This window comes from Plastoroseomonas hellenica (assembly GCF_018129085.1).
GTDB classification, from domain to species: Bacteria; Pseudomonadota; Alphaproteobacteria; order Acetobacterales; family Acetobacteraceae; genus Plastoroseomonas; species Plastoroseomonas hellenica.
This window is the reverse complement of record NZ_JAAGBB010000004.1, coordinates 112,721-225,063: the sequence shown is the minus strand read 5'-3', so window position 1 is coordinate 225,063 and position 112,343 is coordinate 112,721. Positions and strand designations below refer to the sequence as shown.

At 69.7% G+C, this 112,343-nt stretch carries 107 protein-coding genes, 2 tRNA genes and 1 pseudogene (2 of these 110 running past the window's edge); 80 read left to right on the top strand and 30 right to left on the bottom strand.

Features of this window, described 5'->3' with window-relative positions; all coding sequences use genetic code 11:
• The 3 genes from dxs (GXW71_RS05070) to GXW71_RS05060 all read left to right on the top strand — a co-directional run.
• Window positions 1–1,886, top strand: partial view of a 1-deoxy-D-xylulose-5-phosphate synthase gene (gene dxs, locus GXW71_RS05070; RefSeq protein WP_211851310.1) — the 3' portion only. 31 nt of this gene lie to the left of the window's left edge; the window shows 1,886 of its 1,917 coding nt (coding positions 32–1,917); the start codon falls outside the window, past its left edge; its stop codon occupies window positions 1,884–1,886.
• A gap of 55 nt (window positions 1,887–1,941) precedes the next feature.
• Complete coding sequence (locus GXW71_RS05065) at window positions 1,942–2,877, top strand: DUF4253 domain-containing protein (RefSeq protein ID WP_211851309.1); 936 nt, start codon at window positions 1,942–1,944, stop codon at window positions 2,875–2,877.
• Between the two features lie 342 nt (window positions 2,878–3,219).
• Window positions 3,220–4,800 carry a 2-isopropylmalate synthase gene (locus GXW71_RS05060; RefSeq protein ID WP_211851308.1) on the top strand — a complete coding sequence of 527 codons (1,581 nt, stop codon included), beginning with the start codon at window positions 3,220–3,222 and terminating at the stop codon, window positions 4,798–4,800.
• Window positions 4,801–4,964: 164 nt separating this feature from the next.
• On the opposite strand, the gene GXW71_RS05055 is transcribed toward GXW71_RS05060, so the two are convergent.
• Both GXW71_RS05055 and GXW71_RS05050 read right to left on the bottom strand, forming a co-directional pair.
• Window positions 4,965–5,327 (bottom strand): hypothetical protein, encoded by a 363-nt coding sequence (locus GXW71_RS05055; protein WP_211851307.1) that lies wholly within the window; start codon window positions 5,325–5,327, stop codon window positions 4,965–4,967.
• A gap of 22 nt (window positions 5,328–5,349) precedes the next feature.
• Window positions 5,350–5,625, bottom strand: a complete 276-nt coding sequence (locus tag GXW71_RS05050) for a hypothetical protein (RefSeq protein ID WP_211851306.1) — start codon at window positions 5,623–5,625, stop codon at window positions 5,350–5,352.
• Between the two features lie 153 nt (window positions 5,626–5,778).
• On the opposite strand from GXW71_RS05050, the gene GXW71_RS05045 reads away from it, so the two are divergent.
• Entirely contained in the window at window positions 5,779–7,548 is a 1,770-nt protein-coding gene (locus GXW71_RS05045; RefSeq protein WP_211851305.1) for a caspase family protein, read from the top strand.
• Between the two features lie 4 nt (window positions 7,549–7,552).
• Here GXW71_RS05045 and GXW71_RS05040 read toward each other — a convergent pair whose 3' ends face one another.
• Both GXW71_RS05040 and GXW71_RS05035 read right to left on the bottom strand, forming a co-directional pair.
• On the bottom strand, window positions 7,553–7,930 hold the full coding sequence (locus tag GXW71_RS05040) for a hypothetical protein (RefSeq protein WP_211851304.1): 378 nt from the start codon (window positions 7,928–7,930) through the stop codon (window positions 7,553–7,555).
• A 99-nt stretch (window positions 7,931–8,029) separates the two neighbouring features.
• Window positions 8,030–8,269, bottom strand: coding sequence for a YMGG-like glycine zipper-containing protein (locus GXW71_RS05035; protein ID WP_211851303.1), 240 nt, complete (start codon window positions 8,267–8,269; stop codon window positions 8,030–8,032).
• 314 nt (window positions 8,270–8,583) lie between these two features.
• On the opposite strand from GXW71_RS05035, the gene GXW71_RS05030 reads away from it, so the two are divergent.
• The 13 genes from GXW71_RS05030 to GXW71_RS04970 all read left to right on the top strand — a co-directional run bounded on the left by GXW71_RS05030 (window position 8,584) and on the right by GXW71_RS04970 (window position 22,420).
• Entirely contained in the window at window positions 8,584–9,627 is a 1,044-nt protein-coding gene (locus GXW71_RS05030) for a rod shape-determining protein (protein WP_211851302.1), read from the top strand.
• Window positions 9,628–9,718: 91 nt separating this feature from the next.
• Window positions 9,719–10,585: a rod shape-determining protein MreC gene (gene mreC, locus GXW71_RS05025; protein WP_211851301.1), complete on the top strand. Its 867-nt coding sequence runs from the start codon at window positions 9,719–9,721 to the stop codon at window positions 10,583–10,585.
• Between the two features lie 7 nt (window positions 10,586–10,592).
• Window positions 10,593–11,150 (top strand): rod shape-determining protein MreD, encoded by a 558-nt coding sequence (locus GXW71_RS05020; RefSeq protein WP_211851300.1) that lies wholly within the window; start codon window positions 10,593–10,595, stop codon window positions 11,148–11,150.
• Between the two features lie 73 nt (window positions 11,151–11,223).
• Entirely contained in the window at window positions 11,224–13,137 is a 1,914-nt protein-coding gene (mrdA, locus tag GXW71_RS05015; RefSeq protein ID WP_211851299.1) for a penicillin-binding protein 2, read from the top strand.
• Window positions 13,134–14,279, top strand: a complete 1,146-nt coding sequence (gene rodA / locus GXW71_RS05010; protein ID WP_211851298.1) for a rod shape-determining protein RodA — start codon at window positions 13,134–13,136, stop codon at window positions 14,277–14,279. The genes mrdA and rodA overlap by 4 nt, the downstream gene beginning before the upstream one ends.
• Window positions 14,280–14,328: 49 nt before the next feature.
• Window positions 14,329–14,404: transfer RNA gene (locus GXW71_RS05005), tRNA-Lys, on the top strand.
• 315 nt (window positions 14,405–14,719) lie between these two features.
• On the top strand, window positions 14,720–15,736 hold the full coding sequence (gene hpnA / locus GXW71_RS05000; protein ID WP_211851297.1) for a hopanoid-associated sugar epimerase: 1,017 nt from the start codon (window positions 14,720–14,722) through the stop codon (window positions 15,734–15,736).
• Window positions 15,733–16,866, top strand: a complete 1,134-nt coding sequence (locus GXW71_RS04995) for a glycosyltransferase (protein ID WP_211851296.1) — start codon at window positions 15,733–15,735, stop codon at window positions 16,864–16,866. The genes hpnA and GXW71_RS04995 overlap by 4 nt, the downstream gene beginning before the upstream one ends.
• Window positions 16,863–17,729, top strand: a complete 867-nt coding sequence (gene hpnC, locus GXW71_RS04990) for a squalene synthase HpnC (RefSeq protein ID WP_211851295.1) — start codon at window positions 16,863–16,865, stop codon at window positions 17,727–17,729. Before GXW71_RS04995 ends, hpnC begins: the two co-directional genes overlap by 4 nt.
• Complete coding sequence (gene hpnD, locus GXW71_RS04985) at window positions 17,726–18,568, top strand: presqualene diphosphate synthase HpnD (RefSeq protein WP_211851294.1); 843 nt, start codon at window positions 17,726–17,728, stop codon at window positions 18,566–18,568. The genes hpnC and hpnD overlap by 4 nt, the downstream gene beginning before the upstream one ends.
• Window positions 18,565–19,827 (top strand): hydroxysqualene dehydroxylase HpnE, encoded by a 1,263-nt coding sequence (hpnE, locus tag GXW71_RS04980; protein ID WP_211851292.1) that lies wholly within the window; start codon window positions 18,565–18,567, stop codon window positions 19,825–19,827. The genes hpnD and hpnE overlap by 4 nt, the downstream gene beginning before the upstream one ends.
• Entirely contained in the window at window positions 19,824–21,773 is a 1,950-nt protein-coding gene (shc, locus tag GXW71_RS04975; RefSeq protein WP_211851290.1) for a squalene--hopene cyclase, read from the top strand. The genes hpnE and shc overlap by 4 nt, the downstream gene beginning before the upstream one ends.
• Window positions 21,773–22,420: a phosphorylase family protein gene (locus tag GXW71_RS04970; protein ID WP_246526277.1), complete on the top strand. Its 648-nt coding sequence runs from the start codon at window positions 21,773–21,775 to the stop codon at window positions 22,418–22,420. The genes shc and GXW71_RS04970 overlap by 1 nt, the downstream gene beginning before the upstream one ends.
• On the opposite strand, the gene hpnH is transcribed toward GXW71_RS04970, so the two are convergent.
• Together hpnH and ispH are read right to left on the bottom strand one after the other, a co-directional pair.
• On the bottom strand, window positions 22,364–23,527 hold the full coding sequence (hpnH, locus tag GXW71_RS04965) for an adenosyl-hopene transferase HpnH (protein WP_211851288.1): 1,164 nt from the start codon (window positions 23,525–23,527) through the stop codon (window positions 22,364–22,366). The genes GXW71_RS04970 and hpnH overlap by 57 nt on opposite strands.
• A gap of 12 nt (window positions 23,528–23,539) precedes the next feature.
• The gene (gene ispH, locus GXW71_RS04960; protein WP_211851287.1) at window positions 23,540–24,490 is read right to left on the bottom strand and encodes a 4-hydroxy-3-methylbut-2-enyl diphosphate reductase; all 951 of its coding nucleotides are present in this window, start codon (window positions 24,488–24,490) and stop codon (window positions 23,540–23,542) included.
• A 222-nt stretch (window positions 24,491–24,712) separates the two neighbouring features.
• On the opposite strand from ispH, the gene GXW71_RS04955 reads away from it, so the two are divergent.
• Window positions 24,713–25,627 (top strand): ferritin-like domain-containing protein, encoded by a 915-nt coding sequence (locus tag GXW71_RS04955; RefSeq protein ID WP_211851286.1) that lies wholly within the window; start codon window positions 24,713–24,715, stop codon window positions 25,625–25,627.
• A 2-nt stretch (window positions 25,628–25,629) separates the two neighbouring features.
• Complete coding sequence (locus GXW71_RS04950; RefSeq protein WP_211851285.1) at window positions 25,630–26,214, top strand: CDP-alcohol phosphatidyltransferase family protein; 585 nt, start codon at window positions 25,630–25,632, stop codon at window positions 26,212–26,214.
• A 196-nt stretch (window positions 26,215–26,410) separates the two neighbouring features.
• Here the strand turns inward: GXW71_RS04950 and GXW71_RS04945 are convergent, their stop codons facing one another.
• The 4 genes from GXW71_RS04945 to aepX are packed head-to-tail and all read right to left on the bottom strand — an operon-like array spanning window position 26,411 to window position 31,298.
• On the bottom strand, window positions 26,411–27,505 hold the full coding sequence (locus GXW71_RS04945; RefSeq protein ID WP_211851284.1) for a 2-aminoethylphosphonate--pyruvate transaminase: 1,095 nt from the start codon (window positions 27,503–27,505) through the stop codon (window positions 26,411–26,413).
• Entirely contained in the window at window positions 27,502–28,497 is a 996-nt protein-coding gene (locus tag GXW71_RS04940) for a lysylphosphatidylglycerol synthase domain-containing protein (RefSeq protein WP_211851283.1), read from the bottom strand. Before GXW71_RS04940 ends, GXW71_RS04945 begins: the two co-directional genes overlap by 4 nt.
• Window positions 28,494–29,654 (bottom strand): phosphonopyruvate decarboxylase, encoded by a 1,161-nt coding sequence (gene aepY, locus GXW71_RS04935; RefSeq protein WP_211851282.1) that lies wholly within the window; start codon window positions 29,652–29,654, stop codon window positions 28,494–28,496. The genes GXW71_RS04940 and aepY overlap by 4 nt, the downstream gene beginning before the upstream one ends.
• Before the next feature lie 3 nt (window positions 29,655–29,657).
• Complete coding sequence (aepX, locus tag GXW71_RS04930) at window positions 29,658–31,298, bottom strand: phosphoenolpyruvate mutase (protein ID WP_246526276.1); 1,641 nt, start codon at window positions 31,296–31,298, stop codon at window positions 29,658–29,660.
• Between the two features lie 115 nt (window positions 31,299–31,413).
• Here aepX and GXW71_RS04925 point away from each other — a divergent pair, with 115 nt between their 5' ends.
• The 5 genes and pseudogenes from GXW71_RS04925 to GXW71_RS34685 all read left to right on the top strand — a co-directional run.
• Window positions 31,414–32,163, top strand: coding sequence for a phosphocholine cytidylyltransferase family protein (locus GXW71_RS04925; protein WP_367617247.1), 750 nt, complete (start codon window positions 31,414–31,416; stop codon window positions 32,161–32,163).
• A gap of 15 nt (window positions 32,164–32,178) precedes the next feature.
• Window positions 32,179–33,078: a polyprenyl synthetase family protein gene (locus GXW71_RS04920; RefSeq protein WP_211851280.1), complete on the top strand. Its 900-nt coding sequence runs from the start codon at window positions 32,179–32,181 to the stop codon at window positions 33,076–33,078.
• Window positions 33,079–33,094: 16 nt separating this feature from the next.
• Window positions 33,095–35,008 carry a 1-deoxy-D-xylulose-5-phosphate synthase gene (dxs, locus tag GXW71_RS04915; protein WP_211851279.1) on the top strand — a complete coding sequence of 638 codons (1,914 nt, stop codon included), beginning with the start codon at window positions 33,095–33,097 and terminating at the stop codon, window positions 35,006–35,008.
• A 9-nt stretch (window positions 35,009–35,017) separates the two neighbouring features.
• Window positions 35,018–37,618, top strand: a complete 2,601-nt coding sequence (locus GXW71_RS04910; protein ID WP_211851278.1) for an MMPL family transporter — start codon at window positions 35,018–35,020, stop codon at window positions 37,616–37,618.
• 5 nt (window positions 37,619–37,623) lie between these two features.
• Window positions 37,624–38,316: pseudogene (locus tag GXW71_RS34685) on the top strand (MlaA family lipoprotein); the annotation flags it as partial.
• A gap of 167 nt (window positions 38,317–38,483) precedes the next feature.
• Here the strand turns inward: GXW71_RS34685 and GXW71_RS34680 are convergent.
• Window positions 38,484–39,110, bottom strand: a complete 627-nt coding sequence (locus tag GXW71_RS34680) for an ABC transporter substrate-binding protein (protein ID WP_246526275.1) — start codon at window positions 39,108–39,110, stop codon at window positions 38,484–38,486.
• A 361-nt stretch (window positions 39,111–39,471) separates the two neighbouring features.
• Between GXW71_RS34680 and GXW71_RS04900 the strand changes: the two genes are divergently transcribed.
• Entirely contained in the window at window positions 39,472–39,702 is a 231-nt protein-coding gene (locus tag GXW71_RS04900) for a hypothetical protein (RefSeq protein ID WP_211851276.1), read from the top strand.
• 25 nt (window positions 39,703–39,727) lie between these two features.
• Here GXW71_RS04900 and GXW71_RS04895 read toward each other — a convergent pair whose 3' ends face one another.
• Window positions 39,728–39,892, bottom strand: a complete 165-nt coding sequence (locus GXW71_RS04895; RefSeq protein WP_211851275.1) for a hypothetical protein — start codon at window positions 39,890–39,892, stop codon at window positions 39,728–39,730.
• Window positions 39,893–40,208: 316 nt separating this feature from the next.
• On the opposite strand from GXW71_RS04895, the gene GXW71_RS04890 reads away from it, so the two are divergent.
• Window positions 40,209–40,349, top strand: a complete 141-nt coding sequence (locus GXW71_RS04890; protein WP_211851274.1) for a hypothetical protein — start codon at window positions 40,209–40,211, stop codon at window positions 40,347–40,349.
• On the opposite strand, the gene GXW71_RS04885 is transcribed toward GXW71_RS04890, so the two are convergent.
• Window positions 40,346–41,005 (bottom strand): DedA family protein, encoded by a 660-nt coding sequence (locus tag GXW71_RS04885; RefSeq protein WP_211851273.1) that lies wholly within the window; start codon window positions 41,003–41,005, stop codon window positions 40,346–40,348. The two genes, GXW71_RS04890 and GXW71_RS04885, sit on opposite strands and share 4 nt — an antisense overlap.
• A 162-nt stretch (window positions 41,006–41,167) precedes the next feature.
• On the opposite strand from GXW71_RS04885, the gene GXW71_RS04880 reads away from it, so the two are divergent.
• Entirely contained in the window at window positions 41,168–41,470 is a 303-nt protein-coding gene (locus GXW71_RS04880) for a hypothetical protein (RefSeq protein ID WP_211851272.1), read from the top strand.
• Window positions 41,471–41,473: 3 nt separating this feature from the next.
• Here the strand turns inward: GXW71_RS04880 and GXW71_RS04875 are convergent, their stop codons facing one another.
• A complete protein-coding gene (locus GXW71_RS04875) occupies window positions 41,474–42,868 on the bottom strand; it encodes an MmgE/PrpD family protein (RefSeq protein ID WP_211851271.1) in 1,395 nt (464 codons plus the stop codon).
• A gap of 137 nt (window positions 42,869–43,005) precedes the next feature.
• Between GXW71_RS04875 and GXW71_RS04870 the strand changes: the two genes are divergently transcribed.
• From GXW71_RS04870 to GXW71_RS04815, 12 genes are all read left to right on the top strand, one after another.
• Window positions 43,006–43,182, top strand: a complete 177-nt coding sequence (locus GXW71_RS04870) for a hypothetical protein (protein WP_211851270.1) — start codon at window positions 43,006–43,008, stop codon at window positions 43,180–43,182.
• 93 nt (window positions 43,183–43,275) lie between these two features.
• On the top strand, window positions 43,276–44,364 hold the full coding sequence (locus GXW71_RS04865) for a polyamine ABC transporter substrate-binding protein (protein WP_211851269.1): 1,089 nt from the start codon (window positions 43,276–43,278) through the stop codon (window positions 44,362–44,364).
• A gap of 5 nt (window positions 44,365–44,369) precedes the next feature.
• Window positions 44,370–45,443, top strand: a complete 1,074-nt coding sequence (locus GXW71_RS04860) for an ABC transporter ATP-binding protein (protein WP_211851268.1) — start codon at window positions 44,370–44,372, stop codon at window positions 45,441–45,443.
• Entirely contained in the window at window positions 45,443–46,294 is an 852-nt protein-coding gene (locus GXW71_RS04855; protein ID WP_211851267.1) for an ABC transporter permease, read from the top strand. Before GXW71_RS04860 ends, GXW71_RS04855 begins: the two co-directional genes overlap by 1 nt.
• A complete protein-coding gene (locus GXW71_RS04850) occupies window positions 46,291–47,106 on the top strand; it encodes an ABC transporter permease subunit (protein WP_211851266.1) in 816 nt (271 codons plus the stop codon). Before GXW71_RS04855 ends, GXW71_RS04850 begins: the two co-directional genes overlap by 4 nt.
• A 37-nt stretch (window positions 47,107–47,143) precedes the next feature.
• Entirely contained in the window at window positions 47,144–48,346 is a 1,203-nt protein-coding gene (locus GXW71_RS04845) for a pyridoxal phosphate-dependent aminotransferase (RefSeq protein ID WP_211851265.1), read from the top strand.
• Between the two features lie 26 nt (window positions 48,347–48,372).
• Window positions 48,373–48,834 (top strand): GNAT family N-acetyltransferase, encoded by a 462-nt coding sequence (locus GXW71_RS04840; RefSeq protein ID WP_211851264.1) that lies wholly within the window; start codon window positions 48,373–48,375, stop codon window positions 48,832–48,834.
• A gap of 32 nt (window positions 48,835–48,866) precedes the next feature.
• On the top strand, window positions 48,867–50,069 hold the full coding sequence (locus GXW71_RS04835) for a pyridoxal phosphate-dependent aminotransferase (RefSeq protein WP_211851263.1): 1,203 nt from the start codon (window positions 48,867–48,869) through the stop codon (window positions 50,067–50,069).
• On the top strand, window positions 50,066–51,064 hold the full coding sequence (locus GXW71_RS04830) for a GNAT family N-acetyltransferase (RefSeq protein ID WP_211851262.1): 999 nt from the start codon (window positions 50,066–50,068) through the stop codon (window positions 51,062–51,064). Before GXW71_RS04835 ends, GXW71_RS04830 begins: the two co-directional genes overlap by 4 nt.
• Window positions 51,065–51,204: 140 nt before the next feature.
• Complete coding sequence (locus GXW71_RS04825) at window positions 51,205–52,317, top strand: PP2C family protein-serine/threonine phosphatase (RefSeq protein WP_211851261.1); 1,113 nt, start codon at window positions 51,205–51,207, stop codon at window positions 52,315–52,317.
• A 22-nt stretch (window positions 52,318–52,339) separates the two neighbouring features.
• On the top strand, window positions 52,340–52,681 hold the full coding sequence (locus GXW71_RS04820; protein ID WP_211851260.1) for an STAS domain-containing protein: 342 nt from the start codon (window positions 52,340–52,342) through the stop codon (window positions 52,679–52,681).
• Between the two features lie 78 nt (window positions 52,682–52,759).
• Window positions 52,760–53,191 carry an ATP-binding protein gene (locus GXW71_RS04815; protein WP_211851259.1) on the top strand — a complete coding sequence of 144 codons (432 nt, stop codon included), beginning with the start codon at window positions 52,760–52,762 and terminating at the stop codon, window positions 53,189–53,191.
• Here GXW71_RS04815 and GXW71_RS04810 read toward each other — a convergent pair.
• Complete coding sequence (locus GXW71_RS04810; protein WP_211851258.1) at window positions 53,178–54,068, bottom strand: alpha/beta fold hydrolase; 891 nt, start codon at window positions 54,066–54,068, stop codon at window positions 53,178–53,180. The genes GXW71_RS04815 and GXW71_RS04810 overlap by 14 nt on opposite strands.
• A 138-nt stretch (window positions 54,069–54,206) precedes the next feature.
• Between GXW71_RS04810 and GXW71_RS04805 the strand changes: the two genes are divergently transcribed.
• The 5 genes from GXW71_RS04805 (at window position 54,207) to GXW71_RS04785 (ending at window position 60,093) form a co-directional block, all read left to right on the top strand.
• Window positions 54,207–54,608 (top strand): carboxymuconolactone decarboxylase family protein, encoded by a 402-nt coding sequence (locus GXW71_RS04805; RefSeq protein WP_211851257.1) that lies wholly within the window; start codon window positions 54,207–54,209, stop codon window positions 54,606–54,608.
• A 56-nt stretch (window positions 54,609–54,664) separates the two neighbouring features.
• Entirely contained in the window at window positions 54,665–55,576 is a 912-nt protein-coding gene (locus GXW71_RS04800) for an NAD(P)-dependent oxidoreductase (RefSeq protein ID WP_211851256.1), read from the top strand.
• A 251-nt stretch (window positions 55,577–55,827) separates the two neighbouring features.
• Window positions 55,828–56,394, top strand: a complete 567-nt coding sequence (locus tag GXW71_RS04795) for an RNA polymerase sigma factor (protein WP_367617246.1) — start codon at window positions 55,828–55,830, stop codon at window positions 56,392–56,394.
• Between the two features lie 69 nt (window positions 56,395–56,463).
• Entirely contained in the window at window positions 56,464–57,444 is a 981-nt protein-coding gene (locus tag GXW71_RS04790) for a FecR family protein (protein WP_211851255.1), read from the top strand.
• A 108-nt stretch (window positions 57,445–57,552) separates the two neighbouring features.
• Window positions 57,553–60,093, top strand: coding sequence for a TonB-dependent siderophore receptor (locus GXW71_RS04785; protein ID WP_246526274.1), 2,541 nt, complete (start codon window positions 57,553–57,555; stop codon window positions 60,091–60,093).
• Here GXW71_RS04785 and GXW71_RS04780 read toward each other — a convergent pair whose 3' ends face one another.
• The gene (locus tag GXW71_RS04780; RefSeq protein ID WP_211851254.1) at window positions 60,094–60,420 is read right to left on the bottom strand and encodes a multidrug DMT transporter permease; all 327 of its coding nucleotides are present in this window, start codon (window positions 60,418–60,420) and stop codon (window positions 60,094–60,096) included.
• Window positions 60,421–60,508: 88 nt separating this feature from the next.
• Between GXW71_RS04780 and GXW71_RS04775 the strand changes: the two genes are divergently transcribed.
• The 14 genes from GXW71_RS04775 (at window position 60,509) to GXW71_RS04710 (ending at window position 73,424) form a co-directional block, all read left to right on the top strand.
• On the top strand, window positions 60,509–61,636 hold the full coding sequence (locus tag GXW71_RS04775) for a glycosyltransferase family 4 protein (protein WP_211851253.1): 1,128 nt from the start codon (window positions 60,509–60,511) through the stop codon (window positions 61,634–61,636).
• Window positions 61,637–61,769: 133 nt separating this feature from the next.
• Window positions 61,770–62,690, top strand: coding sequence for a glycosyltransferase family 9 protein (locus tag GXW71_RS04770; RefSeq protein WP_211851252.1), 921 nt, complete (start codon window positions 61,770–61,772; stop codon window positions 62,688–62,690).
• Window positions 62,691–62,841: 151 nt separating this feature from the next.
• On the top strand, window positions 62,842–63,498 hold the full coding sequence (locus GXW71_RS04765; protein ID WP_211851251.1) for an LCCL domain-containing protein: 657 nt from the start codon (window positions 62,842–62,844) through the stop codon (window positions 63,496–63,498).
• A 91-nt stretch (window positions 63,499–63,589) separates the two neighbouring features.
• Complete coding sequence (gene thrS / locus GXW71_RS04760; protein ID WP_211851250.1) at window positions 63,590–65,548, top strand: threonine--tRNA ligase; 1,959 nt, start codon at window positions 63,590–63,592, stop codon at window positions 65,546–65,548.
• 130 nt (window positions 65,549–65,678) lie between these two features.
• Complete coding sequence (infC, locus tag GXW71_RS04755; protein ID WP_211851336.1) at window positions 65,679–66,191, top strand: translation initiation factor IF-3; 513 nt, start codon at window positions 65,679–65,681, stop codon at window positions 66,189–66,191.
• Between the two features lie 312 nt (window positions 66,192–66,503).
• Complete coding sequence (ffh, locus tag GXW71_RS04750) at window positions 66,504–67,895, top strand: signal recognition particle protein (RefSeq protein WP_211851249.1); 1,392 nt, start codon at window positions 66,504–66,506, stop codon at window positions 67,893–67,895.
• A 37-nt stretch (window positions 67,896–67,932) separates the two neighbouring features.
• On the top strand, window positions 67,933–68,274 hold the full coding sequence (rpsP, locus tag GXW71_RS04745) for a 30S ribosomal protein S16 (RefSeq protein ID WP_211851248.1): 342 nt from the start codon (window positions 67,933–67,935) through the stop codon (window positions 68,272–68,274).
• Between the two features lie 20 nt (window positions 68,275–68,294).
• The gene (gene rimM / locus GXW71_RS04740; RefSeq protein ID WP_211851247.1) at window positions 68,295–68,813 is read left to right on the top strand and encodes a ribosome maturation factor RimM; all 519 of its coding nucleotides are present in this window, start codon (window positions 68,295–68,297) and stop codon (window positions 68,811–68,813) included.
• Window positions 68,810–69,556, top strand: a complete 747-nt coding sequence (gene trmD, locus GXW71_RS04735) for a tRNA (guanosine(37)-N1)-methyltransferase TrmD (protein WP_211851246.1) — start codon at window positions 68,810–68,812, stop codon at window positions 69,554–69,556. Before rimM ends, trmD begins: the two co-directional genes overlap by 4 nt.
• A 24-nt stretch (window positions 69,557–69,580) precedes the next feature.
• Entirely contained in the window at window positions 69,581–69,994 is a 414-nt protein-coding gene (gene rplS, locus GXW71_RS04730; RefSeq protein WP_211851245.1) for a 50S ribosomal protein L19, read from the top strand.
• 123 nt (window positions 69,995–70,117) lie between these two features.
• A complete protein-coding gene (leuC, locus tag GXW71_RS04725; RefSeq protein WP_211851244.1) occupies window positions 70,118–71,551 on the top strand; it encodes a 3-isopropylmalate dehydratase large subunit in 1,434 nt (477 codons plus the stop codon).
• Complete coding sequence (gene leuD, locus GXW71_RS04720; RefSeq protein ID WP_211851243.1) at window positions 71,548–72,162, top strand: 3-isopropylmalate dehydratase small subunit; 615 nt, start codon at window positions 71,548–71,550, stop codon at window positions 72,160–72,162. Before leuC ends, leuD begins: the two co-directional genes overlap by 4 nt.
• 13 nt (window positions 72,163–72,175) lie before the next feature.
• The gene (leuB, locus tag GXW71_RS04715; protein ID WP_211851242.1) at window positions 72,176–73,288 is read left to right on the top strand and encodes a 3-isopropylmalate dehydrogenase; all 1,113 of its coding nucleotides are present in this window, start codon (window positions 72,176–72,178) and stop codon (window positions 73,286–73,288) included.
• A gap of 59 nt (window positions 73,289–73,347) precedes the next feature.
• Window positions 73,348–73,424: transfer RNA gene (locus tag GXW71_RS04710), tRNA-Arg, on the top strand.
• Between the two features lie 124 nt (window positions 73,425–73,548).
• Here GXW71_RS04710 and GXW71_RS04705 read toward each other — a convergent pair.
• The 6 genes from GXW71_RS04705 to GXW71_RS04680 all read right to left on the bottom strand — a co-directional run bounded on the left by GXW71_RS04705 (window position 73,549) and on the right by GXW71_RS04680 (window position 79,645).
• Window positions 73,549–75,759, bottom strand: a complete 2,211-nt coding sequence (locus GXW71_RS04705; protein ID WP_367617245.1) for a molybdopterin cofactor-binding domain-containing protein — start codon at window positions 75,757–75,759, stop codon at window positions 73,549–73,551.
• 75 nt (window positions 75,760–75,834) lie between these two features.
• Entirely contained in the window at window positions 75,835–76,821 is a 987-nt protein-coding gene (locus tag GXW71_RS04700; RefSeq protein WP_211851240.1) for an FAD binding domain-containing protein, read from the bottom strand.
• Window positions 76,822–76,824: 3 nt separating this feature from the next.
• Window positions 76,825–77,478 carry a 2Fe-2S iron-sulfur cluster-binding protein gene (locus tag GXW71_RS04695; RefSeq protein WP_246526273.1) on the bottom strand — a complete coding sequence of 218 codons (654 nt, stop codon included), beginning with the start codon at window positions 77,476–77,478 and terminating at the stop codon, window positions 76,825–76,827.
• 105 nt (window positions 77,479–77,583) lie between these two features.
• Window positions 77,584–78,465, bottom strand: a complete 882-nt coding sequence (locus GXW71_RS04690) for a helix-turn-helix transcriptional regulator (RefSeq protein WP_211851239.1) — start codon at window positions 78,463–78,465, stop codon at window positions 77,584–77,586.
• Between the two features lie 108 nt (window positions 78,466–78,573).
• Window positions 78,574–79,299, bottom strand: coding sequence for an FMN-dependent NADH-azoreductase (locus tag GXW71_RS04685; protein WP_211851238.1), 726 nt, complete (start codon window positions 79,297–79,299; stop codon window positions 78,574–78,576).
• Window positions 79,300–79,327: 28 nt separating this feature from the next.
• Window positions 79,328–79,645 carry a DMT family transporter gene (locus tag GXW71_RS04680; protein WP_211851237.1) on the bottom strand — a complete coding sequence of 106 codons (318 nt, stop codon included), beginning with the start codon at window positions 79,643–79,645 and terminating at the stop codon, window positions 79,328–79,330.
• 150 nt (window positions 79,646–79,795) lie between these two features.
• Here GXW71_RS04680 and GXW71_RS04675 point away from each other — a divergent pair, with 150 nt between their 5' ends.
• A complete protein-coding gene (locus tag GXW71_RS04675; RefSeq protein ID WP_211851236.1) occupies window positions 79,796–80,722 on the top strand; it encodes a LysR substrate-binding domain-containing protein in 927 nt (308 codons plus the stop codon).
• A gap of 27 nt (window positions 80,723–80,749) precedes the next feature.
• On the opposite strand, the gene GXW71_RS04670 is transcribed toward GXW71_RS04675, so the two are convergent.
• On the bottom strand, window positions 80,750–81,430 hold the full coding sequence (locus GXW71_RS04670; RefSeq protein ID WP_211851235.1) for a glutathione S-transferase family protein: 681 nt from the start codon (window positions 81,428–81,430) through the stop codon (window positions 80,750–80,752).
• Window positions 81,431–81,512: 82 nt separating this feature from the next.
• Here GXW71_RS04670 and GXW71_RS04665 point away from each other — a divergent pair, with 82 nt between their 5' ends.
• The 4 genes from GXW71_RS04665 to GXW71_RS04650 all read left to right on the top strand — a co-directional run bounded on the left by GXW71_RS04665 (window position 81,513) and on the right by GXW71_RS04650 (window position 84,904).
• Window positions 81,513–82,421 carry a LysR family transcriptional regulator gene (locus GXW71_RS04665; protein WP_211851234.1) on the top strand — a complete coding sequence of 303 codons (909 nt, stop codon included), beginning with the start codon at window positions 81,513–81,515 and terminating at the stop codon, window positions 82,419–82,421.
• A gap of 120 nt (window positions 82,422–82,541) precedes the next feature.
• The gene (locus tag GXW71_RS04660) at window positions 82,542–83,522 is read left to right on the top strand and encodes a tripartite tricarboxylate transporter substrate binding protein (protein ID WP_211851233.1); all 981 of its coding nucleotides are present in this window, start codon (window positions 82,542–82,544) and stop codon (window positions 83,520–83,522) included.
• Window positions 83,523–83,690: 168 nt separating this feature from the next.
• The gene (locus tag GXW71_RS04655; protein ID WP_211851232.1) at window positions 83,691–84,224 is read left to right on the top strand and encodes a 4-vinyl reductase; all 534 of its coding nucleotides are present in this window, start codon (window positions 83,691–83,693) and stop codon (window positions 84,222–84,224) included.
• 68 nt (window positions 84,225–84,292) lie between these two features.
• On the top strand, window positions 84,293–84,904 hold the full coding sequence (locus GXW71_RS04650; protein ID WP_211851231.1) for a hypothetical protein: 612 nt from the start codon (window positions 84,293–84,295) through the stop codon (window positions 84,902–84,904).
• Between the two features lie 51 nt (window positions 84,905–84,955).
• Here the strand turns inward: GXW71_RS04650 and GXW71_RS04645 are convergent, their stop codons facing one another.
• Window positions 84,956–85,354: a Zn-ribbon domain-containing OB-fold protein gene (locus tag GXW71_RS04645; RefSeq protein ID WP_211851230.1), complete on the bottom strand. Its 399-nt coding sequence runs from the start codon at window positions 85,352–85,354 to the stop codon at window positions 84,956–84,958.
• A 5-nt stretch (window positions 85,355–85,359) separates the two neighbouring features.
• A complete protein-coding gene (locus GXW71_RS04640) occupies window positions 85,360–86,532 on the bottom strand; it encodes a thiolase domain-containing protein (protein WP_211851229.1) in 1,173 nt (390 codons plus the stop codon).
• Window positions 86,533–86,668: 136 nt separating this feature from the next.
• Between GXW71_RS04640 and GXW71_RS04635 the strand changes: the two genes are divergently transcribed.
• The 3 genes from GXW71_RS04635 (at window position 86,669) to GXW71_RS04625 (ending at window position 89,462) form a co-directional block, all read left to right on the top strand.
• Window positions 86,669–87,436, top strand: coding sequence for a glucose 1-dehydrogenase (locus GXW71_RS04635; protein ID WP_211851228.1), 768 nt, complete (start codon window positions 86,669–86,671; stop codon window positions 87,434–87,436).
• A 74-nt stretch (window positions 87,437–87,510) separates the two neighbouring features.
• On the top strand, window positions 87,511–87,975 hold the full coding sequence (locus tag GXW71_RS04630; RefSeq protein ID WP_211851227.1) for a tripartite tricarboxylate transporter TctB family protein: 465 nt from the start codon (window positions 87,511–87,513) through the stop codon (window positions 87,973–87,975).
• Entirely contained in the window at window positions 87,975–89,462 is a 1,488-nt protein-coding gene (locus GXW71_RS04625; RefSeq protein ID WP_211851226.1) for a tripartite tricarboxylate transporter permease, read from the top strand. The genes GXW71_RS04630 and GXW71_RS04625 overlap by 1 nt, the downstream gene beginning before the upstream one ends.
• 178 nt (window positions 89,463–89,640) lie before the next feature.
• On the opposite strand, the gene GXW71_RS04620 is transcribed toward GXW71_RS04625, so the two are convergent.
• Window positions 89,641–89,913, bottom strand: coding sequence for an usg protein (locus tag GXW71_RS04620; protein WP_408901819.1), 273 nt, complete (start codon window positions 89,911–89,913; stop codon window positions 89,641–89,643).
• Between the two features lie 294 nt (window positions 89,914–90,207).
• On the opposite strand from GXW71_RS04620, the gene groES reads away from it, so the two are divergent.
• The 3 genes from groES (at window position 90,208) to GXW71_RS04605 (ending at window position 92,869) form a co-directional block, all read left to right on the top strand.
• A complete protein-coding gene (groES, locus tag GXW71_RS04615) occupies window positions 90,208–90,522 on the top strand; it encodes a co-chaperone GroES (protein ID WP_211851334.1) in 315 nt (104 codons plus the stop codon).
• Window positions 90,523–90,579: 57 nt separating this feature from the next.
• On the top strand, window positions 90,580–92,226 hold the full coding sequence (groL, locus tag GXW71_RS04610) for a chaperonin GroEL (RefSeq protein ID WP_211851224.1): 1,647 nt from the start codon (window positions 90,580–90,582) through the stop codon (window positions 92,224–92,226).
• Window positions 92,227–92,665: 439 nt separating this feature from the next.
• Window positions 92,666–92,869, top strand: coding sequence for a cold-shock protein (locus tag GXW71_RS04605; protein ID WP_211851223.1), 204 nt, complete (start codon window positions 92,666–92,668; stop codon window positions 92,867–92,869).
• Between the two features lie 54 nt (window positions 92,870–92,923).
• Here GXW71_RS04605 and GXW71_RS04600 read toward each other — a convergent pair whose 3' ends face one another.
• From GXW71_RS04600 to GXW71_RS04590, 3 genes are all read right to left on the bottom strand, one after another.
• Complete coding sequence (locus GXW71_RS04600; RefSeq protein ID WP_211851222.1) at window positions 92,924–93,355, bottom strand: tellurite resistance TerB family protein; 432 nt, start codon at window positions 93,353–93,355, stop codon at window positions 92,924–92,926.
• A gap of 71 nt (window positions 93,356–93,426) precedes the next feature.
• Complete coding sequence (locus tag GXW71_RS04595; RefSeq protein WP_211851333.1) at window positions 93,427–96,159, bottom strand: ATP-dependent DNA helicase; 2,733 nt, start codon at window positions 96,157–96,159, stop codon at window positions 93,427–93,429.
• 25 nt (window positions 96,160–96,184) lie between these two features.
• A complete protein-coding gene (locus GXW71_RS04590; RefSeq protein WP_211851221.1) occupies window positions 96,185–97,183 on the bottom strand; it encodes an aspartate-semialdehyde dehydrogenase in 999 nt (332 codons plus the stop codon).
• Between the two features lie 149 nt (window positions 97,184–97,332).
• Here GXW71_RS04590 and GXW71_RS04585 point away from each other — a divergent pair, with 149 nt between their 5' ends.
• The 7 genes from GXW71_RS04585 (at window position 97,333) to GXW71_RS04555 (ending at window position 105,704) form a co-directional block, all read left to right on the top strand.
• Entirely contained in the window at window positions 97,333–98,961 is a 1,629-nt protein-coding gene (locus tag GXW71_RS04585) for a lysine--tRNA ligase (protein ID WP_211851220.1), read from the top strand.
• Window positions 98,958–100,901, top strand: a complete 1,944-nt coding sequence (locus tag GXW71_RS04580; protein ID WP_211851219.1) for a phosphatidylglycerol lysyltransferase domain-containing protein — start codon at window positions 98,958–98,960, stop codon at window positions 100,899–100,901. Before GXW71_RS04585 ends, GXW71_RS04580 begins: the two co-directional genes overlap by 4 nt.
• Before the next feature lie 68 nt (window positions 100,902–100,969).
• Complete coding sequence (locus tag GXW71_RS04575) at window positions 100,970–102,283, top strand: UDP-glucose dehydrogenase family protein (protein WP_211851218.1); 1,314 nt, start codon at window positions 100,970–100,972, stop codon at window positions 102,281–102,283.
• A 58-nt stretch (window positions 102,284–102,341) separates the two neighbouring features.
• Window positions 102,342–103,754 carry a phosphoglucomutase/phosphomannomutase PgmG gene (gene pgmG, locus GXW71_RS04570; RefSeq protein WP_211851217.1) on the top strand — a complete coding sequence of 471 codons (1,413 nt, stop codon included), beginning with the start codon at window positions 102,342–102,344 and terminating at the stop codon, window positions 103,752–103,754.
• A 62-nt stretch (window positions 103,755–103,816) separates the two neighbouring features.
• On the top strand, window positions 103,817–104,797 hold the full coding sequence (locus GXW71_RS04565; protein WP_211851216.1) for a Bug family tripartite tricarboxylate transporter substrate binding protein: 981 nt from the start codon (window positions 103,817–103,819) through the stop codon (window positions 104,795–104,797).
• Window positions 104,794–105,138: a gamma-glutamylcyclotransferase family protein gene (locus tag GXW71_RS04560; RefSeq protein WP_211851215.1), complete on the top strand. Its 345-nt coding sequence runs from the start codon at window positions 104,794–104,796 to the stop codon at window positions 105,136–105,138. Before GXW71_RS04565 ends, GXW71_RS04560 begins: the two co-directional genes overlap by 4 nt.
• Window positions 105,135–105,704 (top strand): nucleotidyltransferase family protein, encoded by a 570-nt coding sequence (locus tag GXW71_RS04555; protein WP_367617244.1) that lies wholly within the window; start codon window positions 105,135–105,137, stop codon window positions 105,702–105,704. Before GXW71_RS04560 ends, GXW71_RS04555 begins: the two co-directional genes overlap by 4 nt.
• Window positions 105,705–105,706: 2 nt before the next feature.
• On the opposite strand, the gene GXW71_RS04550 is transcribed toward GXW71_RS04555, so the two are convergent.
• Window positions 105,707–106,852, bottom strand: coding sequence for a winged helix-turn-helix domain-containing protein (locus tag GXW71_RS04550; protein ID WP_211851214.1), 1,146 nt, complete (start codon window positions 106,850–106,852; stop codon window positions 105,707–105,709).
• 96 nt (window positions 106,853–106,948) lie between these two features.
• Between GXW71_RS04550 and GXW71_RS04545 the strand changes: the two genes are divergently transcribed.
• The 4 genes from GXW71_RS04545 to GXW71_RS04530 all read left to right on the top strand — a co-directional run.
• Window positions 106,949–108,055, top strand: coding sequence for a DSD1 family PLP-dependent enzyme (locus tag GXW71_RS04545; protein WP_211851213.1), 1,107 nt, complete (start codon window positions 106,949–106,951; stop codon window positions 108,053–108,055).
• Window positions 108,056–108,306: 251 nt separating this feature from the next.
• Window positions 108,307–109,110, top strand: coding sequence for an alpha/beta fold hydrolase (locus GXW71_RS04540; protein ID WP_211851212.1), 804 nt, complete (start codon window positions 108,307–108,309; stop codon window positions 109,108–109,110).
• Window positions 109,107–111,518, top strand: coding sequence for a hypothetical protein (locus GXW71_RS04535; protein WP_211851211.1), 2,412 nt, complete (start codon window positions 109,107–109,109; stop codon window positions 111,516–111,518). The genes GXW71_RS04540 and GXW71_RS04535 overlap by 4 nt, the downstream gene beginning before the upstream one ends.
• On the top strand, window positions 111,515–112,343 hold the 5' portion of the coding sequence (locus GXW71_RS04530) for a protein-L-isoaspartate O-methyltransferase family protein (RefSeq protein ID WP_211851210.1). Its footprint extends 158 nt past the window's final position; 829 of the gene's 987 nt are visible here — the first part of the coding sequence; it begins with the start codon at window positions 111,515–111,517; its stop codon lies off the right edge, out of view. Before GXW71_RS04535 ends, GXW71_RS04530 begins: the two co-directional genes overlap by 4 nt.

Genomic DNA, 112,343 nt, shown 5'->3' with positions numbered 1-112,343 from the left:
GTATTCGGGAGCCTGCGGATTTACGGAACCTGTCGGCGGAGCAGCTGAAGCAGGTTGCTGGTGAGTTGCGCGCGGAGACGATCGACGCGGTGTCGGTGACGGGCGGTCACCTGGGGGCCTCGCTCGGTGTGGTCGAGCTGACGGTTGCGGTGCATGCGGTGTTCGAGACACCGCATGACCGGCTGATCTGGGATGTCGGTCACCAGGCCTATCCGCACAAGATCCTGACGGGTCGGCGGGAGCGGATCCGGACCTTGCGGCAGGGCGGGGGCTTGTCCGGGTTCACGCGGCGGTCGGAGAGCGAATACGACCCGTTCGGTGCGGCGCATTCCTCGACCTCGATCTCGGCGGGTCTCGGGATGGCGGTGGCACGCGAGCTGAAGGGCGAGGAGCGGCACGTCATCGCGGTGATCGGCGACGGGGCGATGAGCGCCGGCATGGCCTATGAGGCGATGAACAATGCCGGGGCGAGCCGGGCCAACCTGATCGTGGTGCTGAACGACAACGACATGTCGATCGCGCCGCCGGTGGGGGCGATGAGCGCCTATCTGTCGCGGCTGATCTCGTCGCGGCCGTTCCTGTCGATCCGGGAGCTGATGGCGAAGATGGCGCGTCGGTTCCCGCGCCCGCTGGAGCGGGCGGCGCGGCGGGCGGACGAGTTCGCACGCGGGCTGCTGACGGGTGGCACGCTGTTCGAGGAGCTGGGGTTCTACTATGTGGGCCCGATCGACGGGCACGACATGGACCACCTGATGCCGGTGCTGCGCAACCTGCGCGACACCGACCACCAGGGCCCGATCCTGCTGCATGTGGTGACGCAGAAGGGCAAGGGCTACGCGCCGGCGGAGCAGAGCGCGGACAAGTACCACGGTGTGGCGAAGTTCAACGTGGTGACGGGTGAGCAGGTGAAGGCGCCGCCGGGCCCGCCCTCGTACACGAAGGTGTTCGCGAAGGCACTGATCGCGGAAGCGGCGGCGGATGATCGGATCGTGGCGGTGACGGCGGCGATGCCGTCGGGGACGGGTCTGGACGCGTTCGGCAAGGCGTACCCGAAGCGGAGCTTCGACGTGGGGATCGCGGAGCAGCATGCGGTGACGTTTGCGGCGGGGATGGCGACGGAGGGGATGAAGCCGTTCTGCGCGATCTACTCGACGTTCCTGCAGCGGGCCTATGACCAGGTGGTGCATGACGTGGCGCTGCAGAACCTGCCGGTGCGGTTCGCGCTGGACCGGGCGGGCCTGGTGGGTGCGGATGGCGCGACGCATGCGGGGTCGTTCGACATCGCGTATCTGGGATGCCTGCCGAACATGGTGCTGATGGCGGCGGCGGATGAGCTTGAGCTGATGCACATGGTGGCGACGCAGGCGGTGCTGGACAGCGGCCCGAGCGCGCTGCGCTACCCGCGGGGTGAGGGGCTGGGGCTCGCTCTGCCGGAGCGGGGGACGCCGCTTGCGATCGGGCGCGGCCGGGTGCTGCGGGAGGGGACGAGCGTGGCGATCCTGTCCTACGGGGCGCGGCTGGGGGAATGCCTGACGGCGGCGGAGGATCTTGGGACGCGTGGGCTGAGCTGCACGGTGGCGGATGCGCGGTTCGCGAAGCCGCTGGATGTGGAGCTGGTGGAGCGTCTGGCGCGGGAGCATGCGGTGCTGATCACGGTGGAGGAGGGCTCGGTGGGGGGCTTTGGCTCGCTGGTGATGCAGCACCTGGCGTGGACGGGTCTGCTGGAGACGGGGTTGAAGCTGCGTCCGATGGTGCTGCCGGACCGCTACATCGACCACAACAGCCCGGTGAAGCAGTATGACGAGGCCGGGCTGAACGCGCCGCAGATCGTCGCCGCCGCACTCGCCGCCATGGGTGAAGCAAACGCGCAACCCGCCCGCGCCTGACACGTCGCGGCGCCCGGCATCCTCCGTTGCGGGCCGTGGCGCCGGAGGGCACGGCATGACCGATGGCGTTCCGAGCTGGCTGGCCCGGTGGGGCAGGAGCATCGCTTCCGTCTGGCGCGGGGCTTCCCATGGCCGGCCCATCGGCCCTGGGGACCGCAGCCCCGAACGAGCCGCACTGGCCCGCGCGATCGCCTCCATCCCCTTCCGGCGCATCGAGACCGATGGTCAGGCGGCGCTGGCGGCCTGGGAGCGGCTGCGGGCGGAGGGCGAAGGCTGGCCGGTGGTGGTCGGCGGGGACGGGGACCTGGTGCGCCTCGCCGAATGGCTGGAAATCGGGGATGCGCGGTCCGCGGAGGCGATCCTTGCCGCCGCCGAAGCACTCCGCTTTCCGGACGCCCTGCACGCGCTTCGTGCCGAGGAGCGGCAGCACTTCGAAGCGATGACCGGCGGCGGCAACGGGCCGGGATTGCCGCCCCGGGTGAACCGGCTGAGCCTTCCGGATGGCCAGTGGCAGGCGCTGTCGCCCGAGGAGATCCGCGGGCTCTGGGAGGACAGTGCCCGCCCGAAGGGGGCACCGGCGATCGGCGAATGGCCGGATGTGCCGGAGGGGGGGCCCGGGCTTACGGTCGCGCGGGACCACCAGGACCACCCCCTGCCGAAGGTGCATATCCTGGTGCTCCCCACGCGGGACGGCACGGCGGCCCCGGCCTTCCTGAAATGGGGCGGCTGGAACGCCAATCCCCCGCCGGAGCTGCATGTCGCGGCGCTCCGGTCGTGGCGGGACCGCCATGGCGCGGAACTCGTCGGCATCAGCAACGATGTGCTCAACCTCCGCGTGACGCGCCGGCCCGAGACACGGGAGGCAGCGCTGGCGCTGGCCCGGGAGCAGTCCGTCTATTGCGAGGACATCGTCCTGCAAGGGGTGGGCACGCTCGCCCCGCTCGCCGCGATCCTGATGGCGAGCGACTGGTGGTATTTCTGGTGGGATTGATACTCGGCGGAGAAAGTCCTGACTTTCGGAGCCGGGTATCGCGCGCAGGGTTGGTGTGGCGGCTGCGCGCAAGGCAAAGACTTGGATTGGCTTCCGGCTTGCCCGGCGCCCGGCGGCCGGTTACTCTGTTTCAGAGATGACGCAGCGCGCCCTCCTTCCTGGGCTGACCATCGGGCGTTCCGCCCGCGGCGACGCACGTCCGGCGCTCCTCCTTCGACTTATCGGCCCCTGGGCGTAGCGCCCGGCCGGTCACGGCCGGGTTCGCTCAGGGGGAGAGGATGACCCGCCATGCGCGCCCGGATGGGTGCGCCACCAAGACAGCACGCGCAAGGAACGCCTCCGATGGCCATCACGCACCCGAGCTTCGGCACGCTGGACCCCGACCGAATCATCTTCTTCGACACCACCCTCCGCGACGGCGAGCAGTCGCCGGGCTTCTCCATGAACCTCGAGGAGAAGCTGCGCATGGCGGAGGCGCTGCATGAACTCGGCGTCGACGTGATGGAGGCCGGCTTCGCCATCGCCTCGCCCGGCGACTTCGAAAGCGTGCAGGCGATCGCCAAGCTCTTCGCCAAGGACGGGCCGGTGGTGGCGAGCCTCGGCCGCGCCAACCCCGCCGACATCCTGCGCTCGGCCGAGGCGCTGAAGCCGGCGGCGCGGAAGCGCATCCACATCGTGCTCGCGACCTCCGAGCTGCATATGCGCGTCAAGCTGCGCATGAGCCGGGAGGAGGTGCTGGAACTCACCACCAGCAGCGTGACGCTCGGCCGCCAGCATGCCGACGATGTCGAGTGGAGCGCCGAGGATGGCAGCCGCAGCGACCCGGACTTCCTCTGCCGCTGCGTCGAGGCGGCGATCAAGGCGGGTGCCACCACGATCAACATCCCCGACACCGTCGGCTATTCGATGCCGGAGGATATCCGCGGCATCTTCCGCATGCTGATGGAGCGGGTGCCTGGCGCCGACACGGTGGTGTTCTCGGCGCACAACCACAACGACCTCGGCATGGCGGTGGCGAACACGCTGGCCGCGATCGAAGGCGGCGCGCGGCAGATCGAGGCGACGATCAACGGCATCGGCGAGCGTGCGGGCAATGCGAGCATCGAGGAAGTGGCGATGGCGCTGCGCACGCGCCACGACGTGCTGCCCTTCCGCCACGGCATCCAGACGCCGCGCATCCTGCGCACCAGCAAGCTGCTGGCGACCATCACCGGCTTCGACGTGCAGCCGAACAAGGCGATCGTCGGCCGCAACGCCTTCGCGCATGAGAGCGGCATCCACCAGGATGGCGTCCTGAAGGATGCCTCCACCTACGAGATCATGACGCCGGAAAGCGTGGGCTGGACCAAGAACAGCCTGGTGCTCGGCAAGCATTCCGGCCGCGCCGCCTTCCGCGACAAGCTGAAGGCGCTGGGCTATGGCGAGATCGGCGACAACCAGCTCAACGATGCCTTCCGCCGCTTCAAGGACCTCGCCGACCGCAAGAAGGTCGTCTACGACGAGGATGTCGCGGCGCTCGTCGATGACGAGGTCGTCCGTGGCCATGACCGCATCCGGCTCACCGGCATGACGGTCGCGACGGGCATGGGCATGAAGCCCACCGCCACCCTGGCGCTGGAGATCGATGGCGAGGCGAGGACCGGCGTCGCGACCGGCGACGGCGCGGTGGACGCGACCTTCAACGCGTTGCGCCAAGCCTATCCGCATGACATCGCGCTGAAGCTCTACGCCGTGCAGAGCGTCACCGGCGGCACCGATGCCCAGGCGCGCGTCACCGTGCGTTTCGAGGAGAACGGCAAGCTGGTCGACGGCCAGGGCGCCGACACCTGCACCATCGTCGCCTCGGCGCGTGCCTATGTGCACGCGCTGAACAAGCTGCTGGTGAAGCGCGAGCGCACCGCGCCCGAAGCGATGAGCGCCTAGGGCGGATCGACATTCAGCCTTCGGGGTCGCCTGGCGGGTCTTTTCCACGCTGGCGGCGTTGCGCGGCTTGCCGATGCAACCAGCATCGGCAGCGCCGCGCGCCTGGCCAGCGCAAAAAATCTCTCGCCAGGCGCCTCCCGGTGCTGAATTCGATACCGCCTAGATCATCGGATCTCCGGGGCATTCGCCCCGGAGATCCGTTGGGGGGAGCGGTTCGGGCAGCGGATGGCCATGGTGATTTCCCGCCGCCGGCGGGGCGGCTCAGACGACGGCAGCATGCGCTCGTCCGAGTTCACGACCGTCGGCGCGCCGCAGCGTGCGATCAGTTCTGGATCCCGGATCACGAGGGCGCGGATGCTGTCATCGCCGGTCAGGATCTGGCCCGGCTCGACGGATTCCCAATAGACGGCCTGGACGTCTCCCTCGGACTGCAGCCCCCCTACGCGGAGATAGCCATTCCCGACGGGCCTAGTGCCGGGCGCATGGCCCGTCCCGTCGACGGTGCATCCTGTCAGGCCGGCGACCAAGGCAAGCGCCAGGTGGCGCCGATCAATTGCCCCCGCCACTCGGGCGGTTGCCGACGGCACCAGGCGCCGGCGGCAGCGGGGCGAGCACGTTGCCGGGGGTCCAGAAGCGCAGCGGCGCCCATTGCACGGGTGGGCCGGGTGTCTGCACCAATACCCAGCTTTGGCCGGTCGCGGTGTCGATGAGCACCGTGGGGTTGCCTGGCACCGCCTGGTAGCGCCCGGGTGCGGGCGCAGGTTGCGCGGCCGCGACGCCGGGGAGCAGCAGAAGCGCTGCAAGGCGGATCGAGTTCAGCCGCATCGCGGGGCTCCCGGCTTCGTTGCGACATCAATCTTGATAAAGACCCGTGAAGGCCAGCCGAAATTCTCGCGACCGTGAGCCCGTGCGGCTTCGCGCTTGACCAGAACGGCACGATAACGGAATGTTTTGCCATTGCCAAGGGATGGACCGACGGTGTCGCGCGCTCTTGCCTGTCTTCTGCTGCTGCTGGCGGCCCTCGCGGTGGGGCCGGCGGAGGCGCGTCGGGTGGCGCTCGTGGTCGGCATCGACAACTACCAGCAGGTCGAAAAGCTGAGCCGCGCCCGCAACGACGCAACGGCGGTGGCCGCGCGGCTCACCATCGCGGGGTTCGAGGTGATCCTGCGCACCGATCCCGATCGCCGGGCCCTCTCCGTCGCGCTGTCGGAGTTCGAGGAGCGGCTGCGTGGGGCGGAGGTCGGCATGTTCTTCTTCGCCGGCCACGGCGTGGAGATCCGGGGCACCAACGTGCTGCTGCCCGCGGATATTCCTTCGACCCTCTCGGAGACGATCATCCTGCGGGAGGGGCTGCTGCTGACCGACCTGGCCCAGGCCATGTCGGATTCCGGGGTGCGCTACTCCGCGCTGATCATCGATGCCTGCCGCGACAACCCGTTGCCGCGCCAGGCCGGGCGCAGCACCGGCCGCACCCGCGGCCTCGGCCGCGCCGACGCGCCGCGCGGGACCTATGTGGTCTATTCCGCCGGGATCGGCGAGGCGGCGCTCGATCGCCTGAGCGACGCCGACACCTCGCCCAACAGCGTCTTCACCCGCCATCTGCTGCCGGCGCTCGCCGAGCCCGGGGTCAGCCTGGACGCGGCCGTGAAGCAGGTGCGGGAGCGGGTGCGGACGGATGCGGCAATGGTCCGCCACGCGCAGAATCCGGCGATCTACGACCAGGCGACCGGGGAGCTTTTTCTGATCCCATCGGCGCCGCGCCCGGAGGCGCCGCCGGCCGGCACCGCGCCATCGGTCGCATTGCCGCCGCCGCCGGGCGGTGCCGACGCCACGGAGCTGCTGTTCTGGCAATCGGTCCAGTTGCAGGGCCAGGCGCCGGAGCTGGAAGCCTATCTGGCGCGCTGGCCCGATGGGATCTTCGCCCCGATCGCCCGGGCGCGGCTCGCGGCACTCGCGGCACCGGCACCGCCGCCGCGCTCGCTGCCGGCATCGGCCCCGGCGCCGCTGGGGCGGGACGGCGTTCAGCAATTGCAGCGCGGGCTGGCCGGCCTCGGGCTGGATCCCGGCCCGGCGGATGGCACGGCGGGGCCGCGGACGACGGCGGCGATCCGGGCTTTCCAGGCAGCCACCGGGCTGCCGGTGGACGGCGAGGCCACGGAGCCGGTGCTGCAGCGCCTGCGCGACGGGCCAGCGCCTGGGTCGGGGGAATTGGCGCGCGGGCTGGCGGCGCAGGCGCCGGGCCTGCTCGAGGCGCGCAACGCCGCGGAGGCGGTGCGGGTGCTGGAGCTTGGGACCCGACTGGCGCCGCAGGAGGCGCCGCTCTGGCTGATGCTGGGCGACGCGCAGCGCGACCGCGGCGCGAACGACGCGGCGCGGCGGGCCTTTTCCCAGGCGCAGCGGGCGGGGGCCGGCACACCGGTTGCGGAGGAGGCACAGCGCCGCTTGGCGGCGCTGCCGGCCGCGACGCCGGCGGCGGCAGGCACTCAGCCAGGCGTGCAGCCGGGGGCGCCCGCGCCACCCGGGCGGTGCGGGGTGAGCTTCGCCGGGGTCCGTAGCCAGGATGGGCTGACGGGCTTCGCCTTCCGCAACAGTTGTGCGACGCCGATGGCCTTTCGCGCGGAATGTCCGGGGGCACCGGCCCTGGCGCGGGGCGACCTGACGGTCGGCCCCAATAGCGGCACCGTGGTCTGGGCGCCGGCGCGGGGCGCGGCGCAGGCCTGCCGGGTCACCTCGAGCCGGGCCCGCTGATTTATCAGCTCGCTGAAGCCGCGACGATCCCCCGCTCCAGATCCTGCACCCAGCCATTATAGGCGCGGTTGATCTGGGTGCCGTCGAAGCTGAGGTTGGTGCTTTCGAGGTGACGGATCGAGAATTGGTCGCGGGTATAGGCGATCTCGACCACCGCTTGGTCGCGCCTTGCGCTGAAGGTCGCGCGCATCAGGCCAGGACGGATGTCCTGGACCTGCCAGCCGAGCCGGATGGCGGCGCGGCGGATCTGGTCGCCGCGCCGCGGCAGCGGGGCGCTGCCCCGGAAGGCGCCATCGGTGACCGTATGGATTGGGGCGAGGCGGCAACCGGCGAGGCCCAGCAGGCCAAGGCCGGCGCCTGTGAGAAGAAGGCGGCGATGCATCTCAGGACGGCTCCCGGTGGGCGGGGGCACCGGCCCCCGCTTCACGGCATCATCGCCATTCGCTGCGCCCGCGCAACAGGATTGCGCGGGCGCAGACGGTCAGCGCCAGATCGGCCGGCCGAGATTGACGTCGTGGCCGCTGGTCAGGGCGCCACCCAGGGCGCCCGCACCGCCGCCGATCAGCGCGCCGGTGCCGGCATTGCCCGACAGCGAACCGACGGCCGCGCCCGCGCCGGCGCCGAGCAGGCCGCCCGAGACGGCTCGGTCCCCGCGGGAATAGCCGCAGCCCGACAGGCCGATGCTGGCAATGGCGACCAAGGCGATGGCAATCTTCCGCATGTCCTCCTCCTGGAATGGTGGATAGGAAATCAACGTCGGTTCGACACTGCCGGTTGCGCCGGGTCCCCGGCGCAAGTTGGCGTGAATGGCTGTCTGCGGCCTGACTCCCCGATTTGGTGTCGAACTCCCATGCCCGGTGCTCAGCGGTCCCGTCGGCGGCCGCCCGGCTGCCGTGAGGATGCCATCCGGAATCCGGCTTGAGCGCCGGGGCCGGCCCGGCTAAGGCTCGCCCGCCTCCCGCGCACTCTATCTCGTGAAGCGGTCGCCCCCCGCGCGGCGTGACGGGGCGGACCGCGCCTTGGAAGGTTCGGCGCATGTTTTCTAGCCTGTTCGGCTTCTTGTCGGCCGACATGGCCATCGACCTCGGCACCGCGAACACGCTGGTTTACGTGAAGGGCCGGGGCGTGGTGCTGAACGAGCCTTCCGTCGTCGCCATCTCGGACACCCGCGGCCGCAAGCAGGTGCTGGCGGTGGGGGAGGAGGCGAAGCTGATGCTGGGCCGCACCCCCGGCAACATCGCCGCCATCCGGCCGCTGCGCGACGGCGTCATCGCCGATTTCGAGGTGGCGGAGGAGATGATCAAGCATTTCATCCGCAAGGTGCACAACCGGCGCTCCTTCGCCTCGCCGATGATCATCGTCTGCGTGCCCTCCGGCTCCACCGCCGTCGAGCGCCGCGCCATTCAGGAGAGCGCCGAGAGCGCCGGGGCCAGGAAGGTGCTGCTGATCGAGGAGCCGATGGCGGCCGCGATCGGCGCCGGCCTGCCGGTGACCGAGCCTTCCGGCTCCATGGTCGTCGATATCGGGGGCGGCACGACCGAGGTGGCGGTGATCTCGCTGGGCGGCATCGTCTATGCGCGCAGCGTCCGGGTCGGCGGCGACAAGATGGACGAGGCGATCATCAGCTATATCCGTCGCAGCGCGAACATGCTGATCGGCGAATCAACCGCCGAGCGCATCAAGATGGAGATCGGCAGCGCCGCCGCGCCGGACACGGGTGGGGAGGGCACCTTCACCGAAGTGAAGGGCCGGGACCTGATGAACGGCGTGCCGCGCGAGGTCCAGATCACCGAGCGCCAGATCGCCGAGGCGCTCTATGAGCCGGTCAGCCAGATCGTGGAGGCGGTGAAGGTGGCGCTGGAGAACACGCCGCCGGAACTCGCGGCTGACATCGTGGACAAGGGCATCGTGCTGACCGGCGGCGGCGCGTTGCTGCACCGGCTGGACCAGGTGCTGCGCGACTCGACCGGGCTGCCGGTGGTGGTGGCGGAGGAGCCGCTCTCCTGCGTGGCGCTCGGCACCGGGCGGGCGCTCGAGGACATCAAGCGGCTGCGCCACGTCCTGTCCTCCATGTATTGAAATGTCTTGAGGGGGCGACGGCGACCATGCCCATGGTGCATGATCGCCACGCCAGACTTGGTACAGCACGAGGCATAAGGGCAGGGTCGCGGTGATTCGTCTCAGCATTCCGCTGCGGCAGGCGCTGGCGAGGCTGACGCTGCCACTGATGGTGGCGGCGGCCTTCGGCACGCTGCTGCTCGGCAAGGCGGACACGATGCTGGCGGAACGCGCGCGGACCGCATTGGCCGATGCGCTGGCCCCGGTCTACAGCGCGCTGGCGGAACCGCTGCGCGCGATCGAGGAGACGGTGGCCGAGGCCCGGAACCTCGTGAACATCCGCAGCGAGAATGCCAGGCTGCGCGAAGAGAACGAGCATCTGCGCCGCTGGCACGCGGCGGCCTTGGCGCTGGAGGCGGAGAATACGCTGCTGCGCCGGCAGACCAACTTCGTGCCCGACGCGGCACCGAGCTTCAACACCGCGCGCGTGGTCGCCGATGGCGGCGGCACCTATGCGCGCGCGGTCCTGCTGGCGACCAACCCGGCGCAGCCGGTGCGCAAGGGGCAGGTGGCGCTGGATGAGCGCGGCCTGGTCGGGCGGGTGACGGAGGTCGGTGCGCGCTCCGCCCGCGTGCTGCTCGCGACCGACATGAACAGCCGGGTGCCGATCACGCTGGAGGGATCGCGGGTGCGGGCCATGATGGTCGGCACCAACGGCGCCCGGCCGCGCATCGCGCATTGGCCGGAAGGCGTGATGCCGCAGGAGGGCGAACGGGTGGTGACCAGCGCGGAGGCCAGCGCCTTCCCCGCGGGGTTGCCGGTCGGCGTGGTGCGCTTCTCCGCCTCCGGCACGCCGGAGGTCGAACTCTTTGCCCAGCTTGACCGGCTGGACATGGTCCGGCTGTTCGACTTCGGGCTGCGCGGCATCCTGCCCCCGGAATCGGTCGCCCGGCCGGAGCCGCGACCGGGGCGGCGCTGAGGACGGCATGGCGCGCCCACCGCTTCGCCCGAGCCCGGGACGACCGGAGCCAGCGCAGGGCCTGCTGCGGCGGCTCGACGGCATCGCGCGCGCGGCGCTGCCGCCGGTGACCACGGCGATCCTGCTGGTGCTGGCGGCGGCCCCGCTCGGCCTGCCGGCGCTGGTTCCAGCGGTGGTGCTGCCGGCGGTGTTCTTCTGGTCGGTGTTCCGCCCGGTCAGCATGACGCCCCCGGCCGTCTTCGCGCTCGGGCTGCTGCAGGACCTGCTGACCTATGCGCCGATCGGCATCGGCATCCTGACCTTGCTGGTCGTCCATGGCCTGGCCTTCCGCTGGCGGCGTGGGCTGGCGGCGTGGAGCTTCCTCGCCGTCTGGCTGGTGTTCTGCGCCTTCGCGGCCGGGGCGGCCGGGCTCGGCTGGTTGCTGTACGCGGTGCTCTCGCTGCAACTGCCGCCGCCCATGCCGGCGCTGCATCTGGCGCTGCTCTCGGCCGGGCTCTATCCGACCCTCGCTTTCCTGATGACCCGCGCGCATCAGGCGATGCAGCGGGCGGAGCTCGACTCTTGAGCGCGCCCGATGACCAGAGCGCCGGATGGCGCGGAGGTCTGAATCGGCCGCGGCGAGCCGCGAGGCGAGCACAATGAACTGGAAGGACAGCCGGCCGCTGCGTCCGCTCGCCGGAGAGCGGACGGTGCGCAAGGAGGAGGAGCGGCGGCGCGGCGTCTTCACCCGCCGCGCACTGGTGCTGGGCGGCCTTCAGCTCGGCGCCTTCGGCTTCCTCGGCCATCGCCTCTATAAGCTGCAGGTGGAGCAGGGCGCGCGCTACGCGACGCTCGCCGAGGAGAACCGGATCAGCGCCCGCTTGCTGGCGCCGCCGCGCGGACGGGTACTCGACCGCCAGGGCAAGGTCGTCGCCGGCAACCGCCTCAACTGGCGGGCCCTGCTGGTCGCGGAGCAGAGCGCCGATGTCGCGGCGACGCTCGAGACCTTCTCCAAGATCGTGCCGCTGGAGGCGCATGAGCGGGCGCGGGTGGAGCGCGAGGTGCGGCGCCGGCGCCGCTTCGTGCCGGTGATCGTGCGCGAATTCCTGACCTGGGAGGACATGGCGCGGATCGAGGTGAACGCGCCCGACCTGCCCGGCATCAGCGTCGACCTCGGCACCACCCGCGAATATCCGGAGGCCGAGCACATGGCCCACATCGTGGGTTATGTCGCGCCGCCCGCGGAGGCCGATATCGGTGAGGATCCGCTGCTGGAACTGCCGGGCATCCGGGTCGGCCGCGCCGGGATCGAGCGCGCCCATGATCGCCTGCTGCGCGGCCAGGCCGGGTCGGTGCAGTTCGAGGTCAACGCGGTCGGCCGGGTGATCCGGGAGCTCGATCGGCGCGAGGGCGTGCCCGGCCAGGACGTGCAGGTCAGCGTCGATGCCGATCTGCAGCGGGTGATCCGCGGCAAGATCGAGGAAGGCACCTCCGTCGTGTTGATGGATGCCCGGAACGGCGAGGTGCTGGCCATGGCGAGCCAGCCCTCCTTCGATCCCACGGTGTTCAACACCGGCGTCTCGGCCGCGCAGTGGCGGGAATGGACCCGCAACCGCGCGACGCCGCTGATCAACAAGGCCACCAACGGCCTCTACGCGCCGGGCTCCACCTTCAAGATGGTCGTGGCACTGGCGGCGCTGGAGGCACGGGTTGTGGGCCCCGGCGAGCGGGTGAGCTGCCCGGGGCACATGGATCTGGGCAATGCGCGCTTCCATTGCTGGAACCGCAACGGCCACGGTGCCTTGGATGTGCGCCAGGCGCTGAAATATTCCTGCGACGTCTTCTTCTACGAAATGGCCAAGCGGCTGGGCATCGATCGCATCGCCGCCATGGCGCGGCGCTTCGGCCTCGGCGTCGATCTGGAGATCGAGCTGCCCGGCGTCCGCCGCGGCCTGATGCCGACGCGGGCCTGGCGGGAGGCGCAGGGCAAGCCCTGGGCGCTCGGCGACACCGTCGTGCACGGGATCGGGCAGGGCTTCTATCAGCTCACCCCGCTCGCGCTCGCGACCATGGCAGCCAGGCTCGCGACCGGGCGGGCGGTGCAGCCGCATCTGACGAAGGCGATCGGCGGGCGCACCACGCGAGGCAGCAGGCCGGAGGAATGGCCCTCCCTCGGCATCAACGATCGCGACCTGCGGCTGGTGCGCGATGCGATGTGGGCGGTGGTGAACGAGGAGGGCGGGACTGCGCGCGTCGCGCGGCTGCCTGGCACCATCGGCGCGCAGATGGCGGGCAAGACCGGCACCACCCAGGTGCGGCGCGTGACGCGCGAGCAGCGGGAGCGTGGCTTCCGGGTGGAGACCATGCCGCGGGAATGGCGCCCGCATGCGCTGTTCGTGGCCTATGCGCCGCATGACAACCCGCAATTCGCGGTCTCCGTGGTGGTCGAGCACGGCACCTCCGGCTCCGGTGCCGCAGCGCCGCTGGCGCGGGACGTGATGACGGAGGCGTTCCAGCGGCTGCGTCCGGCGGCACCGCCGCCCCCGCCGCGCGTGGCGGAGCGGACCGGATGATCTTCGAGAAGCGGCTGCTGACCCGCGACCGCGGCCTCGGCCTGCTCAGCAAGTTCTGGCAGGTGCCCTGGATATTCGTCGTGCTGGTCTCGATGATCGCGGCGGTCGGCTATGTGGCGCTCTATTCGGCGGGCGGCGGCTCGGCGGAGCCCTATGCGGCGAAGCATGCGATCCGCTTCGGCTTCGGCCTGGTGATGATGATCTCAATCGCGATGATCGACATCAAGCTGATCGCGAAGCTCTCCTGGCTCGGCTATCTCGGTGGCCTGGCGCTGCTGGTGCTGGTGCTGCTGCACGGCAATGTGGGCAAGGGGGCGCAGCGCTGGATCGATATCGGGCCGCTGCAGCTCCAGCCTTCCGAGCTGATGAAGATCATGCTGGTGCTGGCGCTCGCCGCCTGGTTTCACCGCGCGAGCTGGGAGCGTGTCGGCAACCCGCTGTTCCTGATCCCGGCGGGCATCATGATCCTGGTGCCGGTGGGGCTGATCCTGAAGCAGCCCAATCTCGGCACCGCCCTGATCACCGGCGTGGTGGGCACCGCGGTGCTCTGGGCGGCGGGGGTCAGGTGGTGGAAATTCGCGGCCCTCGGCGCCGCGATCGCGGTGGCGGCGCCGATCGCCTTTGAGCACCTGCACGACTACCAGCGGGCGCGGATCACGACCTTCCTGGATCCGGAGAGCGATCCGCTGGGGGCCGGCTACAACATCATCCAGTCGAAGATCGCGCTGGGGTCGGGCGGGCTCTGGGGGAAGGGCTTCCTGCAGGGCACCCAGGGGCACCTGAACTTCCTGCCGGAGAAGCAGACAGACTTCATCTTCACCATGCTGGCCGAGGAATTCGGCCTGGTCGGCGCGCTGACGGTGCTGGGGCTGCTGCTGCTGGTCGTGGCCTTCTGCTTCATGGTGGCCTTCCGCTCACGCCACCAGTTCGGGCGGCTGCTGGCGGTGGGCCTCGGGACCAACTTCTTCCTCTACGTCTTCGTGAACGTCGCGATGGTGACCGGCAGCATCCCGGTGGGCGGGGTGCCGCTGCCGCTGATCTCCCATGGCGGGTCCGCGATGCTGACGACCATGCTGGGTTTCGGCCTGCTGCTCTCGGCGCATATCCACCGCGATGCCGAGCTTGGCGTCACCCAGGATTAAAAAGGGGCTGGACAAACCCGGCCAGCCGGGCGATTAGCGCCGCCCTGGCGGGCGCATAGCTCAGTTGGTAGAGCAGCTGACTCTTAATCAGCGGGTCCAAGGTTCGAATCCTTGTGCGCCCACCATTTTCAAGGGGTTACGCCAGCCCCCATTCCGAGGTTCCGACGGCGGTTCGATGCTTGTCGGTCATCCGTTCCTCGGCCCCTTCCTGGCTTTCCGGACCGCAGCCCGTTGCGCGACCATTCCTGGCCTGGCAGCGGCTGGAGCCGACCAAGCCACTGAATTGTCGGCTCTCCCAGCCTCGACTAGCTTCGCGCGGGACGCCCGCGCCGGCCCGCATGGGGCCGGTCGCCGGCTTGTATGGGCCCGACAGGGGAGCGCCAGGTTGGCATGAACACGCTGATGCCATTGCCGATAGGAGCGGCGCGGGCCGTGCACCGATGACGGCATTCCCCCTGCGCGAAGGCGACCCGATCCTGATCACCGGGGCCTCGGGCTTTCTCGGCTCCGCGGTCGCGCGGGCGCTGCTGGCGCGTGGCGTCAGGCTCCGGGCGCTGGTGCGGCCGACCAGCCAGCGCGGCAATCTGGAGGGGCTCGCCTGCGAGATCGTCACCGGCGATCTGACCGACGTCGAATCGCTGCGGCCGGCGCTGGCCGGGATCCGCGGGCTGTTCCATGTTGCCGCGGATTACCGGCTCTGGGCGCCGGATCCGAACCAGATCCTGCGCGCCAATGTCGGGGGGACGCAGGCGCTGATGCGCGCGGCGCTGGAGGCTGGGGTCGAGCGCATCGTTTACACCAGCAGTGTCGCCGCGCTGAAGGTCGCCGGCGCCACCGCGCCTGTGGATGAGACGGCGCCGCTCGATCCCGATCAGGCGATCGGCGTCTACAAGCGCAGCAAGACAATGGCCGAACGCGCGGTGGAGGAGATGGTCCTCCATGACGGACTGCCGGCGGTGATCGTCAATCCCTCGACGCCGGTGGGCGCGCGCGATATCCGGCCGACGCCGACCGGGCGGATGATCCTGGACGCGGCGCGCGGCAAGATCCCGGCCTTCGTCGATACTGGGCTGAACTTCGCCCATGTCGATGATATCGCCGAAGGCCATCTGCTGGCCTATGAGCGGGGCGTGGTCGGGGAACGCTACATCCTGGGCGGTCAGAACCTCTCGCTGCGCGAGTTGCTGGCGGAGATCGCGCGGCTGACCGGGCGCCGCGCGCCGCGCATCCGGCTGCCGCGCGCACCGCTCTACCCGCTGGCGATGCTGGCCGAGGCGGTGGCGCGGCGCACGGGGAAGGAGCCGCTGCTGACCGTCGATGCGCTGAACATGTCCCGCTACCGGATGTTCTTCACCTCGGCCAAGGCAGAACGGGAGCTCGGCTACCATGCGCGGCCGTGTCAGGAAGGCGTGGCGGACGCCCTGGCCTGGTTCCGTTCAGCGGGTTACCTGGCATGAGCCTGGTCCTCGGCCTGCTGGTGCTCGCGATCTGGATCTGGCTGCTGGCGGCGCGCGGCGGCTTCTGGCTGGCGCGCGATCGGGACGATGTCGCGCCGCCGGTGGAGCCCGTGCGCTGGCCATCCGTGGTCGCGGTGGTGCCAGCGCGGAATGAGGCCGATGTCATCGCGCGCTCGATCGGCAGCCTGCTGGCCCAGGATTACCCCGGTGACTTCCGGGTGGTGCTGGTCGATGACGGCAGCAGCGACGGCACCGCGGCGGCGGCGCGCGCACTCGCAGCCGAGGACCGCCTGACCATCCTGGCCGGGGCGAAGCTGCCGGCCGGCTGGACGGGCAAGCTCTGGGCGCAGGCGCAGGGGGTGAAGGCGGCCGGGACGCCCGACTACCTACTGCTGACCGATGCCGATATCGGTCATGCGCCCGACAACCTGCGCGCGCTGGTGGCGCGCGCCGAAGCCGGCGGCCACACGCTGGTGTCGCTGATGGCGCAGCTCTCCTGCATGAGCTGGGCGGAGCGGTTCCTGATCCCGGCCTTCGTCTTCTTCTTCCAGATGCTCTACCCCTTCGCCTGGGTGTCGCGGCCCGACCGGCGGGAGGCTGCCGCTGCCGGCGGCTGCATGCTGGTGCGGCGGGCGGCGCTGGAGCAGGCGGGCGGCATCGCTGCGATCCGGGCCGAGATCATTGATGACTGTGCGCTGGGCCGCCGGCTGAAGCAGGTCGGGCCGATCCGGCTGAGCCTGACGCGGCGTGCGGTCAGCCTGCGCCCCTATGGCGGCCTGTCGGAGATCGGCGGGATGGTGTCGCGCTCGGCCTATGCGCAGTTGCACTACTCGCCGCTGCTGCTGGCGGGGACGGTGGCTGGCATGGTGCTGACCTATCTGGCGGCGCCGGCGCTGGCGCTGTTCGGCACCGGATGGGCACAGCTCTCCGGCGCGGCTGCCTGGCTGCTGATGGCGCTCTCCTTCCAGCCGATGCTGCGCTTCTACCGGGTCTCACCGTTTTGGGGGGTGGCGCTACCGCTCATCGGGGCGACCTACACGCTGTTCACCTTGCAATCGGCGCTGCAGGTCTGGCGCGGCAAGGGCGGCATGTGGAAGGGGCGAAGTCAGGCCATGGCAGGCAGTGCATGACCGAGTTCGATTCAGGCAAGGGCCACAGGGACGAAAATTTCCCGGTCGCCTCGCGCCTGGTGCGGCCGGAGCTGCGGCCGGCCATCCTCGCTTTCTACCGCTTCGCCCGCGCCGCGGATGACGTCGCGGACCACACGACCGCGGCGCCCGATGCCAAGCTGCGCCGGCTGGATGCGCTGGAGGCCGGGTTGCGCGGCACCGGTGGCAGCCCGGAAGGCGAGGCGCTGCATGCGGTGCTGCGGGCGCGCGGCCTGACCGACCAGCATGCGCTCGACCTGCTGGAGGCCTTCCGGCGCGACTGCACCAAGACCCGTTACGCCGACTGGGCGGAGCTGATGGACTACTGCCGCTATTCCGCAGCACCCGTCGGGCGCTTCGTGCTGGACCTGCATGGCGAGGCGCGCGGTCTGTGGCCCGCCAATGACGCGCTCTGCACCGCGCTGCAGGTGATCAACCACCTGCAGGATTGCGCGAAGGATTTTCGCGCACTGGACCGCGTCTATATCCCGCTCGATGCGCTGGTGGCGCGGGGCCTCGATGTGAAGGCTCTGCGCGCACCACAGGCTTCGCCGGCGCTGCGGCAGGTGATTGTGGAACTGGCCGGACGCACCGCGACGCTGCTCGACCAGTCGCGTGGCTTCGCCGGCGGTATCGCCGATCGGCGGCTGGCGTTGGAGGTGGGCGTGATCCAGGGCCTGGCGGAGAGCCTGGTGGCACGGCTGCGCAAGCGCGACCCGCTGTCCGAGCGCGTGCATCACAGCAAGCCGGAGGCCTTGGGACTCGCGGTGCTCGCGGCACTCGGTGTCGCGGCGGGGCGGTTGCGACGGCGCTTCGGCGCGGCGCCGCTGAGTGCCCGCGGATGAGCGCGGCCGCCACCATCGATCCCGCGCTGCAGGCGCAGGTCTCCGGCAGTTCCTTTTATGCGGCGATGCGGCTGATGCCGCCGGCGGAACGCGCGGCGATGTTCGCGATCTACGCCTTCTGCCGCCTGGTCGACGATATCGCCGACGACGGCACCCGCCCGCGCCCCGTCCGCGCGATCGAGCTCGACGAATGGCGCGCCGACCTCGCGGCGCTCTATGCCGGGAGGCCTGCCGGACGCGCTGCCTTCCTGGCCGGGCCGATCAGCGATTTCGATCTGCGGCAGGAGGATTTCCTGGCGGTGATCGACGGCATGGCCATGGACGTCGCGGCCGATATCCGCGCGCCGGACCTCGCCACCCTCGACCTCTACTGCGATCGGGTGGCGAGCGCCGTCGGCCGTCTCTCCACCCAAATCTTCGGCATGGAGATGACGCCCGGCCTGGATCTCGCGCATCACCTCGGCCGCGCGCTGCAGCTCACCAATATCCTGCGCGATCTCGACGAGGATGCCGGGATCGAGCGGCTCTACCTGCCGCGCGAATTGCTGGCCGCGGCCGGCATCGACACGGCGGAGCCCGCCGCCGCCATCGCCGATCCGCGTGTCGATGCGGCCTGCCGCGCGCTCGCCGAGCGTGCGCAGGCGCATTTCGCCGAAGCTGACCGCGTGCTGCGTGCGCGGCCGAAGGGACGCTTGCTCGCCCCACGCATCATGGGCGACGTCTACTGCTCGCTGCTGCAGGACATGCTGGCGGCGGGCTGGGTGCCGCCGCGCCGCCGCGTGCGCATCGGCAAGCCGCGCCTGCTCTGGATCCTCGCGCGCCGCGGCCTGTTCGGATGACGATCCACGTCATCGGCGCGGGTCTGGCGGGGCTGTCGGCGGCGGTGACGCTGGCGGCGAAGGGCGAGCGCGTCATCCTGTCGGAAGCCGCGCGCCAGCCGGGGGGGCGCTGCCGATCCTACCACGACAGTCAGCTCGACATGGTGATCGACAACGGCAACCACCTGGTGCTCTCGGGCAACCAGGCGGTCATCCGCTATCTCCGCGCCATCGGGGCGACGGATCGGCTGACCGGGCCGGACCGCGCCGAATACCGCTTCCTCGATCGCGCAACCGACGAGTGCTGGGTGCTGCGCCCGAGCGAGGGCCGCATCCCCTGGTGGGTCTTCGACCAGCGTCGCCGGGTGCCGGGGACCCGGCTGCGCGACTACATGGCACTGGCCGCCCTGACGCGCAGCAGGCCGGATGCGCGCATCGCTGATGTCATCGACTGCCGGGGCCCGCTCTGGGAGCGGCTGCTGCGGCCGGTGCTGGTTTCGGTGCTGAACACCGCACCCGAGGAGGGCTCCGTCGCGCTCGCCGGCGCCGTGCTGCGCGAGAGCCTGGCCAAGGGCGGCGCCGCCAGCCGACCGCGCATCGCGACGCCGACGCTGGCCGCCGCCTTCGTCGATCCCGCCCTGGACCAGCTGCACACCGCCGGCGCCGTGGTCCGGCTCGATCACCGGCTGCGCGCGCTGCACTGGGATGGCGATCGCGTCACCGGCCTCGCCTTCGGGGCCGAGACGGTGGTACTCGGGCCGGATGACGCGCTGATCCTGGCGGTGCCGCCCTGGGTCGCCGCGGAACTGCTGCCGGGCCTGACGGTGCCCGATGCCTTCGAGCCGATCCTGAACGCGCATTTCCGGATCGCGCCGCCGCCAGGCGCGGCCCCGATGGTCGGGCTGATCAACGGCACCGCGGAATGGGTCTTCGCCTTCCAGGACCGGCTGTCGGTGACCGTCAGCGCGGCCGGTCGCCTGATGGATATCGAGACCGAGGCGCTGACCGCGCGCCTCTGGCAGGATGTCGCGGCGGTCTATGGCCTCACCGGCCCGCCGCCGCCGAGCCGCATCGTGAAGGAGCGCCGCGCCACCTTCGCCGCGACCCCCGCCCAGGCGGCCCGTCGCCCGCCGGCGCGTACACGTTGGCCGAACCTGTTCCTGGCCGGCGACTGGACCGATACCGGCCTGCCCGCGACCATCGAAGGCGCGCTGCGTTCCGGAGAGGTCGCGGCGGGTCTTGCTTCCGCGCGTATCCGGGCGGAGAGAGTGGCGGCATGAGGGACACGCTGGAGATGGCCGGTCTCGAAGGGCTGGACCAGGATATCGACCGCGCGACGGAGGCGCTGCTGGCGCAGCAACGCCCCGACGGCCACTGGGTCTTCGAGCTCGAGGCCGACGCCACCATCCCGGCCGAATACATCCTGCTGCGCCAGCATCTGGCCGAACCCGATGCCCCCGAGCTGGAAGCGAAGATCGGCCGGTATCTGCGCCGCATCCAGGGGGCGGATGGCGGCTGGCCGCTGTTCCATGCAGGGGCGATGGATCTCAGCGCCAGCGTGAAGGCCTATTTCGCGCTGAAGATGATCGGCGATGATCCGGCGGCGGCGCACATGGCGCGTGCCCGCGCCGCCATCCTGGCGCTGGGCGGCGCCGGCCGCGCCAATGTCTTCACCCGCATCCTGCTGGCGCTCTATGGCGAGCTGCCCTGGGGCAAGGTGCCGACCATCCCGGTCGAGATGGTGCTGCTGCCGCGCTGGTTCCCGGTGCATCTGTCGCGCATGTCCTATTGGGCGCGCACGGTGCTGGTGCCGCTGCTGGTGCTGCAGGCGCTCCGCGTGCGGGCGCGCAACCCGCGCGGCGTGCGCATCCCGGAGCTCTTCACCGATGCGCCTCCGCAGGGGCCGAAGCCACGCAGCCACAAGCACCCTGGCTGGGCGTTGTTCTTCAATGTGCTCGATCGCGGGCTGAAGCTTGTGGAGCCGCTCTGGCCGCGCCGCACGCGTCGGCGCGCCATCGACTGGTGCCGCGATTTCGTCACCGAACGGCTGAACGGCGAGGATGGCCTCGGTGCGATCTACCCCGCGATGGCCAATGCCGTGATGATGTATGACGCGCTGGGCTATCCTGAGGATCACCCTGATCGCGCCATCGCCCGCCGGTCCGTCGAGAAGCTGCTGGTGATCCGTGAGGACGAAGCCTATTGCCAGCCCTGCGTCTCGCCGGTCTGGGACACGGCGCTCACCGCCCACGCGATGATGGAAGTCGGCGGCGTTGCGGCCGCCGAGGCGGCGGCCAAGGGCCTCGCCTGGCTCAAGCCGCTGCAGGAGCTGGAGGTGAAGGGCGACTGGGCCGTGCAGCGGCCGGATGTCCGCCCCGGCGGCTGGGCCTTCCAGTACCGCAACGCGCATTATCCCGATCTCGACGACACCGCTGTCGTGGTGATGGCGATGGATCGCGCGCGCCGGCAATGCGATGCCGGTCGCGACTATGACGAGGCCATCGACCGGGGCGTCGAATGGACCGTCGGGCTGCAGAGCAAGGGCGGCGGCTGGGGTGCCTTCGACGCCGACAATGAGCACCACTACCTCAACAACATCCCCTTCGCCGATCATGGCGCGCTCTTGGATCCGCCGACCGCCGATGTCAGCGCCCGCTGCATCTCGATGCTGGCGCAGCTCGGCGAGCCCGCCGACAGCCCGCGCCTGGTGCGGGCGCGGGACTATCTGCTGCGCGGGCAGGAAGCCGATGGCAGTTGGTTCGGCCGCTGGGGCGTGAACTACATCTATGGCACCTGGTCGGCGCTGTCAGCGCTCGGCGCCATCGGCATGACCACGGCGGATGCGCCGGTGAAGGCGGCCGTGGACTGGCTGCTGGCGATCCAGAATCCCGATGGCGGCTGGGGCGAGGATTGCGACAGCTACAGCCTGGATTATCGCGGCTACCAGCCCGCCCGCTCGACGGCGTCGCAGACGGCCTGGGCGCTGCTCGGCCTGATGGCCGTGGGCGCCGGGGAGGAGCCGGCGGTCGCGCGCGGCATCGCCTGGCTGCAGGCCAATCAACGCGATGACGGGCTCTGGAGGCAGGACGCCTATACCGGCGGCGGCTTCCCGCGCGTCTTCTACCTGCGCTACCATGGCTACCCGCTGTTCTTCCCGCTCTGGGCGCTCGCGCGCTACCGCAACCTGAAGCGCGGCAATGCGCCGCGCATGGCGTTGGGCATGTGATGCTGCTCGCCGCCACGGGGCTGCGGCGCGAAGGACGGATCCTGCGCGGTACGGGTGTCCGGGTGATCCTGGGCGGTGGCGATCAGCGGAGGCTGGAGGCGGAACTCGACCAGGCCGCGCCGCAGGCGGACGGCGTCATCAGCATCGGCATCGCCGGCGCATTGGCACCCGGGCTGCGGCCCGGCGATTGGGTGGTAGCGGATGCGGTGGGCGAGGTCCGGGCGGATCCCGGCTGGGCGGCGCGGCTGACGGAGGTGCTCGAGGCCAGGCGAGGGTCGATCGCCGGCACCGACGCCATGGTCGCCGAGGCGGCCGGGAAGGCGGCGCTGCACCAGGCCACGGGCGCGCTGGCGGTCGACATGGAATCGCATGTGGCGGCCCGGGTGGCGCAACGGCACGGGCTGCCTTTCGCCGCCGCCCGCGTCATCTCCGACGCAGCCGACCACACCCTGCCGCCGGCCGCGCGGGTCGGGATGCGGCCGGATGGGGGGATGGACCTGCCGGCGGTACTGCGATCCCTCGCTGCCGATCCGCGGCAACTGCCGGCGCTGATCCGCACCGGCATCGCGGCGGAGCGCGCTTTCCGCGCGTTACTCCGCGGCTACCGTCGGCTGGGGCCCAGGCTTGGCCGATCCGTGCTTGGCTGACCGGATCTCCGTCATCTTGCGCTCGACATGGCCGGAGAAGACGAATTCCGCCTTGCGCTGCTTGTCGATCGGTATGTCCTTGGCCATCGCACCCGTGGTGCGGACGCCGCCAAGCGCGACCCGCGCCGCCTTCAGCGGGTTGCGCACCATGTCCCTGACCGCCGAAGCCTCGAACCCCGAATGGACCATGCAGTCGGCGCATTTCTCGTAATTGCCGACGCCGTATTTGTCCCACTCGGTGTCGTTCATCAGCTCGGCGAAGGTCTTGGCATAGCCTTCGCCCAGCAGGTAGCAGGGCTTCTGCCAGCCGAAGACGGTGCGCGTCGGGTTGCCCCAGGGCGTGCAGTGATAGGCCTCGTTGCCCGCGAGGAAGTTCAGGAACATGCGCGACTGCGTGAAGGGCCAGTTCTTCCCGCCATTGCCGCGCGCCAGGATGCCGCGGAACAGCTCCTTGGTCTTGGTGCGGTTCAGGAAGTGCTGCTGGTCGGGTGCGCGCTCATAGGCATAGCCGGGCGAGACCGTGATGCCGTTCAGCCCCAGCGCCTTCATCTCGTCGAAGAAGTCGGCGACCTGCACAGGGTCGGCGTCGTTGAACAGGGTGCAGTTGATGCTGACCTGGAAACCCCTGGACTTCGCCAGCTTGATCGCCTCGACGGCCTTGTCGTAGACGCCGCGCTGGCACACCGATTTGTCGTGCATCGCCTGGTTGCCATCCAGATGGATGGACCAGGTGAAGGCCGGGCTGGGCTTGTAGTCGTCGATCTTCTTCGCCAGCAGCAGGGCGTTGGTGCAAAGGATCACGAACTTCTTGCGCTGGAGATAGCCCTCGACGATCTGCGGCATTTCCCGGTGCAGCAGCGGCTCGCCGCCCGCGATCGAGACCACCGGCGCACCGCATTCATCGATCGCTTCCATGCACTGGTCGTACGACAGGCGCTGGTTGAGGATCGGATCCGGGTAATCGATCTTGCCGCAGCCGGCGCAGGCCAGGTTGCAGCGGAACAGCGGTTCCAGCATCAGCACCAGCGGGTAGCGCTTGCGGCCGGACAATTCCTGCTTGAGCAGATAGGCGCCGATCCTGGCGGCCTGGAAGAACGGAATACCCAAGATCGCTATCCTTCAGGAGACAGGCGGCGCGACGACGGCCGGCGTCTGGAGTTCGGGCGGCAGGCGGAAGGAGGTCTTCTCCTGGATTCCGGCCATCGGCGCCACCTCGACATCGGCATGGCGCCGCAATGCGGCGATCACATCCAGGACCAGCTCCTCGGGGGCCGAGGCGCCGGCGGTCAGGCCGACCGTCTCCACCCCCTGCAGCCAGGCGGGGTCGAGCGCGCTGCCATCGGCGATCAGATAGCTGGGCAGGCCCATCTCCACCCCGATCTCCCTGAGACGGTTGGAGTTGGAGCTGTTCCGGCTGCCCACCACCAGCAGCAGGTCGACCACGCCGCAGAGGTCGCGCACGGCGGATTGCCGATGCTGCGTCGCATAGCAGATGTCGGAGACATCCGGCCCTTCGAGATCCGCAAAGCGGGCCTGCAAGGCCGCGATGATGCTGCGGGTGTCGTCGACGCTCAGCGTGGTCTGCGTGACATAGGCGACCGGCGCGTCCAGCGGCAGATCCAGCAGCGCGACATCCTCGATCGAGGAGACGAGATGCACCGGCGCTTCGATCTGGCCGATCGTGCCCTCGACCTCGGGATGGCCGGCATGGCCGATCAGCACGAGATGGCGGCCGCGGGCGACATAGCGCTTACCCTGCCCGTGCACCTTCGACACCAGCGGGCAGGTCGCATCCAGGACCGGCAGGCCACGCGCCGCCGCATCATCGATCACCGACTGCGCCACGCCATGCGCGCTGAAGATCGTCACCGCGCCGTCGGGGATCTCGGCCAGATCCTCCACGAAGACGGCGCCCTTGCTCTTGAGCGTCTCGACGACATGGCGGTTGTGGACGATCTCATGGCGGACATAGACGGGCGCGCCGAATTTCTGCAGCGACCGCTCCACGATCTCGATGGCGCGTACCACTCCCGCGCAGAAGCCGCGCGGCTGAGCCAGAAGAACCCGCATGCAACTCCAACCCCTCGTTCCCGACCCGCCGGCCCCCCGCCGTGCGACCCCGGGCGCCGAGCAACAATGATGCGGCAGCGTCCGGGCCGATGTCAGGACGCGAACCCGTTGGCCCCCGCATCCTGTCCACCCGAAATAACAACGTATTGCGCTTTTCGCGTATGACGCCATCAATTTACTGCCGGGCTCGTGAAAGCCCTGCCTGATCTTGGGAGTCCCTTGATGCCGTCAAGCTCTGCTGAGTCGATACCGCTTGACAGCCCGCGTGTCGCTGCCGCCGACCACACCGCTCGGCACTGGACCTTCGATCAGCCCGGCACGGTGGCGGTCGGCAGTCCCGAGCATATGGCGATGTTCGCCCGCATGCTGTTGGAAACGCACAACCCCTACAAGCCCCGCGTCCTGGACTGGCCGAAGCTGGACCCGGAAGCCCATGCCCGGCTCACCGGGCTGCCCATCTGGGACATCGCGGTCCAGACCGAGGGCCGCGCCTCCCTCCGGGTGCTGGACTACGCCAGGACCATCGAGGACCCGCTGCTGCGGGAAGCCGTGGTCATGGATGGCAATGAGGAGGCCCGGCACAAGAAGGTGCTGTCCAACCTGGTCGAGGCCTATGGCGTCGTGCTGGAACCGGAGCCGGAATATACCGGTTTCCGCGATGTCGAATGGGGCTGGATGCGCACCGGATACAGCGAGTGCATCGACAGCTTCTTCGCCTTCGGCCTGTTCGAGGCCGCCCGCCGGTCGGGCTTCTTCCCCCCCGATCTGGTCGACACCTTCGAGCCGGTGATCCAGGAGGAGGGGCGCCACATCCTGTTCTTCGCCAATTGGATCGCCTGGCGCCGCCGGCAGGAGCCCTGGTGGCGCCGCCCCTGGTTCCGGCTGAAGACCATGGCGATCTGGGTGGTGCTGTTCTGGGACCGCCTGGTCCTCGCCCGCAGCATGGGCGGTTCGGCCAAGGACACGAACTTCACCGCTTCCTCGGATTCCATCGGCGTGACCATGAGTGCGGCGGCGCTGTTCGACATCTGCCTCGTGGAGAACGATCGCCGCATGGCGGGCTATGACCCCCGCCTGCTGCGCCCGACCACGGTGCCGAGGATGATCCGCTTCGTACGCCGTTTCATGAAAGCCTGACCGTGAGCGCCAACACCATCATCCACCGCATCGTCCATCCGGGGGTGGTCGCCCTCGCACCGACCGGCGTGACGCCGAACCAGATCACCACGTTCCGCCTGATCACCGGCGTCGCCGCGGCGATCGCTTTCGCCGGCCCGGCGCCATGGTTGCATATCGGGGGCGCGATCTTCGTGTTCTCCATGTTGCTGGACCGCATGGACGGCGACCTGGCGCGGTTCACCGGCCAGACCAGTCCGGGCGGGCATCGCTATGACCTGATCAGCGATTGCACCTCCAACATCATCGCCTTCATCGGCATCGGCATCGGGCAGATGCCCGAGCTCGGGCTTTACGGCCCGCTGCTCGGGATCATCGCCGGTGCCGCGGTCGGGTCGCTGTTCTGGCAGTTGCACATCCTGCGCATCGGCGAGCTGCGGCCCTGGGTGATCGGGCCTGGGCTGCATGTCGACCCCGACGACCTGATGATCTTCGTGCCGATCCTGGTCTGGTGCGGCGCTGCCTTCCCGATGCTGATCGCGGCCGCGGTCATCACCCCGGTCGTCGCCATCCTGCTCGGCGTGATCGGCAAGCGCCGGCCTGCATGATCATTGCCCTCAGACGCGCCGTGCCGGAGGCACGCCTTTCGGCGTGACGTGCCAGAGGCACGCCTTTCGGCGTGACGCGCCGCCTCCGGCGGCTTGGCTTCCACGCCGTCAGGGCGCGCCGGCGGGTAGGTCGGTCGCGCGTGGGGCCGCATTCGCGGCCTCGGACCGGTCCATGACCAGTCCGCTTATCGCGTGGTCAGGCCGGCGCCAGCACCGCCGCGATCGCCGCGAGCAGGCGATCGAAATCCCGGCGGTCCAGGGCGCCGATGCAGCCGATGCGGAAGGTCTCGGCCTGGGTCAGCTTGCCCGGGTAGATCAGGAAGCCGCGCTCGGCCAGCGCGTCGTAGAAGGGCCGGAACGCCAGGCCCGGCGGCAGATGAAAGGTCGCGATGATCGGGGCCTGCAAGCCTTCCGGCAGGAAGAGCTGGAAGCCGAGGCGCCGCATGCCGGACCATAGGGTCGCGAAATTGTCCTGATAGCGCGCCAGGCGGGCCGCGGGGCCCCCTTCGGCCTCCAGCAGCTTGAGCGCCTCCACGAGTGCGGCCACAACCTGGACCGGCGGGGTGAAGCGCCATTGGCCATCGGTTTCGAAGCCCCGCCACTGCGCATGCAGATCGAAGCTGAGCGAGGGGCTGCGGCCGGCGGCGGCGGCCAGGGCGGCGGCCTCGACAAGGGCGAAGCCGAGGCCGGGGACGCCTTCCAGGCATTTGTTGGAGGAGGCCAGGACCGCGGTGACCGGGGTGGCCGCCAGGTCGATCGGCAGGGCGCCGAAGCTGCTCATGGCGTCGAGCAGGAAGGCGCGGCCGGCCCCGGCGACCACGGAAGCGACCTCCGCCAGCGGGTTCAGGATGCCGGTCGTCGTTTCGCAATGCACCAGGGCGACATGGGTGATGGCGGGATCGGCGGCGAGGCGTTCGCCGATCGAGGCGGGATCGACCGCCTGGTCCTCCGGCCAGCGCAGGACATCGACCGCGCGGCCCATCCGCCTGGCGATCGTGACCATGCGGTCGCCATAGGCGCCGTTGACCAGCACCAGCAGCTTGTCCCCAGGCCCGACCAGGGTGGCGATCGCGGCCTCGACGATGAAGGTGCCGGATCCCTGCAATGGAACGGCGACATGGGTCGCCTCGCCGGCGGCGATGGCGAGCAGCCGCCGGCGCAGCTCCGCGGTCAGCGCGATGAAGGCCGGGTCGCGGGAGCCCCAGTCGCGCAGCATGGCCTGGCGGGTCTCGCTCCGGGTGGTGAGCGGACCCGGCGTCAGCAGGATCGGCGGCGACGGGGGCGGTGTCATGGCTGGCTCCTGGCCGGAGAGGCAGCGGGGATGGCTGGGGCGGCGGCGGTCCAGCGCCAGGCGATGATGCCGGGGACCCCGATGACGATGTCGCGGAGCCGCCTGAGCAGCACCAGCGCGATGGCGCGGTCGGGCGGAATGCCGAACAGCGCGCAGATCAGCACATAGCCGCCTTCCTGCACGCCGAGCGCGCCGGGGATGAAGAACCCCGCGCTGCGCACCGCCTGGCCCAGGCTTTCGATGACCAGCGCCTCGGCCAGCCCGCCGGGGATGCCGAGCGCCCACATGGCCGCCCAGGTCTCCAGCACGCCGAGCAGCCAGGAGACGAAGTGCCAGCCGCCGCTGGCCCAGAGCCGCCCGGGCTGCCGGTAGAGCCGGACCACCGCGTCGTGCAGCCCGGACAGGTCGCCGAGCGAGGTCCAGCCGGCACGGGCCGCGAGCTTCGGCAGCAGACGCTCGACCAGATGGAACAGGCCCCAGCGCTGCGCGGCCATGAAGACGCCGGTGATGCCGGCGCCGAGCAGGGTGCCGATCACGGCGACCCTGAGGGCCGTGTCGCCGCCGTCATGCGGAATCAGCAGCAGCACCAGCAGGCCCAGCAGGGAGAAGACGATCTGCGACGCCATCTCGGTCCCGAGGTCGGTGGCGACGCTGGCGATGACCTTGACCTTGTGCACCCCTGCCCGCGCCAGCAACTGGGCGCGGATCAGCTCGCCGACCGCCTGCACGATGGGCAGCAGGGCGTTGGTCGAGACGCGGATCCAGCGTAGCCGCGCCAGGAACGGCAGGCCTGGCCGCCGCGGATCGTCGATCACCGGCGCCCAGCCGGCGGCCGAGGCGACGATCTGGCTGATGTTCAGCGCGACCACCAGCACCAGGCCCCAGCCCGCTTGCAGCAGCAGGCCGAAGATCTCGGCCGGGTCGTTGGCGGCGATCAGCGCGACGGCGATCGCAAGCCCGATGCCCAGGCTGATGCCCGTGGACCAGATCACGCCGCGCGCGTCGCGGCCATGGGCGAGGCCAGGAAGTCGCGGAAGCGCCGCGCCACTTCGGGCGGCTTGACCGTGGGGCGGCCGAGCTTGGCCATCGACCCCGGTGCGATGCGCAGATGGATCAGCGTCGGTCCCGCCTGGGCGAAGGCGCGGCGCAGCGCGTGCTCGAAACCCTCGAGCGAGGCGCAGGAAGCCGCCCGGCGATAGCCGCAGGCGAGCGCGATGGCTGCGAAATCCACCGAAGCCGAGACCGTCGCCTGGCCGCCGGTCGAATCATGCACGCCATTGTCCAGAATCACATGCACCAGGTTACCAGGCGCATGGGCACCGATGGTCGCGAGCGAACCGAGCTTCATCAGCGCCGCGCCATCGCCATCCAGCACCACCACGGGCCGCGGGCTGTTCAGCGCCACGCCGAGCCCCATGCCGCTGGCGCCCCCCATCGAGCCCACCTGGTAGAGGTGCTGCGGCCGGTCGGCGAGGGTAAAGAGCTCGCGGCCGCATTTGCCGGTCGTCGCGATGATTGCGGCTTCCTCCGGCGCCACCGCCAGCACGCGCTCCAGCGCTGCGGCCCGGGTCGGGCGGGCGCCGATGGCGCGGTGGTCGACGCGTTCGCCGGGCGGCGGCAGCTCCCGCGGCGCCTGGTTGAGCGCGGTTTCCGCCACGTCGCCTTTGCGGACGACGAAGGCGTAGGGCAGCCCGGTCGCCTCCATGCGGGCGGCGGCCTGGGACAGGGTCGGCGCCAGCGCCACGGCCTCGTTGGGGAAGGGGGCCTGCTCCAGGCGCATCACGGCGATCAGGTCCTGGGTGATCTCGCCCATCAGCTCGTGCTGGGGCTCGTCCGGGATGCCGGGCTCGCCGCGCCAGGTGGTCAGGAACAGGGTCGGGATGCGGAACGGCGCGTTCAGCGAGGTCAGCGGGTTCACCGCGTTGCCGAGGCCGGAATTCTGGCACATCACGACCGTCTGCCGTCCGGCCAGCCAGGCGCCGGCGGCGATCGCCACCGCCTCGCCCTCGCTGGTCGCGCCGACATAGGCGAGCGTCGGCGCCGACAGCACGCCGTTGATCAGCGGCGTCAGGAAGCTGCAGGGGACGCCGGTGTAGAAGTCGAAGCCGGCCCGGCCGGCCTCGGAGATGAAATCCTGGGCGGTGATCATGGCTCAGGTGACGTTACGCGCTTCCGCGAGGTCGGTCATGGTGTCGACGTCCAGCCAGTGGCCGGTGAAGTACTTGACCCGCACCGGATGCCGGGCGGCGAGCCGGGTCAGCAGCAGCGGCATGTCGGCCTGCTCCAGCAGCCCTTCGGCTTCCAGAGCCGCGATCTCCTCCTGCAGCCAGGCGGTGCCGCGGGCGCTGAAGCGGGCCAGGCCCATCCATTCGCCTGCCACTTCGCTGGCCGGGATATACTGGTTCATCCGCCGCAGCATGGCCGGCTCGTCGTCCAGGTAGTCACCGGAATATCGGCGGTCGGCCATCACCAGGTCGCGCTTGCCGGCCCATGGCTGGACCGAGGCCACAGCATCCACCGCCACCACAACATCCGCGCTGCTGGTCAGCAGGCTGTCCAGGATGTAGCGGCGGAACAGCACATCGCCATAAGCGACGACCGTCTCACCTCGGATGGCATTGCGGGCGCAGGCGAGCGACCAGGCCTCGCCGGTCTCGGCGAAGCGGTCATTGTCCACCATCGCGACGCCCGGCAGCGCCACGGCTTCCTTGCGGTAGCCGCGCACCACGGTCACGTCCTGCACCCCGCATTCCCTGAGGGTGCCGGTCAGGCGCTTCAGCAGCGACTGGCCGCGGATATCGACCATGCATTTGGGCTGATCCGCCGGCAGCCCGCCGAGCTCGCCACCGGCCGCCAGCACCACCGCGCCGACGGCGGGCGGCGCCGGCAGGTAGCGGCGCTCGGCCTCTTCCAGCTCGGCATTGCCGACGAGCTGGAAGATGTCCTTCACCGTCGCGACGCTGCCTTCGACGCGCATGAGCGACTCGTCCTCCTGGATCGCGGCCGCGGTCTGCCGCATCGCGGTGATGGAGGATCGCAGCAGGTGGTTCGCCCAGATGATGGTGGAGATGCCGGCCTGCCGGAACAGGTCGGTCGGCGTCGCGTAATACATGGTGGGCACGATGATCAGCGGCGCGCGATTGGCCCAGATCTCGGCGAAGCGGAAGATCTCGTCCGCGCTCGCCTTCTTGGAATGGATCAGGATCGCGTCGGCGCCGGCGCGGTGATAGGCCTCGGCGCGCGTGATCGCCTCATCCATGCCGCGGCCCGAGATCAGCGCCTCGACGCGCGCGACCAGGGTGAAGTCGGGGTCGGTCTGGCTGTCCTTGCCGGCCTTGATGCGGCCGCAGAACTCGTCGATGTCGGCCAGCGGCTGCGCTTCCCCCAGGAAGGAATTGGTCTTGGGGAACAGCTTGTCCTCGATGCAGACGCCGGCGATGCCGCGCTCGCACAGTTTGCGCACGAAGCGGCGGACATTGTTGAAATTGCCATGGCCGGTATCGCCATCCACCAGGATCGGCAGGGTACTGGCGTCGGCCATGTATTCCAGCACGTCCAGCACCTGCGTCCAGGACGCCTCGTTGCTGTCGCGCAGGCCGAGCGAGGCCGAGATCGTCAGCCCCGAGGCCCAGATGCCGCGGAAGCCCGCTTCCTCGACGATCTTGGCGCTGATGCCGTCATGCGCCTCCATCAGGAAAGACAGCGTCGGTTTGGTGATTTCGTGCCGCAGTGCAGCGAAACGGGTCGTGGCGACCTGGCCGTCGCGCACGGGCATGGCGATCGAATGCCTCAAGGCACATCCCTCTTCCTGAGCGCTCCCGACAGCGCGGATGACAGGATGGCGACACTTGCAAGATATTCAACTGTCACCATACCGTAATTCCATTGGGGAAATCGGGATATTGGATGTGTCTGCCTCTTCGCATGCCGCTGCTGCGATCATCCTGGCGGCCGGCGTGGGCCGGCGACTCCATGCCACGGAGGATCGGCCGAAGATCCTGCTGGAATTCGGCGGCAGCACGCTGCTGGCGCGACATCTGGCGGCACTCAGGGCCCATGGCGTCGATCATGTCAGCATCACCGTCGGCCACCAGCAGGCGCTGATCCGGGCCGAGGTCGCCCGCCTGGGGCTGTCCGGCCGTGTCACTTTCGTGGAGAACCCGCGATATCGCGAGGGCAGCCTCGTGTCGCTCGCAGCACAGGGGGCCTGGCTGCGCGCCGGAACGCCGGTCCTTCTGATGGACGGCGACGTGCTCTACGATCAGCGCATGATCGCGTCCCTCCTCGATACCCCCCACGAGAATGTCCTGCTGCTCGACCGCGAGATCGAGCCGGGCGACGAGCCGGTGAAGATCTGCTTCCGGGGCGACAGCATCGTGGATTTCCGCAAGCAGCCCGAACATGCGCATGACCGGTATGGAGAATCCGTCGGCTTCTTCCGCTTCTCCGCCGCCATGGCCGCCGCCCTGGCGGATCGGTGTGACGCTTATGTGCAATCCGGCCAGGCCAGCGTGGAGTATGAAGAGGCGATCCGCGACCTGATCCTCGCCGACCCGGCCCGGTTCTCGGCGGTGGACATCACCGCACTGCCATGGGTCGAGATCGATTTCCCTGCCGACGTGCAGCGCGCCCGCAACGAGATCCTTCCGCGGCTTTGAAGCAGCTTTGACGCCATGAACCTGGAGACATTGCCGGCAGCCATCGCTGAGGCCGCTGCCGAGATCGACACCGCGCTGGCGGTGCTGCTGCCGCCGGATGCCGGCGAGGAAGCCCCGCTGTTCGCGGCCATGCGCTACGCCACTATCGGTGGCGGCAAGAAGCTGCGCGGCTTCCTGGTGCTGGAGACCGCGCGGCTGTTCGGCGTGGCGCGCGGGTCGGCGATCCGCGTGGCGGCGGCGGTCGAGATGCTGCACGGCTATTCGCTGGTGCATGACGATCTGCCGGCCATGGATGATGACGACCTGCGCCGCGGCAAGCCCACGGTGCACAAGGCCTGGGACGAGGCGACCGCCATCCTGGCCGGCGACGCGCTGCAGACCCAGGCCTTCGCCACCCTGGCCGCGCCGGAGACCCATGCCGATGGCGAGATCCGCGCCACGCTCTGCCTGCGCCTGGCCCAGGCAGCCGGGGCGCAGGGCATGGTCGGCGGCCAGATGCTCGACATGCTGGCCGAGGTCGCGACGGCGCCGCTGGAGCGCGGGGCTGTGCTGCGGCTGCAGCAGTTGAAGACCGGGCGGCTGATCGAATTCGCGGCCGAGGCCGGCGGCATCCTCGGCCAGGCGGCGGCGCCGCTGCGTCAGCGGCTGCTGGCCTATGGGCGGGACATCGGCACGGCCTTCCAGATCGCCGACGACCTGCTGGACCTGACCGCGACGCCGGAACAGGCGGGCAAGGCGACCGGCAAGGACGCGGCCGCCGGCAAGGCGACGCTGCTCGGCCTGCTGGGCCCCGAGCGCGCGAGGCTGTATGCGGTGGAGCTGATCGCGCGCGCCAAGGCGGAACTCGATGTCTTCGGGGCGCGCGCGGATCTGCTATGCGCCCTGGCCGATCATGTCATCAGCCGTCGCCACTAGCCGGTGAGGAACCGTCATGCCCCATACGCCGCTGCTTGACCGTATTCGGGAGCCTGCGGATTTGCGGAACCTGTCGGCGGAGCAGCTGAAGCAGGTTGCTGTTGAGTTGCGCGCGGAGACGATCGACGCGGTGTCGGTGACGGGCGGTCACCTGGGGGCCTCGCTCGGTGTGGTCGAGCTGACGGTTGCGGTGCATGCGGTGTTCGAGACACCGCATGACCGGCTGATCTGGGATGTCGGTCACCAGGCCTATCCGCACAAGATCCTGACGGGTCGGCGGGAGCGGATCCGGACCTTGCGGCAGGGCGGGGGCTTGTCCGGGTTCACGCGGCGGTCGGAGAGCGAATACGACCCGTTCGGTGCGGCGCATTCCTCGACCTCGATCTCGGCGGGTCTCGGGATGGCGGTGGCACGCGAGCTGAAGGGCGAGGAGCGGCACGTCATCGCGGTGATCGGCGACGGGGCGATGAGTGCCGGCATGGCCTATGAGGCGATGAACAATGCCGGGGCGAGCCGGGCCAACCTGATCGTGGTGCTGAACGACAACGACATGTCGATCGCGCCGCCGGTGGGGGCGATGAGCGCCTATCTGTCGCGGCTGATCTCGTCGCGGCCGTTCCTGTCGATCCGGGAGCTGATGGCGAAGATGGCGCGTCGGTTCCCGCGCCCGCTGGAGCGGGCGGCGCGGCGGGCGGACGAGTTCGCACGCGGGCTGCTGACGGGTGGCACGCTGTTCGAGGAGCTGGGGTTCTACTATGTGGGCCCGATCGACGGGCACGACATGGACCACCTGATGCCGGTGCTGCGCAACCTGCGCGACACCGACCACCAGGGCCCGATCCTGCTGCATGTGGTGACGCAGAAGGGCAAGGGCTACGCGCCGGCGGAGCAGAGCGCGGACAAGTACCACGGTGTGGCGAAGTTCAACGTGGTGACGGGTGAGCAGGTGAAGGCGCCGCCGGGCCCGCCCTCGTACACGAAGGTGTTCGCGAAGGCACTGATCGCGGAAGCGGCGGCGGATGATCGGATCGTGGCGGTGACGGCGGCGATGCCGTCGGGGACGGGTCTGGACGCGTTCGGCAAGGCGTACCCGAAGCGGAGCTTCGACGTGGGGATCGCGGAGCAGCATGCGGTGACGTTTGCGGCGGGGATGGCGACGGAGGGGATGAAGCCGTTCTGCGCGATCTACTCGACGTTCCTGCAGCGGGCCTATGACCAGGTGGTGCATGACGTGGCGCTGCAGAACCTGCCGGTGCGGTTCGCGCTGGACCGGGCGGGCCTGGTGGGTGCGGATGGCGCGACGCATGCGGGGTCGTTCGACATCGCGTATCTGGGATGCCTGCCGAACATGGTGCTGATGGCGGCGGCGGATGAGCTTGAGCTGATGCACATGGTGGCGACGCAGGCGGTGCTGGACAGCGGCCCGAGCGCGCTGCGCTACCCGCGGGGTGAGGGGCTGGGGCTCGCTCTGCCGGAGCGGGGGACGCCGCTTGCGATCGGGCGCGGCCGGGTGCTGCGGGAGGGGACGAGCGTGGCGATCCTGTCCTACGGGGCACGGCTGGGGGAATGCCTGACGGCGGCGGAGGATCTTGGGACGCGAGGGCTGAGCTGCACGGTGGCGGATGCGCGGTTCGCGAAGCCGCTGGATGTGGAGCTGGTGGAGCGTCTGGCGCGGGAGCATGCGGTGCTGATCACGGTGGAGGAGGGCTCGGTGGGGGGCTTTGGCTCGCTGGTGATGCAGCACCTGGCGTGGACGGGTCTGCTGGAGACGGGGTTGAAGCTGCGTCCGATGGTGCTGCCGGACCGCTACATCGACCACAACAGCCCGGTGAAGCAGTATGACGAGGCCGGGCTGAACGCGCCGCAGATCGTCGCCGCCGCACTCGCCGCCATGGGCGAAGCAAACGCTCGACCCGCGCGGGCGGGCTGACCGCGCCGGATGGCCGTTTCGCGCATCGGCCGCATCGTCGCGGCCAGTTGCCGGCTGCCGGTCACGGTGCTGCTGGTCGCGCTGCTGCTCACCGCGGCGGCGTTGCTCTACACCGCCCGCCACTTCGCGATCACGACCGATACGGCCGAGCTGATCTCGACCGAGCTCACCTATCGTCAGCATGAGCTCGCCTATGATGCCGCCTTCCCGCAGTTCCAGGATGTGATCGTCGCCGTCGTCGAAGGCGCGACGCCCGAGCTTGCCGATGCCTCGGCCAGCCGGCTGGTGGAGGCGTTGCAGGCCCAGCCCGCGCTGTTCCGTGCCGCGCGGCAGCCGGATGGCGGCGCCTTCTTCGCGCGCAATGGCCTGCTGCTGCTGCCGACAGCGCGCGTTCAGGCGACGATGGAGCAACTGGTTCGCGCCCAGCCTTTCCTGGGGCCGCTGGCGGCCGATCCCAGCCTGCGCGGCGTGATGGGTGTCATCGGGACCGCGTTGCAGGGGGTGGAAGGCGGCCAGGCCAGGCTCGATGACATCGCGCCCGCGATGGCCGCCATCGCCGGGACCGCCGAGGCTGCCCTGGCGGGCCGCCCGGCCTTCTTCAGTTGGCGCGATCTGATCGCCGGCTCGGCTGCCGGGTCGCGCGAGACCCGGCGGATCCTGCTGGTGCAGCCGGTCATGGACTATGCCGCGCTGCAGCCGGGTGCGGCCGCCAGTGCCGCGATCCGCGACACGGCACGCCGGCTCGGGATGGATCCGGCACACGGCGTGACCCTGCGGCTGACCGGGCCGGTGCCGCTGGCCGATGAGGAGTTCGCGACCCTCGCCCAGGACGCCGAGCTGGTCACCGGCGCCATGGTCGCCGCATTGCTCCTGGTCCTCTGGCTCGCTGTCCGCTCCGTGCGCTGCATGGTCGCGATCCTGGTCACGACGCTTCTCGGCCTGGTCATGACCACCGGGGCCGGGCTGCTGGCGACCGGGCGGTTCAACCTGATCTCGGTCGCCTTCATCCCGCTTTTCGTCGGGCTCGGCATCGATTTCGCGATCCAGTTCTGCGTCCGCTACCTCGCCGAGCGGCGGCTTGGATCCGGCCTGCACGGGGCTCTGGCGGCGACCGGCAGCGGGATCGGCCGGGCGCTGGCGCTCGCGGCGGCGGCGATCTGCGTCGGATTCTTCGCTTTCCTGCCGACCAGCTTCATCGGCGTCGCCGAGCTCGGGGCCATTGCCGGCCTCGGCATGATCATCGCCTTCGCGCTCAGCATCACCCTGCTGCCGGCGCTGCTGACCTTGCTGCATCCCGCCGGCGGCCGTGCGGAGATGGGATACGCCGCCCTTGCCCCGATCGAGGCCGTGCTGCGCGGCAACCGCCGCGCCGTACTGGTGGTGGCGGCGCTGGTGGGGGCCGGGTCGGTGGCGCTGCTGCCCTGGGTGCGGTTCGACTTCAACCCGCTCAATCTGCGCAGCGAAGCCGTGGAATCGATGGCCACGCTGCGCATCTTGATGGCCGATCCCGATCGCACGCCGAATACCGTCAGCGTCCTGGTGCCCTCATTGGAGCAGGCTCCGGCCATGGCGCGGCGCCTGCAGGCACTGCCGGCCGTATCGCATACCGTCACGCTGGACAGCTTCATCCCCGACCAGCAGGCGGAGAAGCTCGCGTTGATCCGGGATGCCGCCGCGCTGCTGGAGCCGACGCTCGAGGGCGTGGAGCGGCTGCCGCCGCCCGATGACGCGGCGCAGATCGACAGCCTGCGACGGACAGCCGCCGCCCTCCGCCAGGGCGCGGGACAGGCAGGGGATCCGGCCGCCGTCACCGCCCGCCGTCTGGCTGCCGCCCTCGATCAGCTCGCCGCCGCCCCGCCCGCCACGCGGGCGGCGGTGGCGACGGCGCTCGTCGAACCGCTCGGCATCCTGCTGGAGCAGGTGCGCGCCATGCTGGAAGCCGGCCCCGTCAGCCGCCAGACCCTGCCGCCGGAGCTGGTCGCCGACTGGCTGACGGCCGACGGCCGTGCCCGCGTCGAGGCCTTTCCCCACAGCGATGCCAGCGACGACGCCAGCCTGCAGCGCTTCTCCACCGCCATCCAGGCCATCGCCCCCGACGCCGCCGGCACGCCGATCTCCATCAAGGGGGCCGGCGATGCCATCGTCACCGCCTTCCTGCAGGCAGCACTGCTCTCGGCGCTCGCCATCACGCTGCTGCTCGCCCTGGTCCTGCGGCGGTCGCGCGACGTCCTGCTGACCATGCTGCCGGTGCTGCTCAGCGCGGCGCTGACGCTCGCCTCCTGCGTCGTCTTCGACCTGCCGCTGAACTTCGCCAACATCATCGCCTTGCCACTGCTGCTCGGCATCGGGGTCGCGTTCAACATCTACTTCGTCATGGCTTGGCGGGCTGGCGAAGCGCATCCGCTGCAATCGAGCCTGACGCGAGCCGTCGTGTTCAGCGCGCTGACCACGGCGACCGCCTTCGGCGCACTCTGGCTGTCGAGCCATCCCGGCACGGCCAGCATGGGGCGGCTGCTGATGGTCTCGCTGGGCTGGGAGCTGCTGGTCACCCTGCTGGTCCGTCCTGCACTGCTGGCGGTTCCGCCTACGGAACATCAGGAGGTCGTGTGAAACAGATGCGGCAGAGCCCCGATACCCGGCCCTATGCTCGGCCGATGCCCCCCCGATATCCCGCCCTGCTGCTGGCCCTGACCCTGTCCCTCGCGGCCTGCGCCCAGGGGCCGGGCACCACCGCGGCGCCCGGTGACCCGATCGAGCCCTGGAACCGGGACGTGCTGGACGCCAACATGGCGGTCGACCGCGCGGTGATCCGGCCCGTCGCCCTCGGCTATCGGGAAGCCGTGCCGGACTATGCCCGCACCCGCATCCGCCGCTTCGTCACCAACATGAACGAGCCGCGGGTGCTGGTGAACAACGTCCTGCAGGGCCGGATGCTGGACGCGGCGCATACGCTGCTGCGCTTCACCTTCAACTCGCTCTTCGGGCTCGGCGGTCTCTACGATGTCTCGACCGATTGGGGGCTCGCGCAGCGGACCGGCGATTTCGGGCAGACCCTGCATGTCTGGGGCATGGACAGCGGCGCCTACCTGATGTGGCCGATCGCCGGGCCGTCCAATGTGCGCGACAGCGTCGGCTGGGTCGCCGATGGTTTCCTGAACCCGCTGAGCTGGGTCATTCCCACCGAATATCTGATGGCCCGCGGCGCCGTGCAGGGTCTCGACCTGCGCGAGCAGACCATCGAAGGGCTGGACGAGCTGCAGCGCGGCTCGCTCGATTTCTATGCACGGCTGCGCAGCGTCTGGGAACAGCGCCGCAATGCCGAGCTCCGGCAGAGCACCGAAGGCGGCGCCAGCCCCGGGCCGGCACCGGCCGGTGGTCCGGCCGCGCCGGTTGGGGGGGAGCCCGATCCGGTCCAGGTGCTCTCCGATCCGGGGGCGGCCGACAAGGTCATCGCCATCCAGCCGCTGGCGCTGTCTCAGCCCCGCATCAGCGCCGCGGCGCGTCGGCGCAACTCCGCGATCAGGCGGTCCGGCCCGCCCTGCTGCAGGACGGTGGTGAATTCCGCCCGGCGCGACGCGAGCTCGCTGATCGTCCCGGTCAGATAGACATCGACGATCCGCCAGCCGGCGGAGGCCTGCCGCACCAGATAGTTCAGTTGCACGGGCGCGTCGTTCACGCGGTTCAGCGCGGTGCGCACCATCTGGTCACCGCTGCGCAACGTCGTGACGCCGGCCGTGGAGAAGCTCTCCCCGGAGAAGCCGTTGAAGCGGTTGGCATAGGTGGAGATCGACCACTCCGAGAAGGCCTGCACCAGTTGACCTTGCTGGTCCGGCGTCATGTTGCTCCAGGCCGGGCCGATCGCGATGCGGGTCATCGCCGGCAGGTCGAAGCTCGCCTGCATGACCGGCGCCAGCCGGTCGAAGCGGCCGCGCACGCCGAGGCTGCCGGCATTGCGCATGATCTCGAGGAGCGTGGCATGGAAGCGCTCCACCACCTCCGTCGGCGTCGCCTGAGCCCAGGCGGGGCTCGACACGGATGTCGCGGTCGCCATCGCGAGCAGCAGACGGCGTGTGGGAAAGTTGATGGCGTGACGATCCTGCATACGCGACGGTTAGCACGATCGGGGCTGGAGCGTGATCGGTTGAGGCGGAGTTGCCGAAAACCGTGAATCACGCGATCAAACAAGGCGCCTGGAGCGTGATCGCTTAGCTTGAAGCGATCACGCTCCAGGCGGGGGATCGACGGCAGCGCGACCGCGCCATCTCTGCGGATCATGGACGCGCCCCCTGGATAAACAATGCGTCAGGCACCCCGGCGCCGATATGCCAGGGGCGGCCTGGGACCATGGCTGTCGCGCATCTGTTCCGCACATGGCCGCCGCGGCGCGGCGTGCCGGCCCCTTGCGTCCAAAGGCGCTGATCACCTCGTCAGCATTGAGGCCGCGCCATGCAGGAGTGGAACCGGTGCAAGACGCCAGAGCCGTGCGATTGATCACCTACAGGCGGCATCGCCTGCAGGTCATGGACCAGGGGCCGGGATGGTCGGTCCTGATCTATCACCCGTCGAAAGGACTGTTCCGTCCGGCGCTGATGGAAACCGCGCAGCCGGGTGGCCTTGCCGCCTTGGTCGCCGAAGCGAAGTCCCGCATCGACGACAGCCTCATCGCCTGCCCCGGGTCGTCCGCCTTCGCCTGACGCCTTGCCGGTCGGGCGACCGCCGTCACGAAGCGCGCGGATGCGCCGGGAGAATCGCGCCGTCCGGTGGAGCCGCCAGGGCCAGCAGCCCGCGTTCGAAGGCGGGCAGCACGTGGAAGGTCTGTGGCCGCTCCTGACAGCCGGGCAGGAACGCCATCGCGAGCAAGGCGGCCGCCAGCGCGATGCGCATGGTCTCGCTCCGTCACGGGTTTGAGAGCCACTTGTGCCAGGGGTGGCGGCCCACTGGCAATCGGCTGGTGGCCGATATTTGCTCTTTTCGGCGATCGGCTTCGCTTTTGCTTAAGAAATGTAAGAAAATCCCGATTCCGTTGACGAAAATCTGCTCAGATCTTCCAGGAGAACATATCTCTTCGTCCGAAATTCTACTTCTGGATGAGGCCTCGATCGGGTCCGTGAACCGATCACAGTCGCGCTTCCTCGCGGATGCGTTGACAGCCCATCGCCTCGTGCTGCGGTAGGATATTCCCACGAGCATCGGTGGGGTCATGCGCGAAGTTTGGATCGTGCTGCTGGTGGCGGTTCTGAGCGTCGGTGGAATCGCCGCCATGAATTGGGTGATGGGACCGCCGGGCGGCAGCTCGCTCCTGATGCCGGTCAGCTTGACCGACGCCGGGGCGCGGACTTAGCCGGAAGCCCGGTTTCCGGGACGTCCCCTGCCGGCCTTGGCAGCGCGGAGATGCCGCCAGGCGAACCACGCCCCCAGCGCAACCAATGCAACCAGGATTGCTGCATCCAGGCGATGGAAGACCGCCCGGAGTGCCGGGTCGCTGTCCCAACGCTCGCCGAGCTCAGCGCCGACATAGGCCAGCGCATAGCACCAGAGCCAGGAGCCGACGAAGGTATAGGCCTGGAACGTCACCTGCCGCATGCGCGCGATGCCGGCGGGAAGGGCGATGAAGGTGCGGATGACCGGCAGCAGCCGGCCGATGAAGACCGTGATGGCGCCGTGGCGGGCGAAGAAGCGCTCCGCCCAGGCGAGTTCCTGCGAGCTGAGCAGGACGAACCTGCCCCAGCGCCGGATCAGCGCCGGGCCACCGTGTGCGGCCAGGGTGTAGACGATGGTCGATCCGATGTTGCAGCCCAGCGCACCCGCCGTCGCTGCTCCGACCAAGCTGAAGTGGCCGGTCGACACCAGGTAGCCCGCGAAGGGCATGATGATCTCGGAGGGCAGGGGAATGCAGGCGGATTCGATCGCCATCAGCGCCGCGACGCCGCCATAGCCGCCGGCGAGGATGACGGAGGTGATCGCGCTCGCCAGGGTGGCGAGAAGATTGGCGAGCATCGATCCTCCGGGTTCCGGGCATGCGCTATGGCCGGTTCATATCCGGCCTACTGGCGCCGCGGCGTGACATGGCGTTCACTCGGCGGAAACGCCTCGGGGTCGGCACGAAAGCAACCGGCAGGCGCGTCATGCGCTTCCCCTCCGATGATGGGAGGCAGAAGCATGGACAGGCGACATGGCATTCTGGCGGTCGCGGTCGCGGTGCTGACTGCGGCCGGCGCCGCTGCCCAGACCATACCTGCGCCACCGCCAGCCGGGACCCTGGTGCCGGAGCGGATCGAGCCGACGCCGCCGAGCCCGCGCCCGCCCAATGGGGAGCCGCGGCCGTCGCCGCGCAGCGCGCCTCCACCCGCCGCTGATCCCGGCATCGTGGCGCCGACGCGGCCACCGGCGCCGGACCCATCGCGGACACCGCTGGTGCCGCCGCAGCGTCCCGGCCAGCCGACGCCGGAAGCGCCGCGGTAGCGTTCAGCGCGCCTCGGCGAGCAGGCCGGTGATCCCGGCGAGGCTGTCGAGCGCCTCGACGCGCCCGACTAAGGCGATCAGGCGATCGGCCGCGGCGTCCGGCAGGCGGCCCCGCGTGTTGGTCCGGAACTTCGCCTCGATCTCGGCAGCGCTGACCGGGTTCTCGGGGCTGCCGCGCCGGTCGAAGACGTCTTCGATGAAGCGTTCGCCGGACACCGCCGTGACCTCCATGCGGCAGGCATGGCGGGCGGCGCGGCCGCGGGCATCGATCGCCTCGTCCTCGAAGACTTCGATGCGCTGCATGAAGCGGAGCAAGTCGGGATCCTGCAACCGCGCCTCGACATAGGCCTCGGCGGTGGCGTCGCCGTGCAGCGCGATGGTCGCCAGGCCGAAGAAGATGTTCATCTGCGCCGCGGTGATGCCGGCCGGCTTGTAGTCCCAGGCGGTGTGGACATGGGTCATATGCCCGACGCCGGCCTGGATCCTGGCGATGTCGGCCGCGGTGAGGCCGTGGCGGCGCATGATGGCTTTCAGCGCGTCGAGCGCGGCGTGGATGCTGGTGACGCTCGGGTACATCTTGTAGCCGACGGCCAGCGTCTCCCAGGTGGTGCCGAGGCCTTCGGTCAGGCGGGCGATGTCGGGCTTGCCGGAGAGCGTGCTCAGGAAGCCGCCATAGCCGGCCTCCAGCACGTCGGGGATGCCGGTGAAGCCGCGCTCGGCGAGTTGGGCTGCCTGGAGGCCGGCCTCGGCGGCGCGTCCGGCATGCAGGCGCTTCACCATCGCACCCTCCTGCGCGGCCATCAGCCCGCTGCCGAGCGAGCCCGCGATGCCGAGCGCATGCTGCATCCGCCCGGCATCGAGGCCGAGCAGGCGGCCGGCCGTCGCCGCGGCCACGAAGGCGCCGCTGGTGCCCTGCGGATGGAAGCCGTTGAGGAAGAGCTGCGTCGTCGCCGCATTGCCGACCCGGGTGCCGACCTCGTAGCCGGCGACAACAGCGGTCAGCAGGTCGCGTCCGCTGACCCCGGTCGCCTCGGCGAAGCCGAGGCCGATCGGCGTCACGATGGAATTCGGGTGCAGCACCGAATCCTTGTGGATGTCGTCCATCTCGAAGCCATGGCCCGCGGTGCTGTTCACCAGCACGGCCTTGGCCAGGGAAGCCTTGGCGCCGCTGCCCCAGATGCTGGCGCGCCCGTCACCGCCTTCGGCCAGCACGACCTCCCGCAGGATGCGCGTCCAGGGCAGGTCGGCGCCGTGCAGGCAGACGCCGATGCCATCGAGCAGGCAGAGCTTGGCGCGCTCGATGACGGCTTTCGGCAGGTCCTCGTACCGCAGACCCGCGGCGAAGCAGGCGAGGTCACGGGTCGCGTCAGGAAGCAGTGGCGGCAGGGATGCGGTCATGGACGTGAGCCTTTCCTCAAGTTTCCACCATCTTCCGCCCTCCACGGAGCCCGTCCATAGGCCCGTGAATGTCCCGAGCCAGCAGAGGCCCCGGCCGGTCGGGCCGGAGCCGGGCCGCGGCGCCACCGGACACCGCCATGCCGGAGGCGCCGCCACCGCCCCTGGTCCTGGCCGACCCGCCGCCGCGGCTCGCCGAGCCCATCGTGCTCGCCGCGCCGGAGGAGGAATCGGGCTTCGCCTGGTGGCCGTTCGCGCTGGCGCTGCTCGGTGCCACCAGCGCGGCCGGCTGCTTCTGGTGGTCACGCCGGGCCTGAAAATGCGGCATGGCCTCCGCCCGGGCGCGCCTGGCCCCTTCCGTCGCCGCGCCGCAGCGGCGAACATCGGCCCGGATCACGAGGACCAATGCGATGCCGCGCCTGCTGACCGCCCTGGCCCTGCTGCTGCTCGCCGCCCTGCCGGCGCGGGCGCAGCCGGTGCTGAACATCTACAACTGGTCGGACTACATCGACCCCTATGTGGTGCAGCGCTTCACGGCGGAGACCGGCATCCGGGTGCGCTACGACGTCTTCGATAGCCTGGAGACGCTGGAGGGCAAGCTCTCGGCCGGGCGGTCCGGCTATGACCTCATCGTGCCGACCAGCGAGCCGACCTTCGCCCGGCTGGTGCGCGCCGGTGCCCTTCGGCCGCTCGACCGGGCGCGCATCCCGAACTGGCGCAACCTCGATCCCGCCTTGATGGCGCGGGCGGCGAGTGTCGATCCCGACAACCGTCATGGCGCGATCTATCTCTGGGGCACGGTCGGCATGGGCATCCGGCCGGATCGGGTGCGCGCCGCGGCACCGGATGCCCCGATGGACACCCTCGCTCTGCTCCTCGATCCGCGGAATGCGCAGCGGCTCTCCCGCTGCGGCATCCAGGTGATGGACAGCGCCACCGACGTGATCCCTTCGGTGCTGCGCCATCTCGGCCTCGATCCCAACACGCAGAGCCAGGATGATTTGCGCGCGGCGGAACGCGCCCTGCTCGCGATCCGTCCCCATGTGCGCGCGATCCTGCCCTCGGGCTCGGTGCTCGACGCGCTGGCGACCGGCGATGTCTGCCTGGCGCTCACCTATTCGGGGGATGTGATCCAGGCCTCGGCGCGCGCGCGGGAAGCTGGGCGCGGCGTCGAGATCGCCTATGTGGCCCCGGCCGCCGGCGCCCAGCTCTGGTTCGACATGCTGGCGATCCCGGCCGATGCGCCGAACCCGGAAGCGGCTCAGGCCTTCATCGACTTCGTGCTGCGGCCCGAGGTGATGGCCGCCATCACCTCCCATGTCCGCTACCCGAATGCGGTGCCGGCCTCCCGCCCCATGGTCGCGGAAGCGGTGCGCAACGACCCGAGCGTCTACCCGACCGATGCGGCGCTCGCCGGGAGCTTCGTCGCCGGCACGCCGTCCCAGCAGGTGGAGCGGCTGCGCACCCGCATCTGGTCACGCTTCAAGGCCGGGCGCTGAGCAGGATGGCCGATACGCTGCTGGAGGCGCGTGGGCTGACGCGGCGCTTCGGCGCCGCGCTGGCGCTGGATGCGCTCGACCTCGCGATCCGTCCCGGCGAGTTCTTCGCCCTCCTCGGCGGCTCGGGCTCGGGCAAGTCGACCCTGCTGCGGCTGATCGCGGGTCTCGACGCGCCGGATGGCGGCGCGCTGTTCCTGGACGGGCGGGACATCACGGCGGATCCGCCCTGGGCGCGGCCGGTCCACATGATGTTCCAGTCCTACGCGCTGTTCCCGCATATGAGCGTCGCCGAGAATGTCGGCTATGGGCTGCGCCGCGTCGGCGTCGCGCGCGGCGAGCAGGCGCGCCGGATCGCGGAAGCACTGGCGCTGGTGAAGCTCGACGGGCTCGGCGCGCGGCGGCCGCACCATCTCTCGGGCGGGCAGCGCCAGCGGGTGGCACTCGCCCGCAGCCTGGTGATGCGCCCGCGCTTGTTGTTGCTGGACGAGCCGCTGGCGGCGCTGGATGCCGGGCTCCGCGAGCAGACGGGGTTCGAGCTGCGTGCCCTGCAGCGCCAGACCGGCGCCGCCTTCGTCATGGTGACCCACGACCAGGAGGAGGCCCTGGCGCTCGCCGACCGCATCGCGGTGCTGGAGGGCGGGCGCCTGGTGCAGGTCGGCACGCCGGAGGAGGTCTATTGGCGTCCGGCGACCGCCTTCGTGGCCAGGTTCCTGGGGGCGGCGAATATCGTGGAACCCGCGACTCTGCCGCTGAAGCCGCAGGTGGCCGGTGCCGCTGCCTATGCGCTGCGGCCGGAATATATCCGCCTGACCCGCATCGGTGGAGCATCCGATTCAGACCTCCGGGCCATTCGGCCCTCCGATCATCGGACGCTCGGCCATGAGGAGACCGGGCCCAACCGCGTCATGGGCGTGGTGCGCGAAGCTGCCTTCCGCGGCGATTCGACGCTGTTCGTGGTGGCGCTGGAGGCCGGCGGCGCGCTTCGCGTCACCGTCCATGCCGATGACCCGATGCCGGAAATGGGGGAGCGCGTGGCGCTCGCCTGGGACCCGGACGACCTCGCACCGCTCGCCGCTTGATGCGCAGGCTTCTGATCCTGGTGCCCGTTTGGGCCTGGCTGCTCGCTTTCGTGGCGGCGCCGGCGGTGATCCTGCTCGGCATCGCGCTCGGGCAGAGTACGGAAGGCATCCCACCCTTCGCGCCGCCGGTCGGGCCGGGTTTGGTCTGGCAGGGGAGTCTCGGGAATTTCGCGACGCTCTTCGAGGATGAGTTCTATTTCGATTCGCTGCTGCGGGCGCTGCGCATCGCGACGAGCACGGCGGCACTCGCGCTGCTGCTCGGCTTCCCGATGGCGCTCGCGATCGCCCGCGCGCCGCGCGCCCGGCAGGCGCTGTTGCTGGCGCTGGTGCTGCTGCCCTTCTGGACCGGCTTCCTGCTGCGCATGGGCGCCTTCATCGGGCTGCTGCGCGACCAGGGGCTGATCAACGGCCTGCTGATCGGGCTTGGCGTGGTTCAGGAGCCGTTACCGCTGTTGTACACCGAGGGCGCCATGCTGGCCGGCATGCTGCACGCCTATCTGCCCTTCGCGGTGCTGCCGCTCTACGCCGCGCTGTCGCGGCTGGATCCAGTGTTGGAACAGGCGGCGATGGACCTCGGCGCCACGCCCGGCGCCGCCTTCCGCACCGTCACCCTGCCGCTGGCGCTGCCCGGCATCATCGCCGGTTTCCTGCTGGTCTTCATCCCGGCGGCCGGCGAGTTCGTGATCCCGGAGCTGCTCGGGCCGTCGGAGGCGCTGCCGGTCGGGCGGGTGCTGTGGCAGGAATTCTTCCAGAACCGCGACTGGCCGCTGGCCGCGGCGCTCGCCGTCGCGCTGCTGGTGCTGCTGATCCTGCCGATCCGGCTGTTTCAGCGGTTGGAATCAAGGGCATGAAGCGCGGCCGCGTGGGCAGCTGGGGGCTGGCCCTGGGACTTGGCTTCCTCTGGGTGCCGGTGCTGCTGCTGGTCGGCTTCGCCTTCAGTGCCGACCGCATCCCCTTCCAATGGGGCGGCGTCTCGCTGCGCTGGTTCGCCGCACTCGCAGCCAATGAGCGGCTGATCGAGGCCGCCTGGCTCTCGATCCGCATCGCCGCCGGGGCGGCGACGCTCGCCATGCTGATCGGCGGCGCGGCCGGCTTCGCGCTCGCCCGCTGGGGCGGCTTCGGCGGGCGGGTGCTGCTCGGTGGCCTGATCGGCGCCCCCCTGGTGCTGCCGGAGGTGGTGACCGGCCTCTCCCTGTTGCTGACCTTCGTGGCGCTGGAAGCGCTGACCGGCTGGCCTGAGGGGCGCGGGGCGCTGACCGTGCTGCTGGCGCATGGGACGCTCGGCGCTGCCTATGTCGCGGTGGTGGTCCAGGCGCGGCTGGCCGGCGGCGAGCGGGTGCTGGAGGAAGCGGCCATGGATCTCGGCGCCGGGCCGTTCACCGCCTTCTGCACCGTCACCCTGCCGCTGATGGTGCCGGCGCTCGCGGCCGGCTGGCTGCTGGCCTTCACCCTCTCGCTCGACGACCTGGTGGTCGCGAGCTTCGTCTCCGGCCCCGAGGGGACGACCCTGCCGATGGTGCTGTTCTCGGCGCTGCGGCTCGGGCTGACGCCGGAGGTGAACGCGCTCGGCGCCGTGATCCTGCTGCTGGCCGGCGCGCTGGTCGGGCTTGCCATGCTGCTTCTGCGCGCACGGCGGGTTGAAGGGCAGGGGGAGGGCGGGTAGGGTCCCGCCCTTCCAGCAACCGCCCGACCAGGGTGCCATGAACCTCATCGCCGACCGCCTCGACCGCATCTCCCCCTCGCTGACCATCGCGATGACCGCGAAGGCCCGCGCCCTGAAGGCCGAGGGCAAGGACATCATCTCCCTCTCGGCCGGCGAGCCGGATTTCGACACCCCGCGCAACGTGAAGGACGCGGCGATCGCGGCGATCGAGCGTGGCGAGACCAAGTACACCGACGTCGCCGGCACCCTGGCGCTGCGGAAGGCAGTCTGCGAGAAGTTCAAGCGCGACAGCGGCGTCGAGTACAAGCCGGAGGAGATCCTGGTCGCGACCGGCGGCAAGCAGGTGATCTTCGACGCGCTGCTCGCCACCATCAATCCGGGCGACGAGGCGATCATCCCCGCCCCCTGCTGGGTTAGCTACCCGGACATCGTGGAGCTCGCCGAGGGTAAGCCGGTGATCCTGCCCTGCGGGCAGAACCAGGGCTTCAAGCTGACCGCCGAACAGCTCGAGGCGGCGATCACGCCGAAGACCAAGTGGTTCATCCTGAACAATCCGTGCAACCCGACCGGCGCCGCCTATACGCGCGACGAGCTGAAGGCGCTGACCGACGTGCTGGTGAAGCACCCGGATGTCTGGATCTTCAGCGACGACATCTACGAGAAGCTGATCTACGACGGCATGAAGGCGGTGACGGTGGTCGAGGTGGAGCCGCGGCTGCGCGATCGCACGGTCACCATGAATGGCTGCTCCAAGGCCTATGCCATGACCGGCTGGCGCATCGGCTTCGCCGGCGCGCCGGTGACGCTGATCAAGGCCATGGACAAGCTGCAGAGCCAGTCCACCTCCAACACCAGCTCGATCTCCCAGGCCGCCGCCGTGGAGGCGCTGGCCGGCCCGCAGGAGAGCATCGAGGCGATGCGCGTCGTCTATGAACGCCGCCGCGACCTGGTGGTCGAGATGCTGAACCAGGCGCCGGGCATCCGCTGCCACAAGCCGGAAGGGGCCTTCTACGTCTATCCGGACGTGCATGGCTGCCTCGGCAAGACCAGCGCCGGCGGGCGGAAGATCGACGGCGACGAAGCCTTCGTGCTCGGCCTGCTGGAGGAGCATGGGGTCGCCGCGGTGCACGGCACGGCCTTCATGTTCCCCGGCCATTTCCGGATCAGCTACGCGACCGACGATGCCTCGCTGGTCGAGGCCTGCAAGCGCATCCAGACCTTCTGCGCGGGGCTGCGCTGACCGCGCCCGAATTCCGCCTGCGCCCGGTGGCGGAGGCGGATTTCGAGCCGCTGCTCGACCTCAGCATCCGCGTGCTGCGTGCGGATCTGGAGCGGCTTGGCCGCTGCGACCCGGAACGCCGCCGCCGCCGCATGCGGGAGGGCTTTGATCCCCTGATGATGCGGGCGATCGAGGGCGAGGGCGGTCTGCTCGGCTGCATCGCCACGGCGGAAGCGGCCGATCATGTCGAGCTCTACGGCTTCTATATCGAGCCCAGCGCGCAGGGGCAGGGCCTCGGTGCTGCGGTCTTCGCCGCCTTGCGCGCCGAGTTGCCAGCCTTGCCGATCCGTATCGAGGTGCTGAAGGGCAGCCGCGCCCGGCGCTTCTGGGAGCGCCAGGGCTTCCGCTTCGTCAGCAGCCAGGATTTCGACGATCTGATGGAGCGGTCGGCCGAGAAGCGGATCGCCGCTTCAGCTGACCATCTTGGTGCCGCAAAGGCGGGGGACTAGGCTTCCCGCCGCAACATAGGACAGCCCTCACGATGCCCGCCCTCGCCGACCGCCTCAAGGAGTTCTCGATCTCCGCCTCCGTTGTCATGACCGTGAAGGCGCGCGAGCTGGCCGCGCAGGGCATTAAGGTCATCAGCCTCGCCTCCGGCGAGCCGGATTTCGCGAGCCCGCCGCATGCAGTCGAAGCGGCGCACAAGGCGGCGCTGGCGGGCGACACGAAGTATCCGCCGCAGGATGGCACCAAGGAGCTGAAGCAAGCGATCCAGCGCAAGTTCAAGCGCGACAACAAGCTCGACTACGCGCTCGATGAGATCATCGTCACCAACGGCGGCAAGCAGGCGATCTTCAACGCCTTCATGGCGAGCGTGAACCCGGGCGAGGAGATCGTGATCCCGGCGCCCTACTGGATCTCCTACGCCGACATGGCGAAGGTCGCTGGCGGCAAGCCGGTGCTGGTGAGCTGCCCGCAGAACAACGGCTTCAAGCTGCGCGCCGAGGATCTGGAAGCGGCGATCACGCCCAACACCAAGTGGGTGATGCTGAATTTCCCGAACAACCCGACCGGTGCCGCCTGCTCCCGCGAGGAGATGCAGGCGATCGCCGAGGTGCTGCTCCGCCATCCGCATGTCTGGGTGATGACGGACGACATGTATGAGCACCTCGTCTATGACGGCTTCGAGTTCTGCACCATCGCGGAGGTGGAGCCGCGACTGAAGGACCGCACGCTGACGGTCAACGGCGCGTCGAAGACCTATGCGATGACCGGCTGGCGCGTCGGCTTCGCCGGCGGGCCGAAGGCGCTGATCAAGGGCATGATCAACATCCAGGGCCAGGCGACCTCCGGCGTCTCGACCATCGGCCAGGCGGCCGCCGCCGCGGCGCTGGACGGCCCGCAGGATCTGGTGCGCGAACGCGCCGCGATCTACCGGGAGCGCCGCGACCTGGTCGTCGACATGCTGAACCAGGCGCCCGGCCTTGCCTGCCACAAGCCGGAGGGCGCCTTCTACGTCTTCCCGAATGTCGCCGGCTGCCTCGGCAAGACCAGCGCCGGCGGCCGCAGGATCGAGACCGACGGCGACTTCGCCCTGGCGCTGCTGGAGGAGAAATACGTCGCGACGGTCCAGGGCTCCGCCTATGGCATGAGCCCTTATATCCGCATCTCCTACGCGACCGACACCGCGAGCCTGCGCGAGGCCTGCGCGCGCATCCAGGAATTCTGCCGGGACCTGCGGTGAGCATCGCGCTCCGCCCCGGCCGGGACGCGGATGCGGACGGCTTCATCGCGCTGATCGACGCCTGCTGGGCGGAATATCCCGGCTGCGTCCTCGATGTGGATGGAGAATTGCCGGAGCTGCGCGCGCTCGCCTCCTGGTTCGCGGAGGCGGGCGGCGTGCTCTGGGCGGCGGAGGGCGACGGGCGCATCATCGGCATGGTCGGCACCAGGCCGCTGCGCGAGGATGCGGCCTGGGAGATCTGCCGCATGTATGTGGCGAACGCCGCGCGCGGCAGCGGCCTCGCCCAGACGCTGCTCGACACCGCGGAAGCGCATGCGCGGACGGCGGGGGCGGAGCGGATGGTGCTCTGGACCGACACCCGCTTCGCTCGCGCCCATGGCTTCTACGAGAAGCGCGGCTATGTGCGGCAAGGCTCGATCCGCATCCTCGACGACGTCTCGAAATCGCTGGAATTCCGCTATGCCAAGCCGGCGCGCGGCCTGATCGTGGAGGCGCTCGACGCTGCTGCGGCGGCGAGCGCGGAGCGGCGGCTGGCCGAGATCCTGGTGGCCTGCGTGGCGGGCGGGGCCTCGGTCTCCTACCTGCCGCCGCTGCCGCTGGAGCGGGCGCGGGGCTTCTGGCAGCGCGTCTCCTCCGAAGTCGCGCAGGGCAAGCGGGTGCTGCTCGCGGCCTGGGCAGATGGGCAATTGGCGGGGACGGTGCAGCTCGATCTCGGCACGCCCGAGAACCAGCAGCATCGCGCGGAGCTCGCCATGCTGCTGGTCGATCCCGCCTTCCGCCGGCGGGGCATCGCGCGCGCCCTGATGCGGCGGGCCGATCAGGCGGCCTGGGCGCATGGCCGCAACCTGATGACGCTCGGCGCGCGTGCCGGCGATGTCGGGGAGGCGCTCTACCGCGACCTCGGCTGGCAGGAGGGCGGGCGCATCCCGGGCTATGCGCTGAATGCCGACCGCACGCCGGCCGATCGGCTGCTGTTCTGGAAGCGGCCTGGCTGATGCCCGCCCAGCCCGGCCGTAACCGCCGCAATCGCTAGAATAGTTGCGCTCCGCTTTGTTACGCTTCACCATCTCAGGCTCTTGTTTTGACGCGCATCTTCACCCGTTCGGGTGAAGACACCCGAACGGGATCTGCTCCGATGGCGGACGAGACCGAGCGCACCATGGTCCGGCGCGCGATGCCGGACATCGCGGCCGACCCCGACAGCCTGCTGCATCTCCTGGTGATCGAGGCACCGGGGGAGGCGCCGCGCCGCATGCCGATTGGCCGGGCGCCGATCCGTGTCGGCCGTATCCCCGGCAACGACATCGTGCTGCCATCCTTCGAGATCTCGCGTGCCCATTGCCTGATCGCGCTGGAAGGGGAGGACGCGATCGTCACCGATCTCGATTCCACCAATGGCTGCGTCCTTGATGGCGCGCGGATCGTGGCGCCGGCGGTGCTGCGGCCCGGCGCGCGGCTCAGGCTCGGGCCCTATTCCATCACGCATCTGCATGGGCCGCGTGCCGAGCTGGAACGCGGCACGGAGATGGAGCGCGACCTTGCGAAGGCCGGGCGCTACGTTCAGGCGCTGCTGCCGCCGGCGATCACGGAAGGGCCGGTGCGGGTGGATTGGCGCTTCCTGCCATCGGCCGGCATCGGCGGCGACGGCTTCGGCTACCGTGCCCTGCCGGATGGTCGCTTCATGGTCTACCTGCTCGACGTCTCCGGCCATGGCGCGGGTGCGGCGCTGCTTGCGGCCAGCGTGATGAACGCGCTGCGCCAGGGCGGGCCCGCCGGCTGCGACGCCGGCGATCCGGCGGCGGTGCTGGCCGGGCTCAATGCCGGCTTCCAGATGGACAGCCACGGCGGCCTCTACTTCTCGCTCTGGTATGGGGTCTACGACCCGGCGACGCGGCGGCTGCACTTCGCGGCAGCGGGGCATCATCCGGCCTATCTCGGCATCGTACCACTCTGGACCCGCAATCCGGCGATCGGGCTGGCGGAGTCGGATTGGCGCTTCGCGGCCGCGGAAGCGGCGGTGCCGCCCGCCGCCCGCCTGGTGCTGTTCAGCGACGGCGCCTTCGAGGTGCGGGCACCGGATGGACGCCAACTGGGCCTCGCGGATTTCCTGCCGTATCTGTCAGCATCGCCGGTGGCGGGTCTGGCGGAGCCGGCGGAGCCGGCGCGCCTGCTGGCCGTGGCCCAGGCGGCCGCGCGGCCGGGCGCGATGGAGGATGATGTCGCCATCCTCGTGCTGGATTTTCCGTGAGGCGAGGGGAACAGGGGGAAGAATGCAATTCAAGATCGTCGAAATCGATGCGGGGCTATGCCGGGTCGAATTGTCGGGGCGGCTCGATGCCGCCGGCGCCGAGATGCTGGATGCACCGCTCAGCGCGCATTTCGCTGCGATGCGCCGCGCCGTGGTGATCGACCTTTCGGACGTGCCCTTCGTGGGCTCGCTCGGCATCCGCGTGCTGATTTCAGCAACCCGGCTGCTGAAGCGCCACGGACAGCAGGTGGCACTCTATGGCGCCAATGCGATGGTGCTGGACGTGCTCCACACGGTGTCGCTCGATCAGCTCATTCCAATCGCAGCGGACGAGGCCTCGGCACGCGCGCTCGTCGGCGCTTGAGCGCAGGAGCATCTTCACCCATTCGGGTGGAGGCACCCGAACGGGTGAAGATGCTCGCCAGGACACGGAACTTGAGCGGTGAAGCGAAGCAAGGCGAAGCAAAGCCGCTCCGGCGGACCGCTGCGGCTGGTGATTGCCGGCGGCGCGGAAGCGGTGGTCGCTGCCGAGCAGCGGCTGATCACCTTCCTGAACGATGAGGGGCTGCCGGAAGGCGCCGCTGCGCGAGCGGCGCTGCTGCTGGAGGAGGTCGTGCTGAACGCGCTGCGCCACGGCGCGGCGCCCAATGTCGAGGTCGAGGCGCAGATCGGGGCCGACGGCATCAGCCTGGTCTTCGAGGATTCCGGTGTGGCTTTCGATCCGCTGGCCGGTGAGGTCGCCGCACCGGAAACCGGGGCGGAGCAGCCCGGCGGCCGCGGGCTGCTGCTGATCCGGCGTTTCTCGACGGCCGCGCGCTATACGCGGAGCCCGGATGGCCGCAATCGGCTCGAGCTGCGGCTCACGCCCGGATAAGGAAGCCGTCGAGCGCGGCGAGCACCGCCTCCGGCGCTTCCTCAGCCAGGTAATGGCCGGAGGGGACCGGCCCGCCGGAGACGTCCGCATCCGCATAGCCGCGCCAGATCGCGAGCGGATCGTACCAGGCGCCGATCTTGCCGCGGGCGCCCCAAAGTACCTTCAGCGGGCAGCGGATGCGCTGGCCGGCGGCGCGGCTGGCGCGGTCATGCTCCAGGTCGAGCCCGGCTGCGACGCGGTAATCCTCGCAGATCGCCTCCACCGTGCCCGGCTGATGCAGGGCGGCGAGGTAGTCGGCGCGCGCTTCGGGGTGGAAGAAGCTGCGGTCCTTGGGCTCACGGCTGGTGTGCAGGTCGAACCAGTCCTCGACGTCGTGCCTGATCATGCGCTCCGGCAGCGGATGCGGCTGGGCCAGGAAGAACCAGTGCCAGTAACCCATGGCGAACGCCATGTCGGCACGCTCGAAATGCTCGATCGTCGGCACGATGTCGAGCAGCGCGAGGCGGAGGACGGCATCCGGGAAGTCGATCGCCAGGCGATGTGCGACCCGCGCGCCGCGGTCATGCGCGACGAGCTGGAAGCGGTCATGGCCGAGTGCCCGCATGACGCCCGTCATGTCGGCGGCCATGGCCGTCTTGGCATAAGGCGCATGATCGGCGCTGACCGGCGCCTTGTGGGAGAAGCCGTAGCCGGTGATATCGGCGCAGATCACGGTGAAGCGCTGCGCCAGCATCGGCGCCACGCGATGCCACATGGCATGGGTCTGCGGATTGCCGTGCAGCATCAGGAGCGGCGGCCCTTCGCCGCCGCGCCGCAGCCGGAAGGACCGGCCGCCGAGATCGACTGTCTCCAGCGTGAAGCCTTCGAAGAACGCCATCTGCCGCTTCCTCAACCTCGGATCGAGCCGCTCCGCTTCGCGCCGCCGATCTGTTTTTGTCCGACAATCAGACTATCCCCAGTTGACCCCAGGGCCACTGCGCGCAAGCCTGTGCCCGAAACCCGAAGGAGGGAACCGATGTCCGACGATAGCGCGCTCTTTGACAAGGGCCTGCCGATCCGCCGCGCCGTGCTGGGCGCCGAGTATGTGGATGGCTCCATGGCCAAGGCCGACGACTTCATGATGTCGTTCCAGCGCGCCACCACCGCGATCGCCTGGGGCTGGGCCTGGGGCGACCCGACGCTCGACCGCAAGACCCGCAGCCTGCTCAACCTCGCGATGCTGACGGCGCTCGGCAAGACGCCGGAGATCAAGCTGCACGTGAAGGGCGCGCTGAACAACGGCGTGAGCGTCGAGGAGATCAAGGCGACGCTGCTGCACGCGACGGCCTATTGCGGCATCCCGGCCGGCCTCGACGCCTTCAAGGCGGCGCATGAGGTACTGGTGGCCGAGGGCGCGCTTCCCGCGAAGAAGGCGTGACTGCCGCGTCCGATGACCGAAGCGCCGAAGGGCGCGGAGGTCTGAATCGGCCGCGCATGGATGTTTCCAAAATTGGTTTCATCGGCATCGGCAACATGGGCTGGCCGATGGCGGCCAACCTGGTGAAGGCCGGATTTGCGGTGGCGGTGAGCGACGCCGTCCCGGGCCGCGCGGACAAGTTCGTGGCGGAGGCCGGCGGCACCGCCGCCGCCGGTCCTGCGGAGGCCGTGCGTGGGGCGGAGGTGATCATCACCATCCTGCCGACCAGCAAGCAAGTGGCCGAGGTCGCGGCGCAGATCGCGCCGGTGCTCGCCGCCGGCAGCGTGCTGGTCGACATGACCTCCGGCGCGCCGGGCCGCACGCGGGAGATCGCGGCGACCCTCGCGGAGCGCGGCGTCGCGGTGGTGGATTGCCCGGTCTCCGGCGGCGTGCCGCGCGCGAAGAGCGGCGAACTCGCGATCATGGCGGGTGGCGAGGATGCGGTGCTCGACCGCGTCGATCCGGTGCTGCGCGCCATGGGCACCAGCATCCATCGCTGCGGCGGCGTCGGCGCCGGCCAGGCGATGAAGGCGCTGAACAACCTGGTCAGCGCCGGCGGCTTCCTGATCGGCATCGAGGCGCTGCTGATCGGGCAGCGCTTCGGCCTCGATCCCGCGCTGATGGTCGATGTGCTGAACGCATCGACGGGCATGAACAACTCCACCCAGAAGAAGTTCAAGCAGTACGTGCTGACGCGGCGCTTCGATTCCGGCTTCGGGCTCGACCTGATGGTGAAGGACCTGTCGATCGCGCTCGAGGTCGGGCGCGAGACCGGGACGCCGACGCCCTTCTCGGCGCTCTGCCGGGAGCTTTCCGCCAGCGCCTCGGCGCTGCTCGGACCTGGGCAGGACCACACGGCGCTGGCGCAGCTCTCGGAGAAGCTGGCCGGCGAGGCGCTCGGCGGCGGCAACCGGGCAGGGGCAGGCTGAAACTACGCGTTGAGACGTCTTGGCGGACATTCGGACGGGCTGCAGCCCGTCCGCACGGGTTCGGGTAGTTTCGGGCCTCCTAGTTGCAAATGACTCGCAAACGCGTTACGCGACCTCGGCCATCGGGGATGGCGTAGCGATATCATTGTGCAGCGGAGAGAGCCCGTGCCGAGGCCTCTGGAATACTCGCCCTGCACGGAGCGGACCTGCGAGCATGCGGGTGCTGCCATGGGGGCATTGGCAAAGCTTCGGTGGGTGCGGCGCATTCTCGCTGGGCTTCGCACTGCCCGGTGAGCGATCAGGTACGAGAAGATCTCGACCGGGTATTCATCCGCGAGCGCTTGGTACTCGTGCGTGGCCTGGTCCGGATGGTCGGCAGCCTGCCGATCGCCGAGGAATTGATCCAGGACGCCTACCTCAAAGTGTCGGCGGCCCTGCGGGACCGGCCGGTCGAACACCTCGCGCCCTTCCTTCATCAGACGGCCAGGAACCTGGCGCTGGATCACCTCCGCTCGGTCAGGCGCCGCGGTACCGTGGTGCTGCCGGAGCATGCGGTCCGGAACCTGGACGAGATCCCGGTGGCGGTGGCGAACCCTGAAGCCAGCGCCCGCGACAGGCAGCTTCTTCGGCGCCTGGATGCCGCCCTGTCCCGCCTTCCCCGGCGCCAGCAGCGGATCTTCGTCCTGAGCCGGCTCGAGGGCGTGACCCTCGGCGACATCGCCGCCCTTTTGGGTGTCTCGCTGAGCACGGTCCAGAAGGACCTCAAGGCGGCCATGCTCGCCTGCATGACCGTGCATGCGGAGCTGGACCGGCCGTGATTACGCGTTGTCGCCGTGCCGGACGTCATGTCAACGGGAGCAGCCGGTTAAGGATCGGGGCTTGCTGAGATGAGCGAGGGAAGACCGGCCGGCCAGGCGCTCGGGCCGGTGATGGACCAGGCCCTGGATTGGCACATCCGCCAGCGGTCCGGCGGCTGGGGTGGCGCCGAGCAGGCCGCCTTCGACGCCTGGCGCGCATCGGATCCGGCGCATGAAGCGGCGTGGCGATCCGTCAGCGCCGTCTGGTCCTCGCCGCAACTGAAGCAGGCGGCGCGGCTTGCCCAGGCACGCCTCGCGCCTCCGTCCCCGGCGGCCAGGCCGCGCCGTTCCTTGCCGGGCTGGCCCTGGCGGCGGGCGAGTTCGATCGCGGCGGCGGCGCTGGTCGCGGCCTGGATCGGCTGGCGCTTTGACCTGCCGACGCGCCTGCAGGCCGACCTCGTGACGGGTACGGGCAACCAGGAGAGGCTGACCCTGGAGGATGGCTCGCGGCTCGTCCTCGACACCGGCACGGCCATTGTCGCGGAGATGAGCAGCAGCCGGCGACGCGTCCGGCTTCTGAAGGGCGCCGCCTATTTCGACGTTGCTTCCGAACAGGCTCGCCCTTTCGAGGTGCGGGCCGGATCGACGCAGGTCCAGGTCACCGGGACGGCGTTCACCGTGCGGTATCTCGACGGGCGGGTGACGGTCGCGGTGCGGCACGGCGCGGTCCTGGTCGGGCGGCCAGGTGGGGGAACGGTGCGCCTGACCGCGAGCCAGCAGGTCCAGGTCGACGCCGAGGGCGTTGGTCCCGTGGAGGGGGTGAATGCCGCGGCCGCCATGGCCTGGGTCGACGGGCGGCTCGTCTTCGTGGATCAGCCGCTGCGGGACGTCCTGCACGAGTTGCGGCGCTACCATCCCGGCCTGATCATCCTCGGCGACGGGCGGCTCGGCGCCGTGCGTCTGACCGGCAATTACCGCCTTGACGACCCGGTCCAGACCCTGGCTTCGCTCGCGGCCATCCTGCACGCCCGGATGACCCGGATCACGGATACGGTGCTGATCCTCCACTAGCACCGGGATCGTCCGGCCTTTTTTACGCGTTCTGCCCCGCTCGGACGTCGGGTCATCAGAAGATGCGAACCGTTCGCAGTTCTGATGCCGAGAGGGAGTGCGATTGCAATGACTTGGGATGGTTCCGGCCTTCCGAATTGGCCGGAGAGGGCGCGCTGGATCAGCGTGCCGCTGGCCGCGGCCCTCCTGGCCACGACGGCCCTCGGCGCGCTTCCGGCCCGCACCCAGCCGAGCCCGCCACAGGCGCAGGCCGCGCCGACGCCTGCCTTCCAGTTCCAGATTGCGCCGCAGCCGCTTGCCTCCGCGCTCAATGCCTTCAGCAGCGCGACCGGCTGGGAGGTTGGGTATCCGGCCGATCTCGGGCAGGGCGTGGCTTCGCCGGGCACCACCGGGCGTCAGACCGCGGCCGAGGCCCTGGCCAGGCTGCTGGCCGGCACCGGCCTGTCCTACCGCCTCACCGGCCCGACCACGGTGACCCTGGTGCGCATGCCCGCCGGCGGGTCCGCGGACGGCGCCATCGCGGTGCCGGAAGTCCGGGTCGATGCCGGGCTCCCCCAGGGCTGGACCCCGGTCCGCGGCTATGTCGCCGAGATCGCCGCGACCGGCACCAAGACCGACACGCCGATCATCGAGACGCCGCAGTCCATCTCCGTCGTCACGCGCGACCAGATCGAGGCGCAGTCCGCGCACAACCTCAACGCCATCATGCGCTACACGCCAGGCGTCGCGGTCGAGACGCGCGGCGTCGTCGGGCGGCTCGACCAATATTCCATCCGCGGCTTCACCGCGCCGCAATTCCTCGACGGCATGCGCACCTTCGGCGGCCGTGACGCCAACCCGAGCGTCGATCCCTTCCGGCTGGAGCGGGTGGATATCCTGCGCGGCCCAGCCTCGGTGCTGTTCGGCCAGTCCGGCCCCGGCGGCCTTGTGAACCTCGTGAGCAAGCGCCCGACCGAGCAGCCCTACCGCGAGCTCCAACTGCAGGGCGGGAGCTGGGGCACCTTCCGCGTCGGCCTCGACCTCAGCGGCGCCCTGAACGAGGACCGCACCATCCTCGGCCGCGTCATCACTTCCTATTCGCGCTCGGACAGCCAGATCGATCATGCGCGGGAGGAACGCTATTTCATCGCGCCTTCCATCACCTTCCGTCCCACCGAGGACACGAGCATCACCTTGCTCGGCCTCTATCAGCGCGACCCCTGGGGCGGCACCTATGGCGCCGTGCCGGCCTATGGCTCGGCCCTGCCCAACCCGCGCGGCCGCATCTCCTCGAGCCTCTGGGACGGCGACCCGAGCTTCGACCGGCTGAACCGCACCCAGTACCAGATCGGCTGGCTGGCCGAGCATCGCTTCAACGACTGGCTGACCGTCCGGCAGAACTTCCGCTATGCGCGGACCGAAGGCTATTACCGCCAGCTCTACGGCATCTATACGGCGAACCTGCTGGCCGATTTCCGCACCGTCCAGCGCGGCATCACCGGCACCAACGTGGCCTTCGATTCCGTCACGCTCGACAACCAGATCGAGGGCCGCTTCCGGACCGGGCCGGTCCAGCACACGCTGCTCGCGGGGCTCGACTACTACACCGTGAGCAGCAGGACCTTCAGCGGCTCGAGCACGGTCGGCGTCCCGGCGCAGGATGTCTTCGCCCCAGTTTACAACATCCGCGTCCCCACGCTCGCCTACCAGACGCGGGCAAGGCAGGAGCAGAACGGCGTCGGCCTCTACATGCAGGACCAGATCCGCTTCGGGCCCATCGCGATCCAGCTCGGCGGCCGGCAGGACTGGTACGATACCGAGAGCCGCACCGAGACCCTGGCGACGGGCGGGATCGCCCGCAGCCAGATGGACACCAGCGCCTTCACCGGTCGTGCGGGCATCGTCTACCTGACCGATTTCGGCCTCGCGCCTTACTACTCCTACACGGAGAGCTTCGAGCCGCAGAGCGGCACCTTCTCGCCGGTGCGTGGGGCGGGGCCCTTCGAGCCGACGACGGGGCAGCAGCACGAGATCGGCATCCGCTACCAGCCGCCGGGCAGCAATACCCTCATCTCGCTGGCGGCCTTCGACCTGCGGCGCCAGAACGTGCTGACCACCGATCCGAATGACAGCCGCTACTCCGTGCAGACCGGCGCGATCCGTACGCGCGGCGTGGAGTTGGAAGTCAAGGCGAGCCTCGCTGCCGGCTTCGACATCGCCGCTGCCTATACTTATCTCGATAGCGAGGTCACCGGCAGCAACGCGACCGCCACGGCCAGCACCGGCATCATCGGCGCCCCGACCTATAGCCGGCCCGAGCGCGGGACGGTGCCGATCGGAGTGCCGCGCCACATGGCCTCGGTCTGGGGCAGCTACACCTTCCAGGAAGGCTCATCGATGGCGGGGCTCGCGCTGGGCGCGGGCGTCCGCTACGTCGGCGCGACCTGGGGCGACACCGCCAATACGCTGCGCGTGCCGGACTACACGCTGGTGGACCTGATGGCGCGCTACGACCTCGGGCAGCTCAGCCCGACGCTGCAGGGGACCTCGCTGCAGGTGAACGTGACCAACCTCTTCGACAAGGACTACGTGGCCTCGTGCAACACCTATGCCTGGTGCTGGTACGGTTTCCGCCGCACCGTCCTGGCGACGCTGCGGCACAGGTTCTAGCTAGCCAAAGACAGCCCGGCTCGCCGCCGCGAAGCCGGCGGCGCCGAGCAGCATGGAGAGGCCCGGCCAGATCGACATCGGCCGGACCCTCATGATGATCGCATTGACGCCGAGCGAGCCGATGACGCCGGACAGGGGCTGCGTCCAATGCAGCTTCAGCGCGCCCCAGACGATCAGCGCCAGCCAGGCCGCCAGGCAGGCATGGCTGATGATGCGCCAGACGGCGTCCGTCATCGGCGATTCCGGGCGGAACTCGGGCTCGGTGGCGCGCGAATGGATGTAAGCGGCCGCTGAGAGCAGCAGCATGGCCATGAAATAGAGGGACATCGCGACCCTCCCTTACCCCGCCCGGCACTGGACGGGAACCACGGACGGGCTGGACCCTGCGCGGCCGGCCGGTTAACCCATCCGCCACATGATCACTCCACCGGCCATCCTCCAGGTGCTGCCCGCCCTCGTCACCGGCGGCGTGGAGCGCGGTACGATCGAAATCGCGGAGGCGCAGATCGCGGCCGGCTTCCGCGCCATCGTCGCCTCGGCCGGCGGCCCGATGGTGGCGGAGCTGGAGCGGCTCGGGGCGCGGCATGTGGCGCTGCCGCTCGATCGGAAGTCGCCGCTCGCGATCTGGCGCAATGCCGCGCGGCTGGCGGCGCTGGTGCGGGCGGAGGGCGTCGCGATCCTGCATGCGCGTTCGCGCGGGCCGGCCTGGTCGGCGCTGCTGGCGGCACGCCGCACCGGCGCGTGCTTCGTCACGACCTATCACGGCACCTACAATGAAGGCTTCCCGGGCAAGCGCGCCTACAACGCGGTGATGGCGAAGGGCGATCGGGTGATCGCGATCAGCCGCTTCATCGCGGCGCTGATCGCGGAGCGCCACGGCACGCCGGCCGAGCGCATCCGCATCATCCCGCGCGGCGTCGATCCGCGCCGCTTCGACCCTGCGCTGGTGGCGCCGGAGCGCATCGCCGTGCTGCGCGCGGCCTGGGATCTGCCGGAGCGACGCCCGGTGGTGCTGCTGCCCGGCCGCATCACCCGCTGGAAAGGGCAGGGCGTGCTGGTGGAGGCGATGGCCGCGATACCGGGCGCTGCCATGGCGCTGCTGGTCGGCAACCAGGGCGGCAAGCGCGGTTTCGCGACCGAGCTTGAGGCGCGCATCGCGGCGCTCGGGCTCGGCGGACGCGTGCGGCTGGTCGGCCATGCCGAGGACATGGCGGCGGCGCTGCTGCTGGCCGATGTGGTCGTACACGCCTCGACCGATGCCGAGGCCTTCGGCCGCACGGTGATCGAGGCGCAGGCTATGGCGCGGCCGGTGATCGCCTCCGACCTCGGCGGCCCGCGCGAGACGGTGGAGGAGGGGGTGACCGGCTGGCGGGTGCCGCCCGGTGATGCCGTGGCGCTGGCCGCTGCGTTGACGCGCGTGCTGGCGATGCCGGCCTCCGAACGTACCGCGATCGGCGCGGCGGCGCGGCAGGCGGTGCTGACCCACTATACCACGCGGGCGATGCAGGACGCGACCATCGCGGTGTATCGGGAACTGCTGTGAGAACCGGCGGAGAAAATCTTGATTTTCGGAGCCGGGTCTCTGCGCGTAGGGTTGGTGTGGCGGCTGCGCGCCAAACCAAGACTCATGCCGGCCGCATGACCGCCGACATCGCCCAGTACATCATGCGGCCGGCATGAAAGCGCCTTCCATCCTCGTCATCAAGCTGGCGGCGCTCGGCGACTTCGCGCTCGCCTTCGGGCCCTTCGCGGCGATCCGGGCGCATCACCCAGCGGCGCGCATCACCCTGCTGACGACGCCGCCCTTTGCGCCACTGGCGCGGCTTTCGCCCTGGTTCGATGAGGTCTGGGAGGATGGGCGGCCGGCGGCGCGCGATCTGGGCGGGTTGCTGCGGCTGGCCGGGCGGCTGCGCGCGGCGCGCTTCGATCGCGTCTACGACCTGCAGACCTCGGGCCGCTCCTCGCGCTATCGGCTCTTCGTGGGCGCGCGCGCGGAATGGTCGGGCATCGCGCGCGGGGCCTCGCACCCCCATGCCAATCCGGCACGGGATTCCATGCACACCATCGACCGGCAGCGCGAGCAGCTCGAGATGGCTGGGATCACGCAATTCCCGGCACCCGATCTCGGCTGGCTCGACGCCGATCTCACACGCTTCGGCCTGCCGGAGCGTTTCGCCGTGCTGGTGCCGGGCGCTGCGCCGTCGCGGCCTGCCAAGCGCTGGCCGATGGAGCGCTTCGCGGCCCTGGCGGCGGCGCTGCCGCTGCCCTCCGTCGTGATCGGCGCGCGGGGCGAGGCGCCGCTGGCGGCCGCGATCCGTGCAGCGCAGCCGGATGCCGTCGACCTCACCGGACGGACTGCGCTGACCGACATCGCGGCGATCGCGCGGCGGGCGGTATTCGCGGTCGGCAACGACACCGGTCCGATGCATCTCCTGGCCGCTTGCGGCTGCCCTGGCCTCACGCTCTTCGGCGCCGATAGCGACCCGGCGCTCTGCGCGCCGCGCGCCAGTGGTGGCATCCACCTGCGCCGGATCCCGCTCTCCGCCCTGACGATCGAGGAGGTGCGGGACGCGATCGCGGCGGCGGGCTTCGCCTGAGCGGAAGAGGTCGCCGCAGGGCGGAACGCCCGGAAGCGTGAAGCTGTTCGCCAGCCACGCCCGATCGCCACGGGATTCGGCTGGCCCAGCGCCGCCGCTTGTCATACCGTTCCCGTATCAGTGGCGCCATGGCCGCCGCGGGGAGGGTTCCATGATCAGGCCCGTTCTTGTCGTCGTGCTTCTCCTGCTCGCGATGGCCATACCCGGCAGCGTCCACGCGCAGGCCGCCTGCCCGCTGAATTTCGAGGGTCGCAGCAACCCGACCACCTGCCTCTGTCGCGGGGAAGGAATGCTCTCGGGGCCGGTCTGGGGCAGCGGGCCCTATACCAGCGACAGCCATGTCTGCCGTGCCGCGCTGCATGCCGGCGCGGTCCCGGCCGCCGGCGGCCTCGTCACCGTGACGCCGGAGCCGGGGCGGCCTTCCTATCGCGGCGGCAGCGCCAATGGCGTCAGCACCATGGATTACGGGCCCTGGCAGGCTTCCTTCAGCGTCACCGCGGCGAAGCCCGGCGCCGCAACTGCCGCGCAGGCCTGCCCCGCCAATTTCGAAGGGCAGAGGGCGGTGCTGAGCTGCGGCTGCGACGCTTCCGCCGCCATGGACACCGGCACCGTCTGGGGCACCGGCGTCTACACCACCGACAGCCAGGTCTGCCGCGCTGCCGTCCATGCCGGGGTGATCGGCGCCGAGGGCGGCACCGTGACCGTGGTGCCGGTGCCGGGCTTGCCGACCTATCTCGGCAGCACCGCGAACGGCGTCACCACCACCGACTACGGCCCCTGGCAGGAGAGCTTCACCTTCCAACGCTGAGGCGCTCTGCGGCCGGCCTTCTCTTGACGGGGCGCGGGGGCGGTGGCCATGTCCGCGCCTTCCGCAACTTACCCCGGAGCCGCCTGTCCTCATGCCCGCGATCACCCTGCCCGATGGATCCGTCCGCGCCTTCGATGGGCCGGTGACGGGCACCACCGTGGCCGCAGCGATCGGCCCCGGGCTCGCCAAGGCGGCGCTCGCCATGGCGGTGGACGGCAAGGTCGTGGACCTCGCGACGCCGATCGAGCAGGACGCGACGCTGCGCTTCATCACCCGCCGCGACCCCGAGGCGCTGGAGCTGATCCGCCACGACACGGCGCATGTCCTGGCCGAGGCGGTGCAGGAGCTCTTCCCGGGCACCCAGGTCACGATCGGCCCGGCGATCGAGAACGGCTTCTATTACGACTTCGCGCGCAACGAGCCCTTCAAGCCCGAGGATTTCGCGGCGATCGAGGCGAAGATGCGCGAGATCGTCGCCCGGAACGCACCCTTCGAACGCCGCGTGGTGAGCCGGGAAGAGGCGACGGCGCTGTTTCGGGCGAAGGGCGAGGCCTACAAGGTCGAGCTGATCGAGGGCCTGCCGGCCGATCAGGAAATCAGCCTCTACAGCCAGGGCGACTGGCTCGATCTCTGCCGCGGCCCGCATATGCGGGGCACCGGCGATGTCGGCACCGCCTTCAAGCTGACCAAGGTCGCCGGCGCCTATTGGCGGGGCGATCACCGCAACGCCATGCTGTCGCGCATCTACGGCACTGCCTGGCGCGACCAGAAGGAGCTCGACGCCTATCTCACCCAGGTGGAGGAGGCGGAGAAGCGCGACCATCGCCGCATCGGCCGCGAGATGGGCCTGTTCCACCTCCAGGAGGAGGCGGTCGGCAGCATCTTCTGGCATCCGAAGGGCTGGCGCCTCTACACCGTGCTGCAGGACTACATGCGCCGCCGCCTGGAGGCCGCGGAGTATCAGGAAGTGCGGACGCCGCAGCTCGTCGACCGCAAGCTCTGGGAAGCATCCGGCCACTGGGACAAGTACCGGGAGCACATGTTCCTGGCGACCGTCGATGATGAGTCTGAGAAGGACCGCCTTCTCGCGCTGAAGCCGATGAACTGCCCCTGCCATGTGCAGATCTTCAACCACGGCCTGCGCAGCTACCGCGAGCTGCCGTTGCGCATGGCGGAATTCGGCGCCTGCCATCGCTATGAGCCCTCGGGTGCGCTGCACGGCATCATGCGGGTGCGCGCCTTCACCCAGGATGACGCGCATATCTTCTGCACCGAGGATCAGGTGGCTGCGGAGACGGCGCGCTTCGTCGATCTGCTGGCGTCGGTCTATCGGGATCTCGGCTTCGACAGCTTCCGGGTGAAGTTCAGCGACCGCCCGGCCCAGCGCGCCGGCAGCGAGGAGAGCTGGGACAAGGCGGAGGCCGGCCTCAAGGAAGCCTGCCGCCTGGCCGGCGTCGAATACGAGCTGAACCCGGGCGAGGGCGCCTTCTATGGCCCCAAGCTGGAATTCGTGCTGCGCGACGCGATCGGCCGCGACTGGCAATGCGGCACCTTGCAGGTCGACTACGTGCTGCCGGATCGTCTCGATGCCGAATACGTGGCCGAGGACAGCAGCCGGAAGCGCCCGGTGATGCTGCATCGCGCCATTCTCGGCAGCTTCGAGCGCTTCCTCGGCATCTTGATCGAACAGCATGCCGGGCGCTTCCCGCTCTGGCTGGCTCCCGTCCAGGTCGTGATCGCGACGATCGTCGATGACGCTGTGCCCTTCGCGGAACAGGCGGCCGAGGCGCTCCGGAAGGCCGGCATCCGGGTGGCGCTGGATGCGCGGAACGAGAAGATCAACCGCAAGGTGCCGGACCATATCGAGCAACGGGTGCCCGTGCTCGCGGTGGTCGGACGGCGCGAGGCGGAGGAAGGCAGCCTGGTGCTGCGCCGCCTGCCCGGGCGCGAGCAGGAGACGCTGCCGCTCGCCGATGCGGTCGCCCGTCTTGTCGCGGAGGCCATGCCACCCGATCTTCGGGTTGCGGAGAACCCCGTTTCGGCCGCATAGAGCGTTTCTGGCGAGCAGATTCACGTCTTCGGGCGTTTTCCCGCCCCCCGGCGATCTGCTCCAGGCTATATTTTCATGAAACATCGAGAGGAGGTCCCCGATCTCACGCGCTCCGCTTCCCGCTCAGCAACTGCCTTCCCGGGACGGCCCCCGGGTCAACGAGGAAATTCGCGTCCCGCAGGTCCGCCTGATCGACAAGGACGGCGAGATGCTTGGCGTCATGACCGCCCGAGAGGCGCTGATGCGCGCCTATGATGTCGGGCTCGATCTCCTGGAGATCTCCCCCAACGCCGTTCCGCCGGTCTGCAAGATCCTCGACTACGGCAAGTACAAATACGAGCAGCAGAAGAAGGCCAACGAGGCCCGCAAGAAGCAGAAGGTCGTCGAGATCAAGGAGATCAAGGTCCGTCCGAATATCGACGACCATGACTACGAGACCAAGATGAAGCAGATGAAGGGCTTCATCTCGGAAGGCGACAAGGTAAAGGTCACGCTACGCTTCCGCGGCCGTGAAATGGCCCACCAGGACCTTGGCGTTAAAGTCCTGGAGCGTATCCGCACCGATCTCGGCGAGATCATCAAGGTGGAGCAGATGCCCCGCCTGGAGAACCGCCAGATGATCATGGTGCTGTCGCCGAAGTAGGCGGCACTCCGGGAAGGGCTTTGCCCTCCCCGGATTCCCCACCCGCCAGGAGGCTGGAGCCTCCTGGACCTGCTTCAAATTGATCGGGTGCAGGGCCCCTAGGCTCCTGCCGTGTGGGTTTGGGAGGGCAGAGCCCTCCCGAGGATGCTTGACCTCCTCCGCACCGCACCGTATCTCCCCGCTTCTCTGGGCCATGCCCCGAAACCGGTCACCCCCATGGGCGGGGTGGCTCCGCCGCTCCGCGAAGGCTCGCGCAGCGGCGCGTAATGTTTTGGGGCGCCCGCAACGGATTTGGGATTACAGGCGACCACGATGTTCGAGGCGCTGTCGAGCAAGCTGAACGGGGTCTTCGACCGGCTGCGCCGCCGCGGCGCGCTGAACGAGACCGACGTGGCCGAAGCGCTGCGCGAGGTGCGCGTTGCGTTGCTCGAGGCTGATGTCGCGCTGCCGGTGGTCAAGGAGCTGACCAATAAAGTCCGTGACCGGGCGATCGGGCAGGAGGTGATCCGCTCCGTCTCCCCGGCGCAGCAGGTCATCAAGATCGTCAACGATGCGCTGGTCGAGGCGCTGGGCGGCGGCGAGGGCGATACCGGCCAGCGCGGGCTCGACCTGAACGCGCCATCGCCGGTGCCGATCCTGATGGTCGGCCTGCAGGGCTCGGGCAAGACCACGACCTCCGGCAAGATCGCGCTCAGACTCCGGGCGCGAGACCGCAAGAAGGTGCTGCTCGCGTCGCTCGACGTGCATCGCCCGGCGGCGCAGCTTCAGTTGGAGCAGCTCGCCGGCCGTGCCGAGGTGACGAGCCTGCCGATCATCGCCGGCCAGTCGCCGCTCGAGATCGCGGCGCGCGCCATGGATGTGGCGCGGCGCGAGCTCTATGACGTCGTGATCCTCGACACCGCCGGCCGGCTCGCGATCGACGAGGCGCTGATGGCGGAGGTCGCGGCCGTGAAGGCGGCGACGAAGCCGCATGAGACGCTGCTGGTCGTCGATGCCATGACCGGCCAGGACGCGGTCAACACCGCGCGCGCCTTCCAGGACAAGGTCGGCGTCACCGGCATCGTCATGACCCGGGTCGACGGCGATGCGCGCGGCGGTGCGGCGCTGTCGATGCGGGCGGTCACCGGTGCGCCGATCAAGCTGCTCGGTGCCGGCGAGAAGCTGGATGCGCTGGAGGATTTCCACCCCGACCGCATCGCGTCCCGCATCCTCGGCATGGGCGACATCGTCTCCCTGGTCGAGAAGGCCGCGGAGACGATCGACAAGGCGGAGGCCGAGAAGCTCGCGGCCAAGATGCAGAAGGGTCTGTTCGACCTGGAAGACTACGCGAAGCAGTTGCAGCAGATCGGCAAGATGGGCTCGCTCTCCGGCATCCTCGGCATGCTGCCGGGGGTGGGGAAGATCAAGGCGCAGCTCGAGGATGCCAATCTCGACACCAAGATCCTGAAGCGCCAGGCCGCGATCATCGGCAGCATGACGCCGAAGGAGCGCCGCACGCCCGACATCATCAAGGCGTCGCGCAAGCGCCGCATCGCGGCGGGATCCGGCGCGACGGTGCAGGAGGTCAACCGCCTCCTGAAGCAGTTTGACGACATGTCCGCGATGATGAAGCGGATGAACAAGCTCGGCCAGAAGGGGATGATGCGCGGCGGTCTCGCCGGGCTTCTTCCGCCTGGCATGCGGGGCGGCGGACGCCCCTTCTGAGACACCATTTATTCGATCGGAGCAGAGAGAAAAACCGATGGCCCTGAAGATCCGCCTTGCGCGCGCCGGCGCGAAGAAGCGCCCCTACTACCACATCGTGGTGGCGGACAGCCGCAGCCCGCGCGACGGCCGTTTCATCGAGAAGGTGGGCAGCTACAACCCGATGCTGCCTTCCGACCATGCCGATCGCATTCGTCTGTCCGACGACCGCATCGCGCATTGGCTGAGCGAGGGCGCGATGGCGACCGATCGCGTCGCGAAGTTCCTCGGCAAGGCCGGCCTCGCGCCGATGCCGGTGTTCCCCGAGCAGCCGAAGCAGTCCGCGCCGAAGAAGAAGGCGCAGGAGCGCGCTGCCGCTGCCGCCGCGGCGGCGGGCTGAGGCACGAAGGCATCGCCTGAATGGCCGCGCAGCGCATCCTGGTGGGGGAGATCGGCAGGCCGCACGGTGTGCGCGGCCTGGTGAAGCTGCGCAGCTTCACGGCCGACCCTGCTGCCATCGGCACGCTCGGGCCATTGACCGATGCCGCGGGCATGCGCCGCCTCGGGATCACGCTGAAGGCGGAAGGGCTGGCGCAGATCGAAGGCGTCACCGACCGTGATGCCGCCGCGTTGCTGACCGGCACCAGGCTCTATGCCGATCGTGCCCAGCTTCCGGCGACGGATGCGGAGGAGTTCTACCTCGCGGACCTGATCGGCCTCTCGGCCGTGACGGAGGCGGGGGAAAATCTCGGCATGGTGCGGGACGTGGAGGAGCATGGCGCCGGCGCCTTCCTGGTGGTGGGGGAAGGGCGCGGCGAGCGCCTGCTGCCCTTCACCCGGGCGGTGGTGCCGGTGGTCGATATCGCCGCCGGGCGCCTCACCGTGATCCTGCCGGAGGAGATCGTGGTGCCGCCGCAGCCGGGCGAGGAGGCCGCATGACCGTGTGGCACGCCTCCGTCCTGACCCTGTTCCCGGAGATGTTCCCGGGGCCGCTCGGCCTGTCGCTGGCCGGCCGCGCCCTTCGCGAGGGGCGCTGGCGGTGCGATACCAGGGACATCCGCAGCTTCGCGACCGACCGGCACCGCAGCGTGGACGACACGCCCTGCGGGGGCGGCGCCGGCATGGTGCTGCGCCCGGACGTCGTGGATGCCGCGGTCGGCGCGGCGCTGGCGGAAGGTGAGGCGCGGCCGGCGCTGTACCTGACGCCGCGCGGGCGGCCGCTGGACCAGGCGCTGGTGCGGGAACTGGCGGCGGGGCCCGGCGTCGTGCTGCTCTGCGGACGGTTCGAGGGCGTGGATCAGCGCGTCATCGAGGCGCGGGCGATGACCGAGGTCTCGATCGGCGACTATGTGCTGTCGGGCGGCGAGGTGGCGGCGCTGGCGCTGCTCGATGCCTGTGTGCGGCTGCTGCCCGGCGTCATGGGCGCGGCCGAGAGCGCGGAGGAGGAGAGCCACGGCGCCTCCGGCCTGCTCGAATACCCCCATTACACGCGGCCGGCGGAATGGCAGGGGCGCAGCGTGCCGCCCGTGCTGCTCTCCGGCAACCATGCCGAGGTGGCGCGCTGGCGCCGGGCCGAGGCGGAACGGATCACGCGCGAAAGGCGGCCCGACCTCTGGGCACGCCATTCGGGCCAGGAAACCGCGGCGGGGCGGGCCATTGCCGGCCGGCCTGACGCCGCCTAAGACATCGGACGAAAGGACAATTCCATGAACCTGCTGCAGCAGTTCGAGGCCGAGCAGCTCTCCCGCCTCTCCGCCGCCCGCGCCACCCCGGACTTCGCCGCCGGCGACACCGTCCGCGTGATGGTGAAGGTGCAGGAAGGCGAGCGCATCCGCACCCAGGCCTATGAGGGCGTGGTGATCGCGCGCTCCAACCGCGGCGTGAACAGCAACTTCACCGTGCGCAAGCTGTCCTATGGCGAGGGTGTGGAGCGCGTCTTCCCGCTCTATTCCCCGAACGTCGCCGAGATCCAGGTGGTCCGGCGCGGCAAGGTGCGGCGCGCGAAGCTTTATTACCTGCGCGGGCGCACCGGCAAGTCGGCGCGCATCCAGGAGAAGCTGGCGGGCAAGCCCGGCGCGACGACCGCCGCCGCGGCCCCTGCCGAGGTGGCCCAGGACTAACCATATGAAGCGGTGGCCGCGGATCGTCCCGGCCACCGCTCTTCTTATGGGATACGAGGCGAGCAGATTGACACCTCCGGGCGCTTCCGCCCTCCGGCGATCTGCTCTGTAGGCGAGGAAAAGATGTCGGTTCAGAAGCCGCGCACGTTGTTCGACAAGATCTGGGACGCGCATGTCGTCGACACGCTTCCGGATGGCACCGCGCTTCTCTACATCGACCTTCACCTTACCCACGAAGTGACGACGCCGCAGGCCTATGACGGCTTGCGCGCCGCCGGCCGCCGCGTGCGCCGCCCCGACGCCACCCTGGCGGTCGTGGACCACAACATCGCCACCGACGACAGCCGCCGCACCGGGATCGTCGATCCCGAGAGCCGGCTGCAGGTGGAGACGCTCGAGAAGAACGTCGCCGAGTTCGGCGTGCCCTATATCCCGCTGCTCGATGACCGCCAGGGCATCGTGCACGTGATCGGGCCGGAGCTCGGGCGTTCGCTGCCGGGCATGACCATCGTCTGCGGCGACAGCCACACCTCGACCCATGGCGCCATGGGGGCACTCGCCTTCGGCATCGGCACCAGCGAGGTCGAGCATGTGCTCGCCACCCAGACGCTGCTGCAGAAGCCGGCGAAGAACATGAAGGTGCAGGTCGACGGCAATCTCGCCTTCGGGTGCTCCGGCAAGGACATCGTGCTGGCGATCATCGGCAAGATCGGTACCGCTGGTGGCACCGGCCATGTGATCGAATATGCCGGCGACACGATCCGCGCACTCGACATGGCCGGTCGCATGACGGTCTGCAACATGACCATCGAAGGCGGCGCCCGCGCCGGCATGGTGGCGCCCGACCAGACCACCTTCGATTATGTGGCGCAGACGCCGAACGGCCCGAAGGGCGAGACCCTGGAGCGGGCGCTGGCCTGGTGGAAGACGTTGCCGTCGGATCCCGGCGCGCATTTCGACCGCGTCGTGTCGCTGAACGCGCATGAGATCGCGCCGCAGGTCACCTGGGGCACCAGCCCGGAGGATGTGCTGCCGATCACCGGCATCATCCCGAACCCGGAAGAAGCGGCGGACGAAGCACGCCGCGCGCAGCTCCGTCGCATGGTCGAGTATATGGGCCTGACGCCTGGGCAGCGGCTGCAGGAGCTGCCGGTGGACGTCGTCTTCATCGGCAGTTGCACCAACAGCCGCATCGAGGATATCCGCGCGGCGGCGGCCATCGCCAAGGGCCGCCGGGTCGCCGATGGCGTGCGTGCGATGGTGGTGCCGGGCTCCGGCCTCGTGAAGAAGCAGGCCGAGCGCGAAGGGCTCGACCGCATCCTGCGCGAGGCAGGCTTCGAGTGGCGGGAGGCCGGCTGCTCCATGTGCCTCGGCATGAACCCGGACAAGCTGACGCCCGGCCAGCGCAGCGCCAGCACCTCGAACCGCAACTTCGAAGGGCGGCAGGGGCCGGGCGGGCGGACGCATCTGCTGTCGCCGGCGATGGCGGCCGCCGCGGCGGTCGCGGGTCACCTCGCCGATGTGCGCGACTATCAGCCGAAGGAGGCGCTGTCGTGAAGGCCTTCACCACCTTGACCGGCATCGCGGCACCGCTGCCGATGGCCAATGTCGACACCGACAAGATCATCCCGGCGCGCTTCCTGAAGTCGATCTCGCGCGCCGGTTTCGGCAAGCACCTCTTCGCCAATCTCCGCTTCCGCGAGGATGGCAGCGAGAACCCGGATTTCGTGCTGAACCAGGAGCCTTACCGGCGCGCCGAGATCCTGATCGCCTATGAGAATTTCGGCTGCGGCTCGTCGCGCGAGCATGCGCCCTGGGCGCTGCTCGATTTCGGCATCCGCTGCGTCATCGCGCCGGACTTCGCCGATATCTTCAACAACAACTGCTACAAGAACGGCGTGCTGCCGGTGCGGTTGCCGCGGGAGGTCTGCGAGCTGCTGGTCGAGGATGCGAAGCTCGGCGGCAACGCGCGCGTCACCGTCGACCTTGAGCGCCAGGTGGTGATCCGGCCGAACGGGGAGGAACATTCCTTCCCGGTCGACGCACTGCGCAAGCGTCTGCTGCTGAACGGCCTCGATGATATCGGCCAGACCCTGCAGCACGGGACGCAGATCGACAGCTACGAGGCGAAGCAGAAGTCCGCGCAGCCCTGGCTGGCGCCGGCCTGAGGGAACGGACACGATGGCATCGAACAAGAAGCTGCTGATCCTGCCGGGCGATGGCATCGGCCCCGAGGTGGTGCGTGAAGTGCGGCGCGTCATCGAATGGATGGACCGGCGGCGCAGCGTGAGCTTCGACATCAGCGAAGGCGTGGTCGGCGGCGCCGCGCTGGACGCCGAGGGTTCGCCCTGCCCGGATGAGACGGTCGCGGCGGCGCGCGCCGCCGATGCCGTGCTGTTCGGCAGCGTCGGCGGCCCGAAATGGGACAGCTTGCCTTTCGAGAAGCGGCCGGAGCTCGGCGTGCTGCGGCTGCGCAAGGACCTCGGCCTCTTCGCCAATCTGCGCCCGGCCGTGGTGCTCGACCCTCTGGCCGATGCGTCGTCATTGAAGGCCGATCTGGTGCGCGGCCTCGATCTGATGATCGTACGCGAATCGACCGGCGGCATCTATTTCGGCGAGCCGCGCGGCATCGAGATCATGGCCGACGGCAAGCGCCGCGGCATCGACACCGAAGTCTACACGGAAGATGAGATCGCGCGCGTCGCGCGCGTCGCCTTCGACCTGGCGCGCAAGCGCCGCAACAAGGTGACGAGCGTCGAGAAGGCGAATGTCATGCAGAGCGGCCGCCTCTGGCGCGCCGTCGTCGGCGAGATCGGCCGCGCCGAATTCCCGGATGTCGAGCTGGAGCACATGTACGCGGACAACTGCGCCATGCAGCTCTGCTCGCGCCCGAAGCAGTTCGATGTCATCCTTGGCTCCAACCTGTTCGGCGACGTGCTGTCCGATCTGGCGGCGGCGCTGACGGGCTCGCTCGGCATGCTGCCTTCGGCGACGCTTGGCGCGCCGGACGCCAGTGGGCGCCGCCACGCGCTCTATGAGCCGGTGCATGGCAGCGCGCCTGATATCGCGGGCAAGGGCATCGCCAATCCCTGCGCGCAGATGCTGTCCTTCGCCATGCTGCTGCGCTGGTCCTTCGAGATGGAGGAGGATGCGAAGCTGATCGAGACCGCGGTGCAGCGCGTGCTCGCCGGCGGCCTGCGCACGGCGGATATCATGCAGACGGGCATGGCCCGCGTCGGCACAAGCGTCATGGGGGAAGCGATCGTTCGTGAGCTCGACAAGCTCTCGGCATAATTCTGGAGGAAGGGGGTTGCGGAGGCGGCGAGCCTCCGGTAATTCCCCGGTCCTCTTGGGCGCCCGTAGCTCAGCTGGATAGAGCACCAGACTACGAATCTGGGGGTCAGGAGTTCGAATCTCTTCGGGCGCGCCAAGTCTCTCCTCGATTTAGGCAGCTAAATCAGGAGCTTACAAAAAGGGCGGGACCGGCAGGTCCCGCCCTTTTGTGTTTGGACGAAGCTCGCCGGCTGCAATGATGGCGGCCGCGGCTTCGAGCCTCAGCCCGCCGCCAGCCCCGGAAAGATCTTGTCGAGGGTGATCGGGAAGTCCCGCACGCGCACTCCGGTGGCGTTGTAGACCGCATTGGCGACCGCCGCTCCCGCACCGCAATTGCCAAGCTCGCCGATGCCCTTGGCGCCGAGCGGGTTGCCCTTGTCGTCTTCCTCCGGGACGAACATCACGTCGACGTCCGGAATGTCGGCGTGCACCGGGACGTGATACTCGGCGAGGTCGTGATTGACGAAATGACCGTGGCGCCGATCGAGCACGGTCTCCTCCATCAGTGCGGCGCCGACGCCCCAGACCATGCCGCCGATCAACTGCGAGCGCGCCGTCTTCGGATTGAGGATTCGCCCCGCCGCGAAGACGCCGAGCATGCGCCGCAGCCGGGCCTCGCCGCTGTCGATATCGACCGCGACCTCGGCGAAATGCGCGCCGAAGGCGTGCTGGGAATAGGTGCGATAGGTCTCGCCGCGGACGGCCGAGCCTTCCGCCGCCAACCCTTCCGGCGCGATCCGCGCCAGCAGGCGCTCAAGGCTTTCGGATCGCGCGCCAAGACGGAGCGCACCATCCGCGAAATGCGCTTCGATGGCATTGCTGCCGCGCAGCGGCGATGCCGCATGCGATGCCGCGGCGGTCGCGATGCGCTGGCGCAGCGCCAGGCAGGCATTGTGGACCGCCGTCGCCGAGCTGGTGGCACCCCAGGAGCCGCCGGACCCTGCCGTGCGCGGCAGGCGGCTGTCGCCGAGCATGACCCTGATCGCATCGAGCGGCACGCCGAGCCGCTCGGCCGCGACCTGCGCCAGGATCGTATAGGTGCCGGTGCCGATATCGGTCATGTCGGCCTGCACCGTCACCTGGCCCGCAGCATCGATGGCGACGCGGGCGGAGCCCGGTCCGAGATAATTGCCGCGGATCGCCGCCGCCATGCCGTAGCCGATCAGCCATCGGCCCTCGCGCCGGCTGCCCGGCCGCAACGGACGATCGCGCCAGCCAAAGCGCTCGGCGCCCACCCGCATGCAGGCAACCAGGTTGCGGCTGGAGAAGGGCACGCCAAGCTCCGGATCGCGTTCCGGCTCATTGCGGATGCGCAGTGCGATCGGATCAAGGCCGAGCCGCTCGGCGAGCTCATCTATCGCGCATTCGAGGGCGAGCAGCCCGGATGCTTCGCCAGGCGCGCGCATCCACTCGCCGCGATTGGTGTCGAGGCGTATCAGGCGATGCGTCGTGCGCCGGTTCGGCGCGGCATAGAGCGCGCGGGTCGGGACCGCGCTCTGCTCGGCGAACTCCTCGAAGCGGGCGGTCGAGGCGAGGACCTCATGGCCGATCGCGGTAAGCCTGCCATCGCGATCCGCACCTAGCCTGACGCGCTGGCGCATCGCCGGGCGGTGGCCGGCATTGGCGAACATCTGCTGGCGCGTCAGCGCGACCTTGACGGGCCGGTTCAGCACCCGGGCGGCGAGCGCCGCGCAGATCGTCTCCGGGTGGAGGATTAGCTTGGCGCCGAAGCCGCCGCCGATGAAGGGGCTGACGATGCGGATATTCTCCGGCGGCACCCGCAAGGTGCTGGCGAGGCCGGCCTGGATATTCGCCACCGTCTGCGTCGCGGTATGAACGGTCAGCCGATCGCCTTCCCATTCGGCGATGGCCGCGTGCGGCTCCATGGGGTTGTGGCTCTCGAAGGGTGTCCGGTAGCTCGCGTCGATCTGGACCGGCGCCACCGAGAAAGCGCCCTCGAAGTCACCATGTTCCGAATCAGTCGGAAAGCCGGCATTGGTGCGGCCGGGCCGGTAGATCTCCGCATCCGGTGCTACGGGATCGAAGGCGCCGGGTTCGGTCTCGTAGCGTAGCCTGATCAGCCTCGCCGCGTGACGCGCCTCCTCGAAGCTCTCGGCGACCACCAGGGCGACCGGCTCGTCGTGATAGCGGACACGCTCGCTCGCCAGTACCGGGCGCGCGCGCGTGAACACCTCCGGGACAGTCGCCGTCACGGCGGCGCCGAACTCGGGCTGGTCCGGCGCGTTCCGGTGCGTCATCACCAGGATGACGCCGGGCGCACGCTCTGCCTCGCGCACGTCGATTTCCAGGATGCGCCCCCGGGCAATGCTCGCGCCGAGGATACAGCCATGGGCAGGCGCACGGCCGATCCTGTGCTCATAGCCATAGGTCGCCCGTCCGGTGACCTTGAGGATACCGTCGATCCGGTCCACCGGCTGGCCGATCCTGGCACCTGGCGCGGCGCCGGCAGTCGCTTGAACGATAGGGTCGGAAGTCATCATGCCACCTCAGCGATCCGGGGTGAGGTCAGCGAGGCTGCGCCGCAGGGCGCGCTTCGCCAGCTCGATCTTGAAGGCGACGTGCCCGTCGCCGCGTGCATCCGACAACGCCGCATCGGCAGCGGCCGCATAGCTCCGATCACCCGCGGCGCGGTCCGCCAGGGCGCCCTCGGCCTCGGCTGATCGCCAGGGCTTCGGCGCGACGCCACCCATCGCGATCCGTGCATTGCGGATGCGCCCCGAGGCCACCTCGACGACAGCCGCGACCGAGACCAGGGCGAAGGCATAGGACGCACGGTCGCGGATCTTGCGGTAGAGCTGCCGGCCGGGCGGCGGCGGCGGCAGGGTGACGGCGGTGATCATCTCACCGGCCGCGAGGTTGTTCTCCAGATGCGGCGTGTCGCCCGGCAGGCGGTGCAACTCGCCGATCGGAAGCGTGCGGGCGCGGCCATCGGGCAGGATCGTCTCGACCCGCGCATCGAGCGCGGTCATCGCCACCGCCATGTCGGAAGGATGCACCGCGATGCAGGCTTCGCTGGCGCCGAGGATGGCGTGCGCGCGGTTGTAGCCGCCCCGCGCGGCGCAGCCCGACCCGGGCACGCGCTTGTTGCAGGGCATGCCCGCATCTTGGAAGTATGGGCAGCGCGTGCGCTGCAGCAGGTTGCCGGCGGTGCTGGCCTTGTTGCGGAGCTGCGCGGACGCGCCGGAGAGCAAGGCCTGCGACAGCAGCGGGTAACGCGTCCGGACCCTGGCATCGGCGGCGAGATCGCTGTTCGGCACCTGCGCGCCGATGTGCAGCCCGCCATCGGATGTCTCCTCGATCCGGCGCAGCGGCAGGCGGCTGATGTCGACGAGATGGGTCGGCCGCTCGATCTCTAGCTTCATCAGGTCGAGCAGGTTGGTGCCGCCGGCGATGAATTTGGCATCGGGGCGGGCGGCGACAGCGGCGGCCGCTTCGCGCAGGCCCGTCGCGCGTTCATAGGTGAAGGGGCGCATGCGTCAGGCCGTCTCGGCGACGTCGCGGATGGCAGCGACGATGTTGGGATAGGCGGCGCAGCGGCAGATGTTGCCACTCATGCGCTCGCGGATCTCGGCGTCGCTCAGGGTGATACGCGCTGCCGCGACATCACTCGTGACGTGGCTCGGCCAGCCGGCCTCGGCCTCCCGCAGCATGCCGATGGCCGAACAGATCTGGCCTGGCGTGCAGTAGCCGCACTGGAAGCCGTCGCGGGCAATGAAGGCCGCCTGCATCGGATGCAGGGTATCGCCCTGCGCGAGGCCTTCGATCGTCCGGATCTCATCGCCCTCGTGCATCACCGCCAGCGTCAGGCAGGCATTGATGCGCCGCCCATTGACCAGCACCGTGCAGGCGCCGCATTGCCCGTGATCGCACCCCTTCTTCGACCCGGTCAGGTCAAGCTGGTGGCGCAGCGCATCGAGCAAGGTGGTGCGGGGATCGAATGCCGCCGCGACCGGGCTTCCGTTGATCGTCAGCGTCACCGGGAGCCTGACGGTGCGGAGCGGGGCTTCGGCCGCAGCGGCAGGAGAGGGAGCGGCTGTCGCCTCGGGCATGCCGGTGGCGAGCAGCACGGTCGCGGCCGCGCCGCCATGCATGATGTCGCGGCGCGTCGGCCGGGATTTCCGTTCCGTCATGATATGTCGCGTCCCTCTCGCATCTCGCGCAACGCTTGCGCGTGGACAGGAGGTGGGAGGCGGAGGCCGACGCGTCTTTCATGAATCCGGCATCACTTGCAGGATTCAGGAGAAAAGCCGCTGCCGATAGGCGCGCGGCGTCATCCCGCGTTGGCGCCGGAACGTCGTGGTGAAATGGCTCTGGCTCGAAAAGCCCAAGGCCATCGCGATCTGCGCGAGCGCCATCTCCGGCCTGGCCAGCAGATCCTCCGCCCGCCGCATCCGCCGCTCGATCACGAAGGCATAAGGGGCGAGCCCGGCCGCTGCCTTGAACTGACGTGCGAAGCTGTCGCCGGTCATCCCGGCGATGGCGGCGAGATCGCTAAGCGCGATCTCCTGGTCGAGATGGGCTTCGACATGATCCTGAACCCGACGCAGCGTCGTGCCGCTCAGGCGGCCATGATCCTTGCGCCGCGGCGGTGCGCCGTCGAGGGCGAGGATCCGGTGCATGGCGACCGCGGCCAGATGCTCGACATAGACCGCTTCGGGCATCCCGCCGGCCGCGATCTCATCCCGGAGCGACGACAGGAGTGTCGCGACGACGGCATCGGCGCGGTTGATCAGGATAGGCAGGGTCGCCCAGTCGCGGCCGCAGAGGCCGGGCAGGCGCGGGTCGAGCCAGAGGGCGGAGTAGACCAGATCGGCGTTGCGATAGAGGCCGGACCGCTCGACCCCCGCCGGCACGAAGGACAGCATGCCGGGCCGGTCGTGGCCGTCATGCACGAGCTCTCCGGCGCAAGCGATGCGCGTCTGCGTCGTGCTGCCCCTCTGGGTCAGGACGATGAGATGCGATGGCGCGGTCCAGGTCAGCTCGGCCTCGCGGCAGGACCAGCGGCGATGGTCGAAGACGAGGGAGCGGTGACGCCATGACTGCGTCACCGCGGGTTCGTGCGGTGCTTCTTCGATGACCCGCATCCGCCCCTGGCCGATCAGGGGCGTCAGAGCCATGGCGACGTCTCATGACCAGGCATGGCTTGCGCTTTCCTGCTGGCTGACATGGACACGCCGCGTTGCTAGACGAGCGCCCGCCCGGAAAGCAATCATCGAGATCAAGCGTTACACGGCGGCCGATGATGCTGGCGCGACGCTCGACGAAGTCACTGCCGCCTGCAACTCCGTTGCGACATCAGGCTGCAGCCGGGCAAGTTCCACCGCCAGCGCCAGGACCCTTGCATCCGCATCGCTGCGTGAGCGCGCATGCCGCTCATCGCCAAATTCCTGGAACTCGATCGCGACCGTGTGGATCGCCTCCTCGGCGACCCCGATATAGGGCGTGCAGGTCGCCAGATGCGGATCGAGATGGTTCTGGGCCGCGCGCAAGCCGCCGGGCGCAAAGCCGAACTCGCCGCGGGCGCTGAGGACGACGAGCATCTTGCCGCGCATAAGCGGCTCGATCGGCCGGTCGCCGCGCGCCAGGTCGAAGGAGAAGGTGCGGCCAACCCGGATCACCTGGTCGAACCACGCTTTCAAGGCGCTGGGCATGCCGTAATTGTACATGGGTGTGCCAATGACGATGACATCGGCCTGCTCCAACTCGGCGATCGCCGCGTCGGACCAGGCGAGGGCGGCCCGCATGGCGGCGTCGCGCTGTTGCGGCGGCGTGAAGCAGGCGGCGATCCAGGCTTCGCTTACATGCGGCGGCGGATCGGCGGCGAGGTCGCGGCGGATCACCCGATCATCCCGGCGGTGTGCGCGCCACGTCTCGACGAAGCGCTGCGACAGGTGGCGGCTGAGCGAGCGGGTGACGCGTGCGCTGGCGTCGAGATGCAGGATGGTCGTCATGGGATTGTTCTCCGGCTGATGATGGCGATCAGGCTGAGGTCATCTTGAGGCCGGCGACGCCGCCGGTGATGGCGAGCGCACTGACGAGCTTGAGCGGCGAGAGCGGCTCCTGGAGCAGGACGCAGCCGAGGATCACGGTCCCGAGGGTGCCGACGGCGGTCCAGATCGGATAGGCGACGCTGACCGGCAGGCTCCGCATCGCAAGCGTCAGGAAGCCGATACCGCCGATCGTCGCGATGACCGTGATGATGGTCGGCGCCAGGCGCGTGAAGCCCTCGGCGTATTTCATGCTCATCGCAAAGATGACTTCGAAGACCGCGGCGGCGGCGAGATAGACCCATGCCATGCTGGCTTTCCTTCCTGCGCAGATGATGAGGATTCATCCTTGGTCCGCCGCGGCGGCCGAGCGAGCAAATGGCTCCTTGATTTACGACCGACAAACGCGAAGTTCTCAGCCGATGAATGAGTTCAAATCATCCATGAGGCGGCGTCGCTGATGCGCCAGTTGCCGCCGCTGGCCGCGCTGCGGGCCTTCGAGGCGGCGGCGCGGCGGGAGAGCTTCAAGGCCGCCGCGGCGGAGCTCGGCGTGACGCCGACGGCGATCAGCCATCAGATCCGCCAGCTCGAAGCCGGACTTGGCATCGCCCTCTTTGCGCGCCAGACCCGTAAGGTCACGCTGACCGCGGAAGGGCGGATGCTCTTTCCCGCATTGCGCGATGCGCTCGATGCCATGGCCGAGGCGGTGGATGCCGTGAAGCGGCAACCGATGCGGCGGGTGGCGACGCTGTCCGCCACGGTCGCTTTCACCGCCAAGCTGCTGGTGCCCCATGTCGGCAGCTTCCGCAGGCTGCACCCCGGCTGGGACCTGCGCCTGCACGCCTCCGACGATCCCGTCGATGTCAGTGCCGGGGAGGCCGATGCGGCGATCCGCTACGGCCTGGGTCACTATCCCGGCCTTACCACCCTGCCGCTGCTGCGGGATGATTTCGCGCCGGTCTGCAGCCCGCATCTCGGCCTGCACCGGCGCGAGGACCTGCCGGGCGCCACGCTGATCCATTTCGGCTGGGGCCCCATGGCGGCGAAGCTGTCCGTGCCCACCTGGCGCCTCTGGGCGCAGCGGTCGGGGCTCGACCGCTTCGATCCCGAAGGCGGCATCACCTTCAATGACGAGAGCAGCGCCATCCAGGCCGCGATCGCGGGCCAGGGCGTGGCACTGCTGAGCCTCGCGCTGGTGGCGGCGGAACTCGCATCAGGTGCACTGGTCCAGCCCTTCGGCCCGGTGCTGGAAGGCCTGCGCTACGACCTGGTCTATCCGGACGGGGCCGAAGACCGGCCGCCGGTCGCTGCCCTCAGGAGCTGGGTGACCACGGAACTGGCGCGGCATATCGCCGCGCCCGAAGCCGAGCGACAGGGCGAGGGCTGACGCCGGCGTAGTGCCAGCCTGTGCGGCTCACCTGGCGATCGACAGGAGATAGGCGTCATGTCGCCGCAGGAAGGCGAGCAGCAGCGTGGCGTAGTCCGGGCCGACCGCCGCCTGCACGCTTGGCCGAGCGTGCAGGGCCGATCGCCAGGCCCGGACCTTCGGGGTCCCGGCGAAGATCGCGAGATCGGCCAGGCTGTCGAAGAGGTCGAAGTAGCGGAAGACTGGCGCGAAGACCGCATCGACCAGGCCGAAGTGCTCACCGGCGAAGAACGGCCCGTTGTCCAGCGCCGCTTCGACGCGTGCAAACTTGGCCGCGATCGCTGCGCGCTTGCTTTCGAAGACCGTCGCATCCTGCGTCGTCTCGAGGCCATAGAGGTCGGACAGGATCGCGGATCCGAACTCCATCCAGGCGCGATGCTGTGCGCGCTCCAAGGGATCGGCCGGAAGCAGCTTCGGCCCCGCCTCCGTCTCCTCGATGTATTCGCAGATGACGTTGCTCTCGAAGAGCACGGCTTCGCCCCCATCCGACTGCCGGACGCGGAGCAGCGGCACCTTCCCGAGCGGGGAGATCGCGCGGAACCAGTCGGGCTTGGCCGAAAGGTCGATGGTCACGCGCTTGAAAGGGACGTCCTTCTCCAGCAGCGCGATGGCGGCGCGCTGGACATAGGGGCAGAGGTCGTGGCTGACGAGAATGAGGCGGTCGGGCATCGGTGCCTCCGGCTGCGAATGACAGAGGCGAAGCTGGGATCTACCTTCGCGCAAGGGAATGAGGTCGGCCTGCAAGATGTCTTTGCCTGCAAGACAAGAAGTCTTCAGCCTCGAGGACCTTCGGCTGCTGGCGGCACTGGCCGAGACCGGCAGCCTGGCGGCGGCTGCCCGGCAGGTCCGCGTCAATCACGCGAGCGCCTGGCGGCGGCTCGGCGCGCTCGAGGGCCGGCTCGGCGTGCGCCTCTTCGATCGGCGTCGCACCGGCTATGCCGCGACGCCGGCGGGGGAGGAAGCGATCGCCGTGGCGCGGCATATGCTGGCCGAGCTCGACGCCCTCGAACGCCGGCTCGCCGGGCGGGACATCCGGCCAAGCGGGATCGTGCGCCTGACGACCACGGACACGCTGCTGGCCCTGGTGCTGCCGGTGGTGGCGGGGCTGCGCGCGACGCATCCGGGCCTGGTGGTCGAGCTGGTGACCGACAACGGCTTCTTCACCCTGACCCGTCGCGACGCCGACATCGCGCTGCGGCCCGCGAGCGCGGCGCCCGAAGGCCTCGTCGCGCGCCGGCTCGGGACTGTCGCGACTGCGGTCTATGCATCCGCCCGTTATCGCGAAACCCGCGCCGGCGACCCCCTCGCGCTCGACTGGCTCGGCCCGGACGACAGCCTGTCGCATCTCGGCTCCGCGCGCTGGATCGCGGACGAGGTCGCACCGGAGCGGATCGTCCATCGGGCGAGCTCGCTCCTGGCGCTTGCCGCCGCCGCCCGTGCCGGGATCGGCCTGGCGCCGCTGCCCTGCGTCATCGCCGACCCCGATCCGGGCCTCGTCCGGGTCATGCCGCCGCTTGCGGAGATGGCGACCTCGCTTTGGCTCCTGACCCATCCGGATCTGCGCAGCACCGCACGCGTCAGGGTGGTGCTCGACGCCTTGGCGGAGCAGTTGAAGGCGCAGCGCGGCCTTCTGGCAGGCCAGGAACTCCGCGGCCTGTGACACCCGCTTCCACACGGCGTCGTTGCCGCTCCTTGCGGAGCGTTCCACCGCCAAGATAGCCTTCCCCGGCAAACGAAGCGGGGCCCTCGGGCACCCGATGCCAGGGAAGGAAGCCTCCTCATGCACAGCATCACCCGTCGCGGGCTCGGCGCCGCCGGAGCGGCCGCGCTGCTCGCGCGCCCCGCGCTCGCGCAGGCGCGCTATCCCTCGCGGCCCATCCAGCTCATCGTGCCCTGGGGCGCCGGCGGCGGCACCGATGCCACCGCGCGTATCATCGGCACCCTGCTGGAGCGCGACATCGGCCAGCCCGTGAACGTCGTGAACCGCACCGGCGGCTCTGGCGTCGTCGGCCATGCCGCGATCTCCCAGGCCCAGCCCGATGGCTACACCATCGGCATGATCACCGTGGAGATCACGATGATGCACTGGCAGGGCCTGACGCCGCTCAATCACACCAGCTACACGCCGATCGCCCTGATGAACGAGGATCCGCCCGGCGTGCAGGTCCCCCATAACGCGCCCTATCAGGACATCAAGGCGCTCGCCGACGCGATCAAGGCCGCACCCGCCGGCCGTCTCAAGGCCTCCGGCACCGGCCAGGGCGGCATCTGGCACCTGGCGCTCGTCGGCTGGCTGCAGGCCATGGGGCTGCGTGCCGACCATGTCCGCTGGGTGCCCTCCAACGGCGCTGCGCCGGCGATGCAGGATCTCGCTGCCGGTGGTCTCGACCTCGTCACCTGCTCAGTGCCGGAAGCCCGCGCGATGATCGATGCCGGGCGCGCCCGCAGCCTCGCGATCATGGCGCCGCAGCGCAACCCGATCTTCCCCAATGTGCCGACCTTGAACGAGACGCTCGGCATCAACTACGCGACCGGCGCCTGGCGCGGCATCGCCGCCCCCCTCAACCTGCCGCGCGACATCGTCCAGCAGCTCGAAGCCGCCATGGACCGCATCTACAAGGCGCAGGAGTTCAAGGACTTCATGAGCGCCCGCGGCTTCGGCACCGTCTGGGGCACTGCCGAGCAATTCGCCGCCTTCATGGACCGCGGCAACCGCGCCATGGGCGAGGCCATGCGCGCCGCGGGTCTCGCACGCGGCTGAGGCTCGCGATCAGCCGGGAGGGGCAGCCCCCTCCCGGCCATGCCACGCACCGGCGCAGACCCCATGGCCTTGATGGCGCGCGTCGGTCGCTTGACGGTCACGATCGCCTCCTGCCTCGATCGCCGGCCGAGGCTTGACGCCCGGCGCGGCCAATATCCGGAGACGTGCATGGCTCAGCCCCAAGTCCCGATCGACGTCGATCCGGAAACCGGCATCTGGCGCACGGACGGTCTGCCGATGATCTACCTTCCCCGGCATTTCCTGGTGAACCTGCAGAAGGGCATCGAGGCGGCCATCGGCGTCGAGGCCTATCGTACCATCCTCTACGGATCGAGCGATCTCTCCGCTCTGCAATGGTGCCGGGAGGAGGCGAGGACCCATGGCCTCACGCCGCTCGACACCTTCCGGCATCACCTGAAGCGCCTGTCGCAGCGCGGCTACGGCCTGCTGGAGATCACCGCCCTCGATGCCGTGGCAGGAACCGCCGTCATCACCATCCGCAACTCCGCCTTCGCGCTCGGCTATGGTCCGGGGACCGGGCGCCCCGTCTGCTCCATGTTCGAGGGCAGCTTTGCCGGTGGCATGCGTTTCGTGCTGGAGCAGGCCGGCCACCCCGGCGAGCCGGTCTGCCGCGAGGTGGCCTGCGCCGCCGATGGCCATGCCGAATGCCGTTTCGAGCTGCGGTGCGAGGCGGCGGGCTGACGTCATTGATCCCGCCGGATACGGGGAGCAAGCTCGCGGACACAGCAGCGCGGGAGGGGAACGCATCGATGGCCGAGACACTGGTCTTTCCGGGCACAGTCGAATGGTCGGGCGAGAATCCCGGCATTTCCCTGAAGGAGGATCCGACCGGCCCCTTCACCACCCTCGCGTCGTTCTTCCGTGTGATGCTGTCGCCGCACGGGCGTGGCCACGCGCTGGTGCTGATGCAGTCGCCGCAGGCCGCCGCACCACCGGCCGAGCAAGCGAATCTCTGCCTGACTGACAATGAGCCGCTCGCCCGCTGGCTGGTTTCGAATTACGTGGCGCATTTCGGGGCTTGGCGCGGTCTGCCGGGGTTGCAGGGGCTGCAGTTCCGCAGGCTCGACAGCGTCGCCGCTGATGGCGACGCCATCACGCGCTACGGCGAGACGGTGCGGGCCGGCGACATGACCGTGGTGCTGGAGTGGTCCGGGCTTAGCAAGCCCTTCTGCTTTGCGTTGGCGCCGGCCCAGTCGGCCACCGGCCGGCACCATATGCCGAGCCTCTTCGTGGGCTGCGACACCGCGACCGTCACCGTGAATGGCCGGGTGCGGCCGGGCGCACCGATCCCGCGTGAAGTCGCGGGGCAACGCATCTCGACGGCGATGCTGGCCTTTTCGGAGACCTGGATCCGCACCTGACACGGACCCGCAGATGGAAGAGGGGCGGCGCCCCTTTTCCGAAATGCGCCGTCAGGCCGGCGTGAACATGTAGACCGGCGGCGCGCCTTCGGTGGTCGGTTTCCAGACGAGCTTCACCTTCTGGCCGATCTTCAGCGCGTCGAGGTCGCAGTCGACGATGTTGGTGAAGATGCGCGGGCCTTCGTCGAGCTCGACATAGGCGACCGCGTGCGGCTCCTTCGTGCGGGCGACCGTGTAGGTGTAGATCGTGCCGGTGCCCTTGGCTTCCACCAGCGCCACATTGTTGGAGAGGGTGAAGGGGGAGACGCCGCGCGGGTAGAAGAAGTGCTTGCCAGTGTCCTTGCAGAGCCCGATCAGGAAGCGGCCTTCGCGGGCGGCGTCCCAGAAGGGCTTGTTGGTGGGGTCGACCGCGGGTGCCGGGATCGCCCGGTTGGCTGCCATCGTCGCCATGATGCTTACTCCCGCTCCAGGATCAGGGTGCCGCTGCCGTGGCGGATGCTGAGGAGGCCGCCGGTGCCATGCGCCAGCACCAGGTCGGCATTCTTCACCTGCACGGCGGGATGGGCTTCGCCGCGCGCCTGGCGCACCGCTTCGATGACCTTGGTCATGCCGCCGCGATTGGCCGGGTGGTTGGAGCAGAGGCCGCCGCCATCGGTGTTGAAGGGCAGCTTGCCGATGCCCGAGATCAGGTTGCCGTCAGCGACGAACTTGCCGCCCTGGCCCTTCTCGCAGAAGCCGAGATCCTCGAGCTGGATCAGCACGGTGATGGTAAAGCTGTCGTAGATGCTGGCGTATTTGATGTCGGTGGGGGTGACGCCGGCCATGTCGAAGGCCCGCTTGCCGGAGAAGCGGGCGCCCGAGAAGGTGACGTCGATGGTGCCGCCGGCCTGGTGCTTCACCGCTTCGCCGGAACCCTTGATCTTGACCAGCGGACGCTTCAGCGACTTCGCGATCTCCGGCCGCGCGACGATCAGCGCGCCGCCGCCGTCGGAGATGACGCAGCAATCGAGGCGGTGCAGCGGGTCGGCGACGAGCGGGGAGTTCACCACGTCTTCCACCGTCACGACCTTGCGCAGCATCGCGTGCTCATTGTGTTGCGCGTGGTGGGAGGCGGCGACCTTGATCCAGGCGAGCTGTTCGCTGGTGGTGCCGAATTCGTGCATGTGGCGCATCGCGGACATCGCATAGGCGGTCGCGACGGTGCGGTTGAAGGGAATCTCGAAGGGATCGTCCGGCACGTTGACGCCCCAGGAACGGGGCGCGGTGCCGGTCGCCATCGCTTCCGAGCGCGGCCGGCCGGCGAGCGTGATGAGCGCGATGTTGCACTTGCCGAGCGCGATCGCCTCCGCGGCATGCGCGACATGGATCAGGTAGGAGGATCCGCCGGTATCGGTGCTGTCGATATGGGAGAGCCGGTTCAGCCCCATGTAATCGGCCATGTTGAGCGGGCCGAGGCCGGGGGCGTCGCCGGCGCAGAAATAGCCGTCGATGTCGTCCTTGGTCAGCCCGGCATCCTGGAGCGCGCCATAGGCCACCTCCGCGTGGAGCTGCGCGACGGACTGGGTTTCGGCCTTGCGCGTCGGGTGCTCATAGGCGCCGACGATATAGGCCTTGCCGTTGATACTCATGGCCGCGTGTTTCCCATTCTCATGCCGGGCATTCCCTGCCGTAGTTCCGCGAGGCGGAATGGCAGCACAGGGCGCCGCTGCTGTCACCCCCACCCGGACGGCTCTAAGCTCCCGAAGGCCGGGAAAGAGGAAGCCGATGGCAAGCAAGCTGTTCGATCTGACGGGGCGTCTGGCTGTTGTGACCGGGTCGAGCCAAGGCATCGGCTTCGGCTTGGCCCAGGGCCTGGCGGAGGCCGGCGCGCGGGTGGTGCTGAACGGGCGGAACCCGGAGAAGCTGGCGGCCGCCGTGGCGCGGCTCGCGGAGCGTGGCGTCGCGGTGGAGCAGGCGGCTTTTGATGTCGCCGACCCCGCGGCGACCGAGGCGGCGATCAGCGAGATCGAGGCGCGGCTGGGGCCGATCGCGATCCTCGTCAACAATGCCGGCATCATGCGCCGCATGCCCTCGATCGAGGTCACGCCGGAGGTGTGGCGGGAGGTGCTGGGGACCAATGTCGATGCGGTCTTCTTCACCACCCAGGCGGTGGCGCGGCGGATGATCCCGCGCGGCGCCGGCAAGATCATCAATGTCTGCTCCGTGAACAGCGAGCTGGCGCGCCCGACCATCGCGCCCTACGCCACCAGCAAGGGCGCGCTCCGGATGATGACGCGGACGCTCTGTGCCGAATGGGCGAAGCACGGCATCCAGGTGAATGGCCTGGCGCCCGGCTATTTCGAGACGGAGCTGACGGAGCCGTTGGTACAGGATGCTGCTTTCACCGACTGGCTCTGCAAGCGCACGCCTGCCGGCCGCTGGGGCAAGGTGGAGGAGTTGGTGGGGGCGGCGGTGTTCCTGGCCTCGCCGGCCTCGGATTTCGTCAATGGCCACCTCCTCTACGTGGATGGCGGGATGACGGCCGTCCTCTGACCGCCGCGCTGGACCGCGCGCTCGGCGCGCCTTTAGAATCCCTCGACAAGAACGAGGCGAGGGGGAAAGCGGACATGCAATTGTCCGACCGGGTGACCGGCGCGGTGATCGCGACGGTCGGGGTTGCTGCGGCCTGGGCAGGGTCCCGGCTGCCGGGGGTGCCGGGCCAGGATGTCGGCCCGAGCGTGTTCCCGATGATCATCGGCGGCGGGATGCTGCTCTGCGGGGTGCTGATCGCGCTTGGCGTCGGCAGTTCGCTGGAAGTGCCGGAGGACCCGGAGGAGACGCCGCGGCCCTGGTTTCATGGGCTGCGTGCCTTGCTGCCGCCGGCGCTGCTGCTGTTCTACGTGCTGACGGTCGACAGGCTCGGCTTCCTGATCACCGCGGCCGCGGTCGTCGGCGTCACGTCGCTGGCGCTCGGCGCCCGGCTGCGGCTGGCGCTGCCACTGGCAGTGCTGGCGCCGCTCTTTGTCCATGTGGTCTTCGTGAAGCTGCTGCGGGTGCCGCTGCCCGATGGCTTGATGGCGGCACCCTGGTGATGGCGGACCTCCTCGAAGCCTTCCGGCTGGTCGCCCAGACGGATGTGATCATCGCGATCCTCGCGGCCTCGGTCTACGGACTGGTGGTGGGTTCGCTCCCCGGGCTTTCGGCGACCATGGCGACGGCGCTGCTGGTGCCGATCACCTTCTATCTCTCGCCGATTGCGGCCATCGCCACGATCATAGCGGCCTCGGCGATGGCGATCTTCTCGGGCGACATCCCCGGCTGCCTGCTGCGCATCCCCGGCACGCCGGCCTCGGCCGCCTATACCGATGAGGCCTATGCGATGACGCGCAAGGGCCAGGCGGAGCTGGCGCTCGGCGCGGGTCTCTGGTTCAGCGCGATCGGCGGCATCGTCGGCACGCTCTCGCTGGTGCTGATGGCGCCGGCGCTGGCGGAGATGGCGCTGAGCTTCTCGACCTTCGAGTATTTCTGGCTCGCCTTCCTCGGGTTGATGTGCGCGACGCTGGTCGCGCGCTCCTCCCCGATCAAGGCGATCGCGGCGATGTTCATCGGGCTGCTGGTCTCCTGCATCGGCATGGAAAATCCGGCCGGCACGCCGCGCTTCACCTTCGGTATCACCGACCTGCTCGGCGGCATCGAGCCTATCCCGGCGCTGGTCGGCGTCTTCGCGGTGAGCGAGGTGATGCGCGCCATGCTGACCGCGGAGCCGCCGCCGCTGCCGAAGCGGCGCTTCGGCAGCATCCTCGCGGGGCAGTGGAAGCTGACGAAGAAGTACCAGTGGCCGATGTGGCGGGGGAACATCGTCGGCATCATCATCGGCGTGCTGCCGGGTGCCGGCGCCGACATGGCGGCCTGGGTCAGCTACGCGATGTCGAAGCGCTTCTCCAAGGAGCCGGAGAAATTCGGCACCGGCCATCCGGAAGGGCTGGTGGAGGCGGGTGCATCCAACAACGCCTCGCTCGCCTCCGGCTGGGTGCCGTCGCTGCTGTTCGGCATCCCCGGCGACACCATCACCGCGATCGCAATCGGCGTGCTCTACATGAAGGGGCTGAACCCAGGCCCGACGCTGTTCACCGAACGTGCGTCGAGCATGTACGCGCTGTACCTGATCTTCATCATCGCCAACATCATCATGATCCCGCTCGGCATCCTGATGATCCGCGCGGCGAGCCACGTGCTGAAGGCGCCACGGTCCAGCGTGATGCCGGTGATCGTGCTGCTCTGCGCGGTGGGCGCCTTCGCGACCGGGAACAACCTGTTCTCTGTGCTGCTGGTGGCGCTGTTCGGCTGCCTCGGCTTCGTGATGGAACGGAACGGCTATCCGGTGGCGGCGATGGTGCTCGGCATCGTCATGGGGTCGATGGTGGAGACGAACTTCATCACCTCGCTGATCAAGTCGGACAGCAGCGTGCTGCCCTTCTTCGAAAGGCCGGTCTCCGCGGTTCTGGCCTTCATGACCGGCGCCGCCCTGCTCTGGCCGTTGGCCTTGCTCTTCAGAAAACGCCAGCCGCAGCCGGCGTGAACAAGCTGCGGGGAAGCCCCCACGGCCGCAGGCCGCCCCTGGTTCCTGCGGAGCGAGGCGAAGCCGATGCTCCGGGGCCGCGAATGCGGCCCCGCGCGCGACCAACCGATGTCGCCAGCGCGCCCTGACAGCGCGAAAGCCAAGCACGCGGATGCGTGCGCCGGCGATTGAGGTCGGACTAATGCAACCTCAGTTCGCCGTCGGCATAGCGGAGTTCCGCCGGGCGCAGCAGGGCGGTGGAGGCGACGCGCACCGAATGCAGCGGCCCCTCGATCTCGCGCCGCCAGAATTCGAGGAAGCGCTGGAGCTCGGGGAATTCCGGTGCCCGATCAAGCTTCTGCCAGACGAAGCTCTGCAGCACGGCCGGGTGGTCGGGCATGTGATAGAGGATCTCGGCCGTGGTCAGCCGCCAGTCGGGAACACGGATCAGGGGGTCAAGCGCTTTCAGCACCAAAGGGACCTCGCGGCCTTAGGTCGGCCCTGCCCATCAGGGCCGTGACACAGCCGCAGCATGACATGGCGATGACGGCCGACTCCAAGTAAAAAATCCGCTTAAATCAATACATTAGCACTCGCACTCTTTGAGTGCTGCAACCGCTTGACGCGCCGGCATGGCCGCTATACCTCTCTGGCACTCCTTCGGGGGGAGTGCTAGCGGAGCCGGGCCATGGTGGCCGGAACCCGCAGACCCACCCAAGCCCGGAGCGAGACGTGCTTCAATCATGAGGCGTCAGGAGAGGATCACATGAGCTTCCGTCCCCTGCATGACCGCGTTCTGGTTCGCCGCGTTACCGCGGAAGAGAAGAGCGCCGGCGGCATCATCATCCCCGACACTGCGAAGGAAAAGCCGCAGGAGGGTGAAGTCGTTTCCGTCGGTTCCGGCACCCTGAACGACAAGGGCGACCTCCGCCCGCTCGACGTCAAGGCCGGCGACCGCATCCTGTTCGGCAAGTGGTCTGGCACCGAGGTGAAGATCGGCGGCGAGGAGCTGCTGATCATGAAGGAATCCGACATCCTCGGCATCATCGAGGGCACGGCTGCGGCGAAGAAGGCGGCCTGAGCCGCTTCCGCCATCCTGCCCTGACATCAACACCGGACAAGAAAGAGGTAATCGCACATGGCTGCAAAGGACGTGAAGTTCGGCGCCAACGCGCGCGATCGTATGCTGCGCGGCGTCGATATCCTGGCCGATGCCGTGAAGGTCACGCTCGGCCCCAAGGGCCGCAACGTCGTGATCGACAAGTCGTTCGGCGCGCCGCGGATCACCAAGGACGGCGTGACCGTCGCCAAGGAGATCGAGCTGGCCGACAAGTTCGAGAACATGGGCGCGCAGATGGTGCGCGAAGTGGCCTCGAAGACCAACGACATCGCCGGTGACGGCACCACCACCGCGACCGTGCTGGCCCAGGCCATCGTGCGCGAGGGTGCGAAGGCTGTCGCCGCCGGCATGAACCCGATGGACCTGAAGCGCGGCATCGACAAGGCCGTCACGGTCGTCGTCGAGGAGCTGAAGGCCCGCACCCGCAAGATCACCACCTCCGCCGAGGTCGCTCAGGTCGGTTCGCTCTCCGCCAATGGCGAGACCGAGATCGGCGAGATGATCGCCAAGGCGATGGAGCGCGTCGGCAACGAAGGCGTGATCACCGTCGAGGAAGCGAAGAGCATCCAGACCGAGCTCGACGTCGTCGAGGGCATGCAGTTCGACCGCGGCTACGTCTCCCCGTACTTCATCACGAATGCGGAGAAGATGATCGCGGAGATGGACAACCCCTACGTCCTGATCTTCGAGAAGAAGCTCTCGCAGCTCCAGCCGATGCTGCCGCTGCTCGAGGCGGTGGTGCAGTCGGGCCGTCCGCTGGTGATCGTGGCCGAGGACGTCGAGGGTGAGGCGCTGGCGACGCTGGTCGTCAACAAGCTCCGCGGCGGCCTGAAGATCGCGGCCGTGAAGGCGCCTGGCTTCGGCGATCGCCGCAAGGCGATGCTCGAGGACATCGCGATCCTGACCGGCGGCGAGGTGATCTCCGAAGACCTCGGCATCAAGCTCGAGAACGTGACGCTGGCGCAGCTCGGCCGTGCCAAGACGATCCGCATCGAGAAGGAGAACACCACCATCGTTGATGGTGCCGGCTCCAAGGATGCGATCAACGGCCGCGTGGAGCAGATCAAGGCGCAGATCGAGGAGACCACCTCGGACTACGACCGTGAGAAGCTGCAGGAGCGTCTGGCGAAGCTGGCCGGTGGCGTTGCCGTCATCCGCGTCGGCGGCTCGACCGAGGTCGAGGTGAAGGAGCGCAAGGACCGCGTCGATGACGCGCTGCATGCGACCCGCGCCGCGGTCGAGGAAGGCATCGTCCCGGGCGGCGGCATCGCGCTGCTGCGCGCGTCGCAGAAGCTCGCGGGCCTGAAGGCCGACAATGCGGATCAGCAGGTCGGCGTCGAGATCGTGCGTCGCGCGATCCAGGCGCCGGTCAAGCAGATCGCCGAGAACGCCGGCAAGGACGGCGCCGTGGTCGCCGGTGAGGTGCTGCGCACCGACACCTACGAGTACGGCTACGATGCCCAGAACGACGAGTACAAGAACCTCGTCGAGGCCGGCATCATCGACCCGACCAAGGTCGTGCGCACCGCCCTGCAGGACGCCGCGTCGGTCTCCTCACTGCTGATCACCACCGAGGCGATGGTGGCCGAGCGCCCGGCGAAGGCCGCGCCCCCGGCCGGTGGCCCCGGCGGCGGCATGGGCGGCATGGGCGACATGGACTTCTGATCTTCCTCACGGAAGGCAGACAGGAAGGGGCGGTCCGCAAGGACCGCCCCTTCTTCGTTTCGGCACCTGCACCACCGCACTGCGACGCGGCCGCAGGCCGCCACCGGAAAGGCCGGGCTGCGAGGCGCAGCCGATGCAGACCGAGGCCGCGAATGCGGCGCGCGCGCGACCAACTGATGTCGCCAATGCTGCCCCGACAGCGCGGTAGCCAAGCCGGCGGATGCCGGCGCCGGCGATTGAGGACTTGCAAAATATTGCACTGCGATATCGCATCGGATTTGTTTGACACTGTCTGCCCCACGCCTCAGGGTCGGGCGCCAACCGACTTGGCCCGCCGTGCCGTGCCTCCGGATAGCCGGGTGCCTCCATGACGTCCCAACAACCCGGTTGCGTGCCTGGGTGATCGTACCCCGGCACAGCGAGGAAGGAGGCAGATCGGATGTCGATCGGCACTGTGAAGTGGTTCAACGCAACCAAGGGCTTCGGCTTCATCGTCCCGCAGGAAGGTGGCAAGGACGTCTTCGTCCACATCACCGCGGTGCAGAAGGCCGGCCTGCAGGGCCTGAACGAGAACCAGAAGGTCAGCTACGACGTGGTGATGGAGCGCGGCAAGGCCGCCGCCACCAACCTCAAGCCGCTCTGAACGGCTGATGCGTCGAGGGGGCCGGCTGCCGGACGGCGCCGGCCCTTTCCGCGTTCAGATGACCTGGTAGCGCGCCCGCGTCGCGCGCTCGATCGCGCCCGCGATCAGCCGGTCGATGTCCATCGCGATCCGGAAATCCTGCAGGAACAGCAACTCGCCCTGCGTCGCATCACCATCCGCGGCCGCGACCTCGCAGGCCAGCAGATAGGCCGTCTCGCGCAGGCGCGGCGGCAGGGCGTCGCGGATCATGGTGCAGGCCAGGTCCAGCCCGTCGCTCCGGTTCAGCAGGCCGAGGCAGGTTTCCGTGACGGTGCCGATCTCTTCCGGATGGAATTCGGAGAAGACCGGCAGCTCCTGCACCAGCCGCGTCATCACGCCGATCTCGGCATCCGACATGCGCTCATCGGACGCGGCCATCAGCACCATCGCGCAAACCAAGGCTTCCTGCACGTTGAAGCGCAGCGTGGCGGCATTTTCGGTGGTCATGCGGCACTCCCCTGGCTCCGGTGCTGCAATTCTACCGCGAAGCGATCGATGCCGACAGCCTCAGCAGGCTCTCATTCCGCCAGAAAGTTGCGCACGGCCTCCGCCACGGCGCGCAGCGGCAGCCGCTGCGGGACCACACCGGATGGCAGCCCGGCCAGCAGGCGGGACGGCGTGCGCGGGTCCAGCACCACGAAGACGCCCTTGTCGTCGGCGCGGCGGATCAGGCGCCCGAAGGCCTGGCGCAGCCGGTGCCGGGCCACCGCGTCGTCATAATCCTTCGGCCGGCCTTCCGAGAGATGCGTCCGCCGTTCCCGGTGCAGGATGGACGGGCGCGGCCAGGGCACGCGATCGAAGACCAGCAGCCGCAGCGAACGGCCGGGCACGTCCACGCCGTCCCGCATCGCGTCGGTGCCGAGCAGGCAGGCATCCTCCTCGGCGCGGAACACGTCGACCAGAGTCGCATTGTCCATCGCGTCCACATGCTGGGCGTAGAGCGGGATGCCCGCTTCCTCCAGCGCCGGTGCGATGCGGGCATGGGTCTCCCTGAGCCGCCGGATCGCGGTGAAGAGGCCGAGCGCGCCGCCGCCCGAGGCGAGGAACAGCGCCCGCATCGCGCCGGCGATCTGCCCGGCATCGCCCTGGCGGACATCGGTGACGACGAAGGCGCGCGTATGCGCCGCGTAGTCGAAGGGCGAGGGCATCGCCGCGCGCAGCGCCGGCAGCGGCAGGTGGAGCGCGCCGGTGCGCGCCTCCGCGGCGTGCCAGGCGGCTTCCACATCCTCGCCCTCCGCCGCGTCACGCAGCGTGGCGGAGGTGACGAGCAACCCGTGCGCGGGCGCCGCGACCACCGTCGCGAACGGCACCGTCGGGTCGAGGTGGTGGCGATGCATGCCGGCATCGATGTCGCGGCCCTCCCGCCGCTCCAGCGAGAGCCAGTCGATATAGGTGGGCCGCTGTCCGGCCTCTGGTGCCGGGCCCTGGACATGCCGCAGCATGCCGATCCAGGCCCCGAGCGGCGCCAGGGCGCGGCGATCGAGCGAGCGGCAGACCGCCTCGATCCGGATGCGGGTGCCGGTCTCCATCTCCTCGCCTTCGCTCTCCACCAGCGCCTCCAGCCGGGTGCGCAGCGTCTTGAGCGGCGTCTCCAACCGCGCCATCGCACGCTCCAGCGCCGCGGCGGCCTCCGGCAGCGTTTCGGTCACCGGATGCAGGTCGCATTCCGAATCATAGCCGGCATCGGCTTCGGCGCTGCGCGCCAGGACCTGGTGACGCACCTGGTGCAGGAAGGCCTCGGCCGGATTCTCCGCCGCGGCCGGCTCCGCCAGCCGGGCGTGCCAGCCGGCGGTTGGCAGCGACCGCGCGGCGTGCAGCGCGGCTTCCATCGGCGCCAGCAGGTCCGGCTTGCCGCCGACCACCTCCTCCAGCCGCCGGCGCAACCCACGCGCGCGGGAACGGCCGCCTTCCGCGCCAAGCAGCCAGCGCCGGAGCTCCGCGGTCTCGGCGCCGGTGAGCGCTGCAGAGAAAGCGGAATCGGCCGCGTCGAACAGGTGATGCCCCTCGTCGAAGACGAGGCGCAGCGGCCGCCCATCCTCGCCGCCGCCGAAGGCGGCCTGCACCATCACCAGCGCGTGGTTCGCGACCACGATGGAGGCGCCGCGGGCGCGCCGGATCGAATGTTCGACGAAGCATTGCTTGTAGTGCGGACAGGCGGAGTGGATGCATTCGCCGCGGCGGTCGGCCAGCGGCGCGATGGCGTGGTGGCCGAAGAGCTCCGCCAGCCAGCCGGGGAAGTCGCCGCCCATCAGGTCGCCGTCGCGGGTCGCCAGCGCCCAGCGGGCGGCGAGCGCCAGCGCCATGACCTGCCCCGGATGGCCGCCGCCGGTCGCCTCCTCCAGGTTCAGCAGGCAGAGGTAGTTCTCGCGCCCCTTGCGCAGCACGACCTTCTGCCGCCGTTCCTCCGGATCGGGGAACAGCCGCGCCAGCTCCTGGTCGATCTGGCGCTGCAGGTTGCGGGTATAGGTCGAGATCCAGACCGGCGCGCCGTTGCGCTCCGCCCAGAGGCTGGCCGGCGCGATGTAGCCGAGCGTCTTGCCCGTGCCCGTCCCGGCCTCGGCCAGCACCATCTGCGGCGAACCCGGCGCCGTGCGGGGCGCGAAGGCGGCGGCGGCGGCGGAGGCGTAGTCGGCCTGCTGCGGCCGCTGCTCGGCATCCTCGCCGAGGATCTCGGCTAGGCGCTGCCGGGCTTCCGCCGGCTCCACCCCGAAGCTCGCCGCCGGCATGGGCGGTGCGGTGTCCTCCCATTCCGGCAGGCGGCGCCAGACCTTGAGGCCGTTCGGGGAGGCGACGGCACTCTCATCGCCGAGCGCCGCCAGGACCGAGGCCGCCCAGGGCCAGTCCACCGCCTCCCGCAGCCGGGCCGCCAGCGACGCCGCATCGCGGTTCAGGGGCGCGCCGCGCCCGGCGGCGAGATGGCGGAGCAGGGCGGTCGCCATCTCCGGCAGCAGCGCGGCGGCGGCCTCCGCATCCCGGGGCGCGTCGAAGCCCAGCGCCATGGCGAGGCCGCGCGGCGTCGGCGCGCAGGGCTGCGCCGGCCTGCAGAAGGCGAAGAGCTCCAGCAGGTCGAAGGCGCCGGGGAAGCCGGGCAGGCCGAGGCGCCGCGCTGTCGCCGGCGCATGCACAAGCAATGGCGGCGCATCGAGATGCGCCGTCACTTCGCCGGCGGGGAGCCAGAGGAACTCCCCATCCGGGGTCAGCAGCGCCGCACGCCCGTTGCCGGCGATCAGCGCCGGCGCCTCCGGCAGCAGGAGGCGCGGTGGCGCTTTCGGGCGTTCAGGCAGCGCGCAGCCGTTCCGCGATCTGCACCGCGTTCAGCGCCGCGCCCTTCAGCAACTGGTCGCCGCAGAGGAAGAGGTCGAGGCCGCGATCGCCGAAGACCGGATTGGCCCGGATGCGCCCGGCTTCGACATCGTCGCGGCCGGTCGCGGTCAGCGGCATCGGGTAGCGATTCGCCCCCGGCTCGTCGACGACGATCACGCCCGGCGCCGCGGCCAGCACTTCGCGTGCCGCCTCCGGCGTCACCGGGCGCTCGGTCTCGATGGTCACCGCCTCGGCATGCACACGGAAGGTCGGGATGCGGACGGCGGTGCAGGAGATCAGCAGGTCGGGCTGACCCATGATCTTCCGGCTCTCCCAGGTGACCTTCATCTCTTCCCGCGTATAGCCGTTCGGCTGGAAGCTATCGATGTGCGGGATGACATTGAAGGGCAGGGGATGGGCGAAGACCGCATGCCCCGCGGGCTGGCCCTCGACCAGCGCCCGGCGCGTCTCCCGCTCCAGCTCCTGCATGCCCTCGGCGCCGGCGCCGCTGGCCGCCTGGTAGGTGGAGACGATGACGCGCTTCAGGCCGAAGGCCCGGCGCAACGGCTCCAGCGCCACGACCAGGATGGCGGTGGTGCAGTTGGGGTTGGCGATCAGGCGATGCTTGCCGATCGCGGCCGCATTCACCTCCGGCACCACCAGCGGCACGTCATCCTCGAGCCGGAGGGCGGAGGAATTGTCCACCACCGCAACGCCTTCGGCGGCCAGCGCCCGGGCATGCTGCTTGGCGAAGTCGCCGGAGACGGCCAGCAGCGCCAGGTCCAGCCCGCGCGCGGCCTCGGGGGAGAAGGCCTCGATGGCCACCTCCCCGAAGGGGGTTTTAATTCGGGTGCCGGCGGACCGGGTCGAGGCGAAGAGCTTCAGTTCGGTCACCGGGAAGCGGCGCTTGCCCAGCACCTCCACCAGTTCCTTGCCGACAGCACCCGTGGCCCCGATCACGCCGACGCGCATGACACCCTTCCTCATGAGACGCAAAGCGCCCGATTAGCGCAGACCGGCCGCCGGCGCCACACCGGTCGTCGCAAACCCGTCATGCGATGGCGCGCATTCCCGCAACGAGCCGAATTGACCCCGCCGCCCCCGCCTGCCATCTGGCCGGGATGACCGCTGATCCATCGCTCCGTACCGTCAGGGCCTGGCCTTTCGAGGAGGCGGCGCGCGTCGCCGATCGCCTCGCGGCCCGCCCGAAACCGGCGGGCGCGCTGTTCGAGACCGGCTATGGCCCCTCCGGCCTGCCCCATATCGGCACCTTCGGGGAGGTGGCGCGCACCACCTGGGTGAAGCGCGCCTTCGAGCGCATGACCGGGTTGCCGGCCAGGCTGATCGCCTTCAGCGACGACATGGACGGGCTGCGCAAGGTCCCGGACAACGTCCCGAACAAGGCGATGCTGACCGAATATCTCGGCCGCTCGCTGACCGCGGTCCCCGATCCGTTCGGCACCCATGACAGCTTCGGCGCGCACAACAACGCCCGGCTGAAGGCCTTCCTCGACGCCTTCGGCTTCGAATACGAATTCGCCTCCTCGACCGACTACTACAAGGGTGGCCGCTTCGACACGGCGCTGCTGCGCATGGCGGAGCGCCACGACGCGGTGCGCGACGTCATCCTGCCGACCTTGGGGCCGGAGCGGCGCGCCACCTATTCGCCCTTCCTGCCGCTCCATCCGAAGACCGGCGTCGTGATGCAGGTGCCGATGGAGGCGGTGCACCCGGACCGCGATACGCTGGTCTGGCGCGACCCCGAGAGCGGCGAGCGCTTCGAGACGCGCATCACCGGTGGCCACTGCAAGGCGCAGTGGAAGGCCGACTGGGCGCTCCGTTGGTACGCGCTCGGCGTCGATTACGAGATGTCGGGCAAGGACCTGATCGACAGCGTGAAGCTCTCCTCGGCGATCTGCCGGGTGCTGGGCGCCGAGCCGCCGGTGAGCTTCACCTATGAGCTGTTCCTGGACGACAAGGGCCAGAAGATCAGCAAATCGAAGGGCAATGGGCTCACCATCGACGAATGGCTGCGCTATGCGCCGCCGGAGAGCCTGGCGAACTTCATGTACCAGGCGCCGCAGCGGGCGAAGCGGCTCTATTTCGACGTGATCCCCCGCGCCGTGGACGACTATGTCGCGCATCTCGACCGGCTGCGCGCCGCGCCCGATCCGGCGAACCCGGCCTGGCACATCCATGGCGGCCCCACCAACGATCCGGGCAGCCCGCTTTCCTTCGCCATGCTGCTGAACCTGGCGAGCGTCGTGAACGCCGACGAGCCCGCCATCCTCTGGGGCTTCATCCGCCGCTACGCGCCGGAGGCGACGCCGGAAAGCCATCCGCTGCTGGCCCGCCTCGCGGAATACGCGGTCGCCTATTACCGCGACTTCGTGCTGCCGCAGAAGCAGCACCGGGCACCGGATGCGGGCGAGCGGGGGGCGCTGGAAGCGCTGCTCGCCGCACTCCGCGACCGCGCGGCGGATCTGGAGGCGCTGCCGGCCGAGGAGCGCGCCCGCGCCATCCAGGACCTGGTCTATGACGCCGGGCGGCGGGAGCCCTTCCTGGAGGCCGGGAAGGATGGCCGCCAAGGTGTCTCCCGCGCCTGGTTCAACGCGCTGTACCAGGTGCTGCTCGGCCAGCAGGAAGGGCCGCGCTTCGGCGGCTTCGTGGCACTCTACGGCATCGCCGGCACCATCGGGCTGATCGAGGCGGCGCTGGCGCGCGAGGATGGCGGGGACCACGCCCCGTGAAGACGATCTGGCCGCTGCTGCGCCGCCACGGGCCGACGGTCTTCGGCCTGGCGCTGCTGGTCGGTGCGATCTACGTCGTGCAGCACGAGTTCCGCGGCCTCTCGGTCGCGGATATCCGGAACGCGCTGGCGGCGATCCCGCCGGCCTCGCTCTGGATCGCTGCCGGCTGGACGCTGCTCGCCTTCGCGGTTCTGACCATCTACGACCGGCTGGGCTCGGTCTATGCCGGGCATCCCGTGAGCTATGCGCGCAGCTCCCTCGCCTCCTTCGTCTCCTATACCCTGGCGCACAATCTCGGCTTCGCCGCGGTCTCGGGGGCGGCGGTGCGCTACCGCTTCTACGCCGCCTGGGGGCTGACGCCGCTCGAGATCGCGAAGCTCGTCGCCTTCACCAGCCTGACCTATGGGCTCGGCGGCTTCGCGCTCGGCGGCATGGTGCTGATGGTGGAGCCCGGCATCCTGCCCTGGTTCCGCGACCATGTGCCGGATGTCGCGATGCGCGGTATCGCTCTGCTGCTCTGGAGCATCGTCATCGCCTATATCGTGGCGTCGCGTCTGGTTTCGAGCATCCGCATCTTCGGCCACGAGATCGCGTTGCCGGGCCTGAAGATGGCGCTGGCGCAGGTGACGCTCGCCAGCGTCGATGTCGCGGTGACGGCAGCGATCTTCTACACGCTGCTGCCGGAGGCCGAGGGCCTCACCTTCGTCAAGTTCCTCGGCATCTATGTCGCCGGCTACACGATCGGCATCGCGGCCAGCGTGCCGGGGGGCATCGGTGTCTTCGACGGCTTCCTGCTGCTGGCGCTGTCGCCCTACATGGCACCGTCCCAAGCGGTGGGGGCGCTGCTGTTGTTCCGCCTCTACTACTACATCGCCCCACTCTTCGTGGCTGGCGCCCTCTTCGCCGCCTTCGAGGTGGCGCAGCGCCGCGCCGCCTTCGAGCGGCTGACCGGCAATATCCGTGGCAGCGAGGCGCTGGAGGTGCCGGCGCTCGCCTCTCTCGTCGGCTTTGGCGGCGCCATCCTGATCTTCGTCGGCGCGCTGCCGGTGAAGGGGACGATCATCGAGGAGTGGGCCGGTCCGACGGCGGCCATCGCCTCGCATTTCGCGGCCTCCGTCGTGGGGTCGCTGCTGCTGGTGACCGGCTATGGCATGCTGCGCCGGCTGCGCATCGCCTGGATCCTCGGCCTCCTGTTCCTGCTGAACGGCGCCGCCATCCTGTGGCTGCGCGGGGAGGCCTGGTGGCTCTGGGGGGCCTTCCTGGCCGTCTTCGTCCTGCTGGCCGCGATGCGCGGTGCCTTCTACCGCATCGCGCGGCTGATCGGGGAACCCTTGTCGGGGGAGGCGACGCTGGCGCTCGGTGCCATTGCCGGCTGCGCCATCACCCTGGCGCTCGTTGCCTATGACAGCTCGATCTCGCATGCGAGCTGGTGGCAGGTGGTGCTGTCCGGGGTGGCGCCGGATTCCCTGCGCTTTACGGTCGGGCTGTCGGCGGTGCTGCTGCTGGTCGCGATGCTGCGCCTGCTCCGGCCCGCCCGGCGCGCGGCCACGCCCTACGACGCCGAGACCAGGCTGCGCCTGCGCGGCCTCGGCGCGCTGGCGCCGGAGATGGCGGACGGCGCCGTGTTCGGGGATGCCGGCCGCGCCGGTCTCGCTTTCGTGAAGCGCGATGATGTGTGGCTGGCGCTCGGGGATCCCGCCGGAGAGGAGCGGGATCGAATTTCCGCGATCTGGCGGTTCCGCGACCTGTGCGAGAGCGCGGGTGTCGATCCCGCCTTCTGGCGCACCGGCCCGGAATTGCTCCGCGTCTACGAGGATATCGGGCTGACGGCCTTTCCGTTGGGTGAGATGCAAACGCAACCACGGTATCTTGCGTGTCGGGCTGAGAAGGATCTCAAGAAGTTGCTGCCGCTGCTGCCCCCGGAACCGTCGCATGCCTGACCCTTGCGCCTGGGCTGCGGAACCGGCATGGCCATGGCTCGCGATCCCGGGACGAAAGGACTGACGCGATGCGCATCACCATGATCGGCGCCGGCTATGTCGGCCTTGTCTCCGGTGCCTGCTTCGCCGAGTTCGGGCACGATGTCATCGTGCTCGACAAGGATCCGGCCAAGATCGAGGCGCTGCAGGCGGGCCGCATCCCGATCTACGAGCCGGGGCTGGAGAAGCTGGTCGCCGACAATGTCCACGACCGAAGGTTGCATTTCACGACCGATCTCGCTGAGGCGGTCGGGGGTGCGGAGGCGGTCTTCCTCGCGGTCGGCACGCCGACCCGGCGCGGCGACGGCCATGCCGACCTCACTTACGTCTTCGCGGCGGCCGAGGAGGTGGCGCGGGCGCTGACCGGCCCGACCGTGCTGGTCACCAAGTCGACGGTCCCGGTCGGCACTGGTGCCCAGGTGCGGGAGATCGTCCGCCGGGCGCGGCCGGACCTCACGATCGATGTGGCCTCCAATCCGGAATTCCTGCGCGAAGGCAATGCGATCGGCGATTTCATGCGGCCTGACCGCGTGGTGATCGGCGTCGAGTCCGAGCGGGCCGAGGCGGTGCTGAAGCGGCTCTACCGCCCGCTCTACCTCATCGAGACACCGGTGGTCGCGACCGCGATCGAGACCGCCGAGATGATCAAGTATGCCGCCAATGCCTTCCTGGCGATGAAGATCACCTTCATCAACGAGGTGGCCGATCTCTGCGAGAAGGTCGGCGCCGATGTGCATGACGTGGCGCGCGGCATCGGGCTCGACGGCCGCATCGGACGCAAGTTCCTCCATCCCGGCCCGGGCTATGGCGGATCCTGCTTCCCGAAGGACACGCTGGCCTTCGCGCGCACCGGGCAGGATTACGGCCGCCCGCTGCGGCTGGTGGAAGCCACCGTCGCGGTGAACGAGGCGCGCAAGGAAGCCATGGCGGCGCGCGTCATCGAGGCCTGCGGGGGTGATGTCGCCGGCAAGACCATCGCGGTGCTCGGCCTGACCTTCAAGCCCGAGACCGACGACATGCGGGAATCGCCGTCACTGACGGTGCTGCCGCTGCTGGCGGCCGCGGGGGCCAAGCTCGCCGCCTTCGATCCGGCGATGAGCGAGTTTGCGCGGCAGTCGCTGCCGGCCAGCGTCCGTTACGCCGGCAATGCGCTGGGCGCCGCCGAGGGGGCGGATGCCGTGGTGCTGTTGACCGAATGGAACGAGTTCCGTGCCCTCTCGCCGCAGAAGCTGAAGGCGGCGATGCGGGGCGACGTGGTGCTCGACCTGCGCAATGTCTGGGATCCGGTCGCGATGCGCGAGGCCGGCTTCCGCTATCACTCCATCGGCCGGCCCAAGGTATGATCCGTCCGCCTATGCCGGCGGAGCATGCTCAACGTCGCCACGCTCCAGGGAGACCCGGATGACCGCCTTCAATCACCGCTTCGACACGACGACGCTGCGCGAATACGACATCCGCGGCATCGTCGGGAAGACGCTGCATCCCGCGGACGCCTTCGCGATTGGCCGCTGCTTCGGCTCGATCGTCGCGCGCGGCGGCGGGAAGACGGTCGCCGTCGGGCGAGACGGGCGGCTGTCCTCACCGGAGCTGGAGCCGGCGCTGGTCGCGGGGCTCAGCGCCTGCGGGCTGGAGGTGCTGCGGGTCGGCACCGGGCCCACGCCAATGCTCTACTACGCGACCTATGCGCTCGCGGCCGATGGCGGGGTGATGGTGACCGGCAGCCACAATCCGCCGGACTACAACGGCTTCAAGATGATGCTCGGCAAGAAGCCCTTCTTCGGCTCGCAGATCCAGGAGATCGGCCGCATGGCGGCCAGCGGCGACGTGGTGGCGGAGGCTGCCGGCAGCGACCGGCATGTCGACATCGCGGAGGACTACCTGGCGCGCATGCTGCGCGACTATGACGGCGGCGAGCGCAAGCTGCGGGTGGTCTGGGATCCCGGCAATGGCTCGGGTGCTGAGATCGTGAAGGCGCTGGCGGCGCGGCTTCCGGGTGAGCACACCGTCATCAACGGCACCATCGACGGCACCTTCCCGGCGCATCACCCGGATCCGACGGTCGCCAAGAACCTGGAGCAGATCATCGCCGAGGTGCGGGCCCGCAAAGCCGATCTCGGCATCGCCTTCGACGGCGATGCGGATCGTATCGGCGTGGTCGATGATGAAGGCCATATCCTGTTCGGCGACCAGCTCCTGGTGGTGCTGGCGCGCGATGTGCTCAAGGCGAAGCCGGGCGGGATCATCATCGCCGATGTGAAGGCAAGCCAGGTGCTGTTCGACGAGGTCGCGAAGGCCGGCGGCACGCCGCTGATGTGGAAGACCGGGCATTCCTTGATCAAGGCGAAGATGGCCGAGACCGGCAGCCCGCTGGCCGGGGAGATGTCGGGCCACATCTTCTTCGCCGACAAATGGTACGGCTTCGACGACGCGCCCTATTCCGCGCTGCGGCTGCTCGGCATCGTCGCGCGGATGACGGAGAAGCTCTCCGACGTCCGCCGCGCGATGCCGCAAGTGATCAACACGCCGGAGCTGCGTTTCGACTGCGCCGAGGACCGCAAGTTCCAGGTCGTCGCCGAGGTGAAGGACCGCCTCTCGGCCGAAGGTGCCAAGGTGCAGGACGTCGATGGCGTGCGGGTGCTGACCGAGGATGGATGGTGGCTGCTGCGCGCCTCGAACACCCAGGCGGTGCTGGTGGCGCGTTGCGAGGCGACGAGCGAGGCAGGGCTCGATCGGCTGAAGGCGAGCCTGGTCCGCCAGCTCACCGCCAGCGGTCTCGCGGCGCCGGATTTCTCGGGCGAAAACGCGGGTCATTGACGGCAGGCGGGAAGCGCGGCCACGCTCGGGGTAACCATAAGGTTATCCCGGGAGTGACATCCATGCTGACCCGCCGTCGCGTCCTTCTCGCAGCCCCTCTCGCCGCGGCGCTGCCGCGCTTCGGGGCCGCGCAGGAGGCTGCTTATCCCTCGCGCCCCATCCGCATCATCGTGCCCTTCCCGGCAGGCGGCACCACCGATCTGCTGGCGCGGCTCTATGCGCAGCGCCTGACGGAGACGATGGGGCAGTCAGTGGTGGTCGAGAACCGCGGAGGCGGTGGCGGGTCGATCGGCGCCGACGTCGTCGCCAAGGCGGCGCCGGACGGCTACACGCTGCTGTTCCACAACCTCACCTTCTGCACCACGACAGCGGCGCTGGAATTCCAGAACCGCGCCCCGCATGCGATCGAACGCGACTTCGCGCCGATCTCCATGGGCGCCAACGTGCCGATGATGCTGCTGGTCGGCGCTGCGGTGCCGGCGCAGAACCTGCGGGAATTCGTGGCGCTCGCACGCACTCGGACCGACCTGTTCTACGGCTCCACCGGGCCGGGCAGCACGATGAACCTGGTGGGCGAGATCCTGAAGCGCGATGCGCAGATCCGCATGGACCACGTGCCTTTCCGCGGCGCTGCGCCACTGGTGCAGGACATGCTGGCGGGGCGCATCCATTTCGGCGGCGACCAGCTTTCCTCCTCGCTCGGCCATATCCGCGGCGGTGCGCTGCGCCCCATCGCAACGCTGGCCGCCCAACGCGCGAGCGCCCTGCCGGATGTGCCGACCGCGCGGGAGCAGGGCTTTCCCAATATCGAGCTGCTCGGCTGGAACGGCTTCTTCGCTCCCGCGCGCACGCCGGCGCCGGTGCTCGCGCGGCTGCACCAGGAGATCGCGGCCGCCGCCCGCCACCCCGCCGTCGCCAACCGCATCAACGAGCTCGGCGCGGCGCCGGGCGGCGACAGCCCGGAGGAGTTCGGCGCCAATGTCCGCGCTCAGCTCGCGCAGGTGCGGCCCTTGGTGACCGAGCTCCGCATGCAGGTGGAGTGAGCGCGCCCATCTTCGTCTACGGCACGCTCCTCGATCCCGCCGTGCTGGCGCGGCGCGGCGGTGATGCGCGGCTGGCGCGCCGCATGGTGCCGGCGATCCTGCTCGGGCATCGCCGCGTCGCGCTGCGCGGCACGCCCTGGCCGACGCTCCGGCCCGACCGGCAGGGCGCGGTCGCGGGCGAGGTGATCCACCCGCCTGCCGCGGCGCTCCGCCGCCTCGCCGCCTATGAGGGGGCCGAGTACCGGCTCTGCCCGGTGCGCGTGCTGACCCCGCGCGGCCCGCTGCGCGCCCGGGCCTGGATGGCACCACCCTGGCGCGCCGACGTGGCGCCCTGGCCGTGATCCACGACGCGGCCGGACTCGGCCGATTCCTCGAAGCAACTCCTGCCGTTGTGGAGCCGCTGCGCCTGGTGGTCAGGCTCGGCCTGCCGGACGTCTGGATCGGCGCGGGCCTGCTGCGCAACACGGTCTGGGACGCGCTCTCCGGACTGTCGCCGGGCAGCAATCCGCCCGGCGACATCGACGTCATCTGGTTCGACGCGCTGGCGCCAGAGGCGGCGGATATGGCGATCGAGGCGCGGCTCCACGCTGTCCGGCCGGATCTTCCCTGGTCGGTGCGCAACCAGGCGCGCATGGCGGTGCGCAACGGCGATGTGCCCTATGCTGACGCGCGCGACGCGGTGGCGCATTGGCCGGAGACCGCGACCGCCATCGCCGCGCGCTGGACAGGCGACGCGCTGGAGATCATGGCGCCGCATGGCCTCGACGATCTCCTCGCGTGCCGCCTCCGCCCGACGCCGCATTTCGCGGCCTCCGCCGCGAAGCGCGCGATCTTCGCCGAACGCATCCGGGTGAAGCGCTGGGCGGCGCGCTGGCCAGGCCTTTCCGTGGCCGCCGAGCTACCCTGACTTTAGGACAACTGGAACTGCTCGAAGCGCGCCATGGCCTCCTCGATGGCGAGCTTCAGCCCAGCGCGCCGCTTGGCGATCCATGTCCATTTCTGCACCAGCAGCTTGCGCGCCTGGCGATCCGCCTTGAGGTCGATGGCGGCGACGACCTCGTCGCCCATCAGCACCGGCAGCGCGAAATACCCCAGCACGCGCTTCGCCGCCGGCACATAGGCCTCGAACCGATGCTCGTAGCCGAAGAACAGGTTCAGGCGCTTGCGCTGGATGACCAGCGGATCGAAGGGCGACAGGATATGGACCTGCGGACGGGGCGGCGCCTCGGCGGTGGTGTCCAGTGCGGCCGGCGGGGCCCAATGCTGGATCTTCGCATGGCCATCGAGCGTGACGGGCAGGAGCCGCTTGCGCCGGACCGCCGTCTCGATCAGGCCGGAGACCGCGGCTTTCGAGGCCAGGTTTCCGAAGCAGATCGAATCGAGGCTAACGATGCCTTGCGAGCGCACCGCCCGATCCAGGAGGTAGGCGGCGATCTGCGCCTCGGTCGCTGGTCTCGGCCGGCGCAGCCAGCCGAAATGCCGCCCCGCGAGCTCATAGCTCTTCAGCATGCCGGAGCGCTTGCTGATGGTGAGATCGCCGATGAAGAAGCCGAGCCGCAGCACACGCTTCGATGGCTTGCGGCTGGCCCAGGGATGGGTCTTCTCGACCAGCACCTCGTCATCGATGTCGCGGATCGAGAGTGCGCCCTCGCGGCGGATGCGGCGCAGCAGCGCGGCATAGTCATCGGCGTCCACCCCAGCGAGCCAGGCGTTCGGGGTCTGGCGCAGTCGCTCCATCGCCGGGATGAAGAAGCGGTAGTCGGCCGTCGGCACATAGGAAAGCGCGTGCGTCCAATACTCGAAGACCGTCTTGTCGGTCGATTGCGCCTGCTCAAGATCGGCGCGGCTATAGCCGGGGATGCGGGTATGGAGGATGTGGTGGTGGCTGCGCTCGATGACGTTGATCGTGTCGATCTGCACATAGCCGAGATGCTCGACCGCGCGCCGCGTCGCCTCCGGACCTTCCCCGAACGGCGCCTCGGCGTCGAGGCGCTGGGCACGGAGCCAGATCGCGCGGGCCTGTGCTGGCGTCAGCGGGAAGGACTTGGCACCCAAGGCAGGTCTCCGTTTGTTCCGGTGCGTAAGATGGCATGGGGGGCGATTCCGCCAGAACAAGATCTGCTCTAGCCTTCGCGTCGAAGGAGAACCCGCATGCTGCAGTCGCCGCCCGCCGAACCCGGGATGCGTGAGGAAGAGGTCGATACCCCCGCCCTCATCCTCGACCTCGACGCCTTCGAGGCGAATCTCGACGCCATGGCAGGGTTCCTGGCGCCGACCGGCGCCAAGCTGCGCGCCCATGCCAAGACCCACAAATCGACGGTGATCGCGAAGCTGCAGATGGCGCGCGGCGCGGTCGGGCAATGCGTGCAGAAGGTCGCCGAAGCCGAGCAGCTCGCCTGGGGCGGCATCCCCGACATCCTGGTCAGCAACCAGGTGGTCGGCGCCCGCAAGCTCGCGCGCTTCATCGCGCTGGCGCGCATCGCCGATGTCGCAATCTGTGCCGACGACGCGGCCCAGGTCGCCGCCATCGAGGCGGCGGCCGAAGCGGCTGGCGTGCGGGTGCCGGTGCTGGTCGAGATCGATGTCGGCATGGCCCGCTGCGGTGTGGAGCCCGGTCCGCCCGCGGTCGCGCTAGCCGAGCGGATCGCGGCATCGAAGCATCTGCGCTTCGGCGGCCTGCAGGCCTATCACGGCAGCGCCCAGCACCAGCGCACGCCGGAGCAGCGCGCCGCTTCCATCGCCGCGGCCGCCGATTCCGCCCGGCGCACCGTGGAACAGCTCCGCCAGCGCGGGCTCGATTGCCCGATCGTCGGCGGTGCCGGCACCGGCACCTTCCGGCATGAGGCGGCGAGCGGCGTCTACACGGAGATCCAGGCCGGTTCCTACGCCTTCATGGACGCCGACTACGCGCGCAACGACGATGCGCCCCCCTTCCGCCACGCCCTGTTCGTGCTGGCGACCGTGATGAGCCGCGCGATGCCGGGCGTGGCGGTGGTGGATGCCGGGCACAAGGCGGTCGCGGTCGATTCCGGCCTGCCCGTGATCTGGGAACGACCGGGGCTGCGCTTCGTCGGCGCCTCGGACGAGCATGGCAAGATCGTGATCGAGGATGGCGCCGCGCCGGCGCTCGGCGAGAAGCTGCGCCTGGTGCCGGGGCATTGCGACCCGACCGTCGATCGCTACGACTGGTATGTCGGCGTGCGCCGTGGCCGGGTGGAGTGCCTCTGGCCGGTCAGCGCCCGGGGCGGGATGGCCTGAAGGCTTGCCCTCGGGCTGCGCGGACGCGACAAGCCTCTGATCCCCAGGGGGACAAGCCGTCCGCGATGCCCGAGTCCAACCTTGTCAGCCGAGGGGCCGATTCAGACCTTCGGGCCATTCGGCTCTCCGGTCATCGGACGTTCGTCAGTGGAGCGTCCGATTCAGACCTTCGGGCCATTCGGCCCTCCGGTCATCGGACGCTCAGCCGCCGCGCCCTGCTGGCCGCGGCGCTCACCAGTCCCGCCGCGCCGGTGCTCGCCACCGGCATCGATCGTTTCTTTACCAGCAGCGATGGCGTCCGCCTCCACTACGTCGATGCCGGGCGGGGGCGGCCGCTGGTGCTGGTGCCGGGCTGGTGCATGCCGGCCTGGATCTGGGAGCAGCAGGTGGCGGCACTCGCTTTCAGCCATCGCGTCATCGCCTTCGATCCGCGCTCCCAAGGCCAGTCGCAGATCGCCACACGCGGCCATGAGCCCGGACGGCGCGGGCGCGATATCATGGAGCTGATCGCCCAGCTCGGCCTGCCGCGTGTGGTGCTGGTCGGCTGGTCGCTTGGCGTGCTCGATGGTCTCGCCGCCATCGCCGAGCATGGCGACCAGCGCATTGCCGGGCTGATTCTGGTCGACAATTCGGTGGGCGAGGGACCGGCACCCTCCGGCGCCTCGCGCTCCCGCTTCATCCCGGCGCTGCGGCAGCGGCGGGAGCCGACGGTGCGGGGTTTCGTCGCCTCCATGTTCCGCACGCCGCAGCCGCCCGACTATCTCGACCGGCTGAGCCGCGACGTGCTGCGGGTGCCGCTGCAGGCGAGCATCGACCTCCTCTCCTACCCGCGCCCGCGCGAATACTGGCGGGATGCCGTCTATGGCACGCGGCGGCCGGTGCTCTACGCCATCCGCCCGAACTTCGCCGTGCAGGGGGAAGCGCTGGCCGCGCGCCACCCCGATGCGCGGATCGAGGTCTTCGAGGGGGCGGGCCACGCGCTCTTCGTCGACGAGGCGTCGCGCTTCAACGGCCTGCTGGCGGAATTCGCCGCCCGGCGGGCGCAATGGGCATGAGCGACGCAAAGGTCACGCCGCGCGCCCTGCTGCCGCTGTTCCTGATCTCGCTGGCCGCGGTCGCGCTGGAGACCGGGCTGACGCGCTTTTTCGCGGTCGCGAGCTGGTCGGAATATGGCTACTGGGTGATCTCCATCGCGATGACCGGCTTCGCGGTCTCGGGCGTCGTCATGGTGCTCGGCCGCGATGCGCTGTTGAAGCGCGCCTCCTGGCTGCTGCCGGCGCTGCCATTGGCGCTGATGGGGACGGGAGCGGCCGGCTGGGTCGGCGTGACGCTGAATCCCTTCAACCCGCTGGAACTGCAGAACGGCGTCACCTGGCAGGAGCAGGCCTGGAACATCCTGCTCTACTACGCGGCGCTGTTTCCCTTCTTCTTCCTGACCGGCTTCGCGGTCTCGCTCTACTTCGTGCGCTATGCGCAGGCGATCGGCCGGGTCTATGGCTGGGACCTGCTGGGCGCCGGCGCCGGTGCGGTCGCGACCATCGCGCTCCTGCACCTGCTGCACCCCTTCGACCTCGTGCCGGCGCTGCTGCCGGTGCTGGCGATCGCGGCCCTGCTGACGCCGGCGGCGCGGCCCGCGCTGCTGCGCGGCGCGACACTGCTGGTGCTGCTCGCCTCGGAGGCGCTGGTGCTTCTCGCCGCCGCGCCGCGGGTCAGCGAATACAAGCCGGTCTCCATCGCGCGCAACGTGCCGGAGAGCCGGGTGCTGGCCGAGGTGCTGAGCCCGCGCGGCGTCTACCAGTTGCTCGAGAACTTCACCGAGCGCCTCGACACCGACATCAGCAACAATCTCGGCCTGCTCGGCCTGCCTCCGCCGGCGCGCAGCTACGGGCTATACCGCGACGGCGTGCGCATTGCCGCACTGCCGATGGAGGCGCTCGCGGCACCCTATGCGCGCGCAACACTGGCCGCCGGACCCTATGCGCTGCTCGACCATCCGCGGGTGCTGCTGATCGGCGCCTCCGGCGGCTTCCGCGTCGCCGAGGCGCTGGCGCTCGATGCCCGGAGCGTCGTCGTGCAGGAACCGGAGCCGATGCTGCGCCGAATCCTGATCGACGGAATCGGCCCGGTGCCGCCGCTGCCGCTTGATCCGCGCGTCACCCTCTCGGACACGCATCCGCTGCGCGCGCCGGGCGAACGCTTCGACCTGATCGACTATGCCGGCGACATCCTGGATGCCGAGGAGCAGAGCCGGCACCTCTACGCGGCGGAGGCGATCGCCGACGAGCTCGCGCGGCTGACGCCGGGCGGGGTGCTGTCATTGCCGGTCAACATCCGCGAATTGCCGGTCTATGCGATCCGCGTGCTGGCCTCGGTGCGGGAAGCGCTGCGGCTTTCCGGCGTCGCCGATCCCGCCGCGCATGTCGTGGTGCTGCGCTCGGCCTGGAACCTGCGCGCACTGGTCTCGCCCGTGCCTTGGGACGCGGCGCGGGTCGCGGCTCTGCACCGCTTCGCGGAGGAGCGGTCCTTCGACATCTCCTTCGCGCCGCATCTGGACGCGGTGGCACCCGACCGCACCGTCTGGAACGAGCTGCCGCCGGTCACGCTCGAATCCGAAACCCAGGCGGCCGGCGACGACGCCATCGCGCAGGAGGCGCCGGGCGTGCTGGGGGGGACGCCGGCGGAGGATGCCTTCGACCGCTCCCCGGTTACCGAGGACCGGCCTTGGCTGGCGCCGCTGGTGCGCCTCTCCGCCCTGCCGCTGGCGCTGGCGCGGGTCGAGGTGCTGCCGCAGGCGGAGATCGGCACGCTCGTGAATGTCGCGGTGCTGGCGCAGGCGGCGCTGCTCGCGCTGCTGGTCGCGCTGCTGCCGGCGCTCCGGCGCGGCGGCATCGGCGCGCCGGCTGGGCTGGTGCTGCGGGCGCTGCCCTATTTCGCAGCACTCGGCCTCGGCTTCCTGATGATCGAGATTGCGCTGATCGAACAGGCGGCCTTCCTGCTGGAGGACCGGGCGACCGGCTTCGCGCTGGTGCTGACAGCGATGCTCGTTTTCTCCGGCTTCGGCAGCATGATGGCCGGACGGTTCGAGGCGCGGCCGCGCGGTGCGCTGCTGGTCGCGGGTGGGGTCATCCTGCTCTGGTGCGGGCTGGCGCTGGTCGGCCTGCGTGACCTGGTGGGGGCGACGCTCGATTGGCCCTGGATCGCGCGCGCGGCGCTGGTGCTGGCGATCACCGCGCCCGCCGGGATCGCGCTGGGGCTGCCTTTCCCGCTCGGGCTCGAGCGCTTCGCGCGGCGGGCGCCGCGGCTGCTGCCCTGGGCCTGGGCGCTGAACGGGGCCTTCAGTGTGGTTTCTACGCCACTCGCTAACCTCCTGGCGCGCACGGAGGGGCTTTCGGCGCTGCTGGTGGCGGCATTGCTGTGTTATGTAACGGCCATGTTGGTTTTTCCCCGGAACGACGCGCAATGACCTTCGGACGTCGCCATTTCCTTGCCGCTGGCGCTGGTCTCGTGCTGCCCGCGGTCGCCGAGGCGCAGCAGGCGAGCGGGGGTTGGACCCATGCCGCCTACCTCGCCGCCATGCGCGCGTCCGGGCGCGAGACGGGGCTGAACGAGGCCGGTTTCCGGACCATCCAGCAACGCCGCCAGGACGGGCTGCGCCGCATCGAGAGCTATCTCCGCACCCGTTTCGGCGCGGCCGATCCGGCGGTGCTGCGCGCCTTCGCCGAGGTGCCGCGCGAGTATTTCCACTACATGTACGAAGGCGGCCGCGCGACGCCGCTCGACGCTTGGGAGGCGGACGCGAAGCCCTGGGCGCTCGGCTACGGCTCGGCGCTCTCGGATTATCTCGGGCAGGCCTATATGACCCAGGCCTGCGATCCGAAGCCCGATCACGTGGTGCTGGAGATCGGCACCGGCAGTGGCTTCCAGTCCTCGCTGCTGTCGCGGATCGTGGCGCGGCAATATTCGATCGAGATCATCCAGCCGCTGGGCCGCGCCGTGCAGCGCATCTTCGCGCCGCTCGGCTACACCAATATCGAGACACGGGTCGGCGACGGCTTCTTCGGCTGGCCTGAGGTGCAGGGTGGCTTCGACACCATCATCGTCACCTGTGCCGCGCAATACGTGCCGCCAGCGCTGCTGGCGCAGCTCAAGCCCGGCGGGCGGATGCTGATCCCGATCGGGCAGCCCTTCCGGCGCGGCCAGTTCCTCTACATCTACACGAAGGACGAGGAAGGGCGCGTGCGCAGCCGCAAGGATGTCGGCGTCTACTTCATCCCGATGACCGGCGAGA

Excerpts from the sequence above, each read along its gene's own strand:
- GXW71_RS04885 (WP_211851273.1), bottom strand. The coding sequence starts at position 41,005 with ATGCTCGCCAATCTTCTCGCCACCCTGGCGAGCGCGATCACCTCCGTC.
- GXW71_RS04775 (WP_211851253.1), top strand. The coding sequence starts at position 60,509 with ATGATCACTCCACCGGCCATCCTCCAGGTGCTGCCCGCCCTCGTCACC.
- pgmG (WP_211851217.1), top strand. The coding sequence starts at position 102,342 with ATGACCGCCTTCAATCACCGCTTCGACACGACGACGCTGCGCGAATAC.
- GXW71_RS04805 (WP_211851257.1), top strand. The coding sequence starts at position 54,207 with ATGTCCGACGATAGCGCGCTCTTTGACAAGGGCCTGCCGATCCGCCGC.
- GXW71_RS04875 (WP_211851271.1), bottom strand. The coding sequence starts at position 42,868 with ATGACCGCATCCCTGCCGCCACTGCTTCCTGACGCGACCCGTGACCTC.
- GXW71_RS04770 (WP_211851252.1), top strand. The coding sequence starts at position 61,770 with ATGAAAGCGCCTTCCATCCTCGTCATCAAGCTGGCGGCGCTCGGCGAC.
- GXW71_RS04800 (WP_211851256.1), top strand. The coding sequence starts at position 54,665 with ATGGATGTTTCCAAAATTGGTTTCATCGGCATCGGCAACATGGGCTGG.
- GXW71_RS04650 (WP_211851231.1), top strand. The coding sequence starts at position 84,293 with ATGGCCGAGACACTGGTCTTTCCGGGCACAGTCGAATGGTCGGGCGAG.
- GXW71_RS04545 (WP_211851213.1), top strand. The coding sequence starts at position 106,949 with ATGCTGCAGTCGCCGCCCGCCGAACCCGGGATGCGTGAGGAAGAGGTC.
- GXW71_RS04850 (WP_211851266.1), top strand. The coding sequence starts at position 46,291 with ATGAAGCGCGGCCGCGTGGGCAGCTGGGGGCTGGCCCTGGGACTTGGC.
- GXW71_RS04565 (WP_211851216.1), top strand. The coding sequence starts at position 103,817 with ATGCTGACCCGCCGTCGCGTCCTTCTCGCAGCCCCTCTCGCCGCGGCG.
- GXW71_RS04920 (WP_211851280.1), top strand. The coding sequence starts at position 32,179 with ATGAACCTGGAGACATTGCCGGCAGCCATCGCTGAGGCCGCTGCCGAG.
- GXW71_RS05040 (WP_211851304.1), bottom strand. The coding sequence starts at position 7,930 with ATGCATCGCCGCCTTCTTCTCACAGGCGCCGGCCTTGGCCTGCTGGGC.
- GXW71_RS04680 (WP_211851237.1), bottom strand. The coding sequence starts at position 79,645 with ATGGCATGGGTCTATCTCGCCGCCGCCGCGGTCTTCGAAGTCATCTTT.
- GXW71_RS04605 (WP_211851223.1), top strand. The coding sequence starts at position 92,666 with ATGTCGATCGGCACTGTGAAGTGGTTCAACGCAACCAAGGGCTTCGGC.
- rodA (WP_211851298.1), top strand. The coding sequence starts at position 13,134 with ATGATCTTCGAGAAGCGGCTGCTGACCCGCGACCGCGGCCTCGGCCTG.
- GXW71_RS04910 (WP_211851278.1), top strand. The coding sequence starts at position 35,018 with ATGGCCGTTTCGCGCATCGGCCGCATCGTCGCGGCCAGTTGCCGGCTG.
- GXW71_RS04700 (WP_211851240.1), bottom strand. The coding sequence starts at position 76,821 with ATGCGCCCCTTCACCTATGAACGCGCGACGGGCCTGCGCGAAGCGGCC.
- GXW71_RS04890 (WP_211851274.1), top strand. The coding sequence starts at position 40,209 with ATGCGCGAAGTTTGGATCGTGCTGCTGGTGGCGGTTCTGAGCGTCGGT.
- GXW71_RS04945 (WP_211851284.1), bottom strand. The coding sequence starts at position 27,505 with ATGACACCGCCCCCGTCGCCGCCGATCCTGCTGACGCCGGGTCCGCTC.
- GXW71_RS04780 (WP_211851254.1), bottom strand. The coding sequence starts at position 60,420 with ATGTCCCTCTATTTCATGGCCATGCTGCTGCTCTCAGCGGCCGCTTAC.
- groL (WP_211851224.1), top strand. The coding sequence starts at position 90,580 with ATGGCTGCAAAGGACGTGAAGTTCGGCGCCAACGCGCGCGATCGTATG.
- GXW71_RS04660 (WP_211851233.1), top strand. The coding sequence starts at position 82,542 with ATGCACAGCATCACCCGTCGCGGGCTCGGCGCCGCCGGAGCGGCCGCG.
- GXW71_RS04670 (WP_211851235.1), bottom strand. The coding sequence starts at position 81,430 with ATGCCCGACCGCCTCATTCTCGTCAGCCACGACCTCTGCCCCTATGTC.
- ispH (WP_211851287.1), bottom strand. The coding sequence starts at position 24,490 with ATGCGGGTTCTTCTGGCTCAGCCGCGCGGCTTCTGCGCGGGAGTGGTA.
- GXW71_RS05035 (WP_211851303.1), bottom strand. The coding sequence starts at position 8,269 with ATGCGGAAGATTGCCATCGCCTTGGTCGCCATTGCCAGCATCGGCCTG.
- GXW71_RS04895 (WP_211851275.1), bottom strand. The coding sequence starts at position 39,892 with ATGCGCATCGCGCTGGCGGCCGCCTTGCTCGCGATGGCGTTCCTGCCC.
- GXW71_RS05050 (WP_211851306.1), bottom strand. The coding sequence starts at position 5,625 with ATGCGGCTGAACTCGATCCGCCTTGCAGCGCTTCTGCTGCTCCCCGGC.
- GXW71_RS04685 (WP_211851238.1), bottom strand. The coding sequence starts at position 79,299 with ATGACGACCATCCTGCATCTCGACGCCAGCGCACGCGTCACCCGCTCG.
- GXW71_RS04785 (WP_246526274.1), top strand. The coding sequence starts at position 57,553 with ATGACTTGGGATGGTTCCGGCCTTCCGAATTGGCCGGAGAGGGCGCGC.
- GXW71_RS04625 (WP_211851226.1), top strand. The coding sequence starts at position 87,975 with ATGGCGGACCTCCTCGAAGCCTTCCGGCTGGTCGCCCAGACGGATGTG.
- mrdA (WP_211851299.1), top strand. The coding sequence starts at position 11,224 with ATGAACTGGAAGGACAGCCGGCCGCTGCGTCCGCTCGCCGGAGAGCGG.
- hpnE (WP_211851292.1), top strand. The coding sequence starts at position 18,565 with ATGACGATCCACGTCATCGGCGCGGGTCTGGCGGGGCTGTCGGCGGCG.
- GXW71_RS04640 (WP_211851229.1), bottom strand. The coding sequence starts at position 86,532 with ATGAGTATCAACGGCAAGGCCTATATCGTCGGCGCCTATGAGCACCCG.
- hpnA (WP_211851297.1), top strand. The coding sequence starts at position 14,720 with ATGACGGCATTCCCCCTGCGCGAAGGCGACCCGATCCTGATCACCGGG.
- GXW71_RS05030 (WP_211851302.1), top strand. The coding sequence starts at position 8,584 with ATGTTTTCTAGCCTGTTCGGCTTCTTGTCGGCCGACATGGCCATCGAC.
- GXW71_RS04865 (WP_211851269.1), top strand. The coding sequence starts at position 43,276 with ATGCCGCGCCTGCTGACCGCCCTGGCCCTGCTGCTGCTCGCCGCCCTG.
- groES (WP_211851334.1), top strand. The coding sequence starts at position 90,208 with ATGAGCTTCCGTCCCCTGCATGACCGCGTTCTGGTTCGCCGCGTTACC.
- rpsP (WP_211851248.1), top strand. The coding sequence starts at position 67,933 with ATGGCCCTGAAGATCCGCCTTGCGCGCGCCGGCGCGAAGAAGCGCCCC.
- GXW71_RS04655 (WP_211851232.1), top strand. The coding sequence starts at position 83,691 with ATGGCTCAGCCCCAAGTCCCGATCGACGTCGATCCGGAAACCGGCATC.
- GXW71_RS04645 (WP_211851230.1), bottom strand. The coding sequence starts at position 85,354 with ATGGCGACGATGGCAGCCAACCGGGCGATCCCGGCACCCGCGGTCGAC.
- GXW71_RS04855 (WP_211851267.1), top strand. The coding sequence starts at position 45,443 with ATGCGCAGGCTTCTGATCCTGGTGCCCGTTTGGGCCTGGCTGCTCGCT.
- GXW71_RS34680 (WP_246526275.1), bottom strand. The coding sequence starts at position 39,110 with ATGCAGGATCGTCACGCCATCAACTTTCCCACACGCCGTCTGCTGCTC.
- GXW71_RS04635 (WP_211851228.1), top strand. The coding sequence starts at position 86,669 with ATGGCAAGCAAGCTGTTCGATCTGACGGGGCGTCTGGCTGTTGTGACC.
- GXW71_RS04590 (WP_211851221.1), bottom strand. The coding sequence starts at position 97,183 with ATGCGCGTCGGCGTGATCGGGGCCACGGGTGCTGTCGGCAAGGAACTG.
- GXW71_RS04825 (WP_211851261.1), top strand. The coding sequence starts at position 51,205 with ATGGCGGACGAGACCGAGCGCACCATGGTCCGGCGCGCGATGCCGGAC.
- GXW71_RS04880 (WP_211851272.1), top strand. The coding sequence starts at position 41,168 with ATGGACAGGCGACATGGCATTCTGGCGGTCGCGGTCGCGGTGCTGACT.
- GXW71_RS05020 (WP_211851300.1), top strand. The coding sequence starts at position 10,593 with ATGGCGCGCCCACCGCTTCGCCCGAGCCCGGGACGACCGGAGCCAGCG.
- GXW71_RS05065 (WP_211851309.1), top strand. The coding sequence starts at position 1,942 with ATGACCGATGGCGTTCCGAGCTGGCTGGCCCGGTGGGGCAGGAGCATC.
- GXW71_RS04630 (WP_211851227.1), top strand. The coding sequence starts at position 87,511 with ATGCAATTGTCCGACCGGGTGACCGGCGCGGTGATCGCGACGGTCGGG.
- GXW71_RS04845 (WP_211851265.1), top strand. The coding sequence starts at position 47,144 with ATGAACCTCATCGCCGACCGCCTCGACCGCATCTCCCCCTCGCTGACC.
- GXW71_RS04955 (WP_211851286.1), top strand. The coding sequence starts at position 24,713 with ATGCCGTCAAGCTCTGCTGAGTCGATACCGCTTGACAGCCCGCGTGTC.
- hpnC (WP_211851295.1), top strand. The coding sequence starts at position 16,863 with ATGACCGAGTTCGATTCAGGCAAGGGCCACAGGGACGAAAATTTCCCG.
- hpnD (WP_211851294.1), top strand. The coding sequence starts at position 17,726 with ATGAGCGCGGCCGCCACCATCGATCCCGCGCTGCAGGCGCAGGTCTCC.
- GXW71_RS04820 (WP_211851260.1), top strand. The coding sequence starts at position 52,340 with ATGCAATTCAAGATCGTCGAAATCGATGCGGGGCTATGCCGGGTCGAA.
- GXW71_RS04695 (WP_246526273.1), bottom strand. The coding sequence starts at position 77,478 with ATGACGGAACGGAAATCCCGGCCGACGCGCCGCGACATCATGCATGGC.
- GXW71_RS04600 (WP_211851222.1), bottom strand. The coding sequence starts at position 93,355 with ATGACCACCGAAAATGCCGCCACGCTGCGCTTCAACGTGCAGGAAGCC.
- ffh (WP_211851249.1), top strand. The coding sequence starts at position 66,504 with ATGTTCGAGGCGCTGTCGAGCAAGCTGAACGGGGTCTTCGACCGGCTG.
- GXW71_RS04860 (WP_211851268.1), top strand. The coding sequence starts at position 44,370 with ATGGCCGATACGCTGCTGGAGGCGCGTGGGCTGACGCGGCGCTTCGGC.
- GXW71_RS04675 (WP_211851236.1), top strand. The coding sequence starts at position 79,796 with ATGCGCCAGTTGCCGCCGCTGGCCGCGCTGCGGGCCTTCGAGGCGGCG.
- thrS (WP_211851250.1), top strand. The coding sequence starts at position 63,590 with ATGCCCGCGATCACCCTGCCCGATGGATCCGTCCGCGCCTTCGATGGG.
- GXW71_RS04790 (WP_211851255.1), top strand. The coding sequence starts at position 56,464 with ATGAGCGAGGGAAGACCGGCCGGCCAGGCGCTCGGGCCGGTGATGGAC.
- rimM (WP_211851247.1), top strand. The coding sequence starts at position 68,295 with ATGGCCGCGCAGCGCATCCTGGTGGGGGAGATCGGCAGGCCGCACGGT.
- GXW71_RS04690 (WP_211851239.1), bottom strand. The coding sequence starts at position 78,465 with ATGGCTCTGACGCCCCTGATCGGCCAGGGGCGGATGCGGGTCATCGAA.
- GXW71_RS04575 (WP_211851218.1), top strand. The coding sequence starts at position 100,970 with ATGCGCATCACCATGATCGGCGCCGGCTATGTCGGCCTTGTCTCCGGT.
- aepY (WP_211851282.1), bottom strand. The coding sequence starts at position 29,654 with ATGATCACCGCCCAGGATTTCATCTCCGAGGCCGGCCGGGCCGGCTTC.
- rplS (WP_211851245.1), top strand. The coding sequence starts at position 69,581 with ATGAACCTGCTGCAGCAGTTCGAGGCCGAGCAGCTCTCCCGCCTCTCC.
- trmD (WP_211851246.1), top strand. The coding sequence starts at position 68,810 with ATGACCGTGTGGCACGCCTCCGTCCTGACCCTGTTCCCGGAGATGTTC.
- GXW71_RS04870 (WP_211851270.1), top strand. The coding sequence starts at position 43,006 with ATGCCGGAGGCGCCGCCACCGCCCCTGGTCCTGGCCGACCCGCCGCCG.
- dxs (WP_211851279.1), top strand. The coding sequence starts at position 33,095 with ATGCCCCATACGCCGCTGCTTGACCGTATTCGGGAGCCTGCGGATTTG.
- leuB (WP_211851242.1), top strand. The coding sequence starts at position 72,176 with ATGGCATCGAACAAGAAGCTGCTGATCCTGCCGGGCGATGGCATCGGC.
- GXW71_RS04765 (WP_211851251.1), top strand. The coding sequence starts at position 62,842 with ATGATCAGGCCCGTTCTTGTCGTCGTGCTTCTCCTGCTCGCGATGGCC.
- shc (WP_211851290.1), top strand. The coding sequence starts at position 19,824 with ATGAGGGACACGCTGGAGATGGCCGGTCTCGAAGGGCTGGACCAGGAT.
- GXW71_RS04995 (WP_211851296.1), top strand. The coding sequence starts at position 15,733 with ATGAGCCTGGTCCTCGGCCTGCTGGTGCTCGCGATCTGGATCTGGCTG.
- GXW71_RS04970 (WP_246526277.1), top strand. The coding sequence starts at position 21,773 with ATGCTGCTCGCCGCCACGGGGCTGCGGCGCGAAGGACGGATCCTGCGC.
- GXW71_RS04810 (WP_211851258.1), bottom strand. The coding sequence starts at position 54,068 with ATGGCGTTCTTCGAAGGCTTCACGCTGGAGACAGTCGATCTCGGCGGC.
- GXW71_RS05060 (WP_211851308.1), top strand. The coding sequence starts at position 3,220 with ATGGCCATCACGCACCCGAGCTTCGGCACGCTGGACCCCGACCGAATC.
- GXW71_RS04835 (WP_211851263.1), top strand. The coding sequence starts at position 48,867 with ATGCCCGCCCTCGCCGACCGCCTCAAGGAGTTCTCGATCTCCGCCTCC.
- GXW71_RS04535 (WP_211851211.1), top strand. The coding sequence starts at position 109,107 with ATGAGCGACGCAAAGGTCACGCCGCGCGCCCTGCTGCCGCTGTTCCTG.
- leuC (WP_211851244.1), top strand. The coding sequence starts at position 70,118 with ATGTCGGTTCAGAAGCCGCGCACGTTGTTCGACAAGATCTGGGACGCG.
- GXW71_RS04585 (WP_211851220.1), top strand. The coding sequence starts at position 97,333 with ATGACCGCTGATCCATCGCTCCGTACCGTCAGGGCCTGGCCTTTCGAG.